This window comes from Micromonospora trifolii (assembly GCF_050516465.1).
Taxonomy (GTDB): Bacteria; Actinomycetota; Actinomycetes; order Mycobacteriales; family Micromonosporaceae; genus Micromonospora; species Micromonospora trifolii.
This window is the reverse complement of sequence record NZ_CP191526.1, coordinates 3,974,492-4,089,834: the sequence shown is the minus strand read 5'-3', so window position 1 is coordinate 4,089,834 and position 115,343 is coordinate 3,974,492. Positions and strand designations below refer to the sequence as shown.

Below are 115,343 nucleotides of genomic sequence, written 5' to 3'. Positions count from 1 at the left end.
CTTGGCAGCGGGCCGGTGAGGTAACGCTGGATCGTGGGGCCGATCGCGGCCACCAGGGTCTCCGGGTCCGCCGAGGCGACCGGCTCAAGGCGCACCACGTGCCGCATCATGGCCAGGCCGATCATCTGGGTGGCCACCAGGGAACCCCGCAGCGGTAGCTCGGCCGGATCGACGTCGAGGTTCTCCAGCACCCGGCGCAGCACCTGGGTGGTGACGAACTCACGCAGCAGTCGAGCGGTCCACTCGTTGCTCACCGCGGAGCGCAGCAGTGCCTGGGCGGCACTGCCGGTCGGGGAGTCCCAGACGCCGAGGAAGATGCGCACCATCCGCTCACCGACGCCGTCCCGGTCGCCGGCGAGCACCTTCGGCACCAGCTGACCGGGGTCGACCGGAAAGTTCATCGCGGCCAGGAAGAGCTGGTCCTTGCTGCCGAAGTAGTGGTGCACCAGCGCCGGGTCGACCTGCGCCGTGCCGGCGATGCCCCGGATGGAGGCGGCGTCGTAGCCACGTTCCGCGAACGCCGTCCGCGCCGCGTCGAGAATCGCCTCCCGGGTGCCCGGTTTGCCGGGTCGCCGGCCGGTCCGCCGCGTCATCGCCGCCCTTCGTTCGTCCGCCTCGGCCCGTCGTGGGTCGGCCCGGCCCACGCCGGGGTCGGCTGCCGCGCTGGCCGCCGCCCCCGGCGCTTGCGGTCAGCCGCTGCGTCGGCGCAGGGTGGCCGCCGCGAGCACCAGCGCCAGCACCACCGCGCCCAACACCACCGCCACGTCGCGCCACATCCGGCCGGTCGGTTCGGTGTGGGCGCCGACCTCCTGCAACGCCTCGATGGCGTACGACAGGGGGAAGGCGTCACTGAGCGCCTGGAGCCAGCCGGCCATCTGGTCGCGGGCCACGAACAGCCCGCAGAGCAGCAGTTGGGGGACCACCACGACTGGCAGGAACTGTACTGCCTGGAACTCGGTGCGCGCGAAGGCACTGCACAGCAGCCCGAGGGCGACGCCGAGCACGGCGTCGAGCACGGCGATCCCGAGCACCAGCCCGATGCTGCCGGCGGTCTCCAGATCGAAGACCCAGTACGCCACCGCGGCGGCGACGGCGGCCTGCACGGCGGCGGCCAGCCCGAACGCGATGCCGTACCCGAAGAGCAGGTCGAGCTTGCCCAGCGGTGTGGTGAGCAGCCGCTCCAGCGTGCCCGAGGTGCGTTCCCGCAGCATGGCGATGCTGGTCACCAAAAACATGATCACGAAGGGGAAGATGCCGAGCATCACCAGCGCGATCCGGTCGAAGGTGGTCGGCTGACCGGGCGGGGTCGGTTGGTCGGCGTACATGAAGTAGACCAGCGTGAGCAGGACGGCCGGCACCACCACGAGCAGCGCGATGGTCCGCCGGTCGTGCCGGAGCTGACGCAGGATGCGGCCGGTGGTGGCGGCGAGAATTCGCGGGTTCATGCTGTCTCCCGTGCGGCTGTCGCGTCGGTGCTGGTGGCGGCGGTCTCGCCGGCCCGGATGAGCCGCAGGAACGCCTCGTCGAGGTCGTCCACGCCGGCGGCGGCGCGGATCGCGGCCGGGCTGTCGTCGGCGATCAACCGACCCTGGCGGATCAACAGCAGTTGGTCGCAGCGCGCCGCCTCGTCCATCACGTGGCTGGACACCAGCAGGGTGGTGCCGGCGGCGGCCATCGCGTGGAATCGGGCCCACAGGTCGGCCCGCAGCACCGGGTCCTGGCCGACGGTCGGCTCGTCGAGGATGACCAGCTCCGGCTCCCCGACCAGGGCGCACGCCAGCGAGGCTCGGCTGCGTTGACCGCCGGAGAGGGTGCCGACCAGTTGACCGGCGGCCTCGGACAGCCCGACATCGCTGATCGCCCGGTCGGCCTCGACGCGCCCACGCCCGTACAGGGCCGCGAAGTAGCGGGCGTTCTCCCGGACGGTCAGGTCGGCGTAGACGCTCGGCGCCTGGGTCAGGTAGCCCACCCGGTGCCGCAGCGCGGGGGTGCCCGCCGGTTGACCGAGCACGGTGACGGTCCCGCCACTGACCAGCTGCACCCCGACCACCGCCCGCATGAACGTGGTCTTGCCACTGCCGCTCGGGCCGAGCAGCCCGGTGACCGCGCCGCGCGGGATCCGGCAGCTGATGCCGTCCAGCACCCGCCGCCCACCCCGGTCCACGACCAGGTCTCGGACGGCTATCGCATCGTCCATCACGCACCTCCACAGAAACTCATCACCTGTTGAACTCAACGCTAGATGAAATACTGCGCCGGGCGCAATGCCCGCACCGGTGTCCGGCTGCCGACCGTCGCGCGGAGCGCGAGAACGGGCAGTAGGCTCCGGACCGGACACGAAGTCCGCCAACGGGCATTGCGCGCCGATCGGACGTACGGCACGATGGCGCGGTGGGTCACGCTCCGTTACCGGATAGCGGTTTTCTTGAGGATTGGGCCGCGCGGTTGCGGCAGGCCGCCGAGCGGCCGGTCGTCGGCATTCTGTTGCGCGGCAGCCACGCCCGCCGCGCCGCCACCGCGCACAGCGACGTCGACCTCGACGTGTTGGTCGGCGGCGCCCCGTACGCGGTCCGCCGGGCCTACCTGGCCGAGTCCGCAGGCCAGGTCACTCACGTTTCGGTGGCCGCCCGGGACGTCCGGTCCTGGGTGCACCGACTCGGCGAACCGGCCGACTGGGCCTTCGGGCTGCCAGTCACCGCGCCGGCGCGGCTGCTCTGGGCCGACCCGCACTGGCGGCCCCGGATCGACCTGCCGGTGCTCTGCCAGCCCGCCGAACCGCCCCGACTGGAAGAGATGATCGCCACTCTGGGTAAGGCCGCCGCCGCCCGCGCGGCCAGCGACCGCCTCGGGGTCCGGCTCGCCGTCGCCGACCTGGCGCGGCTCTGTCCCTCGGTGTTGCGCCCGGCCAACCCCTCCGTGCGGGTCCACTCCCGCCGCGCGGCCTTCGCGGCGGCCCTGGAACTACCGGTGGCCCCACCCGGCTACCGGACGGACATGCTGCTCTGCCTCGGGCTGCGCCCGGGCGCCACCGGGCAGCTCTGGGCCGCCGCCGTACGGCTGGTCGCCGGCACGCTGCCGCTGATCCGGCCGTACGCAGAGGAGATCGCCGACACGGCCGGCGCGGACCTGGCCGCCGCCCTGGTCGACGGCCGGCTGGACCGCTACGTCGCCCAGCTGGCCCGGCCGGCCGCGCCCCCGCCGCAGCCCGGGCCCTTGTCGCAGCCCCGGCTTTCGCGGCAGCCCCGGCTCTCGGGGCCTCCGCCGCAGCCCTGGCGGGAGCGGTCGGCGGTGCCCGCGCCGCGTGCGGGAGAATTGGTGACTGTGCCCGTACCTGACCCGCCGGTGACCGGCGTCCCCAGCGATCCGAACGAGCTGCCCGCGCCCGCGCCGGCGCGCCCGTCCCGGCTCGACCCGGCCATAGCGGCCCAGCTGCGCCGCACCGCCGACGGTCTGGTCGCCGCAGTGGTGCGTGCGCACGACTCCGGTGAGGTGCTGATGGTCGCCTGGATGGACGACGAGGCGTTGCACCGCACCCTCACCACCGGCCGGGCCACCTACTGGTCGCGCAGCCGCCGCGAATACTGGGTCAAGGGCGCCACCTCCGGGCACCACCAGTACGTGCGGTCGGTCGCCCTGGACTGCGACGGGGACGCGCTGCTGGTGAGCGTGGACCAGGTCGGCGCGGCCTGCCACACCGGGCACCGGACCTGCTTCTTCACCGAGCTGCCCGTCACCGGGACGGAGGCGCCGTGAGCGCGAGGAGTGCAGCGCAGCGAAGCACCGCAGTCGCGACCGAAAGGCAGGTCGGCTGATGACCGACGGCACCCTCAGCCCCGACCTGGCCACCTTCACCGCGCTGGCTGCCGACTGGCGGGTGGTGCCGGTCACCCGGCGACTGCTGGCCGACGCGGAGACCCCGGTCGGGGTCTACCGGAAGCTGGCCGGTGGACCGGGCACGTTCCTGTTGGAATCGGCCGAGCAGGGCGTCGGCTCGGCCGGCATGGCCTGGTCGCGGTACTCGTTCATCGGCGTACGCAGCAGCGCGACCCTGATCGAGCGCGACGGCGTGCCGACCTGGCTGGGCCAGCCGCCGGCCGGGCTGAGCACCGAGGGTGACCCGGTGCGGATGCTGCGGGAGACGGTGGCCGCGCTGGCCGGCCCGGTCGGGGACCCGTCCGACGGTCTGCCGCCGCTGACCGGGGGCATGGTCGGCTACCTCGGCTACGACCTGATCCGGCGCTTCGAGCGGTTGCCCGAGCTGACCGAGGACGACCTGGGCGTCCCGGAGCTGGGCATGATGCTCGCCACCGATCTGGTGGTGCTCGACCACTACGACGGCTCGGCGATCCTGGTCGCCAACGCGGTGCTGCCGCCGTTGGACGCCCCAGACCGCGCCCCGCAGGTCGCCGCCGCCTACCACCACGCGGTGGGCCGGTTGGACGCGATGACCACGGCGCTGTCCCGGCCCATCCCGCCGATGATCTCCACGGTCGAGCGTCCGCCGGCCGGCGAGGTGCTCTGCCGTACGCCCGACGGCGGCTACCCGAAGGCGGTGGAGGCGGCCAAGGAGGCGATCCGGGCCGGGGAGTGCTTCCAGATCGTGCTCTCCCAGCGTTTCGAGCGGACGACCCACGCCGACCCGCTGGACGTCTACCGGGTGCTGCGCACCAGCAACCCCAGCCCGTACATGTACCTGCTGCGCTTCGACGGGTTCGACATCGTCGGCTCGTCCCCGGAGGCGCACCTGAAGGTCACCGGGGCCGCGGACGGGCGCCGCCGGGCGTTGTTGCACCCGATCGCCGGCACCCGGCCGCGGGGCGGCACCCCCGCCGCCGATGCCGCGCTCGCCGCCGAGCTGCTCGCCGACCCGAAGGAACGGGCCGAGCACGTGATGCTGGTCGACCTCGGCCGCAACGACCTGGGTCGGGTCTGTCAGCCCGGCAGCGTGGAGGTGCCCGAGTTCGCCACCATCGAGCGGTACAGCCACGTCATGCACATCGTCTCCACCGTCACCGGCACGCTGCGTGACGACCAGAGCGCCTTCGACGCGCTGGCCGCGACCTTCCCGGCCGGCACGCTCTCCGGGGCGCCCAAGGTGCGCGCCATGGAGATCATCGAGGAGTTGGAGCCGGTTCGTCGTGGCCTCTACGGCGGCACCGTCGGCTACTTCGGCTTCGGCGGCGACCTGGACATGGCGATCGCCATCCGGACCGCGCTCATCCGCGACGGTCGCGCGTACGTCCAGGCCGGGGCGGGGGTGGTCGCCGACTCGGACCCGGCCGCCGAGGACCAGGAGACGCGCAACAAGGCCGCGGCCGTGCTGGCCGCGATCGCGGCCGCCGAAACCCTCCGGCCCGCCCGTTGAGCGGCGGGGAGCGGTCCGTCGTGGGCCGGCGCGCGTTGACGTACGCCGTGCTGCTCTGCCTCGCCGGCGCGGGCCTGGCGCTGTGGGCCGCGACGCGTAGCTGGTCGGTCGAGCTGACGGTACGTCCGGCGCCGCTGCCGCCGGTGCGTGACACCCGCAGCGGTGCGAGCCTGCTGCCCTGGCTGCCGGCGTTGGCCCTGGTGACCTTGGCCGGGGGTGGCGCGGTGCTGGCCACCCGGGGCCACCTGCGTCGGGTGCTCGGGGTGTTGCTCGGCCTGCTCGGGCTGGCCGTGGCGGCCGGTGGCGGGTACGGGCTGGTGGCCGACGTGGGTGGCGCGGTGAGCCGGCAGTGGCCGGCGCTCTGCCTGCTCGGCGGCCTGCTGGCCGCCGTGGGCGGCTGGTGGACGGCGATGCGTGGCGGTGACTGGCCGGCGATGGGCGCCCGGTACGAACGTCCGGCGCGGACCGCTCCGGAGGCCGCGTCGGCGCAGAACGACCCCGCCGGGCCGCCGACGCCGTTGGCGGGGCGGCGGACCACCGAGGCGTGGGACGCGCTGGACCGGGGCGAGGACCCTACGGCCGACTGACGCGGTGGCCGACTGGCGTCAGCCGACCGGCTGGCGCTCCCACTGGGCGTGGCTACTGGTGGCGCGGGCGGCGGTCAGCTCGGCGACCAGGCGGTTCAGCTCGGCGCGTTGGTCGGCGCGGGCCCGGTCGGCGCAGACCGCCTCCCAGGCGTTGCCCCGGGCCGTCCGCACCCGTCCCTCGCCTACCACGGCTCGTTCCACGGTGTGCACCACTCCGACGGCGAGCGACGCCACCGTCCGCGAGATGGTGGTCAGTCCGATGGTCGGGTGCGGCTCGGAAATGCTCATGGTCACCTCGCACGAGGAGTTGCTGCGGTCGGGGCAGGCGCGCCATCGAGTCTGCCCGAGGACGATGCTCGCCGGTCGACGTTTCGCCGCGGTGACCGCCCGGTCAACTGTCTCGCCTCGGCCGTGACCAGGCACCGTCCGTTTGGCCTTGAGCTTGCTCACAGCATCGACCGACATAACTGCGGTCGGGCGCGGAGGGGAAACTGGTGGCATGATCGATGGATCGGCCCGGTCTGACTGCGGCCGTCAGGCTCCATACCGCGTGACGGTGGTCGATACCGGAGGTGGCGCTGCGTGACAACCCCTTCACGGCAAGTCGGCCATTATGCCGCAGCCCTTTTCGTGAGCAGCGCCATACCCCCGGCATTCGGTGTCGGTCGGCTGCCCCTAGCATCGGCCCATGACGCCCGGAGAGGGGAGTCCGTTCGTGACTGCTGAGCATGCGCACGCGGAGGGGGACGAGGCCGGCCAGGCAGCGTCCGTAAGCGTGCTCGACGAGATTCTGGCTGGCGTGCGTGAAGACGTCGCCCGGCGCCAGGAGCAGGTTCCGCTGGAGCGGATCCGTGAACTGGCAGCGGCGGCGCCGCCGCCCATGGACGCGTACGCGGCCCTGCGCAAGCCCGGCGTGGCCGTGATCGCCGAGGTGAAGCGCTCGTCGCCGTCCAAGGGCCGGTTGGCCGAGATCGCCGATCCGGCCGACCTCGCGGTCGACTACGCGGCCGGTGGGGCGCGGGCGATCAGTGTGCTGACCGAGGGCCGCTGGTTCGGCGGTTCGCTGGACGACCTGGCGGCTGTCCGTGCCGCGGTCACCGTGCCGGTGCTGCGTAAGGACTTCGTGGTCTCCAGCTATCAGATCCACGAGGCCCGCGCGCACGGTGCCGACCTGGTTCTGCTGATCGTCGCCGCACTCGAGCAGAACGTCCTGATGGGCCTGCTGGAGCGGATCGAGTCGCTGGGCATGACCGCTCTGGTCGAGGTGCACGACGAGGAAGAGGCCGACCGCGCGCTGGAGGCCGGCGCGCAGGTGATCGGGGTAAACGCCCGTGACCTGCGTACCCTGGAGGTCGACCGGTCGGTGTTCGAGCGGATCGCGCCGGGCCTGCCCAGCAGCGTCGTCAAGATCGCCGAGTCCGGCGTTCGTGGCCCGCACGACCTGATCCGGTACGCCTCCGCGGGCGCCGACGCGGTCCTCGTGGGCGAGGGCCTGGTCACCCAGAAGAGCCCCCGCGAGGCGGTCGCCGAGTTGGTCAACGCCGGCAACCACCCGGCAACGCCCCGGCCGGTGCGCTGACCCCGCGCCGGTCTGACGTCCCACCGAGAGGATTTCCGATGAGCGCCGACGCGCTGGCCCCGGTGGCCGGCCCGCAGCCCGACTCCGCCGGCCACTTCGGCCGCTTCGGCGGTCGGTTCGTTCCCGAGGCCCTGGTGGCCGCGTTGGACGAGCTCGACGGGGCGTGGCGTACGGCGATGGCGGACGAGTCCTTCCGGGCCGAGTTCGGCGCGCTGCTGCGCGACTACGCCGGCACGCCGTCGCTGCTCTACGAGGCCCGGCGGTTCTCCGCGAAGGTCGGCGCGCGGGTGCTGCTCAAGCGCGAGGACCTAAACCACACGGGTGCGCACAAGGTGCGCAACGTGCTCGGCCAGGCGCTGCTCACCAAGCGGATGGGCAAGACCCGGGTGATCGCGGAGACCGGCGCCGGCCAGCATGGTGTCGCCACCGCGACCGCCGCCGCCCTGTTCGACCTGGAGTGCGTGGTCTACATGGGCCAGGTCGACACCGAGCGGCAGGCGCTCAACGTCGCCCGGATGCGGATGCTCGGGGCGACCGTCGTCCCGGTCACCAACGGTTCGCGCACCCTCAAGGACGCGATGAACGAGGCGATGCGCGACTGGGTGGCCAACGTCGACGAGACGCACTACCTGATCGGCACCGCCGCGGGCCCGCACCCGTTCCCGGCGATGGTGCGCGACTTCGTGCGGGGCATCGGTGACGAGGCCCGTCAGCAGTGCCTGGACCTCACCGGTGGGTTGCCGGACGCCGTCACCGCCTGCGTCGGCGGCGGCTCCAACGCGCTCGGCATCTTCCACGCGTTCGTGGGCGACGAGGCCGTGCGGCTGTACGGCTTCGAAGCCGGCGGCGACGGGGTGGCCACCGGCCGGCACGCGGCGAGCATCACCGGCGGGTCCGCCGGCGTGCTGCACGGCACCCGCACGTTCGTGCTTCAGGACGCCGACGGGCAGACCCTGGAGTCGCACTCGATCTCCGCCGGCCTGGACTATCCGGGCGTCGGGCCCGAGCACGCGTGGCTGCACGACACCGGCCGGGCGAACTACCTGCCGGTCACCGACGACGAGGCGATGGCCGCGTTCGAGCTGCTCTGCCGCACCGAGGGCATCATCCCGGCGATCGAGAGCGCACACGCGCTCGCCGGCACCGTCGCGCTGGCCCCGAAGCTCGCTGCGGAGCTGGGCCGGGAGCCCACCATCGTGGTCAACCTCTCCGGGCGGGGCGACAAGGACGTGCACACCGCCGGCGACTACTTCGGCATCCTCGACAAGGAGCGGTGAGATGAGCCGGATCGGGGTGGCCTTCGACAAGGCCCGCGCCGACGGACGGGCACTGCTGGTCGGCTGCATGCCGGCCGGCTTCCCCACCGTCGAGGGCAGCATCGCCGCGATGACCGCCATGGTCGAGGCCGGCGTCGACGTGATCGAGGTGGAGATCCCCTACTCCGACCCGGTGATGGACGGGCCGGTGATCCAGCGGGCCAGTGACATCGCGCTGGCCGGGGGCGTACGCACCGCGGACACGATGCGCATCATCGAGGCGGTGGCGGCCACCGGCGCCCCGGTGGTCACCATGACCTACTGGAACCCGGTCGAGCGGTACGGCGTGGACGTCTTCGCCCGCGACCTCGCCTCCGCCGGCGGCACCGGCCTGATCACCCCGGACCTCATCCCCGACGAGGCCGACGAGTGGCTGGCCGCCTCGGACGCGCACGGGCTGGACCGCACGTTCCTGGTCTCGCCGTCGTCCACCGACGCCCGGCTGGCGATGACTGTGCAGCACTGCCGCGGCTTCGTCTACGCGACCGCCGTTATGGGGGTGACCGGCGCTCGGGCGCGTACCTCCGACGCCGCCCCGACGCTGGTCTCCAGGGCCCGCGCGGTCACCGACCTGCCGATTGGTGTCGGCCTGGGGGTAGGCACCGGCGCGCAGGCCGGCACCGTCGCCGGCTACGCCGACGGGGTGATCGTGGGCAGCGCGCTGGTCCGGTGTGTGCTTGACGCGCCCACCGAGGCCGAAGGGCTTGCCGCCCTGCGCACGCTCAGCGCCGAACTCGCCGAAGGCGTCCGTAACCCCACCCGCTGAGCCCGGCCGCGCTGAGCCCGGCCTGACCGCGCAGCGCGCGGGGCATGTTTGTCTGTTGAGCGGTATACCTGTGGGTCATAAATATGACTCACAGGTATACCGCCTAATCGGATGTGGCCCGGCAGGCGAGGCTGTCCGCGACCACGCGGCGGACCTCAGGACGGTTGCGGCTTGTCAGGGATGCAGGGACGACGGGTCCGCGGCCTCGCCGCGTTGCTCCGGTGGCTGCCCCGCTCCCGGATGCCCGTCCTGGCTGGTCCCGGGCCGCTGCCCGTCCTGGCCGGTCCTCGGCCGCCGCGCGTCCTGGTCGGTTGCCGGCTGGCCGTCCTCGGCTGGGCGAGCCGCCGGCAGTGGCGCGGAGGCGACGGTGCCGGGCGCGTAGGGGACGTCGCGGAGCACGCCGGAGCGGCCGGCGGTCGAGTCCGTGACGGCGGCCCGGGTGAGCGGGGTGACCACCTCGGGCAGCGCGTCGGGGGAGTGCCAGGACAACCGGCAGCCCGGCGGTGGGTCGCTGGCGGGTCGGACCCCGGCCGCGCGGGCCCGGAACACGTGCACGAGGACGTCCGGCAGCGGCCCGGCGCGTCCGGCGGCGGCATCTCCCGCGGGGACGCTCAGGTGGTAGACCCCGACCAGGTCGATCAGCTCGATGTCCCAGCCGGTCTCCGCGCGAATGTCCCGTAGCGCCGCCCCTACCGGGCCCTCGGCCGGGCGCAGCCGTCCGCCGGGCAACGCGTAGCGGCGGGCACCCCGACCCTGCTGGCAGAGCAGCACCCGCCCGGTGTCGTCGGTGACGACCGCGGCGACCGCCCAGGTGAGCGCGCTCATGGACAAAGAGCCTACGGCGGTGCAAACCAGAAGTCACCGGGATGCGCCCTCCAGCGGCCCGGGGTGCCGCTGCGGGGGTGTGCAGCGGTAGCGTGTGCACCCGTGACCCTCGCCTCGCTCTCCCCCCAGGCGGCCCTGCCCAGCCCCAGCACCGCGGTCTGGCAGCTCGGGCCGGTGCCGATCCGGGCCTACGCGCTCTGCATCATCGCCGGCATCGTGCTGGCCTGCTGGGTGACGGAGCGCCGGCTGCGGCAGCGCGGCGTCGCGCCCGGCGCGGTGCTCGACATCGCCGTCTGGGCGGTGCCCGCCGGCATCATCGGCGCCCGGATCTACCACGTGGTCACCTCACCGGAGAAGTACTTCGGCGCCGGTGGGGACCCGATGAAGGCGTTCGCCATCTGGGAGGGCGGTCTCGGCATCTGGGGCGCGGTCGCCGGTGGCGCGGTCGGCGCCTGGATCGCGGCCCGACAGCTCGGCATTCCGTTCGGTGTGGTGGCCGACGCGCTGGCCCCCGGGCTGCCGCTGGCCCAGGCCGTCGGCCGGATCGGCAACTGGTTCAACAACGAGCTCTTCGGTGGCCGGACGACCCTGCCGTGGGGTCTGGAGATCCACCGGATGGACCCGGACAACCCCGGCCACGCGCTGCGTGACGACGCCGGGCAGCCGATCCTCGAACCGGGTCTCTACCAGCCGACCTTCCTCTACGAGGCGCTGTGGAACCTCGGCGTCGTGGCTCTGGTCCTCATCCTCGACCGCCGGCTCAAGCTGGGCCGGGGCCGGGCGTTCGCGCTCTACGTGATGGGTTACACCGTCGGCCGGTTCTGGATCGAGCTGATGCGCACCGACGAGGCCAACCAGATCCTCGGCGTCCGGCTCAACGTCTGGACCGCCGCCCTGGTCTTCCTCGGCGCCCTGATCTACTTCGTACGCGTGCGTGGCCCCCGGGACTACCTGATCCCGCTCGGCCCGGCGGCGACGACGACTCCGCCCCCCACGTCCGACCTGTCCCAGGTCGACCTCTCCGAGCGGGAGACCCCCACGCGGGCCGCCGCGCCGGAGGGCTACCGGGTGGTGAGCGAGGAGCAGTACGCCGCCTGGCAGGACACCGGCGTCGTACCGCCGGCAAACGACGACGACTCCCGGCCGGATGACGGCGAGCCGTCCGACGACACGGCAGCCGCCGACCTCGCGTCGAGCGACGACGAGCCGGCGGACGATCCGTCCGCCGTTCGCACCGACCGGGCCGACGCCACGGGCGTGCGTCCCGCCGACCGGGACAGCTGAGCGGCACCGATGCGTAGCGCGGTGGTGGTCGGCGCAGGGGTCGGTGGCCTCGCGGTGGCCGGCGCGCTGGCCCGTTCCGGCTGGCAGGTCACCCTGTTGGAACGCGCCGAACGGGTCCGCCCCGAGCCGACCGCCGTGGTGCTCTGGCCCAACGGCGTCCGCGCGCTCCAGGCCCTCGGCCTCGGCGCCGGCCTGGCCGCCATCGCCACCCCGTTGCCCGACGGCGGGGTCCGTCGCCCGGACGGGCACTGGCTCGTGCAGCCCCGGCCCATTCCGGCCGACCGGATGCCGGTGGTGGTGCACCGGGAGGATCTGCACGACGCGCTGATCGCCGGCCTCGGCGAGCGGGTCGAGTTGCGGACCGGGGTGACCGTGCGCCACGTCCGTGTCGAGCCGGGCGAGCGGCCGGGAGTCAGCGACGGACGGCACACCATCGAGGCCGATCTGGTGGTGGCCGCCGACGGCACGGACAGCGGCATCCGCCGCCAACTCGCGCCCGAGTCCCGGGTGGTCAGCTCCGGGTGCGCCGCCTGGCGGGCCGTCATCCCCTGGTACCAGGCACCTCGACTCCCTGACGATCAGCCGCTGGCCGGTGAGATTCTCGGCGCGGGTTACCGGTTCGTGGCCGCGTCGCTGGGCGAGCGCGGCTCCTCGGGCGGGTCCAGCCGGGGCGGCATCTACTGGGTGGCCACGGCCGCCGGCGCGCCCCGCCCGGAACCACCGGAGACCCAGCTCGCCCTGCTGCGCCGCTGGTACGCGGGCTGGCCCGAGCCGGTCGGCGCGCTGCTCGACGCCACCGAGCCGGCCGACCTGGTCCAACAGGAGGTTCGCGAGCTGCGCCCGCTGCCCCGGGCGTACGGCTTTCCGGTCGGGCCCGGTGGGGTGGTGCTGCTCGGCGACGCGGCGCACGCCATGCCGCCGCACCTCGGGCAGGGCGCCTGCCTCGCGTTCGAGGACGCCGCCACACTCGCGTCGCTGCTGCGGGAGGCCCGGCTGCCCGACGCCGTCCAGGCGTACGACAGGGTGCGCCGCCCCCGGGCCGCGACAGTGGTCCGGCAGACCCGGCGGATGTCGGCGGTGCTCCAGACCCGGGGCCGATTGGCGCTGCGCGCCCGGGACGCCGCACTGGGCACGATCAACTCCCGACTGATCTCCAGCGCCGTCGCCTCCGCTGCCCAGTGGCGCCCACCGACCTGACCTCGGTCGTGGGGCAGGTCAGCGGGGCGGGACGGGTCAGGGAATGAGGGCGGCGGGTTCGGCGATGCAGGCGGTGCCGATTCGGCGGAAGCCGACCCGTAGGTAGACCCGCGCGATCTCCTCGCTGCCGGCGGAGAGGAAGACCAGCTCGGTGCCGGCCGCCAGCAGTTCCCGGGCCAGGGTGGCGGTGAGTGCGGCGCCCAGCCCGCGTCGTCGGGCGGACGGCAGGGTGGCCACCCCGGCGATCTCCGCGACGTCGTCCACCCGCATCGCCATGCCGCTGGCCAGCGCGCCCTCGGTCGGCGTGCCGGCCAGCGCGGAGATCCGTCGGCCGTCGGCGATCCGGGCGCGCTCCTCGTCGAGCGCGGCCAGTTCGAGTTCGGTGACGGCGGCGTCGCGTTCGGCCGGGCCGGCCTCACCGGGCGCGGTGCCGGCGGCGGCGAACGACACCGCTGCCACTGCACGCCGGGCGGCGACATCGGCGGCGAAGCCGGGGGAGTCCGCTGCCAGCACCCGCACGGCCGCGTCGGAGAGCGTCGCCGGGTCGGGCAGCGCGCTCGGGTCGAGCACCATCAGCGGCGCCTCCAGCACGCTGAGCCCCGCGGAGCGGGCCACCGCCAGAAGCTCCGGGGTCGTCTCGTGCACCCACTCGAAGGCCTCCGGCAGGCCCAGCTTCCGCTGGCGCTCGCGGACCGAGACCACGTCGGCCAGCGACGGAGGCTCGGTGGCGTCGATCCGGGGGCGGGCGTAGAACGGCCAGCCGGCGCCTTCGCGGACGAACAGCACCAGGGCGCCATACTCCTCCGCACCGGCGACGTCGCGGGGCACCGCGTCGTAGAAACGTTCCAACCGGTCGAAGACATGCTTGTGTAGCGGATCCACCGCGCGAGACTACACGTCCCAGCCAGTGGACGGTGTGATCAATCTCGGGTGGCCGTGCGACCCCGGCCCTAACGTAGACTCAATAGACCCACGGGCCGACGTCGTCCCCACCATGATCCAACCTGAGTGACGACAGGAGGCCCGGTGGCTCAGCCGTACGCGGACACAGAACAGCCGCACCCGCACAGCCCGCAGGCGTCCCCGACGCCCCACCCCCGTCCGTCCGCCCAGGGCCTCTACGACCCAGCGCAGGAGCACGATGCCTGCGGCGTGGCCTTCGTGGCGGACCTGCACGGCCGGCGTTCACACTCGGTCGTCGCCAACGGGCTCGGCGCGCTCTGTCGGCTGGACCACCGGGGCGCCCGTGGCGCGGAGCCGAACACCGGCGACGGCGCCGGCATCATGATCCAGGTGCCCGACGCGTTCCTGCGCGCGGTGGCCGACGTCGCGCTTCCCCCGGCGGGCGAGTACGCCACGGGGCTGGTCTTCCTTCCCGACGACGATGCCGCCGAGGCGCGTGCCCGTCGGGTGGTCGAAAAGTACGCCCTGGTCGAGGGTGCCGACCTGCTCGGCTGGCGGGACGTGCCGATCGACCCGAGTGACCTGGGCGAGACCGCCCTGGCGGCGATGCCCCGGGTCCGGCAGCTCTTCCTGGCCGCGCACCGCCTCACCGACGCACCCGACGGCCCGGCCGGCTCCCCGCTGCGCGGTATCGAGCTGGATCGGGTGGCGTTCTGCCTGCGCAAGCAGGCCGAGCGGGAGACCGCCGAGCGCGGCGTCCCGGCGTACTTCCCGTCGCTGTCCAGCCGCACCATGGTCTACAAGGGCATGCTCACGCCCGACCAGCTGCCGGCGTTCTACCCGGACCTGCGCGACGAGCGGGTGGACAGCGCCATCGCGTTGGTGCACTCCCGCTTCTCCACCAACACCTTCCCGTCCTGGCCGCTGGCGCACCCGTACAGGTTCATCGCCCACAACGGCGAGATCAACACGATCCGGGGCAACCGCAACTGGATGCAGGCCCGCGAGGCGCTCCTGCGCTCGCCGAACGTGCCGGGCAACATCCGGCGGGTCTTCCCGGTCTGCACCCCCGCCGCCTCCGACTCGGCGAACTTCGACGAGGTCCTGGAGCTGCTGCACCTGGCCGGGCGGAGCCTGCCGCACGCGGTGCTCATGATGATCCCCGAGGCCTGGGAGAACGACCCGGGGATGGACCCGGCCAAGCGGGCCTTCTACCGCTTCCACGCCAGCCTCATGGAGCCGTGGGACGGCCCGGCGTCAGTGGCCTTCACCGACGGCGAGATCGTCGGCGCGGTCCTGGACCGCAACGGGCTGCGCCCGGGGCGCTGGTGGCAGACCGACGACGGGCTCGTGGTGCTCGGTTCCGAGGCGGGCGTGCTCGACCTCGACCCGGCCCACGTGGTCGCCAAGGGGCGTCTCCAGCCGGGCCGGATGTTCCTGGTCGACACCGTGGCCGGGCGGATCGTGCACGACGAGGAGATCAAGTCCGAGTTGGCCGCCGCCCAGCCGTACGGCGAGTGGCTGCACGCCGGGTTGATCGAGCTGGGCGACCTGCCGGCCCGCGAGCACACCGTCTACACGCACGACTCGGTGCGCCGCCGGCAGCAGACCTTCGGCTACACCGAGGAGGAGCTGAAGATCCTGCTCGGGCCGATGGCCCGCACCGGTGCCGAGCCGCTCGGCTCGATGGGTACGGACACTCCGATCTCGCCGCTGTCCACCCGGCCGCGGCTGCTCTACGACTACTTCCACCAGCTCTTCGCCCAGGTCACCAACCCGCCGCTGGACGCCATCCGCGAGGAGTTGGTAACCAGCCTGGCGTCGACCATCGGGCCGGAGGGCAACCTGCTCGACCCGGGCGCCGCGAGCTGCCGGCAGATCGTGCTCCCGCACCCGATCATCGACAACGACGAGTTGGCGAAGATCCTCTCCATCGACGAGGACGGCGACCTGCCCGGCTTCAAGGCGGTCCGGGTCTCCGGGCTGTACCGGATCCGGGAGGGCGCCGCCGGGATCAAGGCACGACTGACCGAGATCTGCCGGCACGTCTCCGAGGCGATCGAGGACGGCGTGCGCATCCTGGTGCTCTCCGACCGGGACTCCAACGCCGACCTGGCGCCGATCCCGTCGCTGCTTCTCACCGCCGCCGTGCACCAGCACCTGGTTCGCGAGCAGACCCGTACGCGGGCGGCGCTGATCGTCGAGTCCGGGGACTGCCGGGAGGTGCACCACGCGGCGGTGCTGATCGGCTACGGCGCGGCGGCGGTCAACCCGTACCTGGCGTTCGAGTCGGTCGAGGACATGATCCACACTGGCGCGCTGGCCGGTGTGGAACCCGCCGCGGCAGTACGCAACTACGCGAAGGCGCTCGGCAAGGGCGTCCTGAAGATCATGTCCAAGATGGGCATCTCGACGGTCTCCTCGTACTGCGGGGCGCAGGTCTTCGAGGCGGTCGGCCTGGACAGCCGGCTGGTCGAGCGCTACTTCCGGGGCACCCCCAGCCGCATCGGCGGGGTGAATCTCGCGGGCGTGCACACCGAGGTGGCCGCCCGGCACGCGCTGGCCTGGCCGCCGGCCGGCACCGCCACCTCCGACCGGTTGGAGGTCGGCGGCGAGTACCAGTGGCGCCGCGAGGGTGAGCTGCACCTGTTCAACCCGGAGACGGTGTTCCTGCTGCAACACGCCACCCGCAGCCGGCAGTACGACGTCTTCCGGCAGTACACGGCCAAGGTCGACGCGCTCGCCGCGCAGGCCGGCTCGCTGCGCGGGCTGTTCACCCTGCGCACCGGGGTCCGTCCGGCGGTGCCGATCGAGGAGGTCGAGCCGGCCACCGAGATCGTCAAGCGGTTCGCCACCGGCGCCATGTCGTACGGGTCGATCTCGGCGGAGGCGCACGAGACGCTCGCCATCGCCATGAACCGGCTCGGCGGCAAGTCCAACACCGGTGAGGGCGGCGAGGACGTCGAGCGGCTGCACGACCCGGCCCGGCGTTCGGCGGTCAAGCAGATCGCCAGCGGCCGTTTCGGTGTGACCAGTGAATACCTGGTCAACGCCGACGACCTCCAGATCAAGATGGCCCAGGGCGCCAAGCCGGGCGAGGGCGGTCAGCTGCCCGGCAACAAGGTCTGGCCGTGGATCGCCCGGACCCGGCACGCCACCCCCGGCGTGGGGCTGATCTCCCCGCCGCCGCACCACGACATCTACTCCATCGAGGACCTCGCCCAGTTGGTGCACGACCTGAAGTGCGTCAACCCGGCGGCCCGCGTGCACGTCAAGCTGGTCAGCGAGGTCGGCGTCGGCACCGTCGCCGCCGGGGTGGCGAAGCTCAAGGCGGACGTCATCCTGATCTCCGGCCACGACGGCGGTACGGGCGCCTCCCCGATGAACTCGCTCAAGCACGCCGGCACCCCGTGGGAGCTGGGGCTGGCCGAGGCGCAGCAGACGCTGTTGCTCAACAAGCTGCGCGACCGGGTCACCGTGCAGGTCGACGGCCAGCTCAAGACCGGCCGGGACGTGCTGGTCGCGGCGCTGCTCGGCGCGGAGGAGTTCGGCTTCGCGACCGCGCCGCTGATCGTCGAGGGCTGCGTGATGATGCGGGTCTGCCACCTGGACACCTGCCCGGTCGGCATCGCCACCCAGAACCCGGTGCTGCGGGAGCGCTTCACCGGCAAGCCGGAGTTCGTGGAGAACTTCTTCCTCTTCCTCGCCGAGGAGGTCCGGGGGTACCTGGCCGAGTTGGGTTTCCGGTCGATCGAGGAAGCGATCGGGCAGTCCGAGCTGCTCGACGTGGTCCCGGCGCTGACGCACTGGAAGGCGCACGGGTTGGACCTGGCGCCCGTCCTGCACCTGCCGGAGCTGCCCGCCGGTGCGGCCCGACGCGGGGTTCGCGCGCAGGATCACGGCCTGGAGCAGGCGCTCGACAACGAGCTGATCGCGCTGGCCCGTCCGGCTCTGACGGACGGGGCGCCGGTGCGCGTCGAGGTGGCGGTGCGCAACGAGCACCGCAGCGTCGGCGCGATGCTCGGCGGTGAGGTGACCCGTCGCTTCGGCGGCGCCGGCCTTCCCGAGGACACCATCGAGTTCGTGCTGCACGGCACGGCTGGACAGTCGTTCGGCGCGTTCCTGCCGCGCGGGGTGACCCTGCGCCTGCACGGCGACGCCAACGACTACGTGGGCAAGGGCCTCTCCGGGGGTCGGCTCATCGTCCGTCCGGACGCCGCCGCGCCGTTCCTCGACCCGGACGCCGAGCCGGGGCAGCGGGCCGAGGATCAGATCATCGCCGGCAACACCATCCTGTACGGGGCCACGGCGGGCGAGGTCTTCCTGCGCGGCCGGGTGGGGGAGCGGTTCGCGGTCCGTAACTCCGGCGCGATCGCCGTGGTCGAGGGCGTCGGTGACCACGGCTGCGAGTACATGACCGGCGGCACTGTGGTGGTGCTCGGCGCGACCGGCCGGAACTTCGCGGCCGGCATGTCCGGCGGCACGGCGTACGTGCACCACCTGGACCGGTCCCGGGTCAACGCGGAGCTGGTCGACCTGTTGCCGCTGGGCGAGCAGGAGCAGTCGCTGCTGCACGAGCTGGTCCAACGGCACGTGGCCGAGACCGGGTCGGCGGTCGCCGAGGAGCTGCTCAAGCGGTGGCCGGAGGCGGTGGCCGAGTTCACCGCTGTGGTACCCCGCGACTACCGCCGGGTGCTGGAGATCATGCGGGCCGCCGAAGCAGCCGGCCGCGACGTCGACGACGCGGTGATGGGCGCGCTGAGCGCGCCCGCCGCGCCGGTGCCGCCCGCCCCGCGGGTGGCTGCCCAGGAGGTGGCACGTGCCTGACCCGAACGGTTTCCTGCGCTACGACCGGCGGCTGCCGGCCCGCCGCCCGGTGCCGGTGCGGATCAGCGACTGGCGGGAGGTGTACCCGCCCGCCGGCGAGGAACTGGTCCGTGAGCAGGCCACCCGATGCATGGACTGCGGCATCCCGTTCTGTCACGACGGCTGCCCGCTGGGCAATCGCATCCCGGACTGGAACGACCTGGTGCGTACCGGCAACTGGGACGCCGCGGTGGAGTCGCTGCACGCCACCAACAACTTCCCGGAGTTCACCGGCCGGCTCTGCCCGGCGCCCTGCGAGGCGGCCTGCGTGCTCGGCATCTCCGGCGGTCAACCGGTGACCATCAAGCAGGTCGAGGTGGAGATCGCCGACTTCGCCGCGGCGCGCGGGTTCGCTCCTCGCCCGGTGCCGGCGCCGTCGGGCCGGTCGGTCGCCGTCGTCGGCTCCGGGCCCGCCGGCCTCGCCGCCGCCCAGCAGCTGGCCCGCGCCGGTCACGCGGTGACGGTGTACGAACGCGACGACGCGATCGGTGGCCTGCTCCGGTACGGCATCCCCGACTTCAAGTTGGAGAAGCGGCACATCGATGCCCGGTTGGCCCAGCTCACCGCCGAGGGGGTGCGCTTCCGCACCGGCGTGAACGTCGGGGTGGACGTCACCGCCGAGCAGTTGCGCGCCGAGCACGACGCGGTGCTGCTGGCCTGTGGGGCGTTGCAGGGCCGGGACACCCCGGAGACCCCGGGGCGGGCGCTTCGGGGCGTACACCAGGCGATGGCGCACCTGGTCGCGGCGAATCGCGCGGTCGCCACCGCGGCCATCGACCAGGCCGGCGTGGTGGCCACCGGTGATCGTCGGTTGGCGCGGGCGGTGATGCCGGACGGCACCCCGATCGACGCGGCCGGCAAGCACGTGGTGATCATCGGTGGCGGTGACACGGCGGCCGACTGTCTCGGCGTCGCGCACCGCCAGGGCGCCGCGGGCGTGCACCAGCTCGACCTCTACCCGCAGCCGCCGCAGGAGCGCGACGAGGCACGGGACCCGTGGCCGACCTGGCCGTGGGTGCTGCGCAGCTACCCGGCGCACGAGGAGGGTGGCGAGCGGGTCTTCGCCGTTGCGGTGCAGGAGTTCGTGGACGACGGCACCGGTCAGGTGCGGGCGGTGCGGGTCGCCGAGGTGACAGTGGAGAAGCGCGACGGCCGGCGGGTCGTCACAGTGGTGCCGGGCTCCGAGCGGGAGTTGCCGGCCGATCTGGTGCTGCTGGCGATCGGCTTCGAGGGCACCGAGCAGCAGCCGCTGCTGGCCCAGTTCGGCGTGGCCCGCAACCCTCGGGGCGCCATCGACGCCCGCGACGACTGGCAGACCGACGCCGACGGGGTGTTCGTGGCCGGTGACATGCACCGGGGCGCCTCGTTGATCGTCTGGGCCATCGCCGAGGGGCGGGCGGTCGCCGCCGCCATCCACGGCTATCTGGGCGGTGTTGGTGCGTTGCCGGCCCCGGTGGGCCCGGCCGCGCAGGCTCTCGCCGCTCCCTGAGGTGCGGGCGTCCGGTCGGTGCGGCAGGTCCGCTGTCGCACCGGCCGGACATTCCCGCTGGTGAAGCCGCTCACAAATGTGGGCAAAGAGGTTTAAGCCGGCAAGACTTGCCGGCTGCCGAACCGCGCCGCGATCGGTGTGAATGATCATGCTGCCGATCGCTGGAGGTTCGTCGTGGCCAGAGGTGCCACCTTCGCCGCGTTGCGCCACCGCAACTACCGGATCTGGGCGCTCGCCGGCTTCGTCTCCGTCATCGGCACGTGGATGCAGGTCCTCGGGGTCAACTGGTACGTCCTGAAGGAGACCGGCTCGGCGACGTCCATGGGCTTCGCCGTGCTGCTCCAGGCGGCGCCCACGTTGCTGCTCAGCGTCTGGGGCGGGGTGCTGGCTGACCGGCTGCCGGCCCGCCCGTTGCTGATCGCCGCCCAGGGCGCCCACGCGGTGCTCGCCGCCGGACTCGCGGCGGTCGCCCTGACCGGGGTCGGCGGCCTGCCGCTGATCTTCGCGATCTCGCTGGCCACCGGTGCCGTCTCGGCGATCGAAGGCCCGGTGATGGGGCGCTGGGCCGCCAGCCTCGTCGACCGGGAGACGCTGGGCAACGCCCTGGCGCTCGGTTCGCTCACCAACTCCGCCGGCCGCATCCTCGGCATGAGCCTCGGTGCCGTGGTGGTGGCCGCCGTCGGCCCCGCACTGCTGTTCGGCATCAACGCTGCCAGCTTCGCCGCCGTGGTGGTGGCGCTGTTCGCCGTACGCCCGGGAGCCGTGCCCGGCCTCCCGGTCCCGGACGCCGGCTGGGCCCGGGGCGGTGTGCGCGCCGGGTTCGCCTACCTGCGCGGGCAGCCGGTGCTGCTCCTCGCGCTCGCCCTGTCGTTCGTGCTCGGCAGCCTGGGCCGCAACTACCAGGTGACCATGGCCGCGATGAGCGACGGGCCGCTGGACGCCGGCGCCTCCGGGTACGGCCTGCTGTCGACGGTGTTCGCGGTCGGAACGGTGGTGGGTGCGCTCGTCGCGGCCCGGCGAAGTTCCCTGGGCTACCGGACGCTCGTCGTCGCGGGCCTGTTCGCCAGCGGGTTGCAGATCGTCGCCGGCCTCGCACCGGGCACCTGGAGCTTCGCCGCGGTGATCCTGCCGATCGCCGCCGCCGCGGTGGTCATCGACACCACCGTCGGCACCCGCGCCCAGCTCGACACCGACGGCGCGATGCGGGGCCGGGTGCTCGCCGCCCTGGCCGTCACCGGCTCGGTCTCCGCGGCGGTCGGCGCCCCGCTGCTCGGCTGGCTCGCCGAACATGCCGGCCCCCGGCAGACGCTCGTCCTCGCCGGAGCCGCCGCGGCGATCGCCACGGCGGCGGCGGGCGTCGCCCTGGACCGGCAGCGCGGCCGCGCGGCGACCCTCGCGCTGGTCGTTCCGCGACCCCGCCATCCGGTACGACGAGCGGCGTTCCGGGCCGCCCGCATCGTCCGGCCCACCGGTGCGGTCTGTGTCATCGCGCCCGCCGACGCCGGTGCGGTGCGGTCCGGCGGGGTCCGGCTCCGGGAGTTGGCCACCGCCGGGCCGGCAACGAACCGCTGACACCCCGGGCCGGCCCCGTCGATCATGGAGTTGTGGTGGGCGGAATGCTCACCAGTGCCGGATACGCGAGGCACCACAACTCCATGATCGACCTGGGCGGGGGCGGGTTGGTGCGATCTAGTGCGACATCAGGTGGTGCGACTCGCGGATCTTGGCCCAGGACTTGGGCTCGGCCGGCGGGGCGGCCTTACGGGCGGCGCTGGCCACATCGGGACGGCCGGCGGTGAACAGCCAGGTGGTGAAGAGGTCGTCCAGCTCCAGCCCGGAGATCCGCTCGGCCAGGGCCTGGAACTGCTCGATGGTGCCGTTGCCGTAGCGGCGCTCGGCGGTCCAGGTCGGCAGGATCTCGAAGAACGCGTCGTCGCCGACGGCCAGCCGCAGCTGGTGCAGGGTCATCGCGCCCCGGTCGTAGACGGCGTTGTCGAAGACCCGAGCGGCACCCGGGTCACCGGGCAGCACCTGCCAGAACTCGTCGTCGGCCGGGTAGCTGGCGTAGGTGAAGTCGAAGACCTCCTGGGCGGTGCCCTCGCCCTGCTCCTCCGACCAGAGCCACTCGGCGTACGAGGCGAAGCCCTCGTTGAGCCAGATGTTGCGCCAGTCGGCCACCGAGACCGAGTCGCCGAACCACTGGTGGGCCAACTCGTGCGTCACCACGTAGGTGTTGGCGCCGCGTCGCCAGAAGCCCGGCCCGTACACCGGTCGGGTCTGCGTCTCCAGGGCGAAGCTGATGCCGTCGATCGGCCCGGCCACGCCGCCCTGCGCCTCGAACGGGTACGGGCCGAAGATCCCGCTCTCCCAGTCGACGATCTCGGCGGTCCGCTCGATGCTGGCCCGCGCGGCCGGCCCGAGGGCGCCCAGCGAGGTGCTGTACGCGTTGATCACCGGCTGGCCGCTCGGCGCGGTGTCGGTGACGATGTCGTACTGGCCGATGGCCATGAAGGCCAGGTAGGTGGCGGTGGGGGAGGTGGTCCGCCAGATCCACCGGGTGCGGTTGCCGGCCTCGGCCAGCGGCGGCCTCGGCTGCACGCCGTTGCTGATCACCTCGACGCCGGTGGGCACCGACACCGAGATGTCGTAGGTGGCCTTGTCCAGTGGGTGGTCGTTGCTCGGGAACCACCACCACGCCGACTCGGGCTCGTTGACGGCGAGTGCTCCGTCGTCGGTACGCGTCCAGCCGGTGTAACCGTTGACCAGGGCCTCCGACGGGACACCTGAGTAGCGCACGACGATGGTGAGCTGCTGGCCCCGGGCCACCGTGCGGGCCGGGGTGACCACCAACTCGTGCGCCCCGGCGGTGCTGGTGCTCGCCGCCCAACCGTTGACCCGGACCGACTCGACGTCGAGCAGGAAGTCCAGATTGAACGTCGAGAGGTCCTGAGTGGCGGTGGCGAGGATGGTGGTGGTGCCGGTGAGCAGGTCGGTGGCCGGTTCGTAGCGCAGCCGGACGTCGTAGTGCTCGACGTCGTAGCCGCCGTTGCCGTAGTCGGGGAAGTAACTGTCGCCCAGTCCGGGCGCGCCGGGTTGCGGCGCGGCGGAGACGACCGGACGGCCCCAGCCCGTCGGGGCGGCCTGGCCGGGGGTGCCGGCGAGCATGGTGCCGGCGGTGGTGAGGGTCAGGGCGGTGGTGGCCGCCGTGAGGACTCGTCGCACGGGGTGGACTCCCTCCATCGGGTGTTCGCCAGGCCAACCTAATCGACAACTGTGAACGTCGCCGGCCCGCCACACCCATCGGCGGTCGTCGCCCTCTGGCGTGCCTTGCACCGCAAGGTCACACTGTGTTGATCGGAGGTGACACGTGCGGCGCTCGGAGATCCCCAAGCGGGAGGTGATCGGCCAGCGGCAGCCGGCCGGAGGTCGGGACCCACTGCCGGCCGGCGGGTTGGAGTTCTTCGCGCTGCTGGCGGAACTGCTGCAGCGACCCCGCCGCGGCGAACGCCGGCTGCCGCTGCTCTGGCTGGTCCGGTCCGACGCTCCGGATCTGATGGTGCCGCTGCGCCGGTTCCTCGGCCAGGGCCCCCGGCGGCGGGTCCCGCACGCCGTGCTGGACGCCGACGCGCCGCCCGGCGCCGGGGACGTGTCGGCGCTCCTGCGCGAGCTGCACCGGCAGCTCTCCCTGGAGGCCTTCGGCGCAGCCCGACTGCGCTTCCGCCACTATCCGCTCGCCGACTGGCTGATGCAGCAGAGCCTCAACATGGGCATCGACGCCGACGACAGCCGCGCCGCCCTGGTCCGCCGGCTGCGCGACCGCAAGGGCCCGCGCACGCCGGAGGCGTTGCCCTCCGGCGGCGACGCGGTCAGCATCGTCTCCCAGGTGCTGCTCTGGCTGGTCCGTCGCGCCGTGCCGGGGGTGGTCTTCCGGGCTGCCGTCTCCGGTCGGGTGCCGGTGCTCGGGCGGCACTACAACTGGTTCATGCGCCAGCAGTATCTGGCGCCCCGGCAGTCGGTCACCTTCCTCGGCTTCGCCGAGCGCCTCACCGCGGGCTGGCGCGACGGGGAGCAACCCGACCAGGTCAACAAGCTGCTGCTGCACGCGTTCCTGGAGGACCTGCGGCAGGCGTACCGGCGTCGGCCGTGGCGCCCGTCGGACTGGCGGCGCACCGCGTACCCGGCGCTGCTGATCGATCACGTCGCCCCCGGCAACGTCGGCGGGGAACTGGTCCGCCTGATCGGCGACGTCCGTACCGAGACCGGCCGCAACGACCCGCTGCTGATCGTCGCGTCTGGTGGGCAACCCCCACCGGCTCTGCCCGAACCACACCCGTTGACCGAGGCCGACGAGGCGTACGACGAGTGGGCCGAGGCGCTGCCGGAGATGCGGCGACTGCGCCGCCCGGCCACCTGGCTGGTGGCGCTGCGTCCCGACGAGACCGACACCGGCCCACCGTCGCGTGGTGGCCTGCGGCCCTTCTCCGCGCCCGACCCGCCGTGGTGGTCGCGGCGCTTCCTGCCGGCGGCGCTCTGTCTGGTGCTGGTGGCGTCGCTCGGCCTGTGGGTGGCCAGCCGGTGGGGGCCGGGCTGTCACCCCTCGCTCACCGGCCAGGTCTCGGTCGAGGTGGTCGGCAGCGGCGAGTGTGTCGGTTACAGCGACAGCGCCGCCCAGGTGTTCAACAACGACCCCGGCCAGGACCGGCTGCGCACCGTTCAGGAGCGCATCTTCGCGCAGAACCGCGCCGCCGAGGCAGAACCGCGCCGCCGAGGAGGTCTGGCAGCGCAGTGACCGACGACGGCCCTTCCTCACCCTGGTCTACCTCGGCACCCTCACCGGCAACCGGACCCGCGCGGACGAGGAGTCGTACGTCTCCGAGCGCGAGGAACTCGAAGGGATGGCCACCGCCCAGTACGCGTTGCTGAAGGAGTCGGCCGGCGCCGACGGCGCGGCGCTCCTGCGGATCGTGGTGGCCAACGGAGGCCGCCAGATGATCTACGCCGACCGGGCCGTGGCGATGCTTGCCGAGCTGGCCCGCGACGACCCCACGGTGCTCGGGGTGGTCGGGCTGGTGGAGAGCCGCACCAGCACCGCCCGCGCGCTGCGCGAGCTGAACCAGGTCGGGCTGCCGGTGCTGGCGCCCACCCTCTCGGCCGACAAGATGGACGCCAACTCCCGCCTCTACCTTCAGATCTCCGCGCCGAACAAGGATCAGGTGAAGCTGGTCGACGCGTACGCCAAGCAGGTGCTGAAGGTCAACGAGGCGCACGTCTTCTACACCACCCTGGAGGGCAGCTCGCTCAACGAGGACCTCTACGTGGGCACCCTCGTCGACGGGCTCCGACAACAGTTCGGCACGCGGATCACCCGCCTCGACGAGTGGCGCACCGGGCAGCGGCTGACCGACGAGTGCGGCTACCCCGGTCTGCTCTTCTACGCGGGTCGATGGACGGAGTTCGACGGTTTCCTGCGGGCGCTGCGCGAGTGCGGCGGCAACCCGCCCCGACACCTCGTCGCCGACGACTCGGCCAACCGCTACATGGCCAACCCGGGGCTGCGCGCCGCCGCGCCCGGCAACCTGCCCGTCACGTACGTCTCGAAGGCGGCCCTGGCCACCTGCGAGGCGCTGCGGGCCGCTCAGGACCGGCGCGACGACGCGCGGGCCAGCTTCCTGTCCTGGATCCAGGCCGACGATCTGCTCGACCCGCCGCGCTGCCGGCCTGGCTCCGAGGAGCAGGTCGGCGAGCGGGTCAGCCTCGCCTACGACGCGTCGATGATGCTGGTTCGGGCGGTGGAGAGCCTCGCCGCCCGGCTGCACCACGCCGACCCCCGGCAACGCTGGGAGCCGAATTCGGTCAACCCGGTGGGCGTGCACGCGGAGGTGCTCAGGCAGAACGCCGGACAGGGCTACCCGGGGGTGGCCGGGCTGATCCGGTTCACGCCCGACTCGGGGGAGCCGGTCGACAAGCGGCTGGCCCTGATGCGGGTGGAGCAGGTGCCCGACGTGGCGAGGGCGCCGGTGGAGGTGTTTCGCTGCGGGGCCGCCGACGCGTCCGGTCCGGCGGCGTGCGGTCCCGCCTGACCGGTCCGGCGTGACACGTCCTCGCTGGACTGTCCGGGTGCCACCGGTGTCCGTTAGGGTTCCTGGGACCAGGCGGCCGTGGCGTTGGGGGCAGAGGGTGGGCAGGCTCGCGTCGGCGTACGGGCAGGCGGTCAACTCCCACCGAGCGGCTCGCGCGCATGTGGACACCGCCCGCAGCGTCCTGGGGGCGGCGCCGACCTCCGTCGCGACGACCGGCGCCGAGGACCTGGTGGCCCGCCTCGCCCGCCTCGGCAGCGCCCTGGCCACCCCCGCCCCGGGCGTCACGCCGCTGACCGACGAGCCGGTCGCGGTGCGGATCGGTGAGGCGTCCACCTCGGACGGCGGTTTTCCGGTGCTGGTCCCGCTGGGCGGCGGTCACCACCTCGCCCTGGACACCGACGCCCGGGACCCGCAGGTCGCCGGGCTGCTGCGGGCGCTGGTGCTACGGCTGGTCGCCACCGCGCCGCCCGGTCAGGTCCGCGTCGCCGGCATCGACACCGCCGCGCTCGGCGCCACCTTCGGCCCGCTGCGACCACTGCTCGACGCCGGGGTGCTCGACCCGCCGGCCACCGGCGAGGCAGAGGTGGCCGCGCTGCTGGACGCCGCCGAGCAGCACGCCCGCGCCGCGCAGCACGGTCCGCCCGCCGCCCGCCGCCTGCTGGTGGTGGTCGCCACCGCCGCACCGCCGCCGCGCGAGCTGGCCCGGCTCGCCGCGCTCACCCACGCCGGCCCGGCCGCCGCCGTGTGCGTGCTGCTCGCCGGCCACCCGTCCCGGCTGCCCGGCGAGACCGCGCCGCCGCTGGGCGGCACCACGGCGGTGCGGCTCAACCAGGGGTACGCGCACGTCGGCGACCCACCCGGCAACCCGTTCAGCGCCGACGGCAGCGGGCTCGCCGCACCCGTCCTGCTCGACGGCGACCCGCCGCCCGCCTCGGTACGCGCGCTCGCCGAGCACCTCGGCACCGCCACCCGTCGCGCCGACGCGTTGCCCTTCACCGACCTGCTGCCCGAACGGCGCTGGGCCGAGTCCGCCGGCAATGGCCTGCGTACGGTGATCGGCCGGGCCGGCAGCGGTGCCGCCTTCGACACCGCGCTGACGCTCGCCTTCGACGACGCCACCCCGCACTGGCTGGTCGGCGGGCGCACCGGCGCCGGCAAGACCGTCTTTCTCCTCGACGTCCTCTACGGGCTGGCCGCCCGCTACTCGCCGGCCGAGTTGCAGCTCTACCTGCTCGACTTCAAGGAGGGCGTGAGCTTCACCGAGTTCGTGCCCACCGGCCGGGACCCGTCCTGGCTGCCGCACGCCCGTGCCGTCGGCATCGAATCCGACCGCGAGTACGGTCTCGCCGTGCTGCGCGAGCTGCGCCGGGAGGCGCAGCGCCGAGCCAGCGCCCTCAAACGGCACGGCGTCACCAAGCTCGCCGACCTGCCCCCTGACAATCCGTTGCCGCGCATCGTGACGGTCATCGACGAGTTCCACGTGCTGCTCGCCGGCAACGACGCGCTGGCCCGCGAATCCGTCGACCTGCTGGAGGAGTTGGCCCGCAAGGGCCGCTCGTACGGCATCCACCTCGTGCTCGCCAGCCAGAGCATGACCGGCATCGAAGCCCTCTACGGCCGGGCCGAGGCGATCTTCGGGCAGTTCGCGTTGCGGGTGGCCCTGCCCGGCGGTGGTGGGGTGCTCGACCAGCTCAACGACGCCGCCGCGGCCCTGCCGATCGGCTCCGCCGTGGTCAACACCGCCGCTGGCGCGGTCGGCGCCGACACCGTGCTGCGCTTCCCCGACGCGCACGCTGCCGCGGCGGACCTCGCCGCCCTGCGCCACGACCTGTGGCAGGCCCGCCCGCCGGGCTCGCGGGCCCCAGCGGTCTTCAAGGGGTACGAAGCCGCGCGGATCGAGGACGACCCCACGTTCGCCGGGTTGCGCCCCGGTGGTCGACGCCCGATGGCCCTGGTCGGGCGAACCGTCGACGTGCACGGCACCACAGCACTGTTCCTGATGGACACCACCCCCGGTCGGCACCTCGCCGTGGTGGGCACCGCACCGACCGGCGCGGACGTGCTGCGCGCCGCGACGCTCAGCCTGGCCCGCCAGCACACCCCCGGGGACGCCCACTTCCACCTGGCCTGTCTGGTCACCGTCGCCGACCCGGTCGCCGACGACACCGAAACGCTGCTGCGGGCCGCCGGTCACCCGGTGCAGCGCCTCGACGCGGCCGGGCTGCGCGACCGGATCGCCGCGCTGGCCGCCGAGCCCACCGGCCGCGAATACCTGGTGGTGTTCGGCATGGACGCCGCCGCGCCCGTCCTCGGTGCCACCGACCCCGGCACCTTCCGCTCCGGCCTGGACGACCTGCGTACCGTCCTGCGCCAGGGCCCCGGGCAGGGGGTGCACCTGCTCGGCTGGTGGCGGGGGCTGCGCCGGCTCGCCGACGACCTCGGCGGCACCCAGAACCGCGACGACGTCGCCTGCCTGGTCGCGCTCAACGTGCCCGGGGCCGAGCTGGCCCTGCACCTCGGAGCGCACGACCTGGCCTACACGCCCCGCCCCGATCGGGCGCTGCTGATCGACCGGCACGACCAGCGCACCCGGCTGATCGTTCCGTTCGTCGGCGACGGGCACGAGCCGGACGGGGAGCGGTGACAGTGTCCTTCGAGGAGTACGCGGCGCTGGCCCGACAACTTTCCGCCCAGCACCGCGCGGGGGAACAGCACGCCGCCGCCGAGTCCGCCCGCCGACGCGACCTGCACGCCGCCGTCGACTACCTCCAGCAGCGGCTGAACGCCCAGGGACAGCGCCTCGGCCAGCTCGGCCGAGCCATCGGCGTCGACCACCCACCCGCCGCCCCCGCCCCTGCCGCAGGCCCAGGGGCGCCGGGTGAGGCCGCCGCCTGGCCCGGCCCGCCGTCCGGCGCCGGCTCGCCCTCCCCGTCCGGCGCTCCCACCGCACCCGGAACCGGGGACGGGGAACCCGCCGGCGCAGCCGGCGCGCCGGGGCGGGCCGGGGTCGGGGCGTACCCCCAGCTGCCGGCGGGGGAGGCGCGGCTGGCGCTGCCGACGGCGGTGAGCCCGGCGGGCGGCGGGGTGCCCGCGCAGCGCGCGGCGGCGGCCGACCCGGCGGTGGAGTTGGAGCTGGCCCGGCGGATGGCCGACGAGGCCGACCGGCACGGGCAGCAGGCGGAGTTGCTGGCCCAGCGGCCGGCGCTGCTGCCGACGTGGTCGCCGCTGACCCGGGCGGTCGCCGTCTACGCCGGATGCGGCGCGGCGGCCGGGGTGCTCGTGCTGATGCTGGTGCTCGCCTCCGGGGTCGGTCTGGTCGACGGGTTCACCCTCGGCGCGTGGATCTGCGCGGGGTTGCCGGCGGTGGCGTTCTTCGGCGGGTACCTGGTGCTGGGCCGCTGGGGGCGGCCCGCGATGGTCGCCGGCACCCCGCCGCGGTACCTGCCGCTCGGGTTCCTGATCTGTTTCCTGGTGGTGCCGATGGCCTACTGCGCGTACCTGCTGCTGGTGCGCGGCCTGCGCTGATGACCGCCGACCTGGCCTCCGGTCTGCGCTTCGCCGCGCAGCCGGTCGTCAGCGTGTTCGTGCCGGGCGTCCCGGTCCGGGTGCCGGAATTCGCCGACGGCGGCGTCGTACCGATCGAGGTGCAGACGTACACCCTTGAGCGGGACGATCCGTACGCCCGCGTCACCGAGTACGACCTGGTCTTCGGCGAGCTGCCACCGCTCCTGCACCGCTACCTGGCCCACTGCCTGCGGGTCGCTTGTGCCGCCGGCGACACCGTGGTCTGGCTCGGCTTCGAAGGCTCGTTCCACTTCGACCACCTCCTCACCGAGGCAGTCGCGCCCCAGGTGTACGGGGTCTGCGCGCCCGGCGGCGAGCCCGTCGTGGCCCCAGATCTGCGAACCCTCAGAACACCGGAGTGGCGACTGGTCGTCACCTCTCACGGAGGCTGGCTGTAGGGCGACCCCGACCCGGCTGGTCCCGGGCATGATCCACTCGGCTTTCCGGAAATCGGGGTGTCTGGGCCGGTGGGATACCCCGACATCCTGAAACCCGTGTCGACCTCCGGTCTGAAGACCGCCCATACCGGCAATCCACTGTGTTCGTCTCGGTGCCGTAGTCTCGCGCCCCGAGCGCAGTCGGTGCGCAACCCGCTTGCCGAGGGTCTGGATCATCACGCCTCGACGTCTCGCGAGCGACAGGTCGAAAGGTTGGTCAGGGAATTGCAGGGACAGACGTCCACCCAGGTTGAGCCGATGTCGACAGGGGGCGGGGTTGCCGTTTCGCCGCCGGTCAACGCCGGTGCGGCGACGCCTCGCTCCGAGCAGGGGCCGGGGCTGTCGGTCGTCGCCGCATCGCAGCAGGCAGGCGCGGGCGCGGTGGTCGCCGGTTTCGGGCTGATCGCCGTCGGCGCGGTCGGCGGCTGGGCGATCTGGCGCAGCGGCGCCTCCGCGGCGAAGATCCAGCCCGAGGACACCACTGGCGTCTTCCTCACCCTGTTGGTCTTCGCCGCAGCGGTCGAGCGGATCCTGGAACCGTTCTCACGGTGGCTGCCGGGACGCGCCGCCGAGGCCGCGCTGTCCCGGACGGTGACCGACGTGACCAGCCGGGTCGGCGGCCCCACCGATGCTGACCGTGAGGCGGTCGCCGTGGCCACCGCCAAGGTCGCGCGGGCGAAGGCGAACCGCACCATCGTCGCGTGGGGTCTCGCCAGCGGGTTGGCCACCGTGGCGTCCAGCGCCGGCGGGTTCTACGTTCTGCACGCGGTCGCCGGAGCCGACTGGAACGGGGTGGCAGTCTGGGTCGACGCCGTCGTGACCGGTGTGATGGTCGGCAGCGGCACCAAGCCGTTGCACGACCTGATCACCCGGGCCCAGAACGGCCCGCCGTCGCCGTAGTCCGCTGCCTTGCCTGTTCCGGCAGCCCGTCCCGGCCCGCCGGCGGGCATGATCCACTCGGTTTCATGGAAGTCGGGGTATCCGTGCCAGCGGGATACCCCGACTTCAGCAATCTCGTGTCGATCTTGGGCTGGCTTAGCGCCGGTCGGACTCGACTGGTGCGCCTGCCTGCTGGGGATCGGCGCCGTGCTCCGTGCCGTCGGCCACGAGGACTTTGTTGAGTTCGCGGTCGGTGAGACCCTCGTCTTCGAGCAGGCCGAGCAGCAGCACCGTCCGCGCGACGATCGCCGCCGCGTCGTGGGGCACGGGCGGACGTTCGCCGAGCGCCGCCCACACCAACGCCTCGGCCAGCGCACCTGGTCGACGTCGCGCCCGGTCGCGTCGTAGCGTTCCCGGGCGGAGGCCACGAATCGGATCACCGGCGCGCGATCCTGCCTCGAATGGCAGGGCGGACCTGCGAGACACCAATGCCCGCCGAAGCGAAGTGGGCGCAGATCGCCGACGGCGTCCGCGTTGAGATCAAGGCCGGTGAAGTTGCGCCGGGCGACAAGCTGCCCTCGACCTCTGAGCTGTGCCGTCAGCACGACGTCTCGGCCATCGTCGATCGTCAGGCCATCAACGCGCTCAAGATCGAGGCCTTGGTGGAAGGCGTCAGCGGTATAGGCGTGTTCGTCGCCGAGCGCTGAACCAACCCAGTCTCGTGGCATCACTCTAGATCTTGGACAGTTTCCGTTAGCTCGTAACGGAAACTGTCCGAGATCTAGAGTGACATCCGGACTCGGTCGGCATCCGCTGGGCAAACTCCGTCAGAGTCGTTCGCTTGGGCGATCACTGCCGCGAAGTGACGGGGGAGCGAGCGGCCGGTCGCGCTGGGTGCGCGGATCTCGTACGCTCCCATGTGGTCTCTGGCGGTGCGGTGGCGGAGTCGATGGTCGACCACGGGGAGGTGCGCGTGAGCGCAGCACAGATCATCGCGAGGTTGGCGGCGGCGTCGCAGAAGCTGGACGAGGCGAAGGCCAAGACCGCAGCGGCAGCACAGGACGCGGCCGAGGCGCGGGCACTCGTCGCCGGTGCGCTGGAAGGCGTAGCCGCGGGCCCGCTGGTCGGCATGATCGACTCGTACCGCCAGGCGCTCGCGCAGGCGTCCCAGGGTGGCGACCCGGCCAAGCAGCATGTGCAGGAGACGATCGCCAAGGTCCGAGCGCTGGGAAACTGACCACGGGTGGTGGCAGCGCAATCCACCAACCACCCGCGGTGGTGAAACCAGTCATCAGGTCTGCGGTCCCTCGACGACTCGATAGCGCGAACCGGAACCAGGCAGCGCCGCCGGCACCGCGCCGCCAGCATCTCAGCAGCGAGTCGATCGGGTGGTGGACCTCGGCCACGGCTGCGGCGTACGCAAGCTTCCAGGAATTCTTGCCGACGACCGTCAAGGCGGTTGCAGGTACTCTGCTGGCTGCTGCTGCCGCAGCCGGATCTTTTAGAGCGTGGAGAGCGAAGCACCGAGACGGAGGGCCGGGCCGTGAAGATCAATGAGCAGGTAGAGGCTCTGGTCAGAGCTGTCCTGGATGCTGCTGTGCACCGTGATTCCGACAGGTTCGACAGCTCCCTGGACGCCTTGAGCGCCAGTCAGGAGACGTTGACGAAGGCAGTGGAACTGACGCTGGCCGTGAACGCCGCCGTTCTGTTTGAGGTCCATGATGGACTGCCTTCGACCCACGAAATAAACGAGCTCTCGCACAACATCGCTCATCAGGAACGATGGGCTGAGGTCTCCGCAGACGACGTGCAAGCCATCCTGGTCGCCGTGACTACGGGCAATCCGCCACGAGTCACGAACTCTGCGGGCGGCGTGAGTGCGGTGTTCGTGGTAGCGGCCAACCTCCTCGCCACAGCCTCTCAGCCCGACGAGGGGGAGTGGTGGTTCAACTACCTGGACAAGGTGGAGGCTGCTATTGAGGCGGCCGGGTGACGGGCGTGCCTGATCCGATCACCCGGGACGGCGCCAGTGATCAGGTGACAAGAAGTAGGTGTCAGGGACGGTTCTGACCTACTACCCATCACCTGATCATCAAACGCCCCCGTCAACGAGCGTGCGGCGATGGCTCGGCCGCTTGCTCAGCGGGTGATGCGGAACGTCTGCTCGAAGTTCGGGTAGTCGCAGACGTCCTGGTTGCACAGTTCGAACCCGCCGCTGATCAGCGCGACACCCTTGTGCAGGACCAGCCCGCCGCCCTCCACCCACGCTCGCCCGGTCACGGCTTGCGGCTCGCCGGTGCAGCTGTTGAGAGGCGCCCAACCGCCTGCGTAGGCGACCCGGTTGCCCGACCGCTGCCGGACGATCAGCTCGGTCGCGCCGGACAGGCCGGCTGGGCAGGTCACGGTGAGGGTGATGTCCACGGCGACGCCGCGCGCGACCAGGGTCGCGGACGTGACTTCGACGGTGCTTGCCGCGCTCGCCGGCGTTGGCGCAAGCATGACGGAGAGTGACAGCCCGAGCAGTGCGATGGTGGTGATGATGCGGCGCACGACGGTCCTCCTTGCCGGAGTGGGTGCTTACCTGCGGTCACCCTAGCCCTCTCCGGCAGTGAGAGGCATCAATCGACGGCGGGTTCGCGTTCGATGACGACGACCGGGATTTCGCGGTCGGTCTCCTTGGCGTAGCGAGCGTACGTCGGGAAGACCTTCGTCATCACCGGCCACAGCCGGACGCGCTCCGCACCGGTCGCGGTCCGGGCCCGGCAGACGATCCGTTCCGCGCCGACCTGGATCTCGACGGCCGGGTCGGCGCTCAGGTTCAGGTACCAGGCGGGGTGCTTGACCGCACCGCCGTTGGACGCCACCAGCAGGTAGTTGTCGCCGTCGCGCCCGTACATCAGGGCGGTGCGGCGCAGCTTGCCCGATCGGCGTCCGCGGGTGGTGAGCAGCAGCGACGGTACGCCGTGGAAGGTGCCCCCGTCCGCGCCGTCGGTCCGCACGTAGCGCCGGATGTGGCTGGCGACCCAGCCGACCGGGCTGTCCTCGACCGTCTCGTGCTGCTCTTTCGCGGTCACGGGCCCACCTCCGTACTGGAGCCTAGCGACGCTGATGCCTCCGCGCGGCCCGGCCCACATTCCGGCAGGTGCATCGACCGTCGTCAGGAGGCCAGCAGGTCGAACATGCCACCGATGGCGAAGAGTCCGGCCGCCACCCACCGGAGGAGGTGCAGCGGCCGAGCCTGGTCGAGCAGTCGGCCGTAACCGGACAGCAGAGCGCCCCAGACGCGGTAGTGCGCCGCTGCCGCCAGCAGACGTACTCTCGGGACGGGGATGACCGTGGCAGCCACGCTGAGCACCAGCCCGGCGCAGGACCAGAACGGCCCCCACCTCGTGAGGCCGCCTATGAAGACGAAGATGCCGACGAGCGCGACGAGCACGCCGAGCGCGTCGAGCCGGTCACTCTCGGAGCGCTCCATGTCCCGAATCAGGTCCTGTTCGTCCGCCGGTAGTTGGCTGGCGATCAGTGCGTCGACCCGGCGCCGCGCGTAAGCCTGCTGTTGCAGACACACATCGATCTCGTGCCGCGTCCCGCAGCTGTGCGCATCGGGAATCGTGGCCATGACCTGACTGTGGAAATCGCGGTAGGTGGCAAGTGCCATGTTGAGGCCCACGGGAACGGCATCCGGAGGCTTCCTGACAAGACGCACGTATGCGGTGGCCTGCCCGGTCTTGGCCGTCGCGATTATCCGTACGATGTGGCAGCGAATGTCGACCTGAAGCTTCAGTAGCCGACGAAGCTGGCGCTTGCGCCGCATTCGGCCCCACGGCCTGCCGGCGTGCTCAACGGCTGCTGCTCCCCGCTGTCGCAGCTTCTTCGGGTCGGGTAGATCCAGAACGACGGTGAGGCCGGCCAGGTAGAGCATCGACTTACCCAGGCGACCCCAGAAGATCATGCTCAGACCTAGAAGCTCCAGACTTTCCGTGGGCCTACCCGCGAACCACGCACCGACGACGTCGCCCAAGCCCCACATCTAAGAACTCCGACCGATAGCGACAGCTGCAGACAGGTCGATGGTCGCAGGCGGGGCAAAGCGCGGGAACGGTCAGCCGCGCGAGCGCGGCAGGCAGCACTTCTTGTACTTGGCGCCGGACCCGCACCAGCAGGTGTCGTTGCGGCCGGGCGGCCAGGCTGTCACGCCCGCCTCGTCGAGGCTGTCGGCGTACTCGTCGAGGGTTTCCTCGCTGGTGGGGTCGCTGCCGGTGCGTTCGGCGAAGGCGGCCAGGTCGGCGACCGTGCCGACGACCACGCCCAGGTCGACGCCGCCCATTCCGGAAGCGTCGACGAGGGCGCGTTCGATCTGGGCGCGGTGCTCGTCCCAGGTGGCGGGGTAGCTCTCGACGAGGGTGGGCCAGCGCAGCAGCAGCGCGGTGAACTCCGCCTGCGGCCAGAACAGCAGCGTCGCCGGGCCGTCGTCGAGGGCGTCGAGCGCGTGGGTGCTCGCGGCGCGCAGCCGGTCGGCGAGGTTGTCGTACTCGTCGTGGGGTAGGCCCTGCTCTTCGCGCAGGTCGTGCCGCCGTTGGGCCAGGCCGTAGATCATGGCCGCGGCCTCGTCCTGGGCGTCCTCGGACTCGTGCTGCTGGGCGCGGGTCCGTTCCAGGATGGCGTCCAGTGCCCCGGTGAGCCATTCCACCGCCGTGTCGATGTGGTCGGACTCGGCCAACTCGTCGATCAGGTACGTGGCCGCGGGGTCGGTCTCCAGCAGCGGACGCAGGGCGGTCAGCTCGGCCATGCCCTCGTCCGAGCGGTCGAGGCGCAGCAGCAGACCGCCGCGCACCGCTCGGGCGTACGCGTTGTCGTCCGGCTGCTCGGCGATGGCGCGGGTGGCCAGGGCGAGCGCGTCGGCCAGGTCACCGGCCTGTTCCAGGATGTCCGCGGCCACCAGCAGGGCGTACCCGGTGTCGTCGGGGTCCGCGACCCGCCCTTCGTCGACGGCGCCCACCAGTTCGGCGACGAACGCGGCCGGGTCGGGGCTCTTGAGGCCCAGGGCGCCGATCTCGTCGATGCGGTCGGCGGTCAGCAACTCGGACATGGGCGCATCCTGAAAGACGACGGTCGGTGGGCGGGGGAAGCGGTCAGCGTACTCCTGGACATGGAGCAGCCCGGGCGGCGAACCGCCCGGGCTGCGACACGTTCCCTCAGCGGGTCGCCGGCATGGTGGCGAACTCGCCGGCTAGCTCCGACTCGACGATCGTCGCGGCGGACGGCCGGCGACCGGCCGACGCCCGCCGGGCGGACGGGACGGCGAGGGCCGCGAGCGCGGCGGCAAGGGCGATCGCCGTGAGGACGAGAAACCCCATCGTGAATCCGGCCTCCCGGGGCAGGCCGTTGGCCTGCGGGTTGGCGGTGATCACGCCGCTGACCACTGCGGCGCCGATCGCGCCGCCGATGGTGCGGATGTTGGCGTTCATGCCGGTCGCCACGCCGGTCTGGCTGGCGGGCACGCTGGCGACGATCAGGTTGGCCATCGACGCGAAGGCCAGGCCGATGCCGAGGCCGACCAGGCCACCGGCGATGGCGACCTCCCAGCGGGTGTCGTGCGCGGTGGCGAGCATCGCGGAGGCGGCCACGTTGAACGTGGCGCCGGTGGCGAGCTGCGCCTTGGCGCTGAAGACGGCCTGGAGTCGCCCGGCGATGATGCCGGCGACGAACATCGCGCTGACCATCGGGAGCATGAGCAGACCGGCCTGGCTGATGCTCGCCCCGAAGCCGTAGCCGGCGGCGGTCGGGGTCTGCAGGAACTGCGGGAGGAACGCGTACACGGAGAACATCGACGCGCCGTAGAGCAGGGCGACCAGGTTGGTGGTCCAGACGCCGGGCAGGCGCATCATCCGCATGTCGATCAGCGGATTCTTCGACCGCAGTTCGGTGACCAGCCAGCCGGCCAGCAGCACCACGGCCAGCGCCAGCAGACCGAGCACCCGGGGAGAGGTCCAGCCCCAGGTGGCGCCCTGGCTGATCGGCAGCAGCAACGCGACCAGCCAGCCGGAGAGCAGCAGTGTGGCGCGCCAGTCGATGCGACCGGGGGTTCGGACCGGTGACTCGGGCACGAACAGGTGCGCGGCCACGGCGGTCAGCCCGACCACGACCATCGGGATCCAGAACAGCCAGCGATAGTCCAGCGTGCTGACGATCGGACCGGCCAGCACGATACCCAGGCCACCGCCGACGGCGACGATCGCCGAGATGGCGGCCACGGCGGTGGAGACCCGCGCGGCCGGGAACTCGTCACGGATGATGCCGAACGACAGCGGGAAGACCGCTCCGCCGATGCCCTGGACGACCCGGGCGAGGATGAGGACGCCGATGTTCGGCGCGATGGCGGCCAGCAGGCAGCCGAGGGCGAGGGCGGCGAGCGAGACGACAAGCATCCGCTCCTTGCCGACCATGTCGCCGACGCGTCCGAGGATCGGCGTGAAGATCGACGCGCTGAGCAGGTAGGCGGTCAGGACCCAGGTCACGGTGTTCTGGGAGGTGTGCAGGTCCTGCTGGATGGTCGGCAGCACCGGGGTGATCAGCGACTGGAGCATCGCGAAGAACCCGGCGCCGGCCGCGAGCACGGTGAAGGTGAGCCGACGCGAGCTGCGTCGGGAGGTCACTGCCACGAGAGAAAACTCCCTGATTACGTACGGGAATGAAGGCTTGTCGCCCGTCGTCTGTGACGGGAGGTCTGTCGGGGTCCGGGCGATCGGGGTGGCCAGGCGGCGATCGGGCGGGTCCCGAGGTAGAGTAACCGGAGGCAGGCCTCCGGGATTCCGGAGGGGTGCCTCCACTAAGCTAGCGGAGGGTTCCCTCCGGATGCAACCAGGGTGAGGTGACGCACGTCATGACCAGCGCGGGGCAGGCGCCCGAGGTCTTCGCCCAGCGGCCCAAGCGGGCCGACGCGCGGCGTAACTACGACGCCCTGATCACGGCGGCGCGTGAGGCGTTCGCCGAGAACGGCGCCGCCGCCTCCCTGGAGGACGTGGCCCGCCGGGCCGGCGTGGGCATCGGCACGCTCTACCGCAACTTCCCGACCCGCCGGCACCTGTTCGAGGCCGTCTACGTCGAGGAGGTCCGGGCGCTGTGCCACTCCGCCGAGGGCCTGGCCGAGCTGCCACCCTGGGACGCGCTGGTCGCCTGGCTGCACCGCTTCGTCGCGTACGTCGCCACCAAGCGGGCGCTCGCCGAGCAGTTGCTGCACGACTCCGAGATCTTCACCAGCTGCCGGGCGGAGATCTTCTCCGCCGGTGAGCCGCTGATGCGTCGCGCGCAGGCCGCCGGCGTGGTCCGTGACGACATCGGCTTCGACGACGTGGTGCGGCTGATCAGCGGCCTCACCATGGCCCAGTTCCCGTCACCCGAGCAGCGCGACCGGGTGCTCAACGTGGCCCTGGACGGCCTGCGCCCGCCAGCCGCGTCGCGCTGACGGCCCACCCGGCCGCGTCGTGCTGACTCCCGCCCGACCGGTCAGCGGTCGACCAGCAGCAGCCACTCGTCGTCGAGGCGTTCCACAGTCGTGCCCGCCGGCCAGCGGTGACCCGGGTCGGCCACCGCCCGGGCCTGCTCGACCTGCGGCGGCCGGCTGAACTGCGTGTCGCGGAAGCTGGCCATGCTGTGGAACCGGGCCCGGCCGAAGTTCGCGGCGTCGAGAAATCGGGCTCCGTCGAACAGCGCCTCCGCGCCGAACACCGTCCAGCGGAACAGCGCCATGTTCGTGAAACGGGCCGAGTGGAAGCCGGCCGACCGGCCGAACTCGGTGTGCTCCATCGACAGGGCGCCGTCGAAGACTGCCTCCCGGAACGTCGCGGCGTCCTCGAAGCGGGTCGCGTCGAAGCTGGTCGGCTGACCGAAGGTCACCCGGCGAAATGAAGTCGGGCCGGCGAAACTGGCTCGCCGACAGGACAGGCCGCCGGGAAAGGCGGCGCCGTCGAAGCTGGCCAGACCGCCGACGCGAACGCCGTCCAGCATGACCTCGCCCTCGGCTGCGAGCCCCTCGAAGACCACGTCGTCGAAGGTCGCCGCCCTGAGCAGGAGCAGCCCCCGCGCCATCGCGCCCGCGAAGGTGGTCGTGCCGGTGAACACGGCACCGGTGAAGTTCGCGTCGACGAGCGTGCAGCCGGCGGCGTCGAAGTCGACGAGCGTGGCGCCGGTCAGGTCGAGCCTCAGCTCCGGCCAGTGGGTCGCGTCGTCCGCGCGCAGGTGCCGGGTGAGCACGCGCTGCGCGCTGCGCCGGACCTCCGTCTCGCGCGGCTCGCCGTCCGGCGCCGGCATTCGCAGGTACGCGCAGAGCACCGCCGCGATCGTCGGGCGCTGCCCCGGGTTGTCCTGACCGAGGCGCTCCAGCGCGTGCAGGCCGCCGAGGCGTACCGCCGCGCTGTCGTTGCCGAGCAGTTCGACCGCCCTGGTGTAGAGCTCGGTCAGTCGACGCTCCGCCGCGTCGTGCTCGGCGGCCCCGGACTGCCGGTCCTGGTGGCGCTGCGCGGCCTCGGCCACCGCCTCGGCGTGCGCCTGCACCCGGTCGCGGTGCACCTGGTCCCGTGTGGCGACGCTCTCCTGGTGCCGCTGCGCGCGTTCGGTGATCCACTGGCGGCGGGCGGCGAGCAGCAGCGCGAGCCCTCCGCCGGTGCCGGCGACGACTGTCAGGCCGGTGCGGATCGCGTCGATGCGCAGCGTGGCGCGGGTGTCCGGTTGGCTGGCCCGGTCGGCCTCGGTGAGCAGCAGGTCCAGCACCAGCCAGCCCAGGGCGATGGCGACCAGCAGGCCGACCAGGACCAGCCACCACGGCATCACCCGCAGCTCGCGCTCGGTGGGTTCGTCGACAGCCACGGCCACAGCATGCCAGTCACCATCGGTGTCCGATATGGAGCGTGACGGTATGACCGTTTACGCCTCCGCCGGAACAACGGGTTACCGGTGCGTAACAAGTCATTGACGTTTCTGAATTGTTACGGGCATGATCGTCGCACGGTCGACCGGACACCCCCACCCACCTGCCCGGTTCGCCGGGTGCCTCCCCCCGGAGGTGCAGCGATGCTGCTCCGAAAGACCGCCCTCGTCCTGGCCCTCGCCACCGCCGCGCTGCTCGCGTCCTCCGCCACGGCGACCGCCGCCCCCGCCGATCCCGCCCCGGCCACCGCCGCCCCCACGACACCCCTCGCCGCCGCGGCGGCCAACCCCGTCATCGTGGTCGGTGGGCTCAGCGGCGTCGCCGTCGCGTACGAGCCGATCGCCGCCCGCCTGCGCGCCGACGGCTACCGCACCTTCATCTACCAACTGCCCGGGCTGGGCCTCGGCGACATCCCCACCTCGGCCCGCGCGTTCGCCGGCTACGTCAACCAGGTACGCGCCAGCACCGGCGCGGCGGCCGTGGACGTCGTCGCCCACTCCGAAGGGGGTCTGGTCAGCCGGTACTACCTCAAGCGGCTCGGCGGCACCACCACCGTCGACCGGTACGTCAGCCTGGGCACACCGCAGTACGGCACGTACGTGGCCAACATCGTGGCGTTCCTGGGCCTGGGCAGCTGCGCCGGCGTCGTGGCCTGCCAACAGATGACCATCGGCTCGGCGTTCCTCGCCGACCTCAACGCCGGCGACGACACCCCGGGCGCGGTGCGCTACACCACCATCCGCACCTTGCAGGACGAGTTGGTCCGGCCGACCGGAAACGCCGCCGTCAACGACGGTGCGACGAACGTGCTGATCCAGGCGTACTGCCCGCTGCGGGTGGTGGGGCACCTCGGTCTGGTGCTCGACGGCACGGCGTACACCATCGTGCGTGGCGCCCTCGTCGACGGCCCGGTGCGACCCAACTGCCTCGCGCTCTGACCCGCTCCGATGCGGCGGTCCCGGAGGGGACCGCCGCACCGGACCCGCGACGGTGAGTGTCGGGTGCGCGACGATCCCGCGAAACGGTATGGCAGACATTGGATGTCCTCGATAGCCTGCTCCGGCTGTCCATTCCCGACAGTGGACGCCATCCTCCGAGAAGGAGCAGCGCTCATGACCGAGCCGCCCACCGTGCCGCCGGAGAACACCCCGCCGACCGTGCCGCAGCTCGACGTCCGGGCCGCCCAACCGCCGTCGGCCGACACCCCGCCGCCCACCGGCGGGTTCGCCGACCGCCCACCGGGCTACCCCAGCGCGCTGGTCTGGCTGCGCGCCGGGATCCTGCGGGACTGGCGCGGCGTGCTCGGCGCGTTCGTCGCCACCTGGTTCTACCTGCCGGTCGCGCTGCTCCTGGCGTTCTGGGGCGGTCTCCTGTTCGGCGTCGCCGGGCTCTTCGCCATCGGGTCGGGCGCCGACGACCAGGTGCCCCAGGCGCTGCGCGACGCCCCGCTGATCGGCTCCCTGATCGAGGCGTTCCTGACCCGCTCCGGCGGGTTGCTCGGCGGCGTGGCCGGCTTCGCCATCGGCTTCCTCGTCGGCTTCCTCGTCGTGCTGGCGCTGCCCTGGCTGGGCGTCGCCGACGAACCGTTCGCGCTGCTCACCGGCCTGATCGGCACGGTCATCGCGGCGGCGCTGATCGGGGTCCTCTACACGCTCTACCGGGTGCTGCTCGAACCACGTCTGCTGGTCGTCTCGGGTGCGCGCCAGCCCAGCCGCCGCGAGTACGAGCGGCTGCGCCCCGTGCTCGACGACTGCGCCCGACGGCTCGGCCTGCCCAGCGTGCCCCGGCTGCTCATGGAGGACGACCCGGTCCTGAGCAACGCCCGCACCTACGCCCGGCACGTGGTGGTCACCACCGCCGTGCTGACCGAACCGGACGACGAGGTGGCCGCGCTGCTCAGCCACGAGCTGGTGCACTGGCGCACCGGGGACGAGATCACCAGCGCCTTCGTCCGCGGCGTCGGCCTGCCGCTGACCCTCGCGCACGCCCTGCCGACCTGGCTGATGCGGACGTTCCCGCACCCGGGCACCAACTTCGTGGTCTTCGTGTTCTTCTGGCCGGTGCTGCTCACCATGCGGTACGTGGTGCTGCCGCTGCACGCCCGCGACGTGCGGGCCGCCGAGTACCGGGCCGACCTCGGCGCGGTGCTCACCGGGCACGTCGACGGGCTGCGGCGCATCCTGGAACGGCGGCTGTCCTTCGAGACCGGGCGCAGCGGCTGGGACGAGGCGGTCTGCGCCACCCACCCGCCGCACGAGCTGCGGCTCGACGCGCTGGAGCGGGCGTCGCTGGCCGGCGCGCCCGCCGGCGCAACCGAACCCGTCACCGTCGACCGGTTGTTCAACTCCGCCGGCCCGGTCGGCACCCGCCGCACCTGGCTGCTGGTCGGCGCCCTCACCCTGGTCGCCTGCCTCGGCACCAGCGGGCTCGGCGTGGTGCAGTGGGCGTTCTTCCGCCCCCAGGCGGCGATTGACGGCTACTTCGCCGCGCTCGCCGACCGGGACAGCGACGCCGCGCTCGGCTACCTGACCGACCAGGGCAGCGACACCGACACCAAGCTGCTCGCCCAACTGCTGCGCGGCAAGGGCTACCAACCACCGACCGACGTCGAGATCAGCTCGTTGGAGCGCGAGGGCGACAGCGCCACCGCCACTGTGGCGTACCGGCTGGGTGACGCGCGGGAAACCGCCACCCTCACCCTGCGCCGCGAGAACGAGACCACCGCCGGGCTGTTCCACGGCTGGCGGTTGAGCGGCGGGCCGACCCCGCTCAACGCCGCGATCGCCGACCCGGGAGTACGGCTCAACGGGGTCGAGCTGCCAGTGGCCACCGAGGGCCCGCCAGTGGTGCTGTTGCCCGGCGGCTACACCGCGACCGGCCCGTCCAGCGCCCTCAGCGAGACGCCGAGCGCGACAGTGCTGGTGGGCCCGGGGGAGACCGCCGCCGTCCTGCAACTGGCTCCGGTGCTCAAGCCTGCGGCGATCGAGGCCGTCGAGGCGCGGGTACGAGCCTGGTTGGACGAGTGCGCCAAGCAGACGGTGACCAACCCGCCGGGCTGCCCGTTCAGCTACTACAGCGGATCCAGCTCGCCCCAGAAAGTAACCTGGAAGATCCTGGAGTACCCGAAGCTCGCCGTCGAACTCACCGGCCCGGCCAGCGCCCAGGTCTCCACCCCGTCCCAGACCCAGGGCATGGTCGAGGTCAGCGGCACCACCACCTACTTCGGCACCAGCTCACCGTTCAAGGACGAGGACGCGTTCACCGTCGCGGGCGTCGCCACCGCCGACGGGGACAACGTCGCCTTCCGACCCGCCACCAACTGACCGGGAGACCGACCGTGACCGACAGCGACGCCGCAGCCCGGCTGCCCGTCCGGCTGACCATCAATCCCCGGCAGCGCCAGCCACCGTCGGTCGACCTGCTGACCTGGATCCACCGCCGCCCCGAGTACCGGCCGGTGGTCCGCCCTTCCGGCGGCGGCGGGGGCCGGCCGGGCTTCAGCGACGCGGTGATCATCGCGGTGCTGGCCCAGGGGCTGCTTCCCGGGCTGTTCAACCTGTTGCAGTCCTGGGTCGACCAGCAGCGCACCGAGGCCAGCATCCGGATCCAGACCGGGGACACCGAAGTGGAGTTGCAGGTGAGCGGGCGGACCGACTCCGCTCGGCTGCTGGCCCAGGCGACCGAGGCGCTGCGGGCCGCCCGGGAGCCCGGTCCGGACGGACCGTCGGCGCTCGGGAGTCCGGGTTCGGACGCCGCCGGCTGACCCGACGGCGTCCGGACCGGTGTGTCAGCTCGCCTTGGCGAGCGACTCGAACTCGTCGTCGGTGAGCCGCACGTCGGCCGCGCTCACGTTCTCCTCCAGGTGCGCCACCGAGGACGTGCCGGGGATCGGCAGCATCACCGGCGAGCGGCGCAGCAGCCAGGCCAGCGCGAGTTGCGCGGGCGACGCGCCGTGCGCGGTGGAGATGGCGTCCAGCGGGCCGCCCGGGCGGGCCAGCTCACCGGTCGCGATCGGGAACCACGGGATGAACGCGAGGTCGTTGCGCTCGCAGTACTCCAGCACGTCCTCTGCGCTGCGGTTGGCGAGGTTGTACAGGTTCTGCACGGACGCGATCGTGGTGATCGCCCGGGATTCCTCGATCTGCGCGACGCTCACCTCGGACAGCCCGATGTGCTGGATCTTGCCTTCCTCCCGCAGCAGCGCCAGCTCACCGAGCTGGTCGGCGAGCGGCACCTTCGGGTCGATCCGGTGCAGCTGGTACAGCGGGATGCTGTCCAGGCCGAGGTGACGCAGGCTCAGCTCACACTGCTGGCGCAGGTACTCCGGGCGGCCCAGCGCCCGCCAGTCGCCGGGGCCGGAGCGGCTCAGCCCGGCCTTGGTCGCGATCACCAGGTCATCGGCGTACGGGTGCAGCGCCTCCCGGATCAGCAACTCCGAGACGAACGGCCCGTACGAGTCGGCGGTGTCGATGAACGTCACGCCCAGCTCGACCGCACGGCGCAGCACACGAACCGCCTCGGCCGGGTCCTTCGGGTCACCCCAGACACCCGGGCCGGTGATCTGCATGGCCCCGTAGCCGAGTCGGTTGACGGTGACGTCGCCACCGATCCGGTACGTGCCGGACGCCTTCGCGGGCTGCTCACTGATATTTGTCGCCATTGCCCGATCCCCAATCGTCTCGTCGTGGCGGGCGTGGACAGCGCGGGCGTGAAGAGCCCACCCGCCACCGATGGATCATCCCCCGGAACTCCGCCGCCATGCCGCCGGTCGGCCGACTGTGGGCGCGGACACGCCGTCAGCGCGCCGAGCCGAGTTGCCGGGAAGCGCCCGGTACGACCGGGGTGTCCGTGCGACGCTGGCCGGAGCCGGTGCGTTCCGGCGCGACGGCGGAGGGAGCACCCATGGGAGTGCCGCAGGTCAACTTCGCGCTCGACACGTACGAGTGCATCGTGATCTACCCCGGCGCGGCCGGGCGGGCCCTGCCCGCGGAGACCGTGCAGCGGTTGCAGGCCGAGCACGCCGAACACATGCAGGCGTTGCAGCGAAGCGGCATCGTCCTGGTCGCCGGCTCAGTGGACGGGCCGGCGCGCGAGCCGGATCCGCCGATCGGCTTCGGGCTGGCCCGCACCGGCAGCGTCGACGACGTCCGCAGCGTGCTGGAGGCAGACCCGGCGGTGCAGGCCGGGCTCTACCGGGTGGAGGTGCTGACCTTCCTCTGCCCGGCCGGTTCCCTGGAGTTCCCGCTGGTCAAGGCGGGCAGCTGAGCCTCCGGTCCATCGGTGGCTGTCGTGATGACGACGGCGCTCGCCCGCCTGCCGGTGCTACGGTCGCGCCCAGCGCGGGCCGCCGCCGGGGCGTACCCGGTGTCGTGGGTCGGCCCCGGTCGAGGAGTCGCCATGATCTCCGCCGCCACCCCCGATGTCGCGTCGGCCACCGCCCGACTGCGTGCCCTGCTCGGCGACCGGCTGCACGAGCCGGGCGATCCCGGTTACGCCGTCACCACCCGACTCTGGAACGGCGCGGTGGCGCGCACGCCCGCGCTGGTAGCCCAGTGCCAGGACGCCGACGAGGTGGCCGAGGCGGTCCGCGTCGCCACCCGGTGCCACCTGCCCCTCTCGGTCCGCTCCGGAGGGCACGACTGGGCCGGCCGGGCGCTGCGCGACGGCGCTCTGGTGCTCGACCTGACCTGGCTGCGCGCCGTGCGGGTCGACCCGGAAGCGGCCACGGTGACCATCGGCGGCGGCGCCACGGCGGCCGAGCTGCTCGCCGCCGCCCGCCCGTACGACCTGGTGGTCCCCACCGGTGTGGTCGACGCGGTGGGGATGGCCGGCCTCACCCTCGCCGGCGGGTACGGACCGCTGTGCGGCCGGTTCGGTCTGGCCCTGGACAGCCTGCTCGGCGCGGAGGTGGTTCTCGCCGACGGCCGCCGGGTCACCGCCGACCCCCGGCACGACGCCGAGCTGTACTGGGCGCTGCGCGGCGGCGGTGGGAACCTCGGCATCGTCACCGAGCTGCGCTTCCGCGCGCACCGGCTGCCCGGCGTGCTGGCCGGCATGATCATGTTCGCGCTCGCCGAGGCGCCGGCCGTACTGCGCGGCTACGGCGAGCTGGTCGCCGAGGCCCCGGACGAGCTGACCGTGATGGCCGGCTTCCTGCCCGGCCCGGCCGGTGAACCGGTGATCTTCGTCTGCCCGTTCTACAGCGGCCCGGACCTGGCCGCCGGGGCGCCGTGGCTGGACCGGCTGCGCGCGCTGGGCAGCCCGCTGGTCGACCAGATCGGCCCGATGCCGTACGCGGACGCGCTGCGGATGTTCGACGGCGGGATGGTCGACGGCAACCACTACCTGCTGCGGACCCGGTGGTTGCCAGCGCTCACCGACGACACCGTGGACACGCTCGTCGACGCCGCCCGGCAGGTCACCTCGCGGTTCTCCGCGCTGGCCGTGCACCACTTCCACGGCGCGGCCACCCGGGTCCGCCCCGCCGACACGGCGTTCGGGTTGCGCACCAACCACCTGATGGCCGAGATCATCGCGGTGTGGGCGCCCGGCGACCAGGCCGTCCCGCACCGCGAGTGGGCCGAGCGGACCTCCACGGCACTCGCCCCGCACGCCCTGCCCGGTGGTTACCCCAACCTGCTCGCCCCGGAGGAGACCGACCGGGTCCGGCTCGCCTACGGCGCGAACTGGGCGCGGCTGCGCCACGCCAAGCGCCGCTACGACCCCCGCGACCTGCTGCACGCGGTGCCCACCCTGCCGCCCTCCGGGCACCCGGAATGACCCGCCGCCCGCCGCCCTCGGAGCACCCGCAGTGAGCCGCCGCCGGGAGCACCCCGACAGCGCACGCCAACAGAGGCGTACGATTCCCGGCGCGCGGTCGCTGATGCCCGTCGCCACAACGTTCCCGGTGCGGTTTCGCCCGCCGGCCCGACGCGCGCCGCGCGTCGTTGGACACCTGTTCCGCTGCCTGCAAGGGGTCGGCCACGAGTCCGACCTGAAGGAGAGACTAGCCTGATGGGCGTGACACGCCGCGTAAAGATCGTCTGCACTCTGGGTCCCGCCACCTCGTCCCCGGAGCGCATCCGGGGTCTTGTCGAGGCCGGCATGAACGTGGCGAGGCTCAACTTCAGCCACGGCAGCCACGCCGACCACGAGGCGGTCTACCGACTGGTCCGGGAGGCGTCGGAGGCAGCAGGTAAGCCGGTGGCCGTCCTCGCCGACCTGCAGGGCCCCAAGATCCGGCTCGGCAAGTTCGCCGACGGCCCGCACGAGTGGCGTACCGGCGACTCGGTCGTGATCACCGGCGACGACGTCATCGGCACCAAGGAGCGGGTCTCCTGCACCTACACCAAGCTGCCCTATGAGGTGAAGCCCGGTGACCGGCTGCTGATCGACGACGGTCGGGTCGCCGTCGAGGTCACCGACGTCACCGGCAACGACATCCGCTGCCTCGTCACCGAGGGCGGGCCGGTCTCCAACAACAAGGGCGTGTCGCTGCCCAACGTGGCGGTCAGCGTGCCCGCCATGTCGGACAAGGACGCCGAGGACCTGCGTTTCTCCCTGGGTCTCGGTGTCGACCTGGTCGCGCTCTCCTTCGTCCGCTCGGCCGAGGACATCAAGCTCGTCCACAACATCATGGCCGAGGAGGGCGTGTTCCGCCCGGTGCTCGCCAAGGTCGAGAAGCCGGAGGCGGTGGAGCACCTGGAGGCCATCGTGCTGGCCTTCGACGGTGTCATGGTCGCGCGCGGTGACCTCGGTGTCGAGATGCCGCTGGACGAGGTCCCGCTGGTGCAGAAGCGCGCTGTGCAGCTGTGCCGGGAGAACGCCAAGCCCGTCATCGTGGCCACCCAGATGCTCGACTCCATGATCGAGAATTCCCGCCCCACCCGGGCGGAGGCCTCCGACGTCGCCAACGCGGTGCTCGACGGCGCCGACGCGGTGATGCTCTCCGGCGAGACCAGCGTCGGCAAGTATCCGGTGCTCACCGTCAGCACCATGGCCAAGATCGTGACGACCACCGAGGCCGGTTCCATCGGGGTGCCGCGGTTGCAGCACGACCCGCGTACCCACGGTGGCGCCCTCACCGTCGCCGCCTCGTCGATCGCCCGGGCCATCAACGCCAAGGCGCTCGTCGCGTTCTCGCAGACCGGCGACACCGTGCGACGGCTGTCGCGCCTGCACTGCGACCTGCCGCTGCTGGCCTTCACGCCGGTCCCCGAGGTGCGCGACCAGCTCGCCCTCACCTGGGGCGTGGAGACCTTCCTGATGCCGTTCGTGCAGCACACCGACGACATGTTCCGCCAGGTCGACCAGGCGCTGCTCGGCCTCGACCGGGCCAACCCCGGTGACTACGTGGTGATCGTCGCGGGTAGCCCGCCCGGCACCCCCGGCTCGACCAACACGCTGCGCGTACACCAGCTCGGCTCGCTGGTCGACGCCGCGTCGGCGCGGGCCCTGCAGTGAGCGACGGTCGGGTCGCGGTCGGCCAGGCGGCGGTTGACCAGCTGCTGGAAGTGCTCGACCTCGACCCGACCGGGGAGATGACCTTCCGGGGGATGAGCCCCCCGGTCGGCCCACAACGGGTGTACGGCGGCCAGGTCGCGGGTCAGGCCCTGGTCGCCGCCGGCCGCACCGTCGACCCGGAGCGGTTCGTGCACTCGCTGCACGGCTACTTCGTCCGCCCCGGCGACCCGGTTGAGCCGATCGTGTACCAGGTGGAGAACATCCGCGACGGCCGGTCCTTCTCGGTCCGCCGCGCGGTCGCCCTCCAGCACGACAAGCCGATCTTCTTCATGTCGGCGTCGTTCCAGCGGGCCGAGGAGGGCCTGGACCACCAGGCCACGTCCCCGCTGGACGTGCCCCCGCCGCAGGACGTGCCGACGATGACCGACCGGCTCTCCCGCTACCCCGAGCGGCTGGGCATCTGGGGTCAGATCCCACGACCGATCGACGTGCGCTACGTGGGTGAGCCCGGCTGGGTCCGCCCCGGCGACCGGCCCGCCGACCCGCACCAGCGGGTCTGGATGCGCATCGACGGCAAACTGCCCGACGACCCCCTGCTGCACGCCTGCGCGCTCACCTACGCCTCGGACCTCACCCTGCTGGACTCGGTGCTCTCCGCGCACGGCGAGGTGTGGGGGCCGGGCGGGTTGGTCGGCGCGAGCCTGGATCACGCGCTCTGGTTCCACCGGCCGTTCCGGGCCGACGAGTGGTTCCTCTACGACTGCCTGAGCCCGTCGGCGTCCGGCGCGCGTGGGCTGGCCACCGGCCGGATGTTCACCACGGACGGCCGGCAGATCGCCAGCGCCGTCCAGGAGGGTCTGCTGCGCCGCGTCGGCGCCTGACGCTGTCGCTCATCCCCGCCGGGTAGTTGTCGCTCATCCCCGCCAGGCAACTGGCGGGGATGATGTGGTTCAGGCCTGGTAGATGGCCTCGCCGGCGATCTCGATCTGCACCGTCTTGCCGACCAGCACCCCGCCGCTCTCCAGGACGACATTCCAGAGCAGGCCGTAGTCCTCACGGTTCATCTCGGCCGTCGCGCTGAATCCGAAGATGTTCTGCCCGTACGGATCCTGACGAGCACCACCAAAATTCACCTCCAGGTCGACGGCCCGGGTGATCCCCTTCACTGTCAACTCACCGGTGAGCACGAATCGTCCGGGAATGCCGTCGGACTGCGGCGGAACAATGTGACTCCGGCCTCGTCCGCCCAACCGGTGGTTGCGCAGGCGCGCCCACTGGAATATGGGGTCCTCGTTGCCCTGCCATTTGATACCGGTGCTTCGATATTCGAGAGTGGGAAAACGCTCCACATCGAGGAAGTCGGCACTCTTCAGATGCGTGTCCCGATCAGCACTCCCGGTGGTGATGCTGGCCGACATGATGGTGGCCGTCACCGAGGAGAGCAGCGGGTCCTCCGCCACGAAGATCTGCGCCGTCGCCTCGGCGAACTCGCCGCGCACCGGGCTCACCATCATGTGCCGGGACAGGAAACCGATCCGCTTGTGCGCCTGATCGAGAAGATAGGTGCCGGCCACCGGGATGGTCATGCCGTCCCAGGTGCGTGTGGCGATATCGGTCATCGTGTTGCCTTCCCCCCGAGCACACCCGGGTGTTTATCAATATGTTGCTGGCGGCCGGGTAAACGGCCAGACATTCGTACTCCCGCCCAGCATAGGGACGCTCCGGACCGGCATTTCGGCCGCCACCGTACGGTGGATCATGACGTACTTCACCGGTCCCTACCGGGGGCCGTTCATCGGTCCTGGACGCGCGCCAGCGGCGCTACTTTCCATCGATGCGTGCCCGATCGGCCGAGGGTCGCCCGCCCGCCCGGTTGACCAGCGACTAACCTTGCCGACATGCGCCTCTCCGCCCGGGTCGACTATGCCCTCCGCGCGGCCGCCGAGCTTGCCGCGACGGCCAGCGGCCCCGGGCGCGGCCGGCCGGTCACGGCCGACCAGATCGCCCGCGCCCAGGAGATCCCGCCGAAGTTCCTGGAGAGCATCCTTCTCCAGCTGCGCCGGGGCGGCATCGTGCACGCCCAGCGCGGCCCGGAGGGCGGCTACTGGCTGGCCCGCCCCGCCGAGGAGATCTCCCTCGCCGAGGTCATCCGGGTGATCGACGGGCCCCTCGCCCACGTACGTGGGCAGCGCCCCGAGCAGCTCGGCTACCACGGCCCGGCGCACGCCCTCCAGGAGGTCTGGATCGCGCTACGGGCAAGCGAGCGGGAGATCCTCGAACTGGTCAGCGTGGCCGACGTGGCCGCCGGCACGCTGCCCGCGCGGGTCACCGAGCTGGCCGCCGACCCACGCGCCTGGATCTGAGCGCCGGCTCGCCTCCAGCTTCATGTCACCTGGTCGCTGCCTTCTTCGCCTGGGTCTGCACGCCGGCTAGCCTTTCGGCCTCGCGCCCCGGGCACTGACCGGGCGCGTCCCATCCACCGATCGGGGGCTTGACCCTGACTGCCCCATCCCGCATTGTCGACCAAGTCGATAGGAGATGCCGAAAAGTCTGGGGGCGCTCGTGCGCAAGCTGTTGGTCCTCGCTCTGGTCGGGCTCGTCGCGCAACTGATCGATGGTTCGCTCGGCATGGCGTACGGCTTGACCTCGTCCACTCTGCTGCTGGTCGCCGGGGTCGCCCCGGCCGCCGCCTCGGCCTCGGTGCACCTGGCCGAGATCGGCACCACGCTCGCCGCCGGAGTCGCGCACTGGCGGTTCGGCAACGTCGACTGGCGGGTGGTGACCCGCATCGCCCTGCCCGGCGCGATCGGCGCCTTCGCCGGCGCCACGCTGCTCAGCTCGATCTCCACCGAGGCCGCCGCACCGTGGATGGCCAGCATTCTCTTCACGCTCGGCGCGTACCTCCTGATCCGCTTCGCCCGACCACTGCGCACCGACCGGATCGGCCGACGGCTCCGCGGTCGTTTCCTCGGCCCCCTGGGCCTGGTCGCCGGCTTCGTCGACGCGACCGGCGGCGGCGGATGGGGCCCGGTGGCCACCCCCGCGCTGCTGGTCTCCGGCCGCATGGAGCCCCGCAAGGTGATCGGCTCCGTGGACACCGCCGAGTTCGTCGTGGCCGGCGCGGCCAGCATCGGCTTCCTGATCGGGCTGGGCTCGGAGGGATTCCTGCTCCCCACCGTCGCCGCACTGCTCATCGGTGGGCTCATCGCCGCCCCGCTGGCCGCCTGGCTGGTGCGAATCGTGCCCGCCCAACTGCTCGGCGCGGCAGTCGGCGGCGTGATCGTGCTGACCAACGCCCGCACCCTGATGCGTTCGGCCGAACTGGACGGTCCGGCCCGGCCCGCCCTGTACGCCCTGCTGGCCGCCGGCTGGCTGGCCGCCCTGGTGTTGGCCGTGCGCGCCCTACGCCGTACCCGCCGCGCCCGCGCCGAAGCCGCGAGCGCTTCACCCGCAGCCGCGGCCGTGCCCGCCAAGGCCTCCGACGCTGCCTCCGCCGACGAGGTCCCGGCCGATCTGGCCGCAACGGGTACGCCCACCCCGCGCTGAACCCCGCCCGCCCGCCGGTCAACATCGTCATCGCCGAGGTTGAATCACCAAGATCGCGCAACATCCTGGTTGTAGTGGCTTCCTGGCGTTTCGTGGCCACTACATCCTGGTTTGAGCGCGATCTTGGCGGCCGTGGGCGCCCGAGCCTGGGTCCCGGTCTCTCCGGGGGCGGTGTTCGTCGTCAAGATCCGCGCAATATCAGGGATGTTGCTGGCTCTCGCGTGTCGGAGGCAGCAACATCGGGGAAGTTGCGCGGGGCGCGGGGGCGCGAGGGCGCGAGGGTGCGAGGGTGCGAGGGTGCGAGGGCGCGAGGGCGCGAGGGCGCGAGGGCGCGGGGGTGCGGGGGTGCGGGGAGCGGGCGGGGCGACGGCGGGTTAGGGGGTGAGCAGGGTGTTGGCTGCCTCGGAGAGCAGGGTCCAGGCTTCGTCGATGTGCGCTTCGGTGGTCTGGGGTGAGCCGACCGCCAGTCGGAGCGTGTAGCGGCCGGCGACCCGGGTGTGCGTGAGGTGCACCCGTCCGGTGGCGTTCGCCGAGGCCAGCATCGCCGCGTTGGTGTCGTCGTCGGCGCGCAGTCGGAAGCAGACCAGTGAGAACGGGTGCGCCGCGGCCACCTCGAACCGGTCGTCGGTGCGGACCCGCTCGGCGAACCGTTCGGCCAGCGCCACCCCGGAGCGGATGTGCGCCCGCAGCCCTTCGGCGCCGTACCAGCGCAGCACGAACCACAGCTTGAGGGACCGGAACCGCCGGCCCAGCGGCACCTGCCAGTCCCGGTAGTCGATCACCGCGCCGGATTCGGAGGCCGCGTTGCGGAGGAACTCCGGCAGTACGGTCAGCGCCTCGATCAGTTCGGCCCGGTCGGCCACCCAGAACGCGTCGCAGTCGAAGCCGGTGAGCAGCCACTTGTGCGGGTCGAAGCAGTAGGAATCGGCGTACTCCAGGCCGGCGTGCGTCCACCGCAACTCGGGGCAGACGGCGGCGGCGCCCGCGTACGCGGCGTCCACGTGCAGCCAGATCCCGTACTCGGCGCAGATGGCCCCGATCTCCGGCAGTGGGTCGACGGCGGTGGTGGAGGTGGTGCCGATGGTCGCTACCACGATGGCCGGTACGTCACCGGCGGCCAGGTCGGCTTCGATGGCGGCCCGCAGCGCGTCCGGCAGCATCGCCTGGGTGTCCGGGTCAACGTCGATCGTCCGGATTCCGTCGCTGCCCAGCCCGGCGATCCGTACCGCCTTCTCGATGGACGAGTGTCCGTGGATGGAGGTGTAGGCGCGGTAGCGCCGGTCGATGCCGGTGTGCCGCCAGCGGCCGCCGCTGACCCGGTGCAGTGCGGCCAGGGTGGCCACCAGCGTCGCAGAGGACGCCGAGTCCTGGATGACCCCACCGCCAGCCCCGGTGGAGCGGAACCGCTGTGGCAGGTCCAGCAGATGGGCCAGCCAGTCCATCATCACCGTCTCCAGCTCGGTGCAGGCCGGGCTGGAGGCCCACAGCATGCCCTGGACGCCGAGCCCGGAGCTGACCAGGTCGCCGAGCACGCTCGGGCCGGAGGTGTTGCCGGGGAAGTAGCCGAAGAAGCCCGGGTGCTGCCAGTGGGTCAGCCCCGGTACGACGATCGAGTCCAGGTCGGTGAGGATCGCCTCGACCGGTTCGCCGCCGGTGGTGGGCGGCTCGCTGGGCAGGGCGGCGGCCACGGTGCCCGGGGGGTCGGCCGGGGCGACCGGTCGTTGTTCCACTGTCGCCCAGTAGTCGGCGATCCAGTCGACGACGGCGTGGCCGGCGCGACGGAATTCGGCGGGGTCCATGTGGTGAGCGCTCACCCGGACGAGTTGATCAGGCATCGATCACCGAGGCAAGAGTGGGACCCGCAGTCAAGCGACGATGGTCGATGTTGCGTGGCGGAAAGCGCTTGCCTTACGATGCGCGGGGAGTCGGATCCGTGAGTTCCAGGGCGTTTCACCCCGATCAGATCGCCGTCCGCCGCCGTCGTGGTGGGTTCGGTCCACTGTGCTTCCCGGGCAGGGCCGGTGGGTCGTAGCGATCATCACCGGATCCCCGGAGGCAGTGCATGCACCCGTCCAGACATCGGCTGATCCTGCTCGCCGCCACGACGGCGGCCACCGTCGTGGCCGGCACCCTCGGCACGGTCGTCGCCTCGGCCGCCGCCGTCGGCTGCCGGGTCGACTATCAGATCACCAACCAGTGGCAGGGCGGCTTCGGCGCCAACGTCACAGTCACCAACCTCGGCGACCCGGTCAACGGGTGGGCGCTCACCTGGTCGTACGTCGCGGGTCAGCAGGTCACCCAGGCGTGGAACGCCGTCGTCGCCCAGTCCGGTGCCCAGGTGACCGCGCGCAACGTCGACCACAACGTCGCCATCGCCACGAACGGCAGCGCCTCGTTCGGCTTCAACGGTTCGTGGGCCGGCAGTAACCCGGTGCCGGGCAGCTTTGCGCTCAACGGCACCACCTGCACCGGCGCCCCACCCACCGACGAGCCGACCACCCCGCCACCCACCACCCCGCCCCCGACCACGCCACCTCCGACCACGCCCCCGCCGTCGGCCGGGGTGGTGCAGATGGAGGACCTGGACCGAGGGCTGATCAGCGTCCGCTCCGGCAGCGGCAACCTGGTCTCCTGGCGGCTGCTCGGCACCGAGACCTCCGGGGTGGCGTTCAACCTCTACCGGGGATCCGCCAGGGTCAACGCCAGCCCGATCACCGGCGCCACCAACTACCTCGACAGCGGCGCGGCGGCCGGCTCGGCGTACACAGTGCGGGCCGTGGTGGGCGGCGCCGAGCAGGCGGCGTCGGCGCCGGCGTTGCAGTTCGGCGCGGGCTACCTGGACGTGCCGTTGCAGGTCCCGGCCGGGGGCAGCACCCCCAGCGGCGAGAGCTACTCGTACAGCGCCAGCGACGCCTCCGTCGGTGACCTCAACGGCGACGGCAGCTACGAGATCGTGCTCAAGTGGGAACCGTCGAACGCCAAGGACAACTCCCAGTCCGGCTACACCGGCAACGTCTACGTCGACGCGTACACACTTACCGGCACCCGGTTGTGGCGGGTCGACCTGGGCCGCAACATCCGGGCCGGCGCCCACTACACCCAGTTCCAGGTGTACGACTACGACGGCGACGGCCGCGCCGAGGTGGCCATGAAGACCGCCGACGGCACCCGCTCCGGCACCGGTCAGCTCATCGGTTCGTCGTCGGCGGACCACCGCAACTCCAGCGGTTACGTGTTGTCCGGCCCGGAGTACCTGACCATGTTCAACGGGCAGACCGGCGCGATCGCCTCCACCGTCAACTACGACCCGCCGCGCGGCACCGTGTCGTCCTGGGGCGACTCGTACGGCAACCGGGTGGACCGGTTCCTCGCCGGCACCGCGTACCTGGACGGGCAGCGCCCCTCGCTGATCATGGCCCGGGGTTACTACACCCGCGCGGTGATCGCCGCCTGGGACTTCCGCAACGGCACACTGACCAAGCGCTGGACGTTCGACTCGAACTCCTCCGGCAACGCCGCCGCCGCCGGTCAGGGCAACCACCAACTCTCCGTGGCCGACGTCGACGCCGACGGTCGCCAGGAGATCGTGTACGGGGCCGCCACCATCGACGACAACGGCCGGCTGCTCCACTCGACGGGCAACGGCCACGGCGACGCCCTGCACGTGGGGGACCTGGACCCGGGCCGCGCCGGCCTGGAGGTGTTCAAGGTCGACGAGGATGCCAGCAAGCCCAGCTCGTACTTCGCCGACGCCCGTACCGGTCAGGTCCTCTGGTCCACGCCGGCGTCCGGCGACAACGGCCGGGGTGTCTCCGCGGACATCTGGGCGGGCAGCCCCGGCGCGGAGTCGTGGTCGTCAGCGGTCGCCGGACTGGCCAACACCAGGGGGCAGAACGTCGGCCGCAAGCCGTCCTCGGCCAACTTCCTCGCCTGGTGGGACGGCGACCCGGTGCGGGAACTGCTCGACGGCACGAAGATCGACAAGTACGGCACCGGCGGTGAGACCCGGTTGCTCGACGGCAGCGGGGTGGCGTCCAACAACGGCACCAAGGCCACGCCGGCGCTCTCCGGCGACATCCTGGGCGACTGGCGCGAGGAGGTGATCTGGCGGACCACCGACAGCCGGGCGTTGCGCATCTACAGCACACCCACGCCGACCAGCACCCGGATCTACACCCTGATGCACGACCCGCAGTATCGGGTGGCGATCGCGTGGCAGAACATCGCCTACAACCAACCGCCGCACCCGGGGTTCTTCATCGGCAACGGAATGGCCACCCCACCCACGCCGGACATCCACCTACGTTGATGCAACCCCTGGCGGTCCCGTGTGGGGTCGCCTAGGGTGGCAGGCACCGGGCCGCAGCCGCGGAATCCGCTCAGCTCCGGCCCGGTGCGCCACACCGCGGCATTCCCAACCCGTCCCGACCGGGAATGCCGTACCACCACCGGCACCAACATTAGGCACCGTCCGGGTCGGCAGGGTGACGCTGACGTGAAGATCGTGTTTCACGCGCTCCGGCGTAGACCGCCCACCACCTGCTCGGCGATCAATTCGTACGACCGCACCCGGTCCTGCACGTCGTACACCAGCGTGGTCAGCATCAGCTCGTCCGCGCCGGTGCGCTCCAGCAGTTCGGTCAGCTGTCGACGCACCGTCTCCGGTGAGCCCATCGCCTGACCGTCACGGCGCTGCAGGATGAACTCCCGCTCGATCTCCGAGTACGGGTACGCCGCAGCCTCGTCGGGCGTCGACAGCGGCTCCGGCCGCCCGGAGCGCAACTTCAGGAACGACAGGGCGCTCGGCCCGGCCAACCATTCGGCCCGCTCGTCGGTCTCCGCGCACACCGCGTTGACCGCCACCATCGCGTACGGCTTGTCCAGCCACTGCGACGGCCGGAAGTTCTGCCGGTACAGGGCCAACGCCGGCAGGGTGTTCTGCGAGCTGAAGTGGTGCGCGAAGGAGAACGGCAGACCGAGCAGACCGGCGAGCTGGGCGCTGAAACCGCTGGAGCCCAACAGCCACACGGCCGGCTGCTCACCGCGGCCCGGCGTGGCGATGATCTGCCCCGGCTTCTCCCCGCTGAAGTAGTTCATCAGGTCCGTCAGCTCGCGCGGGAAACCCTCCGCCGACAGGCCCTCCATGGTGCGCCGCAACGCCAGCGCGGTCACCTGGTCGGTGCCCGGCGCCCGCCCGATGCCCAGGTCGATCCGACCGGGGTGCAGCGCCTCCAGGGTGCCGAACTGCTCGGCCACCACCAGCGGCGCGTGGTTGGGCAGCATCACCCCGCCCGACCCCAACCGGATCGTCGAGGTGTTCGCCGCCAGGTGCGCCAGCAGGACCGCGGGGGCGGAGCTGGCGATCGCCGGCATGTTGTGGTGCTCGGCCACCCAGAACCGGTGGTAGCCCAACTCCTCCGTACGGCGGGCCAACTCGGTGGTGGCCTGCAACGCCGCGCCAGCGGTGGTGCCCTTGGCGACCGGGGCAAGATCAAGAACAGACAACGGTACGGTGATCACACGGTCAGCCAACCCGTCACCGGCCGGCTTTGTTCCGGCATACGGGTTTTCGTCGGCCACCTCACCCGCCGCTCAACCCATTCCACGCGCCTGCTCGAAGATCAGACTGGTCTGCGTGTGCTGCACCACCGGGTCGACCGCCAGGTGGTCCAGCACGAAGTCCCGCAACGCGTCGCCGGACGCCGCCCGCACATGCAGCACGTAGTCCTCCGCGCCGGCCACGTGGAACACCGACACCACCCCAGGCAGCCGCACCGACCGGGCCCGGAACGCGTCCACCGCCGCCCGCTCGTGCGCGGTCAACCGCACCGACACCAACGCCTGTAACGGCAGACCGAGCGCAGCCGGATCCACCTCGGCGTGAAAACCACGGATCGCACCGCGCTCGCGCAGCGCCCGGGTACGCGTCAGGCACGTCGACGGCGCCACGCCCACCCGGTCGGCGAGGGCGTTGTTCGGCAGCCGGCCATCCGCCGCCAGTTCGGACAGGATCGCGCGGTCCACCTCATCCAGGGCCGGATACGGCCGCACATCATTCGGCTCAGGGGGCATTCCGCCATCCTTGCCCGAACCGAACACGGAAACCAGTCCGAATCGCAGAATGATCTGCCGAACTGTTGCCCATCAGTCGCCAGATGTTCGACGCTACCGCCATGACAACGATGGACACCCGGGCCGTACACGCCGGCCGCGACGACCTCCGCACCCTCGGCGTGCACGTACCACCCATCGACCTGTCGACCACCAACCCACTGCCCTCCGTCGACGACGGCGGCGCCGCGTACGAGCAACTCGCCACCGGCGGAACCCTTCCCGCCGACGGCAGCGCCGTCTACCAACGGCTCTGGAACCCCACCGTCGCCCGCTTCGAAGCCGCCCTCGCCGAGCTGGAAGGCACCGCCCAGGCCGTCGCCTTCGCCAGCGGAATGGCCGCACTCACCGCCACCCTGCTCGCCGCCGCCCGCGACGACCGCCGGCACGTCGTCGCCGTCCGACCCCTCTACGGCGGCACCGACCACATCCTCGCCACCGGCCTGCTCGGCACCACAGTCACCTGGACCCGCCCCGACGAGGTCGCCGCCGCCATCCGCCCCGACACCGCACTGGTCATCGTCGAGACACCCGCCAACCCCACCCTCGACCTGGTCGACATCGCCGCCCTCGCCGCCGCGGCCGGCGACATCCCACTACTGGTCGACAACACCGTCGCCACCCCCGTCCTGCAACAACCCGCCCGCCACGGCGCCACCCTCGTCCTGCACAGCGCCACCAAGAGCATCGGCGGACACGGCGACGTCCTCGCCGGCGTCGTCGCCTGCGACGACACCTGGGCCGTACGCCTACGCCAGGTCCGCGCGGTCACCGGCGCGATCCTGCACCCCCTCGGCGGATACCTGCTGCACCGCGGCCTGCAAACCCTGCCGCTGCGGGTCCGCGCCCAACAGGCCACCGCCGAGAAGCTCGCCGGCTGGCTCGCCGACCACCCCGCCGTACACCGGGTGCACCACCCCTCGGTGGACGACCCGGCGGCGCTGGTCGGGCGGCAGATGTCCGGACCCGGCAGCCTGATCGCCTTCGAGGTACGCGGCGGCGCGCCGGCCGCGGCCGCCGTCGCCGGCGCCTGCCGCCTCATCACCCACGCGGTGTCCCTCGGCGGCGTGGACACCCTCATCCAGCACCCCGCCTCACTCACCCACCGGCCGGTCGAGGGCGACGCCAAACCCGCCGCCGCCCTGCTGCGCCTCTCGGTCGGTCTCGAAGACCCCGAGGACCTGCGCGCCGACCTCGCCCACGCCCTCGACACGATCGCCTGACCCTCAGCGCAGCTCGCGGTTGCCCAACACCCGCACGGGCGAACCCTGTCGAGCCACCCGCAACATCGCCCGACCGATCCCGTCGGTCGTGGTGACCTGGTTCGGCAGCAACCGACGCAGCAGCGGAAACAGCGGACGGGTGACCGCGTACCCGAACCGGTACCACCGCGTCTTCGACACCGCCCCGTACGTCGGCTGGATGAACCCCGGCCGCGCCGCGTAACCGTTTGGCAGCAGATCCATGACCGCGTTCTCGGCGCGCCCCTTGACCCGCGCCCACATCACCCGACCCCGACCCGACGAGTCGGTCCCCTGACCCGAGACGTAGACGAACGTGACCTGCGGGCTCACCTCCGCGAACAACCGCGCCGCCGCCATCGGGTAGTCGTAGCTGACCCGCGTGTACGCCGCCTCGTCCAGGCCCAACGAGGACACCCCCAGGCAGTAGAAACACGCGTCGACACCGGTCAACTCGGCCCGCACCGCGTCCAACTCGCCCACGTCCGCGACCGTCAGCTCCCGCAGCTTCGGATCCTGCGCACCGGTCGGCCGCCGACCGACCGTCAGCACCTCCCGCACGTCCTCGGCGAGCAGGCACTCGCGCAACACGCCCTGACCGACCATCCCGGTCGCACCGAAGACCACCACCCGCATCAGATCCCACCCCTGTCGCCGCCCACCGCCACCGGCCATCCGCCGGCGCGTCAGCCAGGCTGTCACGGTCGGTGTGATCCGCGCGGTACCGGTCAGGACTTGGGGCCGACGTGCCGGTCCAGCGTGGCGACAGCGTCGCGTCGCGCCACCGACAGCGAGTTGCGTCGGTTCATCCGCCAGGCGACGCCGAGCAGGTCGAGGCTCCACTGGCAGAGCCCCATGATGTCGGCCGACTCGTTGACGAACATGTAGCGCGGGTAGACGTACGCCTTGCCGCGCACTGTCACCCGGTTGGCGAACCGACAGCCGTCGGAGTGGAACAGCCCGCGCAGGAAGTCACCCGGATGCGTCGCGACGATGTCCCGTTGCCAATCGGCGAGAATGATCGGACGTTCGTGTTTCTTGCCGGGACCATGCTGGGGAAGCAGGCATGGCCAGTGCTTGCCGGAGCTCTGCACGCTGACGCAGCCAGGCTGCTGGACGCGCTGGACCTTCGCCGCGAGCACCTGCCGCATGCTGGCGTCGCACGCCTCGATCAAGCCCGGCCAACTACTGCTGCAAGCGATGCGCAGCACCGGTACCCGTGCGGAGGTGACGAGATGCCCGTCGCCCAGGTAGAGACCGAGCAGGTAGAGGTATGCAGACGTCTGATTCTTGACCTCAGGCCGGCAGCGAAAGCAACGAAGCTCGCTGCCGGACCTTCTCGGCTCGACCTGGTGCTTGCACCAGCCCCTGACCGTCGGGTACGGAAGTCTCAGACGTCTGGCAACCTCGGCGACCGTACTGCCGGCGAGGTGCTGCTGCCGCGCACGAATGCGTAGTTCAGGTGGGTGCACATGACGATTTTGGAACAGCCGTACGACACTTTTGGTGCCCCCGGTGGGAGTCGAACCCACACTGTCGGAGGTTTGAGCTCCGCTTCTCTGCCGGTTGGAATACGGGGACGCTTGGCCGAATGCTCTGGTGGCCTCCCATAGGTTACCTACTACGCTGAGGGCGGCGACACCCGGTCGGGTTGGTGTCGGCTTATGACTGGTGGGGGTAGGGCTGGTGGCTGAGATGCCGACGGATGCCGAGCGTAGGCGCGTACTGATCGCCGAGGACGAGGCGCTGATCCGGCTGGACCTCGCCGAGATGCTGGTCGAAGAGGGTTACGAGGTGGTGGGGGAGGCCGGTGACGGCGAGACAGCCGTCCGCCTCGCCGAGGAGTTGAAGCCCGACCTCGTCATCCTCGACATCAAGATGCCGATCATGGACGGGCTGGCCGCCGCCGAGCGCATCGCCGGTGCCCGGATCGCCCCGGTGATCATCCTGACCGCGTTCAGCCAGCGTGATCTGGTGGAGCGGGCGCGGGCGGCGGGCGCTATGGCGTACCTGGTGAAGCCTTTCCAGAAGAGCGACCTGGTCCCGGCGGTGGAGATCGCGCTGTCGCGTTACTCGGAGGTCGCGGCGCTGGAGGCGGAGGTCGCGAGCCTGACCGACCGCCTGGAGATCCGTAAGTCGGTGGAGCGCGCCAAGGGCGCGCTGATGACCACGTACGGAATGACCGAGCCGCAGGCGTTCAAGTGGATCCAGCGCACGGCGATGGACCACCGGATGACCATGAAAGAGGTCGCCGAGCGGATCCTCGCGGAGACCGCCGGCGGCGAGGTGTCGCAGCAGCCGACCGTCTGAGCGCTCCTGGTGACAACGGGCTGCGCTGGGCCACCGTGCGCGGGGTCTGGTGGTTAGCATCGACGGGTGTCCGTCCGACGGGTGATCGCGCTGTTCGGCCTCTTCGCGCTGCTGCTCGCCGGGTGCGACGGGCCGGCCGCGCCGAGCGGCGCGGGGTCGACGACGGCCGCGGCGCCCGCGCTGCGGCCGGGTTGGCAGCCATTGACGCTGCCGGCGCCGCCGGGTGGCCCGGGCCGTTCCCTGCTGCGGGACGCGACGTCGTGCGCGGGTCGGTGGTTCGTGGTCGGTGGTGTCCTGGCCGCCGACGGTGGCACGCGTCCGGCGGCCTGGACCAGCCTGGACGGTACGACGTGGACGGTGCTGCCGGTGCGTCCGGATTCCTTCTACGGGCGGCAGAACGTGTTCCTGTCGGCGGCCTGCCGCGATGGTCAGGTGGCGTTGATCGGCGCGAAGGTCGGCGGTGCGCACGGTTATCCGCGGGTGAGCACGTGGCGGCAGGTGGCCGATGGCGCGTTGATCGAGGTGCAGGCGTCGTTCGAGACGTACGGCGGGCCGACGGCGGTGAACGTGTCCCGGCTGGCGGCCGGTCCGCAGGGTTGGTTGATCGTCGGTAACCGGTCGGCGGGTGCCGCGTCCTGGGTGGCGTCGCCGTCCGCGGGGGAGTTCGCGCTGGTCGAGGGTGCACCGGAGCTGGCCAGTGACGCGGTGGGGGTGACCTGGGCGTTCGACGCGGTGGCGACGTCGTCGGGGTGGCTGGCGGTGGGTGGTTTGTTGCCCGCTGGCCGGATCGACCGTGATCCGGCGGTGTGGTCGTCGCCGGACGGTCGGTCGTGGCGGCGCACGGTGTTGCCGGGTGGGTCGGAGTACGAGGAGATGCAGCGGGTGGTGCTGGCCGACGACGTGCCGGTGGCGGTCGGGCTGCGCGGGGGGACGTTCGGCGCGTGGCGCCAGGAGGCGGCGGGTTGGGTGGCCGTCGGGACGTTCGGGCGGCGGGCTGGGGCCGGGGTGCCGGGGGTGGGGTCGCTGGTGTCGTCCGGTGGCAGTCTGTTCGCCGCGGTGACGGATGGGGCTCGGCATTCGGTGTGGGTGTCGACCGACCGGGGTGGTTCGTGGCGGGAGGCGACGATGCCACTCGATGTGTCGGCGGGCGTTGACCGGGATGTGACGCTGGTGGCGGTGGGTGACCGGTGGTGGTTGGCAGCGGACGACGGCACCCGGGCCGGGTTGTGGTGGGCGGCCGGCGCGGGCACCTGAACGTCGACGGTGCGGTGACGCTTCCACCCGGTACGCGACCTGCGCGGACGTTTCCGCAGGTCAGTCGACTTTTTGTCAGGTGCGCGCGGTCCGGGTTGCTGCGGGTGGAGTTCGACCGGGCGTGGGTTTAAGGACCGTCTGGCGGGTTCACCTGTGACGGACATCGACATGATTGCCCACGTCTTCGTAACGGTTTCGCAGACCCAGCCTTCAGGCCTTCCGGGACGGTATGTCGTGTCGGTACGCTCCGCCATCACGAGCCGTAACGCAGGGGGAGTCCCTGCGGGGTGGGTGGAATTGCGGGTTTGCTGCTGTCGCCGTCGCTTCGGGTCAGTCGCGTCCGCATCTCGAGGAGGTCAGGAAGCCGTGAGGCGAAGCTATGTACGGGCGCTGGGTACCGTGGCGCTCGCCGCGACCCTGGTGGTTGCGGCTGGTTGCCAGGATTCCGGTGGCGGCGAAGGTGGGACCGCGTCGGGTGACTGCGGTGGCAAGATTGCGATCTTCGGTGCGTTCACGGGTGACAACGCGGGTCTGGTGATCCCGTCGCTGAACGGCGCGAACCTCGCCGTGGAGCAGTTCAACGCGGCGAACCCGAACTGCAAGGTCACCATGCAGCAGTTCGACACCCAGGGTGACCCCGCGGTGGCGACCCCGTTCGCGAACCAGATCGCGGGGGACAACTCGTTCCTCGGTGTCATCGGTGGTCACTTCTCCGGTGAGTCGGACGCGACGATGCCGATCTACCAGGCTGCCGGCCTGGCGATGGTCAGCCCGTCGGCGACCCGCACGGACCTGACCCAGAAGGGCAACACGTCCTTCTACCGGGTCGTCGGTAACGACGGCACGCAGGCCGGTGCCGTGGCCAGCTACCTGAAGACCCAGAACGCGCAGAAGGTCTTCATGGTCGATGACGCCAGCGCGTACGGCGCGGGCATCACCGATGAGCTGGGCAAGCAGCTCGGCCCGCTGGTCGTGAACAAGGACAAGATCCAGGAGCGGCAGACGCAGTTCGACGCCACCGTCTCCAAGATCAAGTCGTCGCAGGCCGACTTCGTCTTCTACGGCGGCTACACCCGTGAGGCCGCTCCGCTGGTGAAGCAGATGCGTGCCGCCGGCGTCAACGCCAAGTTCGTCGGCCCGGACGGTCTCTACGACACCGCGTTCCCGTCGGGTGCCTCCGGCGGCGCCGAGGGCGCGATCATCACCTGCCCGTGCCTCCCGGCCGACAAGGCCGGCGGCACCTTCTCCGCCGACTACCAGAAGAAGTTCGGCATCCCGCCGGGCTCCTACGGTGCGGAAGGCTTCGACGGCGCCACGATCTACCTGGACGCCTTCAAGGCTGGCAAGAAGACCCGGGCGGACATCCTGGCGTTCGTGAAGTCGTACGACAAGCAGGGTGTGTCGAAGTACATCAAGTTCGATGCCAAGGGTGACGTCGACCCGACGAAGGTTGTCATCTGGGCCTACCAGATCAAGGGCAACGCTATCGAGGCGCTGCAGGAGCTCAAGCTCAGCTGACGCCCACGAAATGGAGTGCGGCCGGGGTGCTTCACCCCGGCCGCTCTCGATTCAAGGAGACCCCCGGTGCATTTCGATGAACTGATCGGCCATCTCGGCCAGCACACGGTCGATGGCCTGTCCAAGGGCGCCATCTACGCCCTGATCGCCCTTGGTTACACCCTCGTTTACGGCGTCCTTCGTCTGATCAACTTTGCGCACTCCGAGGTGTTCATGGTCGGTACCTTCGCGGTGCTGATCCTGTGGACCCAGCTCGGGGTGCAAAATAACCCCCCTGTCGGCCAGGCGATCCTGTTCCTGGTGCTCGGTCTGGTCGTCGCGGCGGTCGCCTCGGGCGGTACGGCCCTGGCGCTCGAACGGATCGCGTACCGGCCGTTGCGGCGCAAGAACGCGCCGCCGCTGATCTTCCTGATCACCGCTATCGGCCTGTCGCTGGTCTTCGTGGAGCTCTTCGGGCAGGTGCTGCCGAAGTTGCTCGGCACGGTGCTGCCGGAGGCGTTCGGCCGGCCCCGGCAGATCGTCGGTATGCCGACGATCATTCAGCAGGAAACCCTGTTCACCATCGGCAACACCGCGATCACGAACATTCAGCTGATCGTCTTCGTGGCGGCCGTGGCGATGATGGCCCTGCTGGACTGGTTCATCAACCGCACCCGGTACGGCCGGGGCGTGCGAGCGGTGGCCCAGAACCCGGAGACCGCCGCGCTGATGGGCGTCAACCAGGAGCGCGTGATCATGCTGATCTTCGTGCTCGGTGGCATCATGGCCGGCGCCGCCGCGCTGTTGTGGAGCATGCGGTTCGGCTTCACCCAGAACAGCATCGGCTTCGTGCTCGGCCTGAAGGCGTTCACCGCCGCCGTGCTGGGTGGCATCGGCAACCTGCGCGGTGCTCTGCTGGGTGGTCTCTTCCTCGGCGTTGTCGAGGTCTACGGCGCCACGCTCTTCGCGTCCAACTGGGAGGACGTCATCGCCTTCGTGGTGCTGATCGTGGTGCTGATGTTCCGGCCCACCGGCCTGTTGGGTGAGTCGCTCGGGAGGGCCCGCGCATGATCGACAAGATTCGCTCCGCAGACCGCCGTCGGGTCGGCATCCTGACCTCGGTCGGCGACCGTTGGGGGGCCCTGCCGAAGTGGCAGAAGGCCATCGGTGTGGTGGCTCTGCTCGTCTTCCTCTACCACCTGCCGTACCTGGGCAAGCTGCCCGGCGGTCTCATGATCCCCGGTCTGAACAACCTGCGTACCGACTCGATCGAGGGCGGCAACAACTGGGCGGGCGTGCTCTTCGTCTGCGCCATCTACGTGCTGGTCGCCATCGGACTGAACGTGGTGGTCGGCCTCGCCGGCCTGCTCGACCTGGGCTACATCGGCTTCTTCGCCATCGGGGCGTACAGCGTGGCGCTGTTCGGCTCGGTGAACTCGCCTGTGGTGAAGTGGATCCAGCAGGAGTTCAACCTGCCGCCGACCTGGGCGGTGACCTGGGGCATCTGCCTCCTGCTCGCGATCGTGCTGACGATGATCTCGGGCGTGCTGCTGGGTTGGCCGACGCTTCGGTTGCGCGGTGACTACCTGGCCATCGTGACGCTCGGCTTCGGTGAGATCATCCGCATCGTCGCCCGCAACGCCACCGGTGTCACCAACGGTCCGGTCGGTATCTCGGCCATTCCGGGTCCGGAGGGTCCGCCGTCGGCGGACAACAAGGTCTTCGGTCTGATCGACGCGAAGCCTTGGTACTGGCTGGCGATCACCTTCGTGCTGTTGATGGTGGTCCTGGTTCGCCGGCTGGAGCACAGCCGGGTCGGTCGCGCCTGGCTCGCGGTCCGTGAGGACGAGGACGCCGCCGCGGTGATGGGCGTGTACCCGTTCAAGTTCAAGCTGTGGGCGTTCGCCATGGGCGCGGCGCTCGGTGGCCTGTCGGGCTTCCTCTTCGGCAGCCGGAACGCGTTCATCGACCCGACCCAGTTCAACGCGAACCTCTCGATCCTCTTCGTCGCCATGGTCGTGGTCGGCGGTTCCGGCAACATGATCGGCGTCTCGCTCGGCGCGGTCCTGCTGGCGTACCTGCCGGAGCGGTTCCGCGACTTCGCCGACTACCGGTGGCTGGTCTTCGGGCTGGCCATGGTGCTGGTGATGATCCTGCGTCCGCAGGGCCTGATCCCCAGCCGGCGGCGGGCCCGCGAGTTGAAGGACCGCGCGGCAGAGGCAGAGGAGGCGCCCGCTCATGTCTGACCAGACCACCAGCACGTCCGCGCCGAAGATCCCGGCCCAGCCGGGGCCCCGGTCGGTACTGCTCGAAGTCGACGATGTCACGCTCCGCTTCGGCGGCGTGGTCGCCCTCGACAAGATCAATTTTCAGATCTATGAGGGCGAGATCCTCGGTCTCATCGGTCCCAACGGCGCCGGCAAGACCACCAGCTTCAACGTGATGACCGGGGTCTACAAGCCGACCTCCGGAGCGGTGCGGTTCCGCGGCCAGAAGGTGACCGGCCGTAAGCCGCACCAGATCAGCCAGTTGGGCATCTCCCGGACGTTCCAGAACATCCGTCTCTTCCCGGAGATGACGGCGCTGGAGAACGTCATGGTCGGCACCGACTCCCGGCACAAGACCAGCGTGCCCGGGGCGCTCTTCCGGCTGCCTCGGCGCAAGCCGAAGCCGCACGAGTTGCCGCAGGTCACCGCCGCGTCCGGGATCGTCCGGACCTGGCAGCAGGTGCGCCGGACGTTCGCCAAGACGTTCGGGTTGTCCCGGCACATCCTCGAGGAGCGGGCCGCCGAGGCCAAGGCGCTCGAGCTGTTGCGCTTCGTCGGGATCGCCGACCGGGCCAACGACGAGGCGCGCAACCTGCCGTACGGCTACCAGCGTCGGTTGGAGATCGCCCGCGCGCTGGCCACCGAGCCGAAGCTGATCTGCCTGGACGAGCCGGCCGCCGGCTTCAACCCGGCGGAGAAGGAGGAGCTCCTCACCCTGATCCGCAACATCCGTGACATGGGGCTGACCGTGCTGCTCATCGAGCACGACATGCGGCTGGTCATGGGAGTCACCGACCGGATCGTGGTGCTGGAGTTCGGCCGCAAGATCGCCGAGGGTGCGCCCGCGGAGGTCAGCCGCGATCCGAAGGTGATCGCCGCGTACCTGGGGGAGCCCGCAGATGACGCTGCTTGAGCTGGAGAACGTCGCCGTCGCGTACGGCCGGATCGAGGCGCTGCACGGGATCAGCCTCACCGTCAACGAGGGTGAGGTGGTGGCCCTGATCGGCGCGAACGGCGCCGGTAAGACCACCACCATGCGGGCCATCTCCGGGACCCGGTCGCTGGCCGAAGGAAAGATCACGTTCAACGGCGAGGACATCAGCAAGCTCCGGGCCGACCTGCGGGTGGTCCGGGGGCTGTGTCAGTCGCCCGAGGGGCGGCAGATCTTCCCGGGTATGACCGTCATGGAGAACCTGGACATGGGGGCGTACACCCGGCGGGACTCCGCCGGCATCGCCGCCGACCTGGAACGGGTGTTGACCCTCTTCCCGCGGTTGGCCGAGCGGCGCAAGCAGGCCGGTGGCACCCTCTCCGGCGGCGAGCAGCAGATGCTCGCGGTCGGTCGGGCGCTGATGAGCCGGCCGAAGCTGCTGCTGCTCGACGAGCCGTCGATGGGGCTGGCCCCGTTGGTGATCCGGCAGATCTTCGACATCATCACCGAGATCAACCAGCAGGGCACCACGATCCTGCTGGTCGAGCAGAACGCCCAGCAGGCGCTGTCGCGGGCACACCGCGGCTACGTGCTGGAGACCGGTCGGATCGTGAAGGAGGGGTCCGGTCAGGACCTGCTGCACGATCCGTCGGTCAAGGAGGCGTACCTCGGCGTGGCCTGAGCCACCCAGTTCGGCGGCCGGTCATCCCCTCGCGGGGGTGGCCGGCCGTCGGCGTTCGGCTCGGCGTCGCGGCACCCCGTGCCGAGCGCCAGGGATGTCGGTGCGACGGACTAGAGTCGCTGCCGTGACAGCTACGACACCGCGCCTGCTTCTCGTCGACGGACATTCCATGGCATACCGGGCTTTCTTCGCCCTGCCGGTGGAAAACTTCTCCACCACGACGGGTCAGCCGACCAACGCGGTGTATGGCTTCACCTCGATGCTGATCAACGTGCTGCGCGACGAGCAGCCCACCCACATCGTCGTGGCCTTCGACGTCTCCCGCCACTCCTTCCGCACCGACAAGTACGCGGAGTACAAGGCCGGCCGCAGCGAGACCCCGACCGACTTCAAGGGCCAGGTCAGCCTGGTCAAGGAGGTCCTGGCCGCGCTGCAGATCCCGGTGGTGGAGAAAGAGGGCTTCGAGGCCGACGACGTCATCGCCACGCTCGCCTGCCAGGCCCGCGACCAGGGCATGTCGGTGCTTGTCAGCAGTGGTGACCGCGACGCGTTCCAGTTGGTCGACGACCAGATCACCGTCCTGTACCCGCGCAAGGGCGTCTCCGACCTGGCCCGGATGGACCCGGCGGCGATCGAGGCGAAGTACGGCGTTCCGCCACAGCAGTACCGGGACCTCGCCGCGCTGGTCGGCGAGACCAGTGACAACCTGCCCGGCATCCCGGGCGTCGGCCCGAAGACCGCAGCCAAGTGGATCACCACGTACGGCGGGGTCGAGGGCGTGATCGCCCGGGCCGACGAGATCAAGGGCAAGGCCGGCGACAGCCTGCGGGAGCGGCTCGCCGACGTGATCCGCAACTACGAGATCAACCGCCTCGTCTCCGACCTGGAGCTGCCGCTGCGCCCGGAGGAAACCCGCTGGACGGGTTGGGACCGGGAAGCGGTGCACCAGGTCTTCGACACCCTGGAGTTCCGCATCCTGCGCGACCGTCTCTACCAGTACCTGGAGGCGGTCGAGCCGGAGGCCGAGTCCGGCTTCGACCTCACCGGCGAGGTGCTCACCGAGCCCGGCGCGCTGGCCGGGTGGCTGACCACGCACGTCCCGACCGGCACCCCGGTCGGGTTGGCGGTCAAACTCGACACCGGCCCCAACCGCCGACACACCGCCTCCATCACCGGTCTCGCGCTGGCCACCGCCGGCGGCGCGGCGGCCTGGGTCGACCCGGCAAGTCTCGATGCGACCGACGAGGGCGCCCTGGCCAGCTGGTTGGCCGACGCGCAGCGCCCCAAGGTGCTGCACGACAGCAAGCCGGCCGTGCTGGCCTGCGCCGCGCACGGCTGGCACCTCGCCGGCATCGTCCGGGACACCCAGATCGCCGCGTACCTGGCCCGCCCCGACCAGCGGTCCTACGACCTGACCGACCTCGCGCTGCGCTACCTGCACCGGGAGCTGCGGGTGGACGTCCCGGAGTCCGGCCAGCTCACCCTCGACGGCCTCGGCGACGAAGGGGTGGTCGAGCAGAACCTCATGCTCCAGGCCCGGGCCACCCTCGACCTGGCCGACGCGATCGACGCCGAGCTGTCCCGCGACGGAGAGCAGTCCGCCCGGCTGATGGCCGGCGTGGAGCTGCCGCTGATGCGGGTGCTGGCCACCATGGAGAGCACCGGCATCGCCGCCGACACCGACTATCTGTCCGAGCTGGAGGCCCACTTCGCCGCCGAGGTGAAGGCCGCCGCGCAGGGCGCGTACGAGGCGGTGGGTCGGGAGTTCAACCTCGGCTCGCCCAAGCAGTTGCAGGAGATCCTCTTCACCGAGCTGGGTCTGCCGAAGACCAAGAAGATCAAGACGGGCTACACCACCGACGCCGACGCCCTCCAGTGGCTCTACGCGCAGCAGCCGCACCCGGTGCTGGCCCACCTGCTGCGTCACCGGGACGTGGCCAAGCTCAAGTCGACAGTCGACGGGCTGCTCAAGTCGGTCTCCGACGACGGCCGGATCCACACCACCTTCAACCAGACCGTGGCGGCCACCGGTCGGCTCTCCTCCACCGAGCCCAACCTGCAGAACATCCCGATCCGCACCGAGGAGGGCCGGCGGATCCGGCGGGCCTTCGTGGTGGGAGACGGCTACGAGTGCCTGCTCACCGCCGACTACAGCCAGATCGAGATGCGCATCATGGCGCACCTCAGCTCGGACGACGCGCTGATCGACGCGTTCAACTCCGGCGCCGACTTCCACGCCGCCACCGCGTCGTCGGTCTTCGGGGTGCCGCTCGACGAGGTCACCCCCGACCAGCGCCGCAAGATCAAGGCCATGAACTACGGCCTGGCGTACGGGCTCAGCGCCTTCGGCCTGTCCCAGCAGCTCAGCATCAGCACCGAAGAGGCGCGCGGTCTGATGGAGAACTACTTCGCCGGCTTCGGTGGGGTGCGCGACTACCTCCAGCAGGTGGTCGCCCGGGCCCGCCAGGACGGCTACACCTCCACCATCCTCGGTCGGCGCCGCTACCTGCCCGACCTGGTCAGCGACAACCGGCAGCGCCGTGACATCGCCGAGCGGATGGCGCTCAACGCCCCCATCCAGGGCTCCGCCGCCGACATCATCAAGGTGGCGATGCTGCACGTCGACACCGCGCTGGGCGAGGCCGGGCTGCGCTCGCGGATGCTGTTGCAGGTGCACGACGAGTTGGTCTTCGAGGTCGCCCCGGGTGAGCGGGAGGCGCTGGAGGCCCTGGTCCGGCGGGAGATGGGCGGGGCTTACCCGTTGTCGGTGCCGCTGGAGGTGTCCGTCGGTCTGGGCCGGGACTGGAACAGCGCTGATCACTGATTTGGTTGCGGCGTGGGGGCTGCCCCGGAACCCCTGACCGGGTTGCTCTGGTCGCGGCCGTTGGCGTGGTGGATCAGGGTCGTGGCGTTGAAGGCGCCAATGTCACCGACGTTGTGCGGATCGTGCGGCCGGATGACCGGCTACTTCATCGGGTCGTGGCCCCAGTTCATGAGGGACCAGCGCCACTTGGTGTCGCGGACGTTGCCGGAGGGGCGCTGCGCCATGTGCCGGCGTACGTAGCCGACGACCTTGCGCATGTGCTTGTAGTCGCCCTCGGACAGGTCACCGCGTTTGCGGCGGAGCAGGTTGATGATCTTCCGCCCGGATTCGTGCCCGACGGACTCGCCACCACCAGCACGACCGCCCTTGTGCCAGCCGACCTGCTTCGACTCGTCGGTCTCCAGCCAGGTGGACAGCTCACCGGGCTTCATGTTCACCGCTTCGGTGAACTCCCGGTAGGTGTCCCGGCCGTCGTCACCTCTGCTCATGACGCAGCGCCTCGGGGCGGTGGGCCACGTCGCGGCCCGTGCCGTCACTGCGGACCCGGTACTGCGGGTCGTCGGGGGCCGCGTTCACGGCCCGCCCGCGGATCCGCGTCCGCTCGGTGATCGTCTCCCGCACCACGCCGTACGCGCGGCTGCCGTGGGCCGACCAGGAGACATGGTCGCCCTTGTGGAATCGCTGTTCGGCCATGGTCCTCGGCTACCCGAGGCGGCCAGGGCGAAACGACTACGGGGTGATCTCGGCGACCGGCAGCTTGATCTCGAACGGCTCGGTCAGCTCGATCACGTCGGCACCGTCGGCGACCAGCTCGTACTGCCGCTCACCGCCCGGCCCCACCCGCTCACCGATCCGGTACGCGTACACGTGCACCGGGTCCTGCTCGATCCGCCAGTAGAACGGGATGCCGGCGGCGGCGTACTCACCCGGTTTCGCGAACCGGTCGATCCGTCGCGTTCCGGGCGAGACGATCTCCACGGCGAGCACGACGTCGTGCGGCCGTAGCCAGGACCGGTCGGACGGCACGTCGGCGCGGCACAACAGGACATCCGGGCGTCGGCTGGTGTGGTAGCTGACCTCGATCGAGACGGCCTGGGTGGCCCGGATGTCCGCCGGTGCGTGGCATCGCAGCCAGGTCCAGAGCAGGCCGGCGATGTCCTGGTGACCCAGGGTTGGGAAGGGCATCACCTGGAGTGCCCCGTCGACGAGTTCGACGCGCGGCGAGTCGTCGTCCGGCAGGTTCTGCAGGTCGACGACCTGATAGTCGGCGCGCTGTTGTCGTGCCGGGTCCGGACGCCAGCGGTCCGGTGGTGTCGGGTTCGGCCATGCGCTCACCGGCGGACCGTAGCGCCCGCGGCGTGCGGGCCCGTCGCACTGAGCGTGCGGCGCCTACCCGGTGGGCTTCTCGGTGACGAAGATGGCGGTGCCGGGAAAGAGTCGTCCGCGCAGCGGGCTCCACTGCCCCCAGATCCCCTCGTGTCCCTCCGGCCACTCCGGCTCCACCAGGTCCAGCAACCGGAACCCGGCGCCGACCAGCTCGCGGATCCGGTCGCCGAGGGTGCGGTGCTGCTCGACGTAGGTGGCCACGCCGGTTTCGTCCTGCTCCACGTACGGGGAGCGGTCGAAGTACGAGTGCACGGCCGTCAGGCCGCCCTCGCCGGGGTCGTCGAGGAAGATCCACCGCATCGGGTGGGTCACCGAGAACACCCACCGGCCGCCCGGGCGCAGCACCCGGTGCACCTCGGCGAGTAGCGCCGCCGAGTCGTCCACGAACGGGATCGCGCCGAACGCGGTGCAGGCGACGTCGAACGACCGGTCGGCGAACGGCAGGGCGAGCGCGTCGGCCTGCACCAGCGGTACGCGTACCCCGGTGCGGTCGGCGGCCTCGGCGGCGTGCCGCAACATGCCGGCTGACAGGTCGAAGGCGACCGGCCGGGCGCCCTGGGTGGCGAGCCAGCGGGCGGCGGCCGCGGCGCCGGCGCCCACCTCCAGCACCCGCCGCCCCGACACGTCGCCGAGCAGCCGGGCGTCGGCCTCGCGCAGGCCCTCGGGGCACCACACGAAGTCCACGTCGCCGAGGAACGCGCCGTGTTCGGCCTGGTAGTCGTCGGCGTCGGTGTCCCACCAGCCGCGGTTGGCGCGCCGGGCCTCGGCGTCACCCACCCGGCGCCGGGTAACCCGGCTGTCGTCATCCACGCGCTCACGCTAGGCCCCGCCCACCCCATTGGGTACGGCGGCGCGTTCTGGATCCGCACGACTGCTCGCGGAGCGGCCGAAGGGGCTGCTGTGACGCAGGAGACAGCAGGGGTGTTTTCCGGGCGATTGTTCGGCTTTCGCAGGTCATCGCACGAAGAGAACCCGGGAGGGCTTGCACGCTGTGGTAATGCGCACGGTAGGCTAGACGATGCGCTCGCGGATCGCGTTGCCTCGGCAGGGAGCAGGTGCGCGGTCGACGGAACCACATCATGATCTCACTAGGCGATCGTTCGGTGTGCCCGGCGACGGATCCGCTGGCGCGAACAGGTCACTGCGACACACCAGCCTGCTGTGACAACCCACCGACCGGAGCAACCGCCCACATGACGAGCAGCATCGAGGCCCCCTCGAGCGCCACCCGGGTCACCCACGACGATCTCGGTTCCGAGGAGGCATTCCTCGCCGCGATCGACGAGACCATCAAGTACTTCAACGACGGCGACATTGTCGAAGGCACCGTCGTCAAGGTCGATCGGGACGAGGTCCTGCTCGACATCGGCTACAAGACCGAGGGTGTCATCCCCTCTCGTGAGTTGTCGATCAAGCACGACGTGGACCCCGCCGAGGTTGTGACGGTTGGCGACCACATCGAGGCCCTGGTCCTCCAGAAGGAGGACAAGGAGGGTCGTCTGATCCTCTCCAAGAAGCGGGCACAGTACGAGCGGGCCTGGGGCACGATCGAGAAGATCAAGGACGAGGACGGCGTCGTCCGCGGTTCGGTCATCGAGGTGGTCAAGGGCGGCCTCATCCTCGACATCGGGCTGCGCGGCTTCCTGCCCGCTTCCCTGGTCGAGATGCGTCGTGTGCGCGACCTGCAGCCGTACGTCGGGCGGGAGCTCGAGGCCAAGATCATCGAGCTGGACAAGAACCGCAACAACGTGGTCCTGTCCCGCCGGGCCTGGCTGGAGCAGACGCAGTCCGAGGTGCGCACCGAGTTCCTCAACAAGCTGCAGAAGGGCCAGGTCCGCAAGGGCGTCGTGTCCTCGATCGTCAACTTCGGCGCCTTCGTGGACCTGGGCGGCGTCGACGGTCTGGTGCACGTCTCCGAGCTGTCCTGGAAGCACATCGACCACCCGTCCGAGGTCGTCGAGGTGGGCCAGGAGGTCGAGGTCGAGGTCCTGGACGTCGACCTGGACCGCGAGCGGGTCTCGCTGTCGCTGAAGGCGACCCAGGAAGACCCGTGGCGGCAGTTCGCCCGCACCCACGCGATCCAGCAGATCGTGCCGGGTAAGGTCACCAAGCTGGTCCCGTTCGGTGCGTTCGTCCGCGTGGACGACGGCATCGAGGGCCTGGTCCACATCTCCGAGCTGGCCGAGCGCCACGTGGAGATCCCGGAGCAGGTCGTCCAGGTTGGCTCCGAGGTCATGGTCAAGGTCATCGACATCGACCTCGAGCGTCGCCGGATCTCGCTGTCGCTCAAGCAGGCCAACGAGGGCTTCGTCGAGGGCGAGGAGCACTTCGACCCGACCCTCTACGGCATGGCTGCCACGTACGACACCGAGGGCAACTACATCTACCCGGAGGGCTTCGACCCCGAGACGGGCGAGTGGCTCGAGGGGTACGACAAGCAGCGCGAGACCTGGGAGAACCAGTACGCCGAGGCTCGTGTGCGCTGGGAGGCCCACACCAAGCAGGTGCAGACCTCTCGGGCTGCCGACGCCGAGGCTGCTGCCAACCCGACTCCGGTCGTCCCGGCCGCTGGCGGCGGCGGTGGCGGCACCACCTCTTCGTCCAGCCCGGCCCCGAGCCGGCAGGCCGAGGAGCCGGCCGGCACGCTGGCCACCGACGAGGCGCTCGCCGCACTGCGGGAGAAGCTCGCCGGCGGTAAGTGACCCGCTGAACGACGACGGGCCCCGTCCCCGCGATCTCCGGATCGCTGGGGGCGGGGCCCTCGCCGTACCCGCCCCCGCGCTAGTTGCGGGCGGGGCGTGCCCAGGGGGCGAGTTGCGGGCGCGGCGTGCCCCGGGCAAGTTGCGGGGGCGATGTGCCGGCCGCCGGGGCGCTGTGGCGGGCGCGGCATGCACGGCGGCTGGTGCGGACCGCCAAGATCGCGCTCGATCCATGATGTAGGGGCCTCCCGGACGCCGCACACCACCAATTCCTGGATCGAGCACGATCTTGCGGGGCGCGGGGCGCGGGGCGCGGGGCGCGGCGCGCGGAAAGCGGAAAGCGGAAAGCGGGACCGGGGCCGGCGCCGGATGCCCAGGCGCCGGGACGGGCGCGGTCGCGGCCCGAGGCGGGGTGGGTTGGGAGGTCACCGGGCCGTGGGTGGGTTTGGCGGCGGGCTTGTCGATCCGGTTGACTGTTCGGGTGCTGAGGGTGGGGTTGACCGGCGGAATCGGGTCAGGCAAGAGCGCGGTGGCCGCGCGGCTCGTCGAGCGGGGCGCGGTGCTCATTGACGCCGACCGGGTGGCCCGGGAGGTGGTGGCGCCGGGTACGGACGGGCTGGCCGAGATCGTCGCCGCATTCTCCGACGCGGTGCTGGACGCCGACGGCGCACTGGACCGTGCCGCACTGGGAGCTGTGGTGTTCGCCGACGAGACCGCCCGCCGTCGACTGGAGGCGATCACCCACCCCCGGGTCCGGGCCCGCACCGCGGAGCTGGCCGCTGCGGCGGCACCCGACGCGATAGTCGTCAACGACGTACCGCTGCTGGTCGAGGTGGGTCTCGCGCCGACGTACCACCTGGTGGTCGTGGTGCAGACGGCCGTGTCGACCCGACTGGAGCGGCTGGGACGCGACCGGGGAATGGGTCGCGCGGAGGCCGAGCGGAGGATCGCCGCCCAGGCCGACGACGCCCGACGCCGGGCGGCGGCGGACGTGGTGCTGACCAACGACGGGAGTCTGACGGCGCTGCACGACGCCGTCGACCGGCTCTGGAAGCAGCGGTTGGTGCCCTACGAGGACAATCTGCGCCAGCGGCGGGTGGTTCCGCCGGACGCGGTCGAGCTGGCCGGGGCCGACGCGAGGTGGCCGGAGCAGTACGCGCGGCTGGCCGCCCGGATCCAGCACGCGCTCGGCTCGGATGCCCTACGGATCGATCACATCGGTTCGACGGCGGTGCCCGGCCTGGCCGCCCAGAACGTCATCGACGTGCAGGTGGCGGTCGCCAGCCTCGCCGACGCCGACGGGCCGTTGGCCGATCGGCTGGCGAGCGCCGGGTTCCCGCGGGTGCCGGGGCAGTGGTGGGACGACCCGCGTCCGGCCGGCCGGGGCCGGTGGGAGAAGCGGCTGCACGGCAGCGCGGACCCGGCTCGCCCGGTTCGTCTGCACGTGCGGCTGACGGATTCGCCGGGTTGGCGGTACGCGCTGCTGATGCGCGACCACCTGCGTGCCGACCCGGATCAGCGGGCTGCCTACCTGATGTTCAAGCGGGACCTGGTCGACGCGGCGCCGGAGGCCGGCGATTCCGGCACGGCCCGGAACCCGTGGTTCGACGAAGAGTACCTACGGGCAGAGCAGTGGGCCGCGCAGACCGGCTGGCGCCCCTGAGGGTGCCGGTCAGCGGGCACCGGGCCGAGGGGCTGAAGGTCGAGGGGCCGACGGTCGAGGGGCTGCCGGCCGAGGGTTGGCGGCCAGTCGGGGCACGACGGCGGGCTGGAGATCCAGGTGCGCCCACGCGCCGGCGTCGGTCTGCAATTCGAGCCGGCGGAGCGACCCGTCCCGGTCGAGCCAGTACCGCAGCCGTGCGTCGGCGGGACCCGACTCGATGACGTCCACGGTCCGTCCGGCGGTGAAGTCCTCGCGTACCCGCACGGCCGCGCCGCGCTGCCCGACCGACCCGGCGGCGATTGCGGCGTCGACCAGCACGCTCAGGTCGTCCCGGCCGGGCCGGGAGACCCGCCAGGCTCCGGCCGGGGGCGGCAGCGGCGGCCGGGCCGGCGCCTCCGCGGTGCCGCCGCCGGCGTTGACCGCTGGCAGGTCCGCCCGGGCCAGACCGGCGGCGTCGCGTCGCAGCAGGGTCCGGCGATCCGGTACGCCCAGGTCGGCGACCGCGAGGTACGCGGTACGCGCGGTCCAGCTCAGCCAGCCGGCGCCCCGCAGGTTCGTGTCCGTGCCCATCGGCGCGGTCAGCGTCACCGTGGCACCGCCCTGGGCGCGGAGCCGGGTCGGCAGCCGGTCGAGGCGACGCTGCTCGGCGTCGGTCAGCGCGCGGGGCAGACCGGGGCGGCCGCCGAGTGCGTCCACCGGTCGTAGTGTCGGTCGGTCCGCGCGGTTGAAGATCATCGTGACCGGGCCGGCGCCGGGCAGCCGGGTCACCAGTTTGTGCAGCCGGGCGTCCTGATCGAGCCAGTACCGGGTCTGTCCGTCCGGGGCGGGCGTCGCGGCGCTGGGGGTGCCGATGACAGTGCTGGCGGCTGGCGCGCTGGCGGGCAGTGGCGCCTGTATGACGTCCAGTGGGCCGGCCGGCACGGTCTCCCGGGCGATCCAGCGCGCTCCGTCGGACGGTGCCGTCCTGGTCGTGGTGTCCGGGCGGTCGGCGGCGAGATCGAGAAGCAGGTCGAGCACCGGTGCGAGGTGTGCCCCGGGTGCCAGTCGGTGCAGCCGCCACCGGTCCGCCGGGGGCATCAGCGGTGGGGCCGCGGGGGTGGGCACCGCCGCCGGATCGGGCCGGATCACCAGCACCGGACCGCTCTTCTGCAACAGTCCGCGTTCGGCACCCGCGCCCGGCCCGCCCACGTCGAGGTAGAGCAGCGACCGGGACCAGTCCACCCAGCCCACCAGTTCGATGCGGGCTGCGCCGGTGCCGGCCGTGACCCGTACGCCGGCGCGCAGGTCCCGCAGGTTGGTGACCCGTATGGCGGCCAGCCGCTCGCCCTCCGCCAGGGTCAGCGGCCGGGCCGGCTCGGGCGGGTCGGGCGCCCAGCTCAACAGCCCGAGCACCAAGGCCGTCGCGGACGTCACGGCCGTCAAACCGAGCAGCAGCAGCACCGTACGCCGACGACGGCCGGCCGAGGGCGGGCCGGTCGTGTCGGCAGCCTCGGCGGTGTCCGGGGTGTCGTCGCGGCGGGTGGTCTCGTGGCTCCGCTCGGCGGCGGCCCGGCGCGTGCCGTCGGTCTTGCGGCCGGCGGTGGCTCGGCGCGCGCCGCCGCTGGTCCGGCCGGCCGTGGGCCTACCTCCGGTGTCGCTGGTGGTCCGGATGGCCGCCGAGGCGCTGCCGGCCGGGCCGGTGCGGTGCCGCCCGGTGCTCGGGTCGTCCGGCCGGGGGGTGGCGGTGGGGGCGGTGTCGGGCGCCGGGGTCGGAGAGGTGTCCACGGAGATGAAACGGGCGGGGAGGCACCGGGGTGACGAGCAGGGGCGCTCGCGGCGGCCGGTCTGCGCCTCGAGCGCGACCACACGGGTGCGCACGCCGGACGAGCCGGGTGCTGCGACCGCAGTGCCGGGGGTGACCGGCCGTGATGTTGGCCTGGCCACCGGCCCGGTCGGCCGCCGCGAGCGGCCTACATGAAGAGGGTAGTCCCGGTGACATGGGCCACACAATGGGAATATTGAAGCCGATCACGTACCTGGCGTGACGGCCGTTCCTGTCGGACCTCCGGCGTACCGTTGACGGCATGGCGCTCGACATTCCCCGGCTGGACAGCCGCTTCCAGGTCGTCAGTGAGTTTCAGCCGGCCGGCGATCAACCGGCGGCCATCGATGATCTTGAGCGCCGGGTTCGGCGCGGCGACCGCAACACCGTTCTGCTCGGCGCGACCGGCACCGGCAAGAGCGCCACCACGGCGTGGCTGATCGAGCGGCTGCAACGCCCCACCCTGGTGCTCGCCCCGAACAAGACGCTCTGCGCGCAGCTGGCCAAGGAGTTCAGCGAGCTGCTGCCGCACAACGCGGTCGAATACTTCGTCTCGTACTACGACTACTACCAGCCCGAGGCCTACATCCCGCAGACCGACACCTACATCGAGAAGGATTCCTCGATCAACGAGGAGGTGGAGCGGCTGCGGCACTCGGCGACGATGTCGCTGCTCACCCGCCGCGACGTGATCGTGGTGGCGACCGTCTCGGCGATCTACGGCCTGGGCACTCCGGAGGAGTACCTCAACCGGGCAGTGAAGGTGCAGATCGGGCAGGAGCTCGACCGCGACCAGTTGCTGCGCCGGCTGGTCGACATCCAGTACACCCGCAACGACATGGCCTTCCAGCGGGGCACCTTCCGGGTCCGCGGCGACACGCTGGAGATCATCCCGGCGTACGAGGAGCTGGCGATCCGGATCGAGCTGTTCGGTGACGAGGTGGAGAAGCTCTACTACCTCAACCCGTTGACCGGTGACGTGGTCCGCGAGGTCGACCAGCTGGTGATCTTCCCGGCCACCCACTACGCGGCCGGTCCGGAGCGGATGGAACGGGCGATCCGCGACATCGAGGTGGAGCTGGCCGAGCGCCTCGCCGAGCTGGAGCGGCAGGGCAAGCTGCTGGAGGCGCAGCGGCTGCGGATGCGCACCACCTACGACATCGAGATGATGCGGCAGGTGGGCTTCTGCTCCGGCATCGAGAACTACTCGATGCACATGGACGGGCGGCTGCCCGGCAGCCCGCCGCACGCCCTGCTCGACTACTTCCCCGACGACTTCCTCACCGTGGTCGACGAGTCGCACGTGACCATCCCGCAGATCGGCGGCATGTACGAGGGCGACGCGTCCCGCAAGCGGATGCTCATCGACCACGGCTTCCGGCTGCCCAGCGCGGCCGACAACCGGCCGCTGCGCTTCGACGAGTTCCTGGAGCGGGTCGGCCAGATGGTCTACCTCTCCGCGACCCCCGGCACCTGGGAGATGGAGCAGGCCCAGGGCGAGTTCGTCGAGCAGGTGATCCGACCCACCGGTCTGGTCGACCCGGAGGTCGTGATCAAGCCGACCAAGGGTCAGATCGACGACCTGATGCACGAGATCAAGCTGCGGACCGACCGGGACGAGCGGGTGCTGGTCACCACGCTGACCAAGAAGATGGCCGAGGACCTGTCCGACTACCTCCTGGAGAACGGCATCCGGGTGCGCTACCTGCACTCGGAGGTCGACACGTTGCGCCGGGTGGAGCTGCTGCGCGAGCTGCGCAAGGGCGACTACGACGTGCTCGTCGGCATCAACCTGCTCCGCGAAGGCCTGGACCTGCCCGAGGTGTCGCTGGTGGCGATTCTCGACGCCGACAAGGAGGGCTTCCTTCGCAGCGGCCGGTCGCTGATCCAGACCATCGGGCGGGCCGCTCGTAACGTCTCCGGTCAGGTGCACATGTACGCCGACAAGATCACCCCGTCGATGGCGGCGGCGATCGACGAGACCGATCGGCGTCGGGCCAAGCAGATCGCGCACAACGAGGCGCACGGCATCAGCCCGGAGCCACTGCGTAAGAAGATCCACGACATCCTGGACGACATCTACCGCGAGGCGGAGGACACCGAGAACTCCCGGGTCGGCGGCGCGGTGCGTCAGCTTTCCCGAGGCAAGGCGCCGGTCAAGGAGACCCGCAGCCGGAGCCGGTCCGGCGCGACCACCACCTCACGGGAGGGGATGGCCCGCGCCGACCTCGCCCAGCTCATCCAGGAGCTCAACGACCAGATGTTGGCCGCCGCCCGCGAGCTTCAGTTCGAGTTGGCGGCCCGGATCCGCGATGAGGTCTCCGACCTGAAGAAGGAGCTGCGCGGCATGGACGCCGCCGGCGTGAAGTGACGGCCGCCCGGTCGGCCCCGCCCAGCGCACCACTCGGGCCCGGCCGACCGGGGCACGCGAAGGGCGGGCACGGTTGACGGCGGTGGCGCCGATCGGCGAGATGGTCCTCGGGCTGCCCGACGCCAGCCTGCGTCCGTTCGTCGACAGGTACGTGGGCTACCGGGAACGGGCGGACGTGCCACTGGTCCGCCGGGAGTCGGCGGGCGTCTTCGTGGTGCTGATCCTGGGCTGGGGCGCTCCGCTGGACGTGACCGACCCGCGCAGCGCGCAGCGCGGTGTCACCGCTGTCGACTCGTTCGTGGCCGGCACCTTCGACAGTTGGTGCACCACGCGCACTGTGGGTGTGGGGGAGGGCGTCGAGTTGCTGCTCGCCCCCCTGACCGCCCGCCGGCTCCTCGGTCTGCCGCTGAGCGAGCTGACAAATCGGGCCGTCGGCATCGGGCAACTCCCGGGCCGTTGGCTGGATCGGCTGCGCGGCCGGCTCGCCGAGGCCCCCGGCTGGCCGGAGCGGTTCGCCCTGCTCGACCGGGTGCTCGCCGCCCGGCTGGCGGCGTCCCCGCCGGTGGACCCGCGGCTCGACTGGGCGTGGCGATGGCTTGCCACCAGCGGCGGGCGGGGGAGCGTCGGTGCGCTCGCCGACGAGCTGGGCTGGAGCCGGCGGCACCTCGCGTCCCGGTTCCGGCAGGAGGTCGGGCTGCCGCCCAAGATGGCCGCCCGGCTGCTGCGTTTTCAGCAGGCTTCCGCCGCGTCGACGCAGGTCGGGGTGGACGGGCGGGGAGTCGACTGGGCCGCCCTGGCGGCGGGCTGCGGCTACTACGACCAGTCCCACCTGATCCGGGACTTCCACCAGTTCGCGGGGGGCACGCCGGCCGCGCTGCTCGCCGGCCGGTGACGACGGCCGGCTGACCCGCAGCCGGGTCGGCGATCCGCCGAGGTCACATTCGTCCAATCCGGATCCGCGTCGCCGGCCGCAGAATCGGGTCATGCGAACCATCTATCCGATCTTCCGTTATCCCGATCCCCGCGCCGCGATCGACTGGCTCGTCGCCGCCTTCGGTTTCCGGGCGCATGCCGTGCACGAGGCGCCGGACGGCACTGTCGCGCACGCCGAACTGGTCCTCGACACCGGCATGATCATGTTGGGTGGTCGGGCCGACGCCGCGCCCCGGCCGGCCGACGACGACTGGTCGGTCTACGTGGCCGCGCCGGACGTCGACGCGCACTGCGCCCAGGCCCGCGCGGCCGGCGCCGAGATCATCCGCGAGCCGTTCGACACCGACTACGGCTCCCGTGACTACGCCGCCCGCGATCTGGCCGGCAACGTCTGGTCCTTCGGCACCTACCGACCCTGAGCCCGGCCTCGCCGACCGGGGACTCGCGGCCCGCCGAGACCAGTCTTCGCCGCCGTTGACCGCTACTGAGCTGCGGGAACGGTGTGTATGGGCCAGCCCGGCCGGTCCACGGCGCCGAATGCCCTGATTGCGGTGCGCGAGCGAGCTATTGCACTGGGTGATCGTCCTGCGTAGTCTCCCTCGGTGGGGAGGCCGGGATGCCGCTGCCAACAAGTCCTGTCATTCGACGTGCACGTCTCGGCGCAGAGCTGCGCCAACTCCGTCGGCGCGAGTCGCTGACCCTGGAGCAGGTCTGCGACCGGCTGGGCTGGGCCTCGACGTCGAAGCTGTCCCGCATCGAGCTGGGTCAGAGTCGTCCGGACCTCGCCGACGTGCTCGATCTGCTGGATGTCTACAAGGTGCCCACGCCCGCCCGGGAGGCGCTGATCGTCATCGCCCGGGACGCGGCGACCAGCCGAGGCTGGTGGAAGACGCTGGGCGAGATGAGCGAACGGCAGCGCACCTACGCCGAGTTGGAGGCGGGCGCCGCCGACATCGTCGAGTACCAGCCGTCGGTGGTGCCGGGGCTGCTCCAGACGCCCGCGTACGCCCGGGTGTTGGTCTCGGCCGGCGCCCAGCTCACGCCGGAAGTCGATGTGGAGGCCGAGGTGCGCGCCCGGGCCCTGCGGCAGGAGGTGCTGCGGCGGGCCTACCCGCCGCGCTACACGGCGGTGCTCGCCGAGGCCGCCTGCGACCCGGGTGACCTGCCGGTGGCGGTCTGGCGTGAACAGCTACGTCATCTGGTCGCCGTGACCGGCCTGTCCCACGTCACGGTGCGGCTGTTGCCACGCGGGGCGGCCGGTGGCGGGCTGCATCCACTCACACCGTATTCCTGCTACGCCTTTCCCGACCCGGCGGACCCGCGCACCGTGATGCTCGAGGCGTTGACCACCGACGTCCGGTTGGCCACCGTGCTCGACGTCGACCGCTACGAGCGGATGACCGCGGCGCTGCTGGCCGCGGCGCTGTCACCGGAGGAGACGGTCACCCTGCTGGCCCGCCGCGTCGGCGAGTAACGGCTCAGGGGTGTCGACGGTGACGCGCCGCGCGGCCACCGGGCCCGGCGCCCCCGAGTCCGTCGGGACCGGCGGCCGGCGCGTGCGCCCGGCACGATAACCGTGGGGTACGACAGCCCGGCTCAGGCCGGTACGTCGAGGAAGTGTTCGACCACTGGCGGTCCCGCGAAGTGCGGCCCGATCAGCGCCCGCCACTTGTCGAACCGTTCGGTGGCCCGGAAGTTCTTCTCGTGCGCCTCGACCGAGTCCCATTCCACGAGCAGCACGAAGCGGGTCGGTGACTCGATTCCTCGGGTCATCCGCACGGATCGGCAGCCGGTCGCCCCGGCGAGCACCGGGTGACCCTCGGCGTACGCGGCGGCGAACGCGTCCTCGTGTCCAGGTAGTACGTCGATCAGCGCGACCTCAAGCACCATGTCGGACAGCCTCCCACGGCGATCGGGGCAGTCGGTGTCGCGGGGTCTGTTCCGACGTCGCCGACGCACCAAGGGTCTGTCTCGAAGCCCCTGGCCGGCCTGCGGCGGGCCCAGGCGACGACCGGCCGCGTTGGATATTCGTCCGGATACAACACCGGTATCCGGACGAATATCCGCCTTGCCGGACCGCCGCCTGGACTCCGCCTCGGCTCGACCGAGGACTTTGACACAGACCCTAGGGTGGCCTCGTGATCATCGACTGGCTCACCGGCACCGCGTTTCGGGTGGCCGGTACGGGCACCACCTGGGCGGAGCTGCTGGGGTTCGCGACCGGTGTGCTCAACGTGTGGTTGGTGGCCCGGCAGAAGATCGCCAACTGGCCGATCGGCATCGCCAACGTGCTGCTGCTCATGGTGCTGTTCTGGACCGCCGGGCTGTACGCCGATGCCGGGCTTCAGGTCGTCTACGTCGCGCTCGGCTGCTACGGCTGGTGGCACTGGCTGTTCGGGGGCGAGCGGCGCACCCGGCTCACGGTGAGCCGGACGGGGCGGCGGGAGTGGCTGGGGCTGACTGCCGTCGGGCTGCTGCTCACCGGGGCGCTCTGGGTGCTGCTGGACCGGGGCACCGACTCGACCGTCCCGCTGCCGGACGCGTTGACCACGGCGCTGTCTCTGCTGGCCACGTACGGGCAGACCCGCAAGCGGGTGGAGAGTTGGTGGCTCTGGATCGCCGCCGACCTGATCTACATCCCGTTGTACGCGTACAAGGGGCTGCACCTGACGGCCGTCCTCTACCTGGTCTTCCTCGCCCTGTGCGTACTCGGGTTGCGCGCCTGGCGGGCCGACCTGCGTCGGGCCGACCGGCCGAGCGCGGTCCCGCCCGGCCCGGCCCCGGCCACCGCGTGAACGCCGAGACACCCGGCCGTGCGCCAGCGCCACGCGTGCCGGCGCGCTCGGCCGCCGCGGAGTTCGGGCACGGAATGGTGGTGGGCAAGTTCTATCCACCGCACGCCGGGCACCACGCGCTGATCCGGGCCGCCGCCGCCCGCTGCGCCGAGGTGACCGTCGTCGTGGCGCCCTCGCGTCGGGAGTCCATTGCGCTTCCGCTGCGCCTCAACTGGCTGCGGGAGGTGCACGCGGACACGCCGTGGGTCCGTGTCGTCGGCCGGTACGACGACCACCCGGTGGACTACGCCGATCCGGCCGTCTGGGACGCGCACTGCGCGGTGTTCCGGGAGGCGGTCGGGTCGGATTCGGTGGACGCGGTCTTCTCCTCCGAGGCGTACGGCGCCGAGCTGGCGCGCCGCTTCCACGCCGTACCCGTGTCGGTGGATCCGGATCGGCGGACCGTGCCGGTGTCCGGGACGGCCGTGCGCGCGGACCCGGCGGGTCACTGGCGGTGGCTGAGCCCGCCGGTGCGGGCGTGGTTCGTCCGGCGGGTGGTGGTGGTCGGGGCCGAGTCGACCGGGACCACGACGATGGCGGCGGCGCTCGCCGAGCATTACGGCACGTCCTGGGTGCCGGAGTACGGCCGGGAGTTGACCGCTCGCAAGCTGGCCCGGTTGCGGGAACGAACGCCGGAGGCGACCGTGTTCGACGTGGTCTGGGACCGGGACGACTTCCGCGCGGTGGTCCGCGAGCAGCAGGCGGCCGAGGACGCGGCGGCCCGGACGAGCGGGCCACTGCTGGTCTGCGACACCGACGCGCGGGCGACGGCGGTGTGGGAGGAGCGCTACCTGGGCAGCGCGTCGGAGGAGGTGCGGGCGGCGGCGCGTCGGCCGGCGCTGTATCTGTTGACGGATCACCGGGGGGTGCCGTTCACGGATGACGGGCTGCGCGACGGTGAGCACTTGAGGGCCTGGATGACCGAGCGGTTCCGGGCCGAGCTGGCCGGGTGCGGGGTGCCGGTGGTGGAGCTGACCGGGTCGCACGCCGATCGGTTGGCCCGGGCGGTACGGGCCTGCGACGACCTGCTCGCCGCCGGATGGTCGCTCGGCGAGCCGATCGCCGCACCCGACGTGCACTAGCCTCCTAGGAAGCCATAGGCGGTGTGACGCGTCGAGCGGGTGTCCGGCGCCACCGGGTGCCCGGGGTGTGATCACGGGGCGTGGTGGGCAACAATGGTCAGCGAGGAGGGGAGTATTCCCCCGCAACGGAGTCGTCAGCACGGTCGATCGCCGGAACCACGGTGTCCCGACCCGGCCCCGTAGGTCGCCGCCCCTCACCGGGGCGACGGCGGAAGAGACCTCCGACAGTCACCAGAGTGAGCGACAGCGGCACGCCGGCTCCCGCAGGGGCGTACGGTGTGCCCGACGCCGCGTGTCTGCCGGAGGAATGAACGTTGGACGTGTCCGGATTGGTGTGGGCGGGAACGCTTGTCGCACTGACTGCGGTCCTGCTCGTCGACCTGTTGATCATCGGTCGGCGCCCGCACGAGCCGAGTGTGCGGGAGTCGAGCCTCTGGGTCGGCTTCTACGTCGGTCTCGCCCTGCTCTTCGGTGCGGGTGTCTGGCTGACCTCCGGGGCCAGCGCGGCCGGCCAGTTCTACACCGGCTGGCTCACCGAGTACAGCCTCTCGGTGGACAACCTCTTCGTCTTCGTGATCATCATGGCCCGCTTCGGGGTGCCTCGGCAGTACCAGCAGAAGGTGCTGCTCGTCGGCATCGTGCTGGCGCTGGTGATGCGCGGCGGGTTCATCGCCGCCGGTGCGGCACTGATCACGCAGTTCTCCTGGGTCTTCTACATCTTCGGCGCCTTCCTGATCTACACCGCGGTGAACCTGGCCCGGCAGGGTGAGCCGGACGAGGACGAGTTCTCCGAGAACCTGCTGATCCGGTGGAGCCGCAAGGCGCTGCCGATTTCGAAGGACTACGACGGCGCGAAGCTGACCACCCACGTGGCCGGCAAGCGGCTGTTCACGCCGATGCTGATCGTGATGATCGCGATCGGCACCACCGACCTGATCTTCGCGTTGGACTCGATCCCGGCGATCTTCGGCATCACCCAGGAGCCGTACCTGGTCTTCACCGCGAACGTCTTCGCGCTGATGGGCCTTCGGCAGCTCTACTTCCTGCTCGGTGGCCTGCTCGACCGGCTGATCTACCTGAGCTACGGCCTGGCCGTCGTGCTCGGCTTCATCGGGGTCAAGCTGGTGCTGGAGGCACTGGCCGACAACAACCTGCCGTTCATCAACGGTGGCGAGCACGTCGGCTGGGCGCCGCACATCCCGATCTGGCTGTCGCTGCTGGTCATCATCGGCACCCTGGGCATCGCCACCGCCGCCAGCCTGATCAAGTCCTCCCGGGACCGGCGCCGCGAGTTGGCCGACGCCCGACACTGACCGGTCACCGGCCGGGTGCGGACACGCGCCCGGCCGGTGAAGGGCGTGTTTCGGAGGTGCTGGCCGGCCTACGCCGACCGACACTTCCGAAACACGCCCTAGACCCGGTGCGCGCCCACCAGCGTGGCGGTCCGGTCGGCCGGCAGTTCCTCCTCGATGACCCGTCGCCGCCGGTAGCAGGCGTGCAGCATCCGGCGCTGGCCGCCGTCGCCGGGGGTGGCGGTGACGATGCCGATGTGGTGGATCTTGCGGCCGGGTCGGGCGAAGAAGTAGAGATCGCCAGGGCGTTCCGCGCCCAACGACAGCGGGGTGGTGGCCACGGCCTGGTCGTCGGCGTCGCGGGGCAGCAGCACCCCGAACCGACGCCAGGCCAGATGCACCAGCCCCGAGCAGTCGATGCCGTGCGCGGAGAGACCGCCCCAGATGTAGACCACGTCCAGCAGGCGCTGTGCCACCGCGAGCGCCTGCGCGGCGGTCGGCGACGCGGCGTCGGACGGGACCAGGTGGCGGTCGGGCAACCAGAGCGGGGTGGCCCGGCCGGGGACGTGCACCGGCTGCCAGTCGTCGAGCGAGGGGCCGGCCGGGACGAGCCGGGTGCCGACGACGACGCCGGGCAGCACCAGCGGCCCGTTCGGGGCGGCGTGCAGCCCGGTGAACGTGGCGTCCACCACCAGTGGGTGGTCGGTGCTGGTGTGGGCCGGGTCGAGAACGGCCAACTGCTCGGCGGGGAGCCAGCCCGGGTAACCGCGGGGGTCCAGCTTGGCGGCTGGTTGTTCGACGGCGACGACCCGGGCCCAGCCGTCCGGGCGCAGCTCGCTGACGAGGACCCGCTCGCCGAGCAGGAGTTGGGTCAGCACGCAGTCGCCGACCTGCTGGTCGGTGTCCATTCCGGAGACCCAGGTCGGGATGTCGACGCCGGCGGTCAGCGCCGGACGGTCGACCGGGCGGACTGCCTCGGGGGAGGTCCACAGCGTCGCCACGGCGACCCGGACGACGGCCTCGCGGCCCGGTTGCAGCTCCACGTCAACCCCCAGATCGTGTCGGCTGTCCAGGGGAACCCTATGAAAGAAACCGACGGTCATCAACCACGAGCCTGCACTTTTGCTTCAGCGAGGCCGGAAATGCCCAGGCCAGGGGCGTCCGGCAGCACCACGGTAGCCCCGTCGTAGCGGATGCCGCCCTGCACCGGTGACCACGCCAGCCACCAGGCGGCGTCCAGGTCGGCGACCGCTGTGGTGCCGTACGCGGCGACCAGGCTCGCCGCCGCCCCGATGCCGACCTGGCTCTCCATCATCGAGCCGACCACAGTGCCGAGCCCGTGCGCGGTGGCCAGGTCGAGGAGGGTACGGGCTGGATGCAGCCCACCGCACTTGGCCAGCTTGACGTTGACCAGGTCGGCGGCGCGGCGGCGGATTACCTCCACCAGGTCACGGACCCCGAAAACCGCCTCGTCGGCCAGGATCGGCACGGAGACCCGGTCGCTGACCCAGGCCAGCCCGTCCAGGTCCCAGCGGGCCACCGGCTGCTCGACCAACTCCACGTCGAGCCCGGCGTCCTCGATGCCGCGAATCACCCGGACCGCCTCCCGGGGCGTCCAGCCCTGGTTGGCGTCCAGCCGGATCCGGGTGCCCGGGCCCACGGCCGCCCGTACCGCGCGCACCCGGTCCAGGTCACCGGCCGCGTCGGTGCCGACCTTCAACTTGAGCACGCCGAAGCCGTCGGCCTGCCGCTGCCGTGCCGCGGTCGCGAGGTCCACCGCGTCGCCCGCCGCCAGCGTGACGTCCGTCGGGACCCGCAGCGTGGTGCCCCCGAGCAACCGCACCAGGGGTACGCCCAGCCGCCGCGCCGCGAGGTCGTGCAGGGCGACGTCCACCGCCGCCTTCGCGGCCTCGTTGCCGACCACCGCGCGCTGCACCTCGGCGCAACGGGTCACCAGGTCGTCCGGGTCACGGCCGATCAGCCGTGGGCCGAGCAACTCGCGGACGCACGCCTGCGCCCCGGCGACCGACGCGCCGGTGACCTGCCAGACCTGGGGCGCCTCGCCGAAGCCGGACCGGCCGTCGCTGTCGACGAGTTCGACGACCAGGGTGTCCACTGTGGTGGTACGGCGCAGCGCGGTGACGAACGGGGTGTGTAAGGGGGCGGAAACCCGGTGGGTGCGTACCGCCGAGATCGTCATGTAGGGCACCCTATACGGAGGTTCACGGTGGGAGGGGAGACCGGATGACCGGGCAGGGCTGGGAGCTGGTGGGTGCACCGAACGCGCGTGACCTGGGTGGGCTCGTCGGCGCGGGCGGGCGGCGGGTCCGCGTCGGGCAGTTGATCCGTACTCCGGCGCTGGGTCGGCTGACCGACGAGGACCTACCGGTGCTGGCGAAGCTGGGGCCGGCGTGCGTGGTGGATCTGCGCGACGCCTCGGAGATCGCTGTCGCTCCGGAGGACCGGTTCGCCGGTGAGCCACGGGTGGTGCGCCTGCCGGTGCACGACGCGGAGCACCCGGTCTTCACGTACGTCTCGGCGGTGCTGCTCGGTCACGACCTGAACGCGTACGCGGAGCTGGCCCGGCAGGGCACGGCGGGGGCGATGGCGGCGATCTACCGCTGGTTCGTCACCGGTGAGTCGGCGCGGGTCGGTTTCGCCGAGGCGGTGCGGCTCGCGGCCCGGCCGGAGAATCTGCCGCTGCTCTACCACTGCTCCGCCGGCAAGGACCGCACCGGTTGGCTGACCGTCATCCTGTTGACGGCGCTCGGGGTGGACGAGGCGGCCATTCGCGCCGACTACCTGCGCAACAACGAGCTGACCGACAGTCTGCGGGCGGTGATCGTCGAGGCGATGCGCCGACGGAATCCCGAGCTGGACGTCGACGCGGTGTTGCCGGTGCTGGAGGTCCGCGCCGAGTATCTCGACGCCGCTTACGCCGAGGTGCGTCGGGTGCACGGCTCGTTCGACGCGTACCTGCGCGACGGGCTGGGGCTCACCGACTCCGACCTCAGGGCGTTGCGGGCGCAGTTGCTGGAGTGACCGGCGCGTAAGTGGGTGTGCCGGTGCGGGCGGCGCGGCCGGTGACGATCAGTGCCTGGCCGGCGGCGTAGGTCGCCATGACCAGCACCGGTGCGCCGGGTGGTTGGGCCACCTCGGCCACCCCGGCGGCGATCAGCAGGTCGGAGCCGAGGAACAGCGCGGCGCCGAGACCGACGCGCCAGCCCTGGGTGGAGGCGGTACTGGCCATGGCGGCCAACGCGAGCGCGTAGCCGGCCACCGGCACGGCCAGACCGGCGTCGGTGAGCCCGGTCCACATCCAGGTCAGGGCGACGACGGTCAGCACCGCGTACCCCAGGGGGACGGCGACCAGCGGCGCACGGCGCAGCGCGGTCGCGGCGCCGTGCCGGGTGAAGGCCGCGAGGTAGCAGAGGTGCGTGCCGAGGAAGCAGGCCATGCCGGCGAGGAACCAGCCGGTGCCGTCGATCATGAGGGCGACGTCGCCGCCGGTGGCGAAGGCCAGCGCGGCGAGTAGCAGGCGGTCGGGTCGGGCCGCGCGTTCGGTGCTGACCCGCCACAGGTACGCGGCCAGCAGCGGCATCAGCAGCGGCTTGGTGAGCAGGAAGGCCAGGCCGCCGCCGGTGGCGTTGGCCAGCAGGTTTGCCGCCGTCACGACGAGGAAGGCGATCAGCACGGTGCGACTGCGGGGCATCTGCGGCTCCGGGGTGGGGGTGCCAGCAGCCTAGCCGCAGTCGGCGGCGCCGGCCTCGCCGCCGAGGGTGTCGGGGGTCAGAGCTGGTGGCGGGCGGCCCAGACCTGCGCCGAGATGTGCGCGAGCAGCAGGCAGGCGTCGTCCTCGATCTGGTCGTCGCCCCCGGCCAGGTCGGTGGTGGTGCAGACGGCGATGAGGTACGGCGGGGCGTCGTCGGGCAGCACCACGCCGGCGCCGTGGCGGACGCCGCGGACCCAACCGTTCTTGTGCGCGATGCGGGTGCCCGCGGGCAGGCCGGCGGCGAGGTCCTCGCGGTGTTCCTGGGCGAGCAGAATGTCCAGCATCGTGGTGCAGGCGGCCGGTGAGGCGAGTGGGCCGGGGGTGTCAGCCCCGGTGGCCAGGGCGCCGAGCAGGGCGGCCAGGTCGGCGGCGGTGACCGTGTTGGTGATGCCGGCCTCGCGGGCGGCGAAGTCCTCGATGCCGCGGCCCGTGACGCTGTTGCGGGCACCGGCGAGCGCCCAGACCTCGGCGACCGCGGGCAGCCCGACGTGGCCGAGGACGAGGTTGGTGGCGAGGTTGCTGGAGCGCACGATCATCCGGTCGGCCAGCCAGCGCAGCGACGCGGTGCCGCCGATGCGGTCCCAGACCGCGTCGTCGTTGTCATAGGGCTGTGCGTTGGCGAAGCGGGGTGCGCCGGGCTTCGCGGAGTCGAAGTCGTTGACGACCGGGACCGGGGCGTCCAGGTCCAGGGGGCCGGCCTCGGCGGCGCGGTGCAGGGCGGCGAGCACCGCCACCTTCATGGTGCTCGCGGCGTAGTGGCCGGCGTCCGCGTGGCGGGTCCAGGTCGGCGGGGCGTTAAGCCGTCCCACGTACGCGGAGACGGTGCCGGGCACCCGGTCCAGGTGGGCGTCGAGATCATCCCAGGTCATGCCGGTGACCGTAGCGGATCACGTGCGGGCGGGCTCGCGTACCCGTCGGGGGGAAGACGACGGGCGCGCCGGCCGCAAGCGGCCGACGCGCCCGGTGTCGGGTGCGGGTGAGATCAGCCGGCGTGCTTGCGGCGGGCGGTGGCCCGGCCCCGCAGCTGCTGGTCGAGCACCACCTTGCGGATGCGCACCGTGGCCGGGGTGACCTCGACGCACTCGTCCTCGCGGCAGAACTCCAGCGCCTGCTCCAGGGTGAGCTTGCGCGGCGGGACCAGCTTCTCGGTCTCGTCGGAGGTCGACTGCCGCATGTTGGTGAGCTTCTTCTCCTTGGTGATGTTGACGTCCATGTCGTCGGAGCGGGAGTTCTCCCCGACGATCATGCCCTCGTACACCTCGGTGGTCGGCTCGACGAAGAGCTGACCGCGCTCCTGCAGGTTGGTCATCGCGAAGGCGGTGACCGCGCCGGCCCGGTCAGCGACCAGTGAGCCGTTGTTACGGGTGCGCAGCTCACCGAACCACGGCTCGTACGACTCGAAGACGTGGTGCAGGATGCCGGTGCCCCGGGTGTCGGTGAGGAACTCGGTGCGGAAGCCGATCAGGCCGCGCGCCGGCACCAGCCACTCCATCCGGATCCAGCCGGTGCCGTGGTTGACCAGCTGCTCCATCCGGCCCTTGCGGGTGGCGAGGAGCTGGGTGATCGCGCCCAGGTATTCCTCCGGGGAGTCGATGGTCAGCCGCTCGACCGGCTCGCAGGTCTTGCCGTCGATCACCCGGGTGACCACCTGCGGCTTGCCAACGGTCAGCTCGTAGCTCTCCCGGCGCATCTGCTCGACCAGGATGGCCAGCGCCAGCTCGCCGCGGCCCTGCACCTCCCAGGCGTCCGGCCGCTCGGTCGGCAGGACCCGCAGCGAGACGTTGCCGATCAGCTCCTTGTCGAGCCGGTCCTTGACCATGCGGGCGGTGACCTTGGCGCCCTTGACCCGGCCGACCAGCGGCGAGGTGTTGGTGCCGATGGTCATCGAGATGGCCGGCTCGTCGACGGTGATCAGCGGCAGCGCGACCGGGTTCTCGACGTCGGCGAGGGTCTCACCGATCATGATCTCCGGGATGCCGGCGACGGCGATGATGTCGCCCGGGCCGGCGGTCTCGGCCGACGTGCGCTCCAGGCCCTCGGTCATCAGCATCTCGGAGATGCGGACCCGCTGGGTGCTGCCGTCGGTGCGGCACCAGGCCACCGTCTGACCCTTGTTGATGGTGCCCTGGCGGACCCGGCACAGCGCCAGCCGGCCGAGGAACGGCGAAGCGTCCAGGTTGGTGACGTGGGCCTGCAACGGCGCGCCGTCCTCGTACGAGGGTGCCGGGATGGTGTCCAGCAGGGTGCGGAACAGCGGCTCCAGGGAGGTGCTGTCGTCGGGCACCGAGCCGTCGGCGGGCTGGGTCAGCGAGGCGATGCCGTCGCGGGCGCAGGCGTAGACGATCGGGAAGTCGATCTGCTCCTCGTCGGCGTCCAGGTCGAGGAAGAGCTCGTAGGTGTCGTCCACGACCTCCTTGATCCGGGCGTCCGGACGGTCCACCTTGTTGATCACCAGGATGATCGGCATCCGGGCCCGCAGCGCCTTGCGCAGCACGAAGCGGGTCTGCGGCAGCGGGCCCTCGCTGGCGTCGACGAGCAGCACCACACCGTCGACCATGGTCAGGCCGCGCTCCACCTCGCCACCGAAGTCGGCGTGGCCGGGGGTGTCGATGATGTTGATGGTGACCGGGTCGGAGCCGTCCGCCGGCAGGTAACGCACGCCGGTGTTCTTGGCCAGGATCGTGATGCCCTTTTCCCGCTCCAGGTCACCGGAGTCCATCACCCGCTCGGTGTTCTCGCCGCGTGCGCCGTACGCGCCGGCCTGCCGCAACATGGCGTCGACCAGGGTGGTCTTGCCGTGGTCGACGTGAGCGATAATGGCGACGTTGCGGAGGTCGGTGCGAAGCTGCATACCCTCTATCCTTCCGCCTGCGCTCGCGCAGGCTGCGTCGGGGTCACCCCCAGGTGCCCCTGATCTATGGTGAAACCGCTGTGCCGGTGGTTCTCCCGGCTGGCATGCTGGCACCCGTGTCCCGGGGGCCTGAGTGCACGACCTGCTGACCTGGGTGCAGGGTCTGCCCACCCTGTGGATCTACCTGGTCGCCGCGCTGATCGTGGCGGGCGAGACCGCGGTGATCTTCGGCCTGCTCGTGCCGGGTGAGGCTACCCTGCTGCTCGTCGGCTTCCTCACCTACAACGGTACCTTGCGGCTCGGGCCGGCGTTGTTCGCGATGATCGTCGCGGCGGTCCTCGGCGATGGGCTGGCCTTTCGCGCCGGACGGCGGTACGGCCCCCGGCTGCGCGCCGGGCTGGGACACCGGGTCGGGCCGCAGCGGTGGGCCCGCGCCGACGCCATGCTCGCCCGCCTCGGTGGGCGGGGGGTGTTCGCCGCCCGATGGGTGGCTTTCGCCCGGACCCTGGTGCCCCGGCTGGCCGGTGCTGCCGGCATGCCGTACCGGCGGTTCGCCCTCTGGAACCTGGCCGGGGTGGTGACCTGGGTGGGCGGTTCGGTGCTGCTCGGTCACCTCGCCGGTGAGTCGTACGACACGGTCTCCCGGCTGCTCGGCCGGGCCACCGGGGTGGCGGTCCTGCTGCTGGCCGGCCTGGTGGGCGTGGTGCTCGTGGGTCGGTGGCTGGGTCGTAACCCCGACCCGGTGCGCGCGCTGCTGTCCCGGGCCGGCGCGCTGCCTCCGGTGCGGTGGCTCACCGCCCGCTACGGGGTGCTGTTCTTCCTGGTGGCCATGCGGATCGGCCCGGCCTGGACGCTGCTGCTCAATCTGGCCGCCGGGCTGCTGCTGCTGTTCGCCGCCGGGCTCGCCATCGCCGGTCTGCTCGCGGTGGCGGTCCGCAACAGTGGGCTGGCCGCGCTGGACGGCGCCATCGCGGGGTGGTTCGCCGCTCGGCGTACCCCGGACGCCGCCGACGTCACGCTGGTCGTGGTGTCGGTGGTACGCGGGTCGGTGCTGATCCTGTTGGTGGCGCTGGTGGCGGCGGTGCTGGCGTGGCGCAACCGACCCTGGCGGGCGGACCTGCTCAGCGTGGTCGGCACAGTCGGCGCGTTCGTGCCGCTGGTGGTGCTGGCCGTGGTGGCCGAGCTGACCGGCCCGAACGGGACCGGCCCGGGCGGCGGTGAGGTGGCCCCGCTCTCGACCCAGAACGCCGTGGTCGCGGCAAGCTTCTGCACCCTGGCCTGGCTGGTGTCGCGCAGCGCCCGCTGGCCGGTGGCGGTGGCCGCCTGGACCGCCGCCGCGGCGGGGGTGCTCGGGATCGGCGGCGCGCGGCTCTACCTCGGTTTGGACACGGCGAGCGGAACGGCCGCGGCGGTGCTGCTCGGGGTGCTCTGGACGGTGGTGTTCATGGTCGCCTGGGCGACCCGGGACCGGGCGGTGGGCAAAGGTCAGCCCCCGGTGGACCAGACCCCCCGGCGGCCGTCGCAGGGGCACCGCCGCCCGGTCGAACCTTGTTAGGGTGCGGCGACAATCACACGGGGGAGTTAAAGGCATGCTGCGACGCACTGATCGGCTGGGCGTCGCGGTGCTCGCCGGGCTCCTGCTGGCGAGCGCGCTGGTCGGCTGCGCCGCCAAGGGGGAGAGCCCATCGGGCCTGGCCGCGCCGGTCGCCGTCACCGACGGGCCGACCGATGCCCCGTCCGACGAGGTCAGCGGGGAGCCGAGCCCGTCGGTGAGCGCCGTGGAATCGATGGGTTCCGCGCCGAGTCGTAGCGCGACCCCGAAGCCGAAGCCGACGAAGAAGCCGACCCGGGCGGCGCCGAAGCCACGCCCGGTGCCGAAGCCGCCCACCGAGACCGAGGTTCCGCCGGCGCCGCCGAAGCCCGCGCCGAGTTCCTGCAAGCCGACCTACAAGGGCAGCCAGGCGACCCGGGCCGAGGTGAAGGCGGCGCTGACCGATGCGGCCAACCGCACCTACTGGCCGGTCTCGGCGCCGGACATCAAGATCCCGCTCACCCTGCTCAAGGCCACCGCGTGGCAGGAGAGCGGCTGGCAGTCCAACATCTACGCCTGCGACGGCGGCGTCGGGCTGTTGCAGGTGATGCCGGACACCGCGACCTGGATGAACCAGCGGTTCGAGAAGAGCTACAAGATCGACGCCTACCAGGACAACGCCTACCTCGGCGCCACCTACCTGGCCTGGGCGACGAAGTACATCGGCGACATGTACTTCGAGTCCGACTTCCGGCTCGACCCGGCACTGTGCACCAGCGAGCTGAATTCCTGCCTGCTCAACGCGGTCATCGCCGCGTACAACTTCGGGCACGGTGCGGTGGCGCAGGAGGGGAAGCCGCTGGCCATTCCCAACCCGTCGTACGTGCGCAACGTGCGGGCGCTGATGAGCGAGTGTGTCTGCCTGGCGTACTGACCTCGACGGGGCCGTGGCGGATTCGCCACGGCCCCGACGTGTCGGTCAGTCGTGCGCGGCGACCGGTTCGGGCGAGTGCGGGGTGGCCCGCACCGGGTCGCGCGTGATGCGGCCGGGCCACCAGAAGCGGTCGCCGAGCAGGAACGCCAGCGCCGGCACCAGGACCGTGCGGACCAGCAGGGTGTCCAGTAGGACACCGATGCAGACGATGATGCCGATCTGGGTCAACGTGATCAGCGGCAGCACGCCGAGCACGGCGAAGACCGCGGCGAGCAGCACTCCGGCGCTGGTGATCACACCGCCGGTGACCCGCAGGGCGGAGAGCATTCCGGCCCGGGTGCCGGCGCTGCGAGCGTCTTCCCGGGCCCGGGTGACCAGGAAGATGTTGTAGTCCACCCCGAGCGCCACCAGGAACACGAAGGCGAGCAGCAGCACACCGCTGTCCAGGGCCGGGAAGCCCAGCACGTGGTCGAAGAGCAGCCAGGCCGCGCCGAGGCTGGCGAAGTACGACGCGATCACGGTGAGCACCAGCAGCAGCGGCGCGAGCAGGCCGCGTAGCAGCAGCACGAGCACGGCGCCGACGAGCAGCAGGATGATCGGCAGGATGAGTCGCAGATCCCGGTCGTTGGCCTCGTCGGAGTCGTACGTGGCGGCCACGGAGCCACCGACGATCGCCCCGGACGGGGCGTCGGCGCCGGCGGCGGCCGGCGGCGCGGAGTCGGGAACGGCGGCGACCGCCGCCCGCAGCGCCTCGATCGCGCGATCCGAGGCGGTGGTGCCGGGTTCGGCGTCGAGGACCACGTCGACCTGGGCGACGGCCGCGCCGGCGTCACCGGGGCGCGCCGAGGCGACACCGGGTACCGCGGTGGCGGCGTCGGTGACCGCCCGCACCGTCGCCGGGGTGGTGATCACGGCGACGGGTTGGGTGCTGCCGGCGGGGAAGGCCCTGGCCAGGGTCTGCGCCCCGGTCACCGCCTCGGGCTCGGCCCGGAACTGTTCGGTCTCGGACAGGCCGGTGCGGATGCCGAGCCCACCCAGTGCCAGGCCACCGAGCAGCAGGGTGGCCAGCGTCGCGACCACCACCGGGCGGCGTTGCACGGCGGCGCCGAGTCGACCCCAGAGCCGACCCTCGCGGACCGGGCCGCCGACCCGCGGTACGAACGGCCAGAACAGGCCGCGGCCGAAGAGCAGCAGCACGGCGGGGAGCACGAACAGGGCCGAGAGCATGGCGAAGACCACACCGGTGGCGCACGCCACGGCCAGTGCCCGGTTGGTCTCCTGCTCACTGAGCAGCAGGGTGAGGACGCCGAGCACGACGGTGCCGCCGCTGGCGAGGATGGGCTCCGCGGTGCGGCGCAGCGCGGCGCGCATCGCCGTGAACCGGTCCTCCTCGCGGCGCAGCTCCTCCCGGTAGCGGGCGATGAGCAGCAGCGCGTAGTCGGTGGCGGCGCCGAAGACCAGCACGCTGGCGATGCCGGTGACCTGACCCGGCTGGAGGTTGATGCCGACGCCCGGCACGATGACGTCCACCGCGCGCAGGGTGAGCTGCTCGGTCGCGGCGACCACGACCAGCGGCACGATCCACAGGAACGGGCTGCGGTAGGTGATCAGCAGGAGTAGCGCGACCACGGCGGCGGTCACCACGAGCAGCGTGACGTCGGCGCCGTCGAAGACCGAGGAGAGGTCGGCGGTGAACGCCGGGGCGCCGGTCACCTCGGCGGCCAGCCCGTCGGGCAGGTCCGCGAGGGTGGCCCGCAGCTGGGTCACCGTGTCGGTGACGACCTCCTGCCCGCCGGCGGTGTCCAGCGGCACGGCTACCAGGGCCACCGCGCCGTCCGGGGAGACCTGGGCGGGGCTGACCTGCCCACCCACCGCGAAGCGGCGCAGGTCGTCGGCGCGAGCGCCGATGGTCGCCCGGTCGGTCTCGGTCAGCGCCTTGCCGTCGCCACGACTGATCACCACGATGGCCGGCTGCACGTCGCGCGACGGCAGCTGATCCTGGAGACGTTGCACCTGGGTCGACTGCCACTGCACGGACAGGCCGGTGGCGGAGACCGGCGCCGGGTTGTCCGGCTGGGGTGTCCCGAAGACGGCCGCGCCCACGACGATCGCGGCGGCCACGGTGAGCCAGGCGGCCAGGCGGCCACGAGCGACTCTGGTGAACACAGACATCAGGTGACCTCAAGGTCCTTCGAAAGCCGAGTATCTTGATAGCCGAGATTATCCGGGGCTGTTCTATGCTGCAACCCGGGGGACCGACGACGGGAAGAGCGGCGCGAGGTGGCGACTCACGGCATGTACCGACGGCGCGACACGCGCCGCGAACAGCTGGTCGCGGAGATCACCAACAACCTCCGGCGGTACGCGGTGGACGCCCAGCAGGTCGGCCACGCCTTCGCCAACCTGCACGGCCTCAACCCGACCGACCTACAGGCGTTGATCGCGGTGATGGACGCCGAGCTGCTCGGTGACCCGATCACCCCCGGCCGTCTCGGCGAGCAGCTGAACCTCTCCTCCGGCTCGGTCACGGCCCTGATCGACCGGCTGGAGCGGGCCGGGCACATCCGCCGCGACCGGGACACCGTCGACCGGCGCAAGGTGCTGCTGCACTACGCCGACCAGGGCGCCGCCCTGGCCATGCAGTTCTTCCAGCCGCTGGGCGCCCGCACCGACACGGTGATGGCCCGCTTCAGCGAGGACGAGCTGGAGGTGGTGCACCGGTTCATGGCGGAGATGAGCGAGTCGCTGCGGGGGCACCGCGACGCGGTGCGCGCCGCCCGGCCGGAGTCACCCCGCCGCCCGACGGGCTGACCGGTGCCGGATCGGCTCGTCACCCGCCTCGCCGGCGCCGCGCTGCGCCTGCCACCGACCCGCCCCGGACCGGTGCGGGTCAGCCGTGACCTCCCGGTGCGGGCCCGCGACGGTGTGGTGCTGCGCACCGACCACTACGCCCCGGCCGTCCGCGGCGCGCCGACCGTGCTGATCCGCACCCCCTACGGGCGGGGTGGACCGCTGCGGCTGCTCGGTCGGCTGCTCGCCGCCCGGGGTCGACACGCGGTGATCCAGTCGTGCCGGGGCACCGGCGGCTCCGGTGGAACGTTCGCCCCGCTGGTGCACGAGCGCGACGACGGCGCGGACACCCTGGACTGGCTGCGTCGCCAACCCTGGTGGTCCGGGCAGCTCGGCATGTTCGGGGTCAGCTATCAGGGCTTCGCGCAGTGGGCCCTGGCCGCCGACGCCGGCGAGGAGTTGCGCGCGATGGTCGCCGTGGTGACCGCCTCGGCCACCCGCGACTCGACGTACGCGGGGGAGTCCTTCGCCCTGGACACCGTGCTGACCTGGGCGGAGCTGCTGCACGCGCAGACAGTGCCGTGGCTGGCCCGGCAGTGGGAACTCAAGCGCGGGCAGCCCCGGCTGGCCGCCGCGCTGGATCACCTCCCCCTGGCCGACGCCGACCGGGTGGCCACCGGCGTGACCATCCCGTTCTTCCAGGAGTGGCTGCGCCACCACACCCCGCAGGCCGCGTACTGGCGGACCCGGGTCTTCGCCGACCAGGTCGCGAAGGTGCGCGCGCCGGTGGTCATGGTCACCGGCTGGCACGACATCTTCCTGCCCGCCCAGCTCGACGACCACGCCGTGCTGCGCGCCGCCGGCACTCCGCCGCGCCTGGTGATCGGCCCGTGGACGCACGGCAGTCCCGGACTGTTCGTGGCCGCGCTGCGCGAGGGGCTGGCCTGGCTCGACGAGCACCTGCCGGCCGCGCCGCGATCGCCCGGCCCGGCGCGGCCAGCCCGGCCGCCCGTGCGCATCTACGTCAGCGGCGCCGGCGGCGGCTGGCGGGCCCTGCCGGACTGGCCACCCCCGGCGGCCGAGACCGCCTGGCACCTGCACCCCGGTGGCGAGCTCGCGGCACGCCCACCGGTCGCGTCGACACCGGACGCACTCCGCTACGACCCCGCCGACCCCACCCCGTCGCTGGGCGGTCCACTGCTCGTCGCCCAACGGGCCGGCCCGGTGGACAACCGGCACCTCGAGGCCCGCCCCGACGTGCTGACCTACACCAGCGCCCCGCTGACCGGGCCGGTCGAGGTGATCGGCCCGGTCAGCGCCGTGATCCACGTCCGCAGCGACCTGCCGTACCTGGACGTCTTCGTTCGTCTGTGCGACGTGGACCGTCGGGGTCGCTCGTGGAACGTGTGCGACGGTCTGGTGCGGGTCACACCCGAGCGATTCCCGGCCGATCCTTCCGGGACGCTGCGGATTCCGGTGCCGCTCTGGCCGACCGCGTACCGGTTCGCCGCCGGACACCGACTGCGGGTGCAGGTCTCCGGTGGCGCCCATCCACGGTGGGCCCGCAACCCCGGCACCGGGGAGCCGCTCGACACAGCGGTGACGCTGCGTGCCGGTTGGCGGCAGGTTCTGCACGATCCGGATTACCCGTCGGCGCTGCTGTTGCCGATCGTCCACTCTGCCCAGCGTAAATATCCATTTCGAACAGACCCCTCCTGAGCTGGGCGTTTGTCAGAAAAGCGGGCTATGGTTGAGTCAACGCCCGGCGCCGTGCATCAGTAGGCCGGGCTCGTCCAAAGCCCAACACCGCGTACGCGGTGTGATGTCGCGCCCGGTCCCCGCCCTCTCTCGGAAGGGGGACCCCATGACCCGGGCCCCAGCTAATCTTCTGGCCGTCCGAAGTCTTCTCCTCACTCACCTCGACAACGCCCCTGGGCCAGACGACCTGGACCCGGGCGAGGTCGGCATCGTCGGTGACTCGGCCCACCGAGGTGGCTACCACTGCGGATCGGACCGGGTGGTCTCCGGCGACTACTCGGTGGTCGAGTCGCCCCGGGACCGGGCCGGGCTGACCCTCGACGCGGCCGCGCTGGACGTCGGCCCGTTCGACGTCCGCTCCGGCGGTCGTACGAACACCCTGCCCAGCTTCTCGGTCTGGTGCGTCGCACAGTGCGCCGCGAACGCGACCGACACCCGGGACATCCGCGAGATCATCTACAGCCCCGACGGCACCACTGTGAAGCGGTGGGATCGCCTCGGCAAGCGCACCAGCGGCGACAGCTCGCACCGCTGGCACACCCACTTCAGCTTCTTTCGCGACGCCATCAAGGCCGGCCGCGACCAGCGGCCGCTATTCCGCCGCTACCTCAGCTCCATCGGACTCCTGGAGGACGACATGACCCCCGAAGAACACAACTGGCTGGCCACGGTCCACAAGAACCTCACCGTGCTGGACGGCCGCAACCCGGTCGGGCAGATCTACACCCGGATGGCGATGGGTCAAGACGCCACCGTCGAGAAATACACGTCGACGCACCCGACGCTGAGTTCGCTCGCCGTGCAGGTGACCTCCCTGCAGACCGCGCTGACCGCGCTGGCCAAGCGGGACTTCGCCGACGAACCGGCGATCGTCCAGGGCGTGCTGGCCTCGCTGACGCCGGAGAAGATCGCCGCGGCGATTCCGCCCACCATGGCCCGGCAGGTCGCCGAGGAGTTGGCCCGCAGGCTGGCCGCCTGAGCGAAGGGGCGGCCCGTGGCCCGCGGGCCGCCCCTTCTCGACGCATCCGCAACAGCGCTTGAGCAATAGATATTGCGCAAGAGCTGTTGCGGATGTCATTCTGTCGGCATGGACAGCTCCGACGTACGCCAGATCACCGACTCCCGGGTGCTGGCCGCCATGTCCCACCCGCTACGCCGCCGGCTGATGGACGTGTTCAAAGTCCACGGGCCCTCCACCGTCGGGGCGCTCGCCGAGCGCACCGACCAGGCCCCCGCGAACGTCAGTCACCACCTCAAGGTCCTCGCCGCCGCCGACCTGGTCACCGAGGCGCCCGAGTTGGCCCGGGACCGGCGCGAGCGGTGGTGGCGCCTGGTCACCCGGAAGCTGCGCTGGTCCAACGCCGACTTCGACGCCGACCCGGCCGCCCGAGCGGTCGCCGACGCCGCCACCTCGCTCAACCTGGACCGGCACGTCGCCCTGGCCCGGGCCTGGCACGCCGCGGACGAGAGCACCCAGGCCACCTGGAACGACGCGCCGTTCTCCACCGACCACTGGCTACGCCTCACACCCGAGGAGTTGGCCGAGCTGAGCCGCGAGATGATCGACGTCCTCGCGCGCTGGGCCGACCGGGAGCTACCCGACGACGACGCCGACCGCAGGCCGGTCTTCGTGTTCGTCCACGGCGTACCGGCCCGACCGTGACCACCGCCGTCCGCGGCGACTCCACCGACGTCCGGCCGACCGGAGGGCTGCTGCGGCACCGCGACTTCCGGCTGCTCTGGGCCGGCCAGGCGGTCAGCAGCGTCGGCAGCAACGTCACCACGGTCGCGCTGCCCCTGGTCGCGGTCGCCGTCCTCGACGCCGGCACCTTCCAGGTGGCGGTGCTCACCGCCGCGGCCTGGCTGCCCTGGTTGCTGATCGGCCTGCCGGCCGGCGCGTGGGTCGACCGGCTGCCCCGCCGACCGGTGATGGTGATCTGCGACCTGCTCTGCGCGGTGGCCTTCCTCAGCGTGCCACTGGCCGCCCTGCTGGACCGGCTCACCGTCGCGCAACTGCTGGTGGTCGCCCTCAGCGCCGGCACCGCGCGGGTCTTCTTCGAAACCGCCGACCAGGTCTACCTGCCGGTGCTGCTGCGACCCGGGCAACTGCCGGAGGGCAACGCCAAGCTCCAGGCGACCCAGACCGTGAGCTACGTCGTCGGGCCCGGCCTCGCCGGCCTGATCGCCCAGCTCACCGGTGCCGTCGCCGCACTGCTGCTGGACGCGCTCACGTTCCTGTTGTCCGCGGTGTTCCTGCTGCGCATCCGCACCCGCGAACCACGCGTACGCGCCGCGGGACGATCCCGATCGCTGCGCCGGGACATCACCGAGGGGCTGCGTTTCGTCATCCGGGACCCGTACCTACGGGTGCTGACGGTCTTCGGCGCGGCCAGCAACATCGGGCTGACCGGCTACCAGGCTGTCCTGGTGGTCTTCCTGGTCCGCGAATTGCGTCTCGAGCCGGGGCTGGTGGGTGGGCTCGTCGGCGTGATGAGCGCCGGCGGGATCATCGGCGCGCTGCTCGCCACCACGGTGGCCCGGCGCTGCGGCACCGCACGGGCGCTGTTGATCGCGGCGGCGCTCACCGGCCCGCCCGCGCTGCTCATCCCGTTCGCCGCACCCGGCGTCGGGCTGGCCTGGCCAGCCCTCGGCGGTCTGCTGATCGGCCTCGGGGTGGCCATCGGCAACGTGGTCAAGGGCGCCTTCCGGCAGACCTACACGCCGCACCACCTGCTGGGCCGGGTGACGGTGAGCATGCATCTGCTCAACTACGGCACGATCCCGCTGGCAGCCGTGCTGGCCGGTGCGATCGGCGCACGTTACGGCGTCGGGACGGCAATTGTCGTGATGACCGCCTGGTTGGCGCTCACCCCGTTGATTCTGTTGGTTGGGCCGATCCGGAGGCGGCGGGACCTGCCCGCCGCCCCGGCGGCGTCTTGAGTGCGCTGCGACGGCGGCCGGAGACCGGCCGCCGTCACCGGCACGGAGCTACATCGGGCGGACGTTGTCCGCCTGCGGACCCTTCTGCCCCTGGGTCACCTCGAACTCGACCTTCTGGCCCTCGTTGAGCTCCCGGTAGCCGCTCGAGGCGATGGCGGAGTAGTGGACGAACACGTCCGGCCCTCCACCGTCCTGCTCGATGAAGCCGAAGCCCTTTTCCGAGTTGAACCACTTAACCGTGCCGGTTGCCATGCATCTCTCCCTGTTCAAAGCGGCTGACCCTCGGCCTCTGGCCGATGATCGCCCGTACCTGTTCGACAGTAACGGGCAAAACCCCGATCCGCTGGCCGAAGTGCCGTAGGTATTTGACTGAACTCGGGTGAACTCTGCGCGGCGGCATGTGAAACCCGCCCCGACCAACCGCCGCTGGGGCATGCTTGCGCCGATGAAGGATGCCCCAGCCGACGCGCTGACCGAGCTGGAACGCGAGATCCACGCGCCCGGCGCCGGTCTGGACCGGCTCCGGTTGATGCCCACCCCGTTCGTCCCCGAGGTGCGGCTGCACCTGGCCGAGGATGCGATCGTCTGGTGGGCCCGGATGGAGGCCGCCGCCGGACACGCGCTGCCGGCGCCGTACTGGGCGTCCGCCTGGGCCGGCGGACAGGCCCTCGCCCGCCACCTCCTCGACCACCCGGAGCTGGCCGCCGGCCGCCGGGTACTCGACCTCGCCGCCGGGTCCGGGCTGGTGGCCATCGCCGCCGCGCTGGCCGGCGCCGCGGAGGTGATCGCCAACGACATCGACCCGTACGCCGTCGCCGCCGTCACCCTCAACGCGCGGGCCAACCACGTCACCGTCGACGCCACCGGGGACGACCTGCTCGACAGCACCGACGCGAAGGTCGACCTCGTCGTCGCCGGGGACGTCTTCTACGACCGCGCGATGGCCGACCGGATGCTGCCCTTCCTTCAGCGGGCCGCCGCCGCAGGTGCCGACGTGCTGGTCGGCGACCCCGGCCGCGGACACCTACCGACGGACCGCCTGACCGTGCTGGCCGACTACCCGGTACCCACCACCGAACCGTCGGTCGACTCGTCGCTCCGCCACGTGCAGGTGCTGCGCCCCGCCTGAGGCGGACCCAGACTCAGGTGCGCCCCTGAGGCCGACCGCGACTCAGGGGCGACCCCGAGGCGGATACCAGGGGTCACTGGGGGCTACGACCGGATGTCCGAAGTGGCACCGCGGCCATAGCGTCAACGCATGACGCAATGGCTGGCCCAGATCGGAGAACTACCGATTCTGCTGCTGATGGGTGCGCTCGGGCTCGTCATGCTCTTCGACGCCGTACCCCTGCTGGGTGTCCTCGTCCCCGGCGACGTCGCGATCCTCGCCGCCGTCGGCGTCGGCCGCCCGAGCACCGGGCTGGCCACCTTCACCGCGGTGTTGATCGGCTGCCTGGCCGGCTGGTCGCTGAGCTTCCTGGTCGGCCGTCACTACTCCGACCGGCTGCGCGACAGTCGCATCGGCGGCTGGATCGGCGAGAGCCGCTGGACAGCGGCCGAAGGAATCCTGCGCCGCGGCGGCGGCCGGATGATGGTGGTTGCGCCGTTCCTGCCGGTCTTCAACGCGCTGCTGCCACTGGCCGCCGGCGGGCTGCGGATGTCGTACCGCCGATTTCTCGGCTGCGCGACGATCGGCGCGGCCGCCTGGGCCGGTCTCTACCTCGCCCTGGGCACCGCGTCACGGTCGGTGGCCGGGCTGCTGCCGGGCAACCCCAGTCCGCTGCTGGTCACGATGGGGGTCGGGCTGGTGCTGGCTTCCGTCGCGTTGCTGGGGGCGCGGCGGCGGTTGTTCTCCGTCGTTGGCTGAGTTGTCTTCATTCTGGGGGGCGCTGGGGCCGGGTGCGGTGGGTGGGGGCGGGGGTGCCGCCACCGTCGGTGGGTTTTGATCTTGGTGGTTCCTGGTCGACGGTTGGTGATCCTGGTTTGGGGTGGGGCTTACCAGCCTCTGGCTTTCCACTGGGGGAGGGCGGGGCGTTCGGCGCCCAGGGTGCTGTCCTTGCCGTGGCCCGGGTAGAACCAGGTGTCGTCCGGTAGTTGGTCGAACAGCTTGTGCTCGACGTCACCGATCAGCGCCGCGAAGCGCTCCGGGTCCTTGTCGGTGTTACCCACCCCACCCGGGAAGAGACTGTCGCCGGTGAAGAGGTGCGGGGTGCCGGCCGGGTCGCGGTAGAGCAGCGCGATCGAACCCGGGGTGTGCCCCTTGATGTGGATGACCTCCAGCGCGCAGTCGCCGACCGCCACGGTGTCACCGTCGGCCAGCCGCTCCGCCTCGATCGGCAGCCCCGCCGCATCGTCGGCGTGCACCAGCGCCCGGGCACCGGTCTTGGCGACGACCTCCTCCAGCGCCACCCAGTGATCCATGTGCTGGTGGGTCGTCACCACGGCGGTGAGCCCACCGGCACCGATCAGTTCGAGCAGCCGGGGCGCCTCGTTGGCGGCGTCGATCAGCACCTGATCACCGGTGCCCGTGCAGCGCAGCAGGTAGGCGTTGTTGTCCATCGGACCCACCGACAGCTTGCTGATGGTCAGCCCGTCCAGCTTCCGAACCGCCGGTGGGCCGCCGTGCGTGACGTCTCCGCTGTATGTCATGACGTTTCTATATCCATTCCGGTGGAGTAGGCAGAGGACCGTCAGGGGTGACGGAGAGCGGGGCGCCGTCGGCGCGGCCGATCAGCCAGGCGGCGAGGTCGGGGGCGGGACCGGCGACGACCGGGGCGTCCACGCGCTCCCCGATCACCACCTCATGCTCGCTGCCGTCGAGGCGCAGCACCATCGACGGCGGTGTCGGCCCCATGGCGTGGTGACTGGCCGCCTCACGCAGCAGACGGTGGGCGAACGTCTCCGACCAGTCCGCGGCACGGTAGTCGGCGGCCAGATCAAGGTGGTGCACCTCGATCTCCCGCAGCCGGCCCCAGACGAGCAGCGCCGCCGGCCACGGGCCCTTACGCGCCTGCACCGTCGCCGCCCAGGCGTCGGCCGGCATCGCCGCGACCGCCTCGGAGAACAGGTCCGCGGTGCGTCGCAGGTCGTCCAGGTGCGCGGCCGGTGGCCGGCCTGAACCGGCTTCGATGTCCGCGGTGCGGGCGTCCAGCGAGGCGTACATCGGCAGCGCCTCCCCGGTGCGGGCCGCGGTGAGCAGGTTGACGAAGCCGTCGGCGTTGCGCGCCACGTGCGCCAGCACGTGGCCGCGCGTCCAGCCCGGCAGCAGCGACGCGGCGGCCAGGTCCGCGGCGTCGAAAGAAGCGGCGGTACGGAGTAGTCGGCTGGTGGCCGCGTCCACCTCGCCCATCAGCAGCAGCGGATCCGTGGTCACCCGTCGACCCTAGCGGTCCGCCGTCGCGCCGTCGCCGGGGAAATCGCTTTCGGCGCGTCGGCGGGCGACCTACCGTCAGCGGCAGACGCGGCACCGGGACATCGGACGGAGGTGGTGATCATGCCGGACGTGGCACGCGTGTTCCGCCATCACCAGCTTCGACACCGATGAGGATGCCATGACGATCGATCTGACCGCCCTCGGCTGGGACGCCGAGCGGACGGCGTACGCCGCGCGACGCGGCGAGCACCAGCCGGGTCGGGTGGCCCGGGTGGACCGGGGGGTCTGCACGGTGCTGACCGCAGTCGGCCCGGTCCGGGCCAGCCTGGGTGGGGCGGTGCTGACCGCCGCCGCGCGGGACCCGTCCGCGCTGCCCTGCGCCGGGGACTGGGTGCTGCTCACCCACTGGCCGGACCGCCGCGTCACAGTGGAGGCGGTGCTGCCGCGCCGAGGCGCGCTGATCCGGCGTACCGCCGGCAAGGACGCCAGTGGCCAGGTGCTGGCCGCCAACCTCGACGCCGCCGCCGTGGTGGAGCCGGTGCACCCCGAGCCGGACGTGGGCCGGATCGAGCGGCTGCTCTCCCTGGCCCACGAGTCCGGCGCCCGGCCACTGGTCGTACTGACCAAGGCGGACCTCGCGGCCGACCCGGCCGCGCTGGCCCGCCAGTTGGCCGCCGTCGCCCCCGGGGTGCCGGTGCTGCCGGTCAGCGCCGAACGAGGCCTCGGGCTGGAACCGCTGCGCGCCGAGGTGGCGCCCGGCCGCACGCTCGGCCTGCTCGGCCCGTCCGGTGCGGGCAAGTCGAGCCTGGTCAACGCCCTCGTCGGGGCGGTGATGATGCCCACCCAGGCGATCCGGCGCGTCGACGGCAAGGGTCGGCACACCACCACCTGGCGGGCCCTCGTACCCATCCCCGGTGGCGGTGCGGTGATCGACACGCCCGGTGTCCGGGCGGTCGGCCTGCTGGACGGCGCAATCGGGCTCGACCGGGCGTTCTCCGACATCGCCGGGCTGGCCGAGGGCTGCCGGTACGCCGACTGCGGCCACGACGGCGAGCCGGCCTGCGCGGTCCGGGAGGCGCTGCACACCGGCGAGCTCTCCACCCGTCGGTGGGAGAGCTGGCGGCGGCTGCAGGGTGAGGTGGCCCACGAGAGCCGACGGCGGGAGGCCCGGGTGGCGGCGGAGCGGCGCGGCGGGTGGCGTTCGGCCCGGCGTCGGGCCGCGCGTCCGCCGACGCCCGGCGGCTACTGACCGGGCGCCCGCCGATGCGCGGGCGCCCGGGCTTGCGGGCGGCGCGGCCGACCGGGCTGAGCTGGGGGAATGTGCGGGCGAGGGAAACTGTCATACCTCGAGGCTAGAGTTGCCGAGGCGTGTTTTCCGCGCCCGCACGACCGCTCAAGACCACCCAGAGCGGGACAGATCCTTCGCTTCGTCTTCTCCCGGGAGTACACGCACCGTGGCCGACCGACTGATCATCCGTGGCGCGCGCGAGCACAACCTGCGTGACGTCAGTCTCGACCTGCCCCGGGACGCACTCATCGTGTTCACCGGGCTGTCCGGGTCGGGCAAGTCGAGCCTGGCCTTCGACACGATCTTCGCTGAGGGGCAGCGCCGCTACGTCGAGTCGCTCTCGTCGTACGCCCGGCAGTTCCTCGGCCAGATGGACAAGCCAGACGTCGACTTCATCGAGGGCCTGAGCCCGGCCGTCTCGATCGACCAGAAATCCACCTCGCGCAACCCGCGCTCGACCGTCGGCACCATCACCGAGGTCTACGACTACCTGCGTCTGCTCTACGCCCGCATCGGTGAGCCGCACTGCCCGGTCTGTGGTGAGCGCATCTCCCGGCAGAGCCCGCAGCAGATCGTCGACCGGGTCCTCGCGATGGCCGAGGGCACCAAGTTCATGGTGCTCGCCCCGGTGATCCGTGGCCGCAAGGGCGAATATGTCGACCTCTTCGCCGAGCTCCAGGCCAAGGGCTACGCCCGGGCCCGGGTCGACGGCGTGGTGCACCCGCTGACCGAGCCGCCGAAGCTCAAGAAGCAGGAGAAGCACACCATCGAGGTGGTGATCGACCGGCTCACCGTCAAGCCGAGCGCCAAGCAGCGCCTCACCGACTCGGTCGAGGCCGCCCTGGGCCTGTCCAGTGGCCTGGTCCTGCTCGACTTCGTCGACCTTCCCGAGGACGACCCGGACCGCGAGCGCCGCTACTCCGAGCACCTGGCCTGCCCCAACGACCACCCGCTCGCCATCGAGGACCTCGAGCCCCGGGTCTTCTCCTTCAACGCGCCCTACGGCGCCTGCCCGGAGTGCACCGGCCTGGGCACCAAGAAGGAGGTCGACCCGGAGCTGCTGGTCCCCGACCCGGAGCGCAGCCTGCGCGAGGGCGCCATCCAGCCCTGGTCCACCGGGCACAACCTGGAATACTTCCTGCGCCTGCTGGAGGCGCTCGGCGAGGCCCAGCACTTCGACATCGACACCCCGTGGCGGGCGTTGCCGGCGCGGGCGCAGAAGACGATCCTGCACGGCTCCGACGATCAGGTTCACGTGCGTTACCGCAACAAGTACGGCCGTGAGCGCTCCTACTACACCGGCTTCGAGGGCGTGGTGCAGTGGATCGAGCGCCGGCACTCCGACACCGAGTCCGATTCGTCCCGCGACAAGTACGAGGGCTACATGCGCGACGTGCCGTGCGCGGCGTGCGGCGGGGCCCGGCTCAAGCCCGAGGTGCTCGCGGTCACGCTGGCCGGCAAGAGCATCGCCGAGGTCTGCAACCTGTCGGTGGGCGAGTGCGCCGACCTGCTCGCCGGCATCGAGCTGACCGACCGGCAGAAGATGATCGCCGAGCGGGTCCTCAAGGAGATCAACGCCCGGCTGCGGTTCCTGCTCGACGTCGGCCTGGACTACCTCTCCCTGGACCGCCCGGCCGGCACGCTCTCCGGCGGTGAGGCACAGCGCATCCGGCTGGCCACCCAGATCGGCTCCGGCCTGGTGGGCGTGCTCTACGTGCTCGACGAGCCGTCGATCGGGCTGCACCAGCGCGACAACCACCGGCTGATCGAGACCCTGATCCGGCTGCGCGGGCTCGGCAACACGCTGATCGTGGTGGAGCACGACGAGGACACCATCCGCACCGCCGACTGGATCGTCGACATCGGGCCCGGCGCGGGTGAGCACGGCGGCAAGATCGTGCACAGCGGCTCGGTTCCGGCGCTGCTGAAGAACAAGGAGTCGATCACCGGGGCGTACCTGTCCGGTCGGCGGTCGATCCCGACGCCGACCGGCCGCCGCCCGCAGGACCCGGCCCGCGAGCTGGTGGTGCACGGGGCGCGGGAGCACAACCTGCGCAACCTGACCGTCGGGTTCCCGCTGGGCCAGCTGATCGCGGTCACCGGCGTCAGCGGCTCGGGCAAGTCGACGCTGGTAAACGACATCCTGTACGCGGTGCTGGCCAACCAGATCAACGGCGCCCGGCTGGTGCCCGGCCGGCACACCCGGGTCTCCGGGCTGGAGCACGTGGACAAGGTCGTCGGCGTGGACCAGTCGCCGATCGGCCGGACGCCGCGCTCCAACCCGGCCACCTACACCGGCGTCTGGGACCACGTCCGCAAGCTCTTCGCCGAGACCAACGAGGCGAAGGTCCGCGGGTACGGCCCGGGGCGGTTCTCGTTCAACGTCAAGGGCGGGCGCTGCGAGGCGTGCTCCGGTGACGGCACCATCAAGATCGAGATGAACTTCCTGCCCGACGTGTACGTCCCCTGCGAGGTCTGCAAGGGCGCCCGGTACAACCGGGAGACCCTGGAGGTGCACTACAAGGGCAAGACCGTCTCGGACGTGCTGGAGATGCCGATCGAGGAGGCCGCCGAGTTCTTCTCCGCCATCCCGCCCATCCACCGGCACCTGAAGACCCTTGTCGACGTCGGCCTAGGCTACGTCCGCCTCGGTCAGCCCGCGCCGACCCTCTCCGGCGGTGAGGCGCAGCGGGTCAAGCTCGCCTCCGAGCTGCAGAAGCGCTCCACCGGCCGGACGGTCTACGTGCTCGACGAGCCGACCACCGGTCTGCACTTCGAGGACATCCGCAAGCTGCTGATGGTGCTGGAAGGGCTCGTCGACAAGGGCAACACGGTGATCACCATCGAGCACAACCTCGACGTGATCAAGACCGCGGACTGGCTGATCGACATGGGTCCCGAGGGGGGCCACCGAGGCGGCACCGTGCTCGCCACCGGCACCCCCGAAGAGGTCGCCGAGGTGGCCGAGAGCCACACCGGCGAGTTCCTGCGCCAGGTGCTCAAGCTCGAGGGCAAGGCCAAGGGAGCGGCTGCCGCCACCACCCGGGCCGCCAAGGCCAACGGCGTGACCAAGGCGCGGGCCAGCCGTAAGGTGCCGGCCGCCGCGCGCTGACAATCTGTGCGTGTTCGAGGGGCGGGGCGGGTCGGTTGACGACCCGCCCCGCTCCATTTGCCGGGTCGGACGAGTGCCGCGGTGAACCATCCGGCACAGTTGCCCGTGTGGAGAAGTGTGGCCGGCTTTCGACCGGCGCAGCGGGCTAGAGAGAGGCGAGGCATGAGTGACGATCAGGCGCTGACCGGTCCGGGTACGCAGACACGTCGTACCCTGCTCACCGGCGTCGGGGCGGTCGGCGCGGCCGTCGTGCTGGCTGCCTGCGGCAGCGACGACGGCGGCAGCGGCAGCGACGCACCCACCAGTGGTGGCCCCGCCGTGCCAAGCACCGGCGACGCCGGCGGCGGCGACCGGCAGAATGCCCAGTCGTTGGCCACCACCGCCGACATCCCGGTCGGTGGCGGCAAGGTCCTCGCCACCGACGGCGTGGTCATCACCCAGCCCGTGGCGGGCCAGTTCAAGGGCTTCAGCCCGATCTGTACGCACCAGAACTGCCCGGTGACGAACGTCGACGGCGGCACCATCAACTGCACCTGCCACGGCAGCAAGTTCTCGATCGAGGACGGCTCGGTGAAGGCCGGCCCGGCCACCAAGCCGCTGCCGCCCAAGGAAATCAAGGTCACCGGCGACCAGATCTCGCTGGCCTGACCCGACGCGGGGCCGGCGGGCTGGCCTGGCCGCCGCACGTTGACCGTCCGGTCGGCCCGGCGTCACAGGATCGACTCGCGTTTCGGGAAGTCGGGGTGTCAGCGGTGTGCCGACACCCCGACTTCCGGGACGCCGAGTGGATCACGCCTGCGGTGGGCTGTCGGTGCTGCGGACTAGGCTTGTTGGCGTGGCTGACCCCTCGACCTACCGCCCCGCACCCGGCACCATCCCGGAGCTACCGGGGGTCTACCGCTTTCGCGACGGCACCGGCCGGGTGATCTACGTCGGCAAGGCGCGAAATCTGCGCAGCCGACTCAACTCCTACTTCGGCGACGTCTGGAACCTGCACGAGCGCACCCGGCAGATGGTCACCACCGCCGAGTCGGTGGACTGGATCACCGTCGGCACCGAGGTCGAGGCGCTCCAGCAGGAGTTCACCTGGATCAAGCAGTACGATCCCCGGTTCAACGTCCGCTACCGCGACGACAAGTCGTACCCCTATCTCGCCGTGACCCTCGACGAGGAGTACCCACGGCTCCAGGTGATGCGCGGCGCCAAGCGCAAGGGCGTGCGTTACTTCGGTCCCTACTCGCATGCCTGGGCCATCCGGGAGACCCTCGACCTGCTGCTGCGAGTGTTCCCCGCGCGGACGTGCTCCGCCGGGGTGTTCAAGCGGGCCGGCCAGGTCGGTCGCCCTTGCCTCCTGGGTTACATCGGCAAGTGCTCGGCGCCGTGCGTGGGCACCGTCTCCGCCGACGAACACCGGGCCATCGTCGACGGGTTCTGCGACTTCATGGCCGGGCGCACCGACACCATGGTCCGCAAGATCGAACGCGAGATGACCGAGGCGAGCGAGCAGCTGGAGTTCGAGCGGGCCGCCCGGCTGCGCGACGACGTGGCCGCGCTGCGCCGGGCCATGGAGAAGCAGACCGTGGTGCTCGGCGACGGCACCGACGCGGACGTCGTCGCGTTCGCCGACGACCCGCTCGAGGCGGCCGTGCAGGTCTTCCACGTCCGCGACGGCCGGGTCCGCGGCCAGCGCGGCTGGGTGGTGGAGAAGACCGAGGACCTGACCACCGGGGATCTGGTGCACCACTTCTGCACCCAGGTGTACGGCGGCGAGCACGGCGAGGCCGACGTGCCTCGCGAACTGCTGGTCCCCGAGCTGCCCGCGGACGCCGACGCGCTGGCCGAATGGCTCTCCGACCACCGGGGCAGCCGGGTGTCGCTGCGGGTGCCGCAGCGTGGCGACAAGCGTTCCTTGATGGAGACGGTGGAGCGCAACGCCAAGGACGCGCTGGCCCGGCACAAGCTCAAGCGCTCCGGTGACCTGACCACCCGGGGCAAAGCACTGGACGAGATCAGCGAGGCGCTGGGCATGAGCACCTCGCCGCTGCGCATCGAGTGTTACGACATCTCCCAGATCCAGGGCACCGACGTGGTCGCCAGCATGGTGGTGTTCGAGGACGGGTTGCCCCGCAAGAGCGAGTACCGGCGGTTCATCGTCCGGGGCGCAACCGACGACCTCTCCGCGATGTCCGAGGTGCTCCGCCGGCGCTTCGCCCGCTACCTGGACGCCAGGGCCGAGACGGGCGAGGTGGGCGTGGAGTCCGCCGACGACGCGGCCGCCCCCCAGGACGCGGTCGAGCCACAGGTCGGCGTCCTGATCGATCCGACCACCGGCCGGCCACGGAAATTCGCGTACCCGCCGCAACTGGTGGTCGTCGACGGCGGCGCCCCACAGGTCGCGGCCGCCGCGCAGGCCCTCGCCGACCTGGGCATCGACGACGTGGCCCTGTGCGGGCTGGCCAAGCGGCTGGAGGAGGTGTGGCTCCCGGATGACGAGTTCCCGGTCATCCTCCCGCGCACCTCCGAAGGGCTCTACCTGCTGCAACGCGTGCGTGACGAGGCCCACCGGTTCGCCATCACCTTCCATCGGCAACGCCGCTCCAAGCGAATGACCGAGTCGGCGCTGGACCACGTACCCGGCCTGGGCGAGGTGCGTCGCAAGGCGCTGCTGCGGCACTTCGGCTCGCTCAAGCGACTCTCGGCTGCAACTGTCGAAGAGATCACCGAGGTGCCGGGGGTGGGGAGGCGCACCGCCGAGGCGATCCTGGCCGCCCTCGACACGGACACGAAGGCCGGCGACGGCGCGGGGGCGAAGCCCGGCGCCTGAGCACGGTCCTCGCTCGCCTGGTCGAAGACGGCCGATCAGCTCACGCTGACGCGCCCCTTGATGGGCGGTTGCCTCCATGATCGTGCTCGATCCTGGATGTAGTGGCCTCGCGGCGTGGGGAGGGGCCTGTTTCCTGGATTGAGCACGATCATGCGGGGCGCGCGGTTCCGTACGGCGCGTTCCCCCTGTCCGGCCAACCGCAGGACGCTCTGCCCCCTGAGTCGGGCCGGTCCGCACGACGCTCTGCCCCCGAGTCGGCCCGGTCTGGGCACGCGAATGGCGCAGACCGGCATGATCCACTCGGCTTTCATGATGTCGGGGTGTCCCCGGCACCCGGACACCCCGACTTTCAGGAACCCGAGTGGATCACGACGCCTTGTCCGGCTATGCCGGTCTCGCGCGCGGCGCTGACCCGCGTCGGGTCAATCCCGGCGCCCTGCCCCCGAGTTAGTGCCGGTCCGCAGCGCGCACTTACCCTCAGGCCGGGCCGATCCGCGCCACGTTTTGGGCCCCGCCCCGCCCCGCCCCGCCCGCCCCGCCCCGCCCCGCCCGCCCCGGACCGTCCCGCCCGCCCCGGACCGTCCCGCCCGCCCCGGACCGCCCCGCCCGCCCCGGACCGCCCTCGCCCCGTCTCGCCGCCGCCCCGCCCCGGACCGGTCTGGGCGTGCGAACGGCGCAAACAGGCTTGATCCACTCGGCTTTCATGATGTCGGCGTATCCCCGGCACCGGGAAACCGCGACTTCCGTGAACCCGAGTCGATCACGACGCCGTGGCCGCCGTGTCGGGTCCGTCCGGTGGGTGGGGCTGGGTGGGTTGTCGGGTTTGGCCTCGGGTGTCGGGTGGTCGGGGCCACCCCGGCTGCGGAATCGGCGACCGGGCCGGGTCGTTATACCTGGCAGACCACCGCAACAGCCCGGGT

Annotated in this window: 98 protein-coding genes, 1 tRNA gene and 2 pseudogenes (1 of these 101 cut by a window edge); 64 read left to right on the top strand and 37 right to left on the bottom strand. The window is 71.8% G+C overall.

The window, feature by feature from the left end; all coding sequences use genetic code 11:
• The 3 genes from ACQRWP_RS18860 to ACQRWP_RS18850 form a co-directional block, all read right to left on the bottom strand.
• A protein-coding gene (locus ACQRWP_RS18860) for a TetR family transcriptional regulator (protein WP_430496519.1) crosses the window boundary here: on the bottom strand, positions 1–593 show its 5' portion. It extends 4 nt beyond the left edge of the window; only the first 593 of its 597 coding nucleotides appear in the window; the start codon lies at positions 591–593; the stop codon falls past the left edge of the window.
• A 96-nt stretch (positions 594–689) separates the two neighbouring features.
• Positions 690–1,445, bottom strand: a complete 756-nt coding sequence (locus tag ACQRWP_RS18855; protein ID WP_430496517.1) for an ABC transporter permease — start codon at positions 1,443–1,445, stop codon at positions 690–692.
• On the bottom strand, positions 1,442–2,197 hold the full coding sequence (locus tag ACQRWP_RS18850) for an ABC transporter ATP-binding protein (protein WP_430496516.1): 756 nt from the start codon (positions 2,195–2,197) through the stop codon (positions 1,442–1,444). Before ACQRWP_RS18850 ends, ACQRWP_RS18855 begins: the two co-directional genes overlap by 4 nt.
• Before the next feature lie 596 nt (positions 2,198–2,793).
• Between ACQRWP_RS18850 and ACQRWP_RS18845 the strand changes: the two are divergent.
• The 4 genes and pseudogenes from ACQRWP_RS18845 to ACQRWP_RS18830 all read left to right on the top strand — a co-directional run.
• Positions 2,794–3,030: pseudogene (locus tag ACQRWP_RS18845) on the top strand (phosphoribosyl-AMP cyclohydrolase); the annotation flags it as partial.
• A 291-nt stretch (positions 3,031–3,321) separates the two neighbouring features.
• Positions 3,322–3,753, top strand: a complete 432-nt coding sequence (gene hisI, locus ACQRWP_RS18840; protein WP_112582823.1) for a phosphoribosyl-AMP cyclohydrolase — start codon at positions 3,322–3,324, stop codon at positions 3,751–3,753.
• A gap of 58 nt (positions 3,754–3,811) precedes the next feature.
• Positions 3,812–5,365 (top strand): anthranilate synthase component I, encoded by a 1,554-nt coding sequence (locus ACQRWP_RS18835; protein ID WP_430496515.1) that lies wholly within the window; start codon positions 3,812–3,814, stop codon positions 5,363–5,365.
• Positions 5,362–5,952 carry a Trp biosynthesis-associated membrane protein gene (locus ACQRWP_RS18830; protein ID WP_430496513.1) on the top strand — a complete coding sequence of 197 codons (591 nt, stop codon included), beginning with the start codon at positions 5,362–5,364 and terminating at the stop codon, positions 5,950–5,952. The genes ACQRWP_RS18835 and ACQRWP_RS18830 overlap by 4 nt, the downstream gene beginning before the upstream one ends.
• Positions 5,953–5,970: 18 nt before the next feature.
• Here ACQRWP_RS18830 and ACQRWP_RS18825 read toward each other — a convergent pair whose 3' ends face one another.
• Positions 5,971–6,240 (bottom strand): hypothetical protein, encoded by a 270-nt coding sequence (locus tag ACQRWP_RS18825; RefSeq protein ID WP_430496511.1) that lies wholly within the window; start codon positions 6,238–6,240, stop codon positions 5,971–5,973.
• A 487-nt stretch (positions 6,241–6,727) separates the two neighbouring features.
• Here ACQRWP_RS18825 and trpC point away from each other — a divergent pair, with 487 nt between their 5' ends.
• Genes trpC through trpA form a run of 3 tightly spaced genes read left to right on the top strand, consistent with a single transcriptional unit; the run spans position 6,728 to position 9,613 of the window.
• Positions 6,728–7,531 carry an indole-3-glycerol phosphate synthase TrpC gene (gene trpC / locus ACQRWP_RS18820; protein ID WP_030334428.1) on the top strand — a complete coding sequence of 268 codons (804 nt, stop codon included), beginning with the start codon at positions 6,728–6,730 and terminating at the stop codon, positions 7,529–7,531.
• A gap of 38 nt (positions 7,532–7,569) precedes the next feature.
• Complete coding sequence (gene trpB, locus ACQRWP_RS18815; RefSeq protein WP_238667348.1) at positions 7,570–8,808, top strand: tryptophan synthase subunit beta; 1,239 nt, start codon at positions 7,570–7,572, stop codon at positions 8,806–8,808.
• A 1-nt stretch (position 8,809) separates the two neighbouring features.
• Positions 8,810–9,613 carry a tryptophan synthase subunit alpha gene (gene trpA, locus ACQRWP_RS18810; RefSeq protein WP_238680182.1) on the top strand — a complete coding sequence of 268 codons (804 nt, stop codon included), beginning with the start codon at positions 8,810–8,812 and terminating at the stop codon, positions 9,611–9,613.
• Positions 9,614–9,787: 174 nt separating this feature from the next.
• Here trpA and ACQRWP_RS18805 read toward each other — a convergent pair whose 3' ends face one another.
• On the bottom strand, positions 9,788–10,438 hold the full coding sequence (locus tag ACQRWP_RS18805; RefSeq protein WP_430496508.1) for an NUDIX hydrolase: 651 nt from the start codon (positions 10,436–10,438) through the stop codon (positions 9,788–9,790).
• A gap of 102 nt (positions 10,439–10,540) precedes the next feature.
• Here ACQRWP_RS18805 and lgt point away from each other — a divergent pair, with 102 nt between their 5' ends.
• Together lgt and ACQRWP_RS18795 are read left to right on the top strand one after the other, a co-directional pair.
• A complete protein-coding gene (gene lgt, locus ACQRWP_RS18800) occupies positions 10,541–11,722 on the top strand; it encodes a prolipoprotein diacylglyceryl transferase (protein WP_430496506.1) in 1,182 nt (393 codons plus the stop codon).
• A 9-nt stretch (positions 11,723–11,731) separates the two neighbouring features.
• A complete protein-coding gene (locus ACQRWP_RS18795; RefSeq protein WP_430496505.1) occupies positions 11,732–12,919 on the top strand; it encodes an FAD-dependent oxidoreductase in 1,188 nt (395 codons plus the stop codon).
• A gap of 36 nt (positions 12,920–12,955) precedes the next feature.
• Here ACQRWP_RS18795 and ACQRWP_RS18790 read toward each other — a convergent pair whose 3' ends face one another.
• Positions 12,956–13,801 (bottom strand): GNAT family N-acetyltransferase, encoded by an 846-nt coding sequence (locus tag ACQRWP_RS18790; protein ID WP_430496503.1) that lies wholly within the window; start codon positions 13,799–13,801, stop codon positions 12,956–12,958.
• 144 nt (positions 13,802–13,945) lie between these two features.
• Between ACQRWP_RS18790 and gltB the strand changes: the two genes are divergently transcribed.
• From gltB to ACQRWP_RS18775, 3 genes are all read left to right on the top strand, one after another.
• Positions 13,946–18,649 carry a glutamate synthase large subunit gene (gltB, locus tag ACQRWP_RS18785; protein ID WP_430496501.1) on the top strand — a complete coding sequence of 1,568 codons (4,704 nt, stop codon included), beginning with the start codon at positions 13,946–13,948 and terminating at the stop codon, positions 18,647–18,649.
• Complete coding sequence (locus ACQRWP_RS18780) at positions 18,642–20,177, top strand: glutamate synthase subunit beta (RefSeq protein ID WP_430496499.1); 1,536 nt, start codon at positions 18,642–18,644, stop codon at positions 20,175–20,177. Before gltB ends, ACQRWP_RS18780 begins: the two co-directional genes overlap by 8 nt.
• 174 nt (positions 20,178–20,351) lie before the next feature.
• A complete protein-coding gene (locus tag ACQRWP_RS18775; protein ID WP_430496497.1) occupies positions 20,352–21,749 on the top strand; it encodes an MFS transporter in 1,398 nt (465 codons plus the stop codon).
• Positions 21,750–21,866: 117 nt separating this feature from the next.
• Here the strand turns inward: ACQRWP_RS18775 and ACQRWP_RS18770 are convergent, their stop codons facing one another.
• On the bottom strand, positions 21,867–23,399 hold the full coding sequence (locus ACQRWP_RS18770; protein ID WP_430496495.1) for a M1 family metallopeptidase: 1,533 nt from the start codon (positions 23,397–23,399) through the stop codon (positions 21,867–21,869).
• A 145-nt stretch (positions 23,400–23,544) separates the two neighbouring features.
• Here ACQRWP_RS18770 and ACQRWP_RS18765 point away from each other — a divergent pair, with 145 nt between their 5' ends.
• The 6 genes from ACQRWP_RS18765 to ACQRWP_RS18740 all read left to right on the top strand — a co-directional run bounded on the left by ACQRWP_RS18765 (position 23,545) and on the right by ACQRWP_RS18740 (position 31,158).
• The gene (locus ACQRWP_RS18765) at positions 23,545–24,966 is read left to right on the top strand and encodes a hypothetical protein (RefSeq protein ID WP_430496493.1); all 1,422 of its coding nucleotides are present in this window, start codon (positions 23,545–23,547) and stop codon (positions 24,964–24,966) included.
• A 106-nt stretch (positions 24,967–25,072) separates the two neighbouring features.
• The gene (locus ACQRWP_RS18760; protein ID WP_430496491.1) at positions 25,073–26,257 is read left to right on the top strand and encodes a hypothetical protein; all 1,185 of its coding nucleotides are present in this window, start codon (positions 25,073–25,075) and stop codon (positions 26,255–26,257) included.
• Positions 26,258–26,354: 97 nt separating this feature from the next.
• Positions 26,355–28,901, top strand: a complete 2,547-nt coding sequence (locus ACQRWP_RS18755) for an FtsK/SpoIIIE domain-containing protein (RefSeq protein WP_430496489.1) — start codon at positions 26,355–26,357, stop codon at positions 28,899–28,901.
• Positions 28,898–29,782: a hypothetical protein gene (locus ACQRWP_RS18750; protein WP_430496488.1), complete on the top strand. Its 885-nt coding sequence runs from the start codon at positions 28,898–28,900 to the stop codon at positions 29,780–29,782. Before ACQRWP_RS18755 ends, ACQRWP_RS18750 begins: the two co-directional genes overlap by 4 nt.
• Entirely contained in the window at positions 29,782–30,219 is a 438-nt protein-coding gene (locus tag ACQRWP_RS18745) for a hypothetical protein (protein ID WP_430496486.1), read from the top strand. The genes ACQRWP_RS18750 and ACQRWP_RS18745 overlap by 1 nt, the downstream gene beginning before the upstream one ends.
• 297 nt (positions 30,220–30,516) lie before the next feature.
• Complete coding sequence (locus ACQRWP_RS18740; RefSeq protein WP_430496484.1) at positions 30,517–31,158, top strand: hypothetical protein; 642 nt, start codon at positions 30,517–30,519, stop codon at positions 31,156–31,158.
• Positions 31,159–31,293: 135 nt separating this feature from the next.
• Here the strand turns inward: ACQRWP_RS18740 and ACQRWP_RS18735 are convergent, their stop codons facing one another.
• Positions 31,294–31,464 carry a hypothetical protein gene (locus ACQRWP_RS18735; RefSeq protein ID WP_430496483.1) on the bottom strand — a complete coding sequence of 57 codons (171 nt, stop codon included), beginning with the start codon at positions 31,462–31,464 and terminating at the stop codon, positions 31,294–31,296.
• Between the two features lie 134 nt (positions 31,465–31,598).
• Here ACQRWP_RS18735 and ACQRWP_RS18730 point away from each other — a divergent pair, with 134 nt between their 5' ends.
• From ACQRWP_RS18730 to ACQRWP_RS18720, 3 genes are all read left to right on the top strand, one after another.
• Positions 31,599–31,844 (top strand): winged helix-turn-helix domain-containing protein, encoded by a 246-nt coding sequence (locus ACQRWP_RS18730; RefSeq protein ID WP_430496481.1) that lies wholly within the window; start codon positions 31,599–31,601, stop codon positions 31,842–31,844.
• A 266-nt stretch (positions 31,845–32,110) separates the two neighbouring features.
• Positions 32,111–32,374 carry a DUF6244 family protein gene (locus ACQRWP_RS18725; RefSeq protein ID WP_030489032.1) on the top strand — a complete coding sequence of 88 codons (264 nt, stop codon included), beginning with the start codon at positions 32,111–32,113 and terminating at the stop codon, positions 32,372–32,374.
• A gap of 306 nt (positions 32,375–32,680) precedes the next feature.
• The gene (locus ACQRWP_RS18720; protein ID WP_430496478.1) at positions 32,681–33,130 is read left to right on the top strand and encodes a hypothetical protein; all 450 of its coding nucleotides are present in this window, start codon (positions 32,681–32,683) and stop codon (positions 33,128–33,130) included.
• A gap of 146 nt (positions 33,131–33,276) precedes the next feature.
• Here ACQRWP_RS18720 and ACQRWP_RS18715 read toward each other — a convergent pair whose 3' ends face one another.
• The 5 genes from ACQRWP_RS18715 to ACQRWP_RS18695 all read right to left on the bottom strand — a co-directional run bounded on the left by ACQRWP_RS18715 (position 33,277) and on the right by ACQRWP_RS18695 (position 37,799).
• Positions 33,277–33,687 carry a hypothetical protein gene (locus ACQRWP_RS18715; protein ID WP_430496477.1) on the bottom strand — a complete coding sequence of 137 codons (411 nt, stop codon included), beginning with the start codon at positions 33,685–33,687 and terminating at the stop codon, positions 33,277–33,279.
• A gap of 68 nt (positions 33,688–33,755) precedes the next feature.
• Complete coding sequence (locus ACQRWP_RS18710) at positions 33,756–34,211, bottom strand: nitroreductase family deazaflavin-dependent oxidoreductase (RefSeq protein ID WP_430496475.1); 456 nt, start codon at positions 34,209–34,211, stop codon at positions 33,756–33,758.
• 83 nt (positions 34,212–34,294) lie between these two features.
• A complete protein-coding gene (locus ACQRWP_RS18705; RefSeq protein WP_430496473.1) occupies positions 34,295–35,089 on the bottom strand; it encodes a hypothetical protein in 795 nt (264 codons plus the stop codon).
• 150 nt (positions 35,090–35,239) lie between these two features.
• Complete coding sequence (locus tag ACQRWP_RS18700; RefSeq protein ID WP_430496472.1) at positions 35,240–36,226, bottom strand: SEC-C metal-binding domain-containing protein; 987 nt, start codon at positions 36,224–36,226, stop codon at positions 35,240–35,242.
• Between the two features lie 106 nt (positions 36,227–36,332).
• Complete coding sequence (locus ACQRWP_RS18695; protein ID WP_430496470.1) at positions 36,333–37,799, bottom strand: MFS transporter; 1,467 nt, start codon at positions 37,797–37,799, stop codon at positions 36,333–36,335.
• 221 nt (positions 37,800–38,020) lie between these two features.
• Here ACQRWP_RS18695 and ACQRWP_RS18690 point away from each other — a divergent pair, with 221 nt between their 5' ends.
• Positions 38,021–38,602: a TetR/AcrR family transcriptional regulator gene (locus tag ACQRWP_RS18690; RefSeq protein ID WP_430496468.1), complete on the top strand. Its 582-nt coding sequence runs from the start codon at positions 38,021–38,023 to the stop codon at positions 38,600–38,602.
• A 41-nt stretch (positions 38,603–38,643) separates the two neighbouring features.
• Here the strand turns inward: ACQRWP_RS18690 and ACQRWP_RS18685 are convergent, their stop codons facing one another.
• The gene (locus ACQRWP_RS18685; RefSeq protein ID WP_430496467.1) at positions 38,644–40,002 is read right to left on the bottom strand and encodes a pentapeptide repeat-containing protein; all 1,359 of its coding nucleotides are present in this window, start codon (positions 40,000–40,002) and stop codon (positions 38,644–38,646) included.
• A 204-nt stretch (positions 40,003–40,206) separates the two neighbouring features.
• Between ACQRWP_RS18685 and ACQRWP_RS18680 the strand changes: the two genes are divergently transcribed.
• From ACQRWP_RS18680 to ACQRWP_RS18670, 3 genes are all read left to right on the top strand, one after another.
• Positions 40,207–41,001, top strand: a complete 795-nt coding sequence (locus tag ACQRWP_RS18680; protein ID WP_430496465.1) for an esterase/lipase family protein — start codon at positions 40,207–40,209, stop codon at positions 40,999–41,001.
• 174 nt (positions 41,002–41,175) lie between these two features.
• On the top strand, positions 41,176–43,386 hold the full coding sequence (locus tag ACQRWP_RS18675; protein ID WP_430496463.1) for a M48 family metalloprotease: 2,211 nt from the start codon (positions 41,176–41,178) through the stop codon (positions 43,384–43,386).
• A 14-nt stretch (positions 43,387–43,400) separates the two neighbouring features.
• The gene (locus ACQRWP_RS18670; protein WP_430496461.1) at positions 43,401–43,826 is read left to right on the top strand and encodes an effector-associated constant component EACC1; all 426 of its coding nucleotides are present in this window, start codon (positions 43,401–43,403) and stop codon (positions 43,824–43,826) included.
• Positions 43,827–43,850: 24 nt separating this feature from the next.
• Here the strand turns inward: ACQRWP_RS18670 and ACQRWP_RS18665 are convergent, their stop codons facing one another.
• Entirely contained in the window at positions 43,851–44,723 is an 873-nt protein-coding gene (locus tag ACQRWP_RS18665) for an aldo/keto reductase (protein WP_430496459.1), read from the bottom strand.
• A gap of 242 nt (positions 44,724–44,965) precedes the next feature.
• Between ACQRWP_RS18665 and ACQRWP_RS18660 the strand changes: the two genes are divergently transcribed.
• The 4 genes from ACQRWP_RS18660 to ACQRWP_RS18645 all read left to right on the top strand — a co-directional run bounded on the left by ACQRWP_RS18660 (position 44,966) and on the right by ACQRWP_RS18645 (position 49,407).
• The gene (locus ACQRWP_RS18660) at positions 44,966–45,328 is read left to right on the top strand and encodes a YciI family protein (RefSeq protein ID WP_430496457.1); all 363 of its coding nucleotides are present in this window, start codon (positions 44,966–44,968) and stop codon (positions 45,326–45,328) included.
• Positions 45,329–45,460: 132 nt separating this feature from the next.
• Complete coding sequence (locus ACQRWP_RS18655) at positions 45,461–46,843, top strand: FAD-binding oxidoreductase (RefSeq protein WP_430496455.1); 1,383 nt, start codon at positions 45,461–45,463, stop codon at positions 46,841–46,843.
• A 234-nt stretch (positions 46,844–47,077) separates the two neighbouring features.
• On the top strand, positions 47,078–48,526 hold the full coding sequence (pyk, locus tag ACQRWP_RS18650) for a pyruvate kinase (RefSeq protein ID WP_430496453.1): 1,449 nt from the start codon (positions 47,078–47,080) through the stop codon (positions 48,524–48,526).
• Positions 48,523–49,407 (top strand): acyl-CoA thioesterase, encoded by an 885-nt coding sequence (locus ACQRWP_RS18645; protein WP_354945246.1) that lies wholly within the window; start codon positions 48,523–48,525, stop codon positions 49,405–49,407. Before pyk ends, ACQRWP_RS18645 begins: the two co-directional genes overlap by 4 nt.
• 69 nt (positions 49,408–49,476) lie before the next feature.
• Here ACQRWP_RS18645 and ACQRWP_RS18640 read toward each other — a convergent pair whose 3' ends face one another.
• Entirely contained in the window at positions 49,477–50,145 is a 669-nt protein-coding gene (locus tag ACQRWP_RS18640; RefSeq protein WP_238680214.1) for a YceI family protein, read from the bottom strand.
• Positions 50,146–50,424: 279 nt separating this feature from the next.
• Here ACQRWP_RS18640 and ACQRWP_RS18635 point away from each other — a divergent pair, with 279 nt between their 5' ends.
• Together ACQRWP_RS18635 and ACQRWP_RS18630 are read left to right on the top strand one after the other, a co-directional pair.
• Positions 50,425–50,889 carry an RrF2 family transcriptional regulator gene (locus ACQRWP_RS18635; protein WP_091407884.1) on the top strand — a complete coding sequence of 155 codons (465 nt, stop codon included), beginning with the start codon at positions 50,425–50,427 and terminating at the stop codon, positions 50,887–50,889.
• Between the two features lie 199 nt (positions 50,890–51,088).
• On the top strand, positions 51,089–52,072 hold the full coding sequence (locus ACQRWP_RS18630) for a sulfite exporter TauE/SafE family protein (protein ID WP_430503223.1): 984 nt from the start codon (positions 51,089–51,091) through the stop codon (positions 52,070–52,072).
• A gap of 374 nt (positions 52,073–52,446) precedes the next feature.
• Here the strand turns inward: ACQRWP_RS18630 and ACQRWP_RS18625 are convergent, their stop codons facing one another.
• Entirely contained in the window at positions 52,447–53,886 is a 1,440-nt protein-coding gene (locus tag ACQRWP_RS18625; RefSeq protein WP_430496450.1) for a pyridoxal-dependent decarboxylase, read from the bottom strand.
• Between the two features lie 248 nt (positions 53,887–54,134).
• On the opposite strand from ACQRWP_RS18625, the gene ACQRWP_RS18620 reads away from it, so the two are divergent.
• Complete coding sequence (locus ACQRWP_RS18620) at positions 54,135–56,381, top strand: cellulose binding domain-containing protein (protein WP_430496448.1); 2,247 nt, start codon at positions 54,135–54,137, stop codon at positions 56,379–56,381.
• A 200-nt stretch (positions 56,382–56,581) separates the two neighbouring features.
• On the opposite strand, the gene ACQRWP_RS18615 is transcribed toward ACQRWP_RS18620, so the two are convergent.
• Positions 56,582–57,592, bottom strand: coding sequence for an LLM class flavin-dependent oxidoreductase (locus tag ACQRWP_RS18615; protein ID WP_430496446.1), 1,011 nt, complete (start codon positions 57,590–57,592; stop codon positions 56,582–56,584).
• A gap of 72 nt (positions 57,593–57,664) precedes the next feature.
• Positions 57,665–58,144 (bottom strand): Lrp/AsnC family transcriptional regulator, encoded by a 480-nt coding sequence (locus ACQRWP_RS18610; RefSeq protein ID WP_430496444.1) that lies wholly within the window; start codon positions 58,142–58,144, stop codon positions 57,665–57,667.
• Between the two features lie 83 nt (positions 58,145–58,227).
• Here ACQRWP_RS18610 and ACQRWP_RS18605 point away from each other — a divergent pair, with 83 nt between their 5' ends.
• Positions 58,228–59,406 carry a trans-sulfuration enzyme family protein gene (locus tag ACQRWP_RS18605; protein WP_430496442.1) on the top strand — a complete coding sequence of 393 codons (1,179 nt, stop codon included), beginning with the start codon at positions 58,228–58,230 and terminating at the stop codon, positions 59,404–59,406.
• Between the two features lie 3 nt (positions 59,407–59,409).
• On the opposite strand, the gene ACQRWP_RS18600 is transcribed toward ACQRWP_RS18605, so the two are convergent.
• The 3 genes from ACQRWP_RS18600 to ACQRWP_RS18590 all read right to left on the bottom strand — a co-directional run bounded on the left by ACQRWP_RS18600 (position 59,410) and on the right by ACQRWP_RS18590 (position 61,005).
• Entirely contained in the window at positions 59,410–60,126 is a 717-nt protein-coding gene (locus ACQRWP_RS18600) for an NAD-dependent epimerase/dehydratase family protein (RefSeq protein WP_430496440.1), read from the bottom strand.
• 26 nt (positions 60,127–60,152) lie between these two features.
• Positions 60,153–60,575, bottom strand: coding sequence for a hypothetical protein (locus ACQRWP_RS18595; protein ID WP_430503222.1), 423 nt, complete (start codon positions 60,573–60,575; stop codon positions 60,153–60,155).
• Between the two features lie 353 nt (positions 60,576–60,928).
• Positions 60,929–61,005 (bottom strand) — tRNA-Leu (locus tag ACQRWP_RS18590).
• 105 nt (positions 61,006–61,110) lie between these two features.
• Here ACQRWP_RS18590 and ACQRWP_RS18585 point away from each other — a divergent pair.
• The 8 genes from ACQRWP_RS18585 to polA all read left to right on the top strand — a co-directional run bounded on the left by ACQRWP_RS18585 (position 61,111) and on the right by polA (position 71,189).
• Positions 61,111–61,734 (top strand): ANTAR domain-containing response regulator, encoded by a 624-nt coding sequence (locus tag ACQRWP_RS18585; RefSeq protein WP_130402813.1) that lies wholly within the window; start codon positions 61,111–61,113, stop codon positions 61,732–61,734.
• Positions 61,735–61,800: 66 nt separating this feature from the next.
• Positions 61,801–62,988, top strand: a complete 1,188-nt coding sequence (locus tag ACQRWP_RS18580) for a hypothetical protein (RefSeq protein ID WP_430496438.1) — start codon at positions 61,801–61,803, stop codon at positions 62,986–62,988.
• Positions 62,989–63,354: 366 nt separating this feature from the next.
• A complete protein-coding gene (locus ACQRWP_RS18575; RefSeq protein ID WP_238680224.1) occupies positions 63,355–64,506 on the top strand; it encodes a branched-chain amino acid ABC transporter substrate-binding protein in 1,152 nt (383 codons plus the stop codon).
• A 66-nt stretch (positions 64,507–64,572) separates the two neighbouring features.
• Positions 64,573–65,556 carry a branched-chain amino acid ABC transporter permease gene (locus ACQRWP_RS18570; protein WP_238680225.1) on the top strand — a complete coding sequence of 328 codons (984 nt, stop codon included), beginning with the start codon at positions 64,573–64,575 and terminating at the stop codon, positions 65,554–65,556.
• Complete coding sequence (locus tag ACQRWP_RS18565; protein ID WP_425698823.1) at positions 65,553–66,731, top strand: branched-chain amino acid ABC transporter permease; 1,179 nt, start codon at positions 65,553–65,555, stop codon at positions 66,729–66,731. The genes ACQRWP_RS18570 and ACQRWP_RS18565 overlap by 4 nt, the downstream gene beginning before the upstream one ends.
• Positions 66,724–67,665, top strand: a complete 942-nt coding sequence (locus tag ACQRWP_RS18560) for an ABC transporter ATP-binding protein (RefSeq protein WP_410815955.1) — start codon at positions 66,724–66,726, stop codon at positions 67,663–67,665. The genes ACQRWP_RS18565 and ACQRWP_RS18560 overlap by 8 nt, the downstream gene beginning before the upstream one ends.
• On the top strand, positions 67,652–68,365 hold the full coding sequence (locus ACQRWP_RS18555) for an ABC transporter ATP-binding protein (RefSeq protein WP_354945233.1): 714 nt from the start codon (positions 67,652–67,654) through the stop codon (positions 68,363–68,365). Before ACQRWP_RS18560 ends, ACQRWP_RS18555 begins: the two co-directional genes overlap by 14 nt.
• Before the next feature lie 124 nt (positions 68,366–68,489).
• Positions 68,490–71,189 carry a DNA polymerase I gene (gene polA, locus ACQRWP_RS18550; protein ID WP_430496434.1) on the top strand — a complete coding sequence of 900 codons (2,700 nt, stop codon included), beginning with the start codon at positions 68,490–68,492 and terminating at the stop codon, positions 71,187–71,189.
• Positions 71,190–71,332: 143 nt separating this feature from the next.
• Here the strand turns inward: polA and ACQRWP_RS18545 are convergent.
• From ACQRWP_RS18545 to ACQRWP_RS18530, 4 genes and pseudogenes are all read right to left on the bottom strand, one after another.
• A pseudogene (locus tag ACQRWP_RS18545) lies at positions 71,333–71,677 on the bottom strand (DUF3140 domain-containing protein); the annotation flags it as partial.
• Positions 71,664–71,882 carry a DUF2945 domain-containing protein gene (locus ACQRWP_RS18540; protein ID WP_430496432.1) on the bottom strand — a complete coding sequence of 73 codons (219 nt, stop codon included), beginning with the start codon at positions 71,880–71,882 and terminating at the stop codon, positions 71,664–71,666. The gene ACQRWP_RS18540 and the pseudogene ACQRWP_RS18545, both read right to left, overlap by 14 nt.
• A 36-nt stretch (positions 71,883–71,918) precedes the next feature.
• The gene (locus ACQRWP_RS18535; protein ID WP_430496430.1) at positions 71,919–72,524 is read right to left on the bottom strand and encodes a Uma2 family endonuclease; all 606 of its coding nucleotides are present in this window, start codon (positions 72,522–72,524) and stop codon (positions 71,919–71,921) included.
• Positions 72,525–72,578: 54 nt separating this feature from the next.
• On the bottom strand, positions 72,579–73,385 hold the full coding sequence (locus tag ACQRWP_RS18530) for a class I SAM-dependent methyltransferase (RefSeq protein ID WP_430496428.1): 807 nt from the start codon (positions 73,383–73,385) through the stop codon (positions 72,579–72,581).
• A 383-nt stretch (positions 73,386–73,768) separates the two neighbouring features.
• On the opposite strand from ACQRWP_RS18530, the gene rpsA reads away from it, so the two are divergent.
• Positions 73,769–75,277 (top strand): 30S ribosomal protein S1, encoded by a 1,509-nt coding sequence (rpsA, locus tag ACQRWP_RS18525; RefSeq protein WP_406071547.1) that lies wholly within the window; start codon positions 73,769–73,771, stop codon positions 75,275–75,277.
• Positions 75,278–75,755: 478 nt separating this feature from the next.
• A complete protein-coding gene (coaE, locus tag ACQRWP_RS18520) occupies positions 75,756–76,937 on the top strand; it encodes a dephospho-CoA kinase (protein ID WP_430496426.1) in 1,182 nt (393 codons plus the stop codon).
• A gap of 9 nt (positions 76,938–76,946) precedes the next feature.
• On the opposite strand, the gene ACQRWP_RS18515 is transcribed toward coaE, so the two are convergent.
• Positions 76,947–78,794 carry a hypothetical protein gene (locus ACQRWP_RS18515; RefSeq protein WP_430496425.1) on the bottom strand — a complete coding sequence of 616 codons (1,848 nt, stop codon included), beginning with the start codon at positions 78,792–78,794 and terminating at the stop codon, positions 76,947–76,949.
• 206 nt (positions 78,795–79,000) lie between these two features.
• On the opposite strand from ACQRWP_RS18515, the gene uvrB reads away from it, so the two are divergent.
• The 4 genes from uvrB (at position 79,001) to ACQRWP_RS18495 (ending at position 83,516) form a co-directional block, all read left to right on the top strand.
• Positions 79,001–81,109, top strand: coding sequence for an excinuclease ABC subunit UvrB (uvrB, locus tag ACQRWP_RS18510; protein WP_430496424.1), 2,109 nt, complete (start codon positions 79,001–79,003; stop codon positions 81,107–81,109).
• Between the two features lie 82 nt (positions 81,110–81,191).
• Entirely contained in the window at positions 81,192–82,001 is an 810-nt protein-coding gene (locus tag ACQRWP_RS18505) for a helix-turn-helix domain-containing protein (protein WP_430496422.1), read from the top strand.
• 91 nt (positions 82,002–82,092) lie between these two features.
• Positions 82,093–82,461: a VOC family protein gene (locus ACQRWP_RS18500; RefSeq protein WP_430496420.1), complete on the top strand. Its 369-nt coding sequence runs from the start codon at positions 82,093–82,095 to the stop codon at positions 82,459–82,461.
• A 197-nt stretch (positions 82,462–82,658) separates the two neighbouring features.
• Positions 82,659–83,516 (top strand): helix-turn-helix domain-containing protein, encoded by an 858-nt coding sequence (locus tag ACQRWP_RS18495; RefSeq protein ID WP_430496418.1) that lies wholly within the window; start codon positions 82,659–82,661, stop codon positions 83,514–83,516.
• A gap of 122 nt (positions 83,517–83,638) precedes the next feature.
• On the opposite strand, the gene ACQRWP_RS18490 is transcribed toward ACQRWP_RS18495, so the two are convergent.
• Positions 83,639–83,932: an antibiotic biosynthesis monooxygenase family protein gene (locus ACQRWP_RS18490; protein WP_210785904.1), complete on the bottom strand. Its 294-nt coding sequence runs from the start codon at positions 83,930–83,932 to the stop codon at positions 83,639–83,641.
• Positions 83,933–84,180: 248 nt separating this feature from the next.
• Between ACQRWP_RS18490 and pnuC the strand changes: the two genes are divergently transcribed.
• From pnuC to ACQRWP_RS18475, 3 genes are all read left to right on the top strand, one after another.
• Entirely contained in the window at positions 84,181–84,837 is a 657-nt protein-coding gene (gene pnuC, locus ACQRWP_RS18485) for a nicotinamide riboside transporter PnuC (protein WP_430496417.1), read from the top strand.
• A gap of 35 nt (positions 84,838–84,872) precedes the next feature.
• Positions 84,873–85,958, top strand: coding sequence for an AAA family ATPase (locus ACQRWP_RS18480; protein ID WP_430496416.1), 1,086 nt, complete (start codon positions 84,873–84,875; stop codon positions 85,956–85,958).
• Positions 85,959–86,272: 314 nt separating this feature from the next.
• The gene (locus ACQRWP_RS18475; protein WP_430496415.1) at positions 86,273–87,271 is read left to right on the top strand and encodes a TerC family protein; all 999 of its coding nucleotides are present in this window, start codon (positions 86,273–86,275) and stop codon (positions 87,269–87,271) included.
• A gap of 98 nt (positions 87,272–87,369) precedes the next feature.
• Here ACQRWP_RS18475 and ACQRWP_RS18470 read toward each other — a convergent pair whose 3' ends face one another.
• Together ACQRWP_RS18470 and ACQRWP_RS18465 are read right to left on the bottom strand one after the other, a co-directional pair.
• A complete protein-coding gene (locus ACQRWP_RS18470; protein WP_430496414.1) occupies positions 87,370–88,293 on the bottom strand; it encodes an NlpC/P60 family protein in 924 nt (307 codons plus the stop codon).
• Between the two features lie 59 nt (positions 88,294–88,352).
• The gene (locus ACQRWP_RS18465; RefSeq protein ID WP_430496412.1) at positions 88,353–89,450 is read right to left on the bottom strand and encodes a mandelate racemase/muconate lactonizing enzyme family protein; all 1,098 of its coding nucleotides are present in this window, start codon (positions 89,448–89,450) and stop codon (positions 88,353–88,355) included.
• A gap of 44 nt (positions 89,451–89,494) precedes the next feature.
• Between ACQRWP_RS18465 and ACQRWP_RS18460 the strand changes: the two genes are divergently transcribed.
• Entirely contained in the window at positions 89,495–90,292 is a 798-nt protein-coding gene (locus ACQRWP_RS18460) for a tyrosine-protein phosphatase (RefSeq protein WP_430496410.1), read from the top strand.
• On the opposite strand, the gene ACQRWP_RS18455 is transcribed toward ACQRWP_RS18460, so the two are convergent.
• The 3 genes from ACQRWP_RS18455 to typA all read right to left on the bottom strand — a co-directional run bounded on the left by ACQRWP_RS18455 (position 90,261) and on the right by typA (position 93,873).
• Positions 90,261–90,962 carry a lysoplasmalogenase gene (locus tag ACQRWP_RS18455; RefSeq protein ID WP_430496408.1) on the bottom strand — a complete coding sequence of 234 codons (702 nt, stop codon included), beginning with the start codon at positions 90,960–90,962 and terminating at the stop codon, positions 90,261–90,263. The two genes, ACQRWP_RS18460 and ACQRWP_RS18455, sit on opposite strands and share 32 nt — an antisense overlap.
• A gap of 77 nt (positions 90,963–91,039) precedes the next feature.
• Positions 91,040–91,891, bottom strand: a complete 852-nt coding sequence (locus ACQRWP_RS18450) for a serine hydrolase (protein WP_430496406.1) — start codon at positions 91,889–91,891, stop codon at positions 91,040–91,042.
• Between the two features lie 113 nt (positions 91,892–92,004).
• A complete protein-coding gene (typA, locus tag ACQRWP_RS18445; RefSeq protein ID WP_430496404.1) occupies positions 92,005–93,873 on the bottom strand; it encodes a translational GTPase TypA in 1,869 nt (622 codons plus the stop codon).
• A gap of 133 nt (positions 93,874–94,006) precedes the next feature.
• Here typA and ACQRWP_RS18440 point away from each other — a divergent pair, with 133 nt between their 5' ends.
• On the top strand, positions 94,007–95,428 hold the full coding sequence (locus tag ACQRWP_RS18440; protein WP_430496402.1) for a DedA family protein: 1,422 nt from the start codon (positions 94,007–94,009) through the stop codon (positions 95,426–95,428).
• Positions 95,429–95,462: 34 nt separating this feature from the next.
• Positions 95,463–96,338 (top strand): lytic transglycosylase domain-containing protein, encoded by an 876-nt coding sequence (locus ACQRWP_RS18435; RefSeq protein WP_430496400.1) that lies wholly within the window; start codon positions 95,463–95,465, stop codon positions 96,336–96,338.
• Positions 96,339–96,383: 45 nt separating this feature from the next.
• On the opposite strand, the gene ACQRWP_RS18430 is transcribed toward ACQRWP_RS18435, so the two are convergent.
• Positions 96,384–98,510, bottom strand: a complete 2,127-nt coding sequence (locus tag ACQRWP_RS18430) for an MMPL family transporter (protein WP_430496398.1) — start codon at positions 98,508–98,510, stop codon at positions 96,384–96,386.
• Positions 98,511–98,633: 123 nt separating this feature from the next.
• Between ACQRWP_RS18430 and ACQRWP_RS18425 the strand changes: the two genes are divergently transcribed.
• From ACQRWP_RS18425 to ACQRWP_RS18405, 5 genes are all read left to right on the top strand, one after another.
• A complete protein-coding gene (locus tag ACQRWP_RS18425; RefSeq protein ID WP_238680251.1) occupies positions 98,634–99,149 on the top strand; it encodes a MarR family winged helix-turn-helix transcriptional regulator in 516 nt (171 codons plus the stop codon).
• A 3-nt stretch (positions 99,150–99,152) separates the two neighbouring features.
• Positions 99,153–100,847: a CocE/NonD family hydrolase gene (locus tag ACQRWP_RS18420; protein WP_430496395.1), complete on the top strand. Its 1,695-nt coding sequence runs from the start codon at positions 99,153–99,155 to the stop codon at positions 100,845–100,847.
• A 145-nt stretch (positions 100,848–100,992) separates the two neighbouring features.
• A complete protein-coding gene (locus ACQRWP_RS18415; RefSeq protein WP_430496393.1) occupies positions 100,993–101,865 on the top strand; it encodes a hypothetical protein in 873 nt (290 codons plus the stop codon).
• A gap of 108 nt (positions 101,866–101,973) precedes the next feature.
• Entirely contained in the window at positions 101,974–102,549 is a 576-nt protein-coding gene (locus tag ACQRWP_RS18410; protein ID WP_430496391.1) for an ArsR/SmtB family transcription factor, read from the top strand.
• Complete coding sequence (locus ACQRWP_RS18405) at positions 102,546–103,826, top strand: MFS transporter (RefSeq protein WP_430496390.1); 1,281 nt, start codon at positions 102,546–102,548, stop codon at positions 103,824–103,826. The genes ACQRWP_RS18410 and ACQRWP_RS18405 overlap by 4 nt, the downstream gene beginning before the upstream one ends.
• Before the next feature lie 48 nt (positions 103,827–103,874).
• Here the strand turns inward: ACQRWP_RS18405 and ACQRWP_RS18400 are convergent, their stop codons facing one another.
• Positions 103,875–104,078, bottom strand: coding sequence for a cold-shock protein (locus ACQRWP_RS18400; RefSeq protein WP_007462771.1), 204 nt, complete (start codon positions 104,076–104,078; stop codon positions 103,875–103,877).
• 193 nt (positions 104,079–104,271) lie between these two features.
• Between ACQRWP_RS18400 and ACQRWP_RS18395 the strand changes: the two genes are divergently transcribed.
• The gene (locus tag ACQRWP_RS18395) at positions 104,272–104,955 is read left to right on the top strand and encodes a class I SAM-dependent methyltransferase (RefSeq protein WP_430496387.1); all 684 of its coding nucleotides are present in this window, start codon (positions 104,272–104,274) and stop codon (positions 104,953–104,955) included.
• A gap of 129 nt (positions 104,956–105,084) precedes the next feature.
• Positions 105,085–105,693 (top strand): DedA family protein, encoded by a 609-nt coding sequence (locus ACQRWP_RS18390; RefSeq protein ID WP_430496385.1) that lies wholly within the window; start codon positions 105,085–105,087, stop codon positions 105,691–105,693.
• Between the two features lie 128 nt (positions 105,694–105,821).
• Here the strand turns inward: ACQRWP_RS18390 and ACQRWP_RS18385 are convergent, their stop codons facing one another.
• A complete protein-coding gene (locus tag ACQRWP_RS18385) occupies positions 105,822–106,475 on the bottom strand; it encodes an MBL fold metallo-hydrolase (protein WP_430496383.1) in 654 nt (217 codons plus the stop codon).
• 7 nt (positions 106,476–106,482) lie between these two features.
• Positions 106,483–107,199 carry a maleylpyruvate isomerase family mycothiol-dependent enzyme gene (locus tag ACQRWP_RS18380; protein WP_430496381.1) on the bottom strand — a complete coding sequence of 239 codons (717 nt, stop codon included), beginning with the start codon at positions 107,197–107,199 and terminating at the stop codon, positions 106,483–106,485.
• Between the two features lie 178 nt (positions 107,200–107,377).
• On the opposite strand from ACQRWP_RS18380, the gene rsgA reads away from it, so the two are divergent.
• The 4 genes from rsgA to uvrC all read left to right on the top strand — a co-directional run bounded on the left by rsgA (position 107,378) and on the right by uvrC (position 114,423).
• Positions 107,378–108,448 (top strand): ribosome small subunit-dependent GTPase A, encoded by a 1,071-nt coding sequence (gene rsgA, locus ACQRWP_RS18375; RefSeq protein WP_430496379.1) that lies wholly within the window; start codon positions 107,378–107,380, stop codon positions 108,446–108,448.
• Between the two features lie 205 nt (positions 108,449–108,653).
• The gene (uvrA, locus tag ACQRWP_RS18370) at positions 108,654–111,599 is read left to right on the top strand and encodes an excinuclease ABC subunit UvrA (RefSeq protein ID WP_430496377.1); all 2,946 of its coding nucleotides are present in this window, start codon (positions 108,654–108,656) and stop codon (positions 111,597–111,599) included.
• 162 nt (positions 111,600–111,761) lie between these two features.
• The gene (locus ACQRWP_RS18365; protein ID WP_430496375.1) at positions 111,762–112,247 is read left to right on the top strand and encodes a Rieske (2Fe-2S) protein; all 486 of its coding nucleotides are present in this window, start codon (positions 111,762–111,764) and stop codon (positions 112,245–112,247) included.
• A 187-nt stretch (positions 112,248–112,434) separates the two neighbouring features.
• A complete protein-coding gene (gene uvrC, locus ACQRWP_RS18360) occupies positions 112,435–114,423 on the top strand; it encodes an excinuclease ABC subunit UvrC (protein WP_430496373.1) in 1,989 nt (662 codons plus the stop codon).
• Positions 114,424–115,343 lie beyond the last annotated feature (920 nt).

Coding starts and splice junctions, on each gene's coding strand:
- ACQRWP_RS18855 (WP_430496517.1), bottom strand. CDS start 1,445: ATGAACCCGCGAATTCTCGCCGCCACCACCGGCCGCATCCTGCGTCAG.
- ACQRWP_RS18850 (WP_430496516.1), bottom strand. CDS start 2,197: ATGGACGATGCGATAGCCGTCCGAGACCTGGTCGTGGACCGGGGTGGG.
- ACQRWP_RS18835 (WP_430496515.1), top strand. CDS start 3,812: ATGACCGACGGCACCCTCAGCCCCGACCTGGCCACCTTCACCGCGCTG.
- ACQRWP_RS18825 (WP_430496511.1), bottom strand. CDS start 6,240: ATGAGCATTTCCGAGCCGCACCCGACCATCGGACTGACCACCATCTCG.
- trpB (WP_238667348.1), top strand. CDS start 7,570: ATGAGCGCCGACGCGCTGGCCCCGGTGGCCGGCCCGCAGCCCGACTCC.
- trpA (WP_238680182.1), top strand. CDS start 8,810: ATGAGCCGGATCGGGGTGGCCTTCGACAAGGCCCGCGCCGACGGACGG.
- ACQRWP_RS18805 (WP_430496508.1), bottom strand. CDS start 10,438: ATGAGCGCGCTCACCTGGGCGGTCGCCGCGGTCGTCACCGACGACACC.
- ACQRWP_RS18795 (WP_430496505.1), top strand. CDS start 11,732: ATGCGTAGCGCGGTGGTGGTCGGCGCAGGGGTCGGTGGCCTCGCGGTG.
- ACQRWP_RS18760 (WP_430496491.1), top strand. CDS start 25,073: ATGGCCACCGCCCAGTACGCGTTGCTGAAGGAGTCGGCCGGCGCCGAC.
- ACQRWP_RS18745 (WP_430496486.1), top strand. CDS start 29,782: ATGACCGCCGACCTGGCCTCCGGTCTGCGCTTCGCCGCGCAGCCGGTC.
- ACQRWP_RS18740 (WP_430496484.1), top strand. CDS start 30,517: ATGTCGACAGGGGGCGGGGTTGCCGTTTCGCCGCCGGTCAACGCCGGT.
- ACQRWP_RS18730 (WP_430496481.1), top strand. CDS start 31,599: ATGGCAGGGCGGACCTGCGAGACACCAATGCCCGCCGAAGCGAAGTGG.
- ACQRWP_RS18705 (WP_430496473.1), bottom strand. CDS start 35,089: ATGATCTTCTGGGGTCGCCTGGGTAAGTCGATGCTCTACCTGGCCGGC.
- ACQRWP_RS18700 (WP_430496472.1), bottom strand. CDS start 36,226: ATGTCCGAGTTGCTGACCGCCGACCGCATCGACGAGATCGGCGCCCTG.
- ACQRWP_RS18690 (WP_430496468.1), top strand. CDS start 38,021: ATGACCAGCGCGGGGCAGGCGCCCGAGGTCTTCGCCCAGCGGCCCAAG.
- ACQRWP_RS18680 (WP_430496465.1), top strand. CDS start 40,207: ATGCTGCTCCGAAAGACCGCCCTCGTCCTGGCCCTCGCCACCGCCGCG.
- ACQRWP_RS18675 (WP_430496463.1), top strand. CDS start 41,176: ATGACCGAGCCGCCCACCGTGCCGCCGGAGAACACCCCGCCGACCGTG.
- ACQRWP_RS18665 (WP_430496459.1), bottom strand. CDS start 44,723: ATGGCGACAAATATCAGTGAGCAGCCCGCGAAGGCGTCCGGCACGTAC.
- ACQRWP_RS18660 (WP_430496457.1), top strand. CDS start 44,966: ATGGGAGTGCCGCAGGTCAACTTCGCGCTCGACACGTACGAGTGCATC.
- ACQRWP_RS18655 (WP_430496455.1), top strand. CDS start 45,461: ATGATCTCCGCCGCCACCCCCGATGTCGCGTCGGCCACCGCCCGACTG.
- pyk (WP_430496453.1), top strand. CDS start 47,078: ATGGGCGTGACACGCCGCGTAAAGATCGTCTGCACTCTGGGTCCCGCC.
- ACQRWP_RS18640 (WP_238680214.1), bottom strand. CDS start 50,145: ATGACCGATATCGCCACACGCACCTGGGACGGCATGACCATCCCGGTG.
- ACQRWP_RS18635 (WP_091407884.1), top strand. CDS start 50,425: ATGCGCCTCTCCGCCCGGGTCGACTATGCCCTCCGCGCGGCCGCCGAG.
- ACQRWP_RS18620 (WP_430496448.1), top strand. CDS start 54,135: ATGCACCCGTCCAGACATCGGCTGATCCTGCTCGCCGCCACGACGGCG.
- ACQRWP_RS18610 (WP_430496444.1), bottom strand. CDS start 58,144: ATGCCCCCTGAGCCGAATGATGTGCGGCCGTATCCGGCCCTGGATGAG.
- ACQRWP_RS18605 (WP_430496442.1), top strand. CDS start 58,228: ATGTTCGACGCTACCGCCATGACAACGATGGACACCCGGGCCGTACAC.
- ACQRWP_RS18595 (WP_430503222.1), bottom strand. CDS start 60,575: ATGCGGCAGGTGCTCGCGGCGAAGGTCCAGCGCGTCCAGCAGCCTGGC.
- ACQRWP_RS18565 (WP_425698823.1), top strand. CDS start 65,553: ATGATCGACAAGATTCGCTCCGCAGACCGCCGTCGGGTCGGCATCCTG.
- ACQRWP_RS18560 (WP_410815955.1), top strand. CDS start 66,724: ATGTCTGACCAGACCACCAGCACGTCCGCGCCGAAGATCCCGGCCCAG.
- ACQRWP_RS18555 (WP_354945233.1), top strand. CDS start 67,652: ATGACGCTGCTTGAGCTGGAGAACGTCGCCGTCGCGTACGGCCGGATC.
- ACQRWP_RS18540 (WP_430496432.1), bottom strand. CDS start 71,882: ATGGCCGAACAGCGATTCCACAAGGGCGACCATGTCTCCTGGTCGGCC.
- rpsA (WP_406071547.1), top strand. CDS start 73,769: ATGACGAGCAGCATCGAGGCCCCCTCGAGCGCCACCCGGGTCACCCAC.
- uvrB (WP_430496424.1), top strand. CDS start 79,001: ATGGCGCTCGACATTCCCCGGCTGGACAGCCGCTTCCAGGTCGTCAGT.
- ACQRWP_RS18500 (WP_430496420.1), top strand. CDS start 82,093: ATGCGAACCATCTATCCGATCTTCCGTTATCCCGATCCCCGCGCCGCG.
- ACQRWP_RS18495 (WP_430496418.1), top strand. CDS start 82,659: ATGCCGCTGCCAACAAGTCCTGTCATTCGACGTGCACGTCTCGGCGCA.
- ACQRWP_RS18490 (WP_210785904.1), bottom strand. CDS start 83,932: ATGGTGCTTGAGGTCGCGCTGATCGACGTACTACCTGGACACGAGGAC.
- ACQRWP_RS18465 (WP_430496412.1), bottom strand. CDS start 89,450: ATGACGATCTCGGCGGTACGCACCCACCGGGTTTCCGCCCCCTTACAC.
- ACQRWP_RS18460 (WP_430496410.1), top strand. CDS start 89,495: ATGACCGGGCAGGGCTGGGAGCTGGTGGGTGCACCGAACGCGCGTGAC.
- ACQRWP_RS18455 (WP_430496408.1), bottom strand. CDS start 90,962: ATGCCCCGCAGTCGCACCGTGCTGATCGCCTTCCTCGTCGTGACGGCG.
- ACQRWP_RS18450 (WP_430496406.1), bottom strand. CDS start 91,891: ATGACCTGGGATGATCTCGACGCCCACCTGGACCGGGTGCCCGGCACC.
- typA (WP_430496404.1), bottom strand. CDS start 93,873: ATGCAGCTTCGCACCGACCTCCGCAACGTCGCCATTATCGCTCACGTC.
- ACQRWP_RS18435 (WP_430496400.1), top strand. CDS start 95,463: ATGCTGCGACGCACTGATCGGCTGGGCGTCGCGGTGCTCGCCGGGCTC.
- ACQRWP_RS18430 (WP_430496398.1), bottom strand. CDS start 98,510: ATGTCTGTGTTCACCAGAGTCGCTCGTGGCCGCCTGGCCGCCTGGCTC.
- ACQRWP_RS18425 (WP_238680251.1), top strand. CDS start 98,634: ATGTACCGACGGCGCGACACGCGCCGCGAACAGCTGGTCGCGGAGATC.
- ACQRWP_RS18415 (WP_430496393.1), top strand. CDS start 100,993: ATGACCCGGGCCCCAGCTAATCTTCTGGCCGTCCGAAGTCTTCTCCTC.
- ACQRWP_RS18410 (WP_430496391.1), top strand. CDS start 101,974: ATGGACAGCTCCGACGTACGCCAGATCACCGACTCCCGGGTGCTGGCC.
- ACQRWP_RS18400 (WP_007462771.1), bottom strand. CDS start 104,078: ATGGCAACCGGCACGGTTAAGTGGTTCAACTCGGAAAAGGGCTTCGGC.
- ACQRWP_RS18395 (WP_430496387.1), top strand. CDS start 104,272: ATGAAGGATGCCCCAGCCGACGCGCTGACCGAGCTGGAACGCGAGATC.
- ACQRWP_RS18390 (WP_430496385.1), top strand. CDS start 105,085: ATGACGCAATGGCTGGCCCAGATCGGAGAACTACCGATTCTGCTGCTG.
- ACQRWP_RS18385 (WP_430496383.1), bottom strand. CDS start 106,475: ATGACATACAGCGGAGACGTCACGCACGGCGGCCCACCGGCGGTTCGG.
- rsgA (WP_430496379.1), top strand. CDS start 107,378: ATGACGATCGATCTGACCGCCCTCGGCTGGGACGCCGAGCGGACGGCG.
- ACQRWP_RS18365 (WP_430496375.1), top strand. CDS start 111,762: ATGAGTGACGATCAGGCGCTGACCGGTCCGGGTACGCAGACACGTCGT.